Source organism: Candidatus Nitrosopumilus koreensis AR1, assembly GCF_000299365.1.
GTDB lineage: Archaea > Thermoproteota > Nitrososphaeria > Nitrososphaerales > Nitrosopumilaceae > Nitrosopumilus > Nitrosopumilus koreensis.
The window spans coordinates 454,258-566,057 of sequence record NC_018655.1; the positions used below are offsets into that span (position 1 = coordinate 454,258).

The 111,800-nt window shown below is 34.1% G+C and carries 141 protein-coding genes, 3 tRNA genes, 1 other RNA gene and 2 pseudogenes (1 of these 147 running past the window's edge); 63 read left to right on the plus strand and 84 right to left on the minus strand.

The features are described 5' to 3' along the window. The first annotated feature begins 99 nt into the window (after positions 1-99). Together NKOR_RS02595 and NKOR_RS02600 are read left to right on the plus strand one after the other, a co-directional pair. Positions 100-720: a hypothetical protein gene (locus tag NKOR_RS02595; protein WP_014962807.1), complete on the plus strand. Its 621-nt coding sequence runs from the start codon at positions 100-102 to the stop codon at positions 718-720. Beyond that, the gene (locus NKOR_RS02600; RefSeq protein WP_014962808.1) at positions 721-1,341 is read left to right on the plus strand and encodes an HD domain-containing protein; all 621 of its coding nucleotides are present in this window, start codon (positions 721-723) and stop codon (positions 1,339-1,341) included. Here the strand turns inward: NKOR_RS02600 and NKOR_RS02605 are convergent. Genes NKOR_RS02605 through NKOR_RS02620 form a run of 4 tightly spaced genes read right to left on the minus strand, consistent with a single transcriptional unit; the run spans position 1,338 to position 4,573 of the window. Further along, positions 1,338-1,649 (minus strand): hypothetical protein, encoded by a 312-nt coding sequence (locus NKOR_RS02605; protein ID WP_014962809.1) that lies wholly within the window; start codon positions 1,647-1,649, stop codon positions 1,338-1,340. The genes NKOR_RS02600 and NKOR_RS02605 overlap by 4 nt on opposite strands. Continuing rightward, a complete protein-coding gene (hemB, locus tag NKOR_RS02610; RefSeq protein ID WP_014962810.1) occupies positions 1,646-2,626 on the minus strand; it encodes a porphobilinogen synthase in 981 nt (326 codons plus the stop codon). Before hemB ends, NKOR_RS02605 begins: the two co-directional genes overlap by 4 nt. A gap of 31 nt (positions 2,627-2,657) precedes the next feature. Then, a complete protein-coding gene (gene hemA / locus NKOR_RS02615) occupies positions 2,658-3,923 on the minus strand; it encodes a glutamyl-tRNA reductase (RefSeq protein ID WP_014962811.1) in 1,266 nt (421 codons plus the stop codon). Beyond that, complete coding sequence (locus NKOR_RS02620; RefSeq protein ID WP_014962812.1) at positions 3,920-4,573, minus strand: precorrin-2 dehydrogenase/sirohydrochlorin ferrochelatase family protein; 654 nt, start codon at positions 4,571-4,573, stop codon at positions 3,920-3,922. The genes hemA and NKOR_RS02620 overlap by 4 nt, the downstream gene beginning before the upstream one ends. Before the next feature lie 101 nt (positions 4,574-4,674). Here NKOR_RS02620 and ahbA point away from each other — a divergent pair, with 101 nt between their 5' ends. After that, complete coding sequence (gene ahbA, locus NKOR_RS02625) at positions 4,675-5,691, plus strand: siroheme decarboxylase subunit alpha (protein WP_014962813.1); 1,017 nt, start codon at positions 4,675-4,677, stop codon at positions 5,689-5,691. Positions 5,692-6,032: 341 nt separating this feature from the next. Here ahbA and NKOR_RS02630 read toward each other — a convergent pair. The 11 genes and pseudogenes from NKOR_RS02630 to NKOR_RS02675 form a co-directional block, all read right to left on the minus strand. Then, positions 6,033-7,030: pseudogene (locus NKOR_RS02630) on the minus strand (aldo/keto reductase). 75 nt (positions 7,031-7,105) lie between these two features. Continuing rightward, positions 7,106-7,609, minus strand: coding sequence for a chlorite dismutase family protein (locus NKOR_RS02635; RefSeq protein WP_238535974.1), 504 nt, complete (start codon positions 7,607-7,609; stop codon positions 7,106-7,108). Next, on the minus strand, positions 7,573-7,797 hold the full coding sequence (locus tag NKOR_RS10295) for a chlorite dismutase family protein (RefSeq protein ID WP_238535975.1): 225 nt from the start codon (positions 7,795-7,797) through the stop codon (positions 7,573-7,575). The genes NKOR_RS02635 and NKOR_RS10295 overlap by 37 nt, the downstream gene beginning before the upstream one ends. Positions 7,798-7,842: 45 nt before the next feature. Continuing rightward, entirely contained in the window at positions 7,843-8,055 is a 213-nt protein-coding gene (locus tag NKOR_RS02640; protein ID WP_016939680.1) for a DUF167 domain-containing protein, read from the minus strand. A 23-nt stretch (positions 8,056-8,078) separates the two neighbouring features. Beyond that, entirely contained in the window at positions 8,079-8,849 is a 771-nt protein-coding gene (gene sufC, locus NKOR_RS02645) for a Fe-S cluster assembly ATPase SufC (protein WP_014962816.1), read from the minus strand. A gap of 95 nt (positions 8,850-8,944) precedes the next feature. Continuing rightward, on the minus strand, positions 8,945-9,901 hold the full coding sequence (locus NKOR_RS02650) for a transcription initiation factor IIB (RefSeq protein ID WP_014962817.1): 957 nt from the start codon (positions 9,899-9,901) through the stop codon (positions 8,945-8,947). Beyond that, entirely contained in the window at positions 9,898-10,167 is a 270-nt protein-coding gene (locus NKOR_RS02655) for an H/ACA ribonucleoprotein complex subunit GAR1 (protein ID WP_016939681.1), read from the minus strand. The genes NKOR_RS02650 and NKOR_RS02655 overlap by 4 nt, the downstream gene beginning before the upstream one ends. A 74-nt stretch (positions 10,168-10,241) precedes the next feature. Continuing rightward, the gene (locus NKOR_RS02660) at positions 10,242-10,541 is read right to left on the minus strand and encodes a signal recognition particle subunit SRP19/SEC65 family protein (protein WP_014962819.1); all 300 of its coding nucleotides are present in this window, start codon (positions 10,539-10,541) and stop codon (positions 10,242-10,244) included. A 1-nt stretch (position 10,542) separates the two neighbouring features. Further along, entirely contained in the window at positions 10,543-10,926 is a 384-nt protein-coding gene (locus NKOR_RS02665; protein ID WP_014962820.1) for a 30S ribosomal protein S8e, read from the minus strand. A gap of 68 nt (positions 10,927-10,994) precedes the next feature. Then, positions 10,995-11,573 carry an SMC-Scp complex subunit ScpB gene (scpB, locus tag NKOR_RS02670; protein ID WP_014962821.1) on the minus strand — a complete coding sequence of 193 codons (579 nt, stop codon included), beginning with the start codon at positions 11,571-11,573 and terminating at the stop codon, positions 10,995-10,997. Between the two features lie 54 nt (positions 11,574-11,627). After that, a complete protein-coding gene (locus NKOR_RS02675; protein ID WP_014962822.1) occupies positions 11,628-12,305 on the minus strand; it encodes a chromosome segregation protein ScpA in 678 nt (225 codons plus the stop codon). Positions 12,306-12,399: 94 nt separating this feature from the next. Here NKOR_RS02675 and NKOR_RS02680 point away from each other — a divergent pair, with 94 nt between their 5' ends. Together NKOR_RS02680 and NKOR_RS02685 are read left to right on the plus strand one after the other, a co-directional pair. Beyond that, on the plus strand, positions 12,400-13,452 hold the full coding sequence (locus tag NKOR_RS02680) for an alcohol dehydrogenase (protein ID WP_014962823.1): 1,053 nt from the start codon (positions 12,400-12,402) through the stop codon (positions 13,450-13,452). A 47-nt stretch (positions 13,453-13,499) separates the two neighbouring features. Continuing rightward, the gene (locus NKOR_RS02685) at positions 13,500-14,249 is read left to right on the plus strand and encodes a response regulator (protein ID WP_014962824.1); all 750 of its coding nucleotides are present in this window, start codon (positions 13,500-13,502) and stop codon (positions 14,247-14,249) included. Here the strand turns inward: NKOR_RS02685 and NKOR_RS02690 are convergent. Further along, a complete protein-coding gene (locus tag NKOR_RS02690; RefSeq protein WP_014962825.1) occupies positions 14,241-14,741 on the minus strand; it encodes an Lrp/AsnC family transcriptional regulator in 501 nt (166 codons plus the stop codon). The genes NKOR_RS02685 and NKOR_RS02690 overlap by 9 nt on opposite strands. 66 nt (positions 14,742-14,807) lie before the next feature. Next, positions 14,808-15,371, minus strand: coding sequence for a YkgJ family cysteine cluster protein (locus NKOR_RS02695; RefSeq protein WP_014962826.1), 564 nt, complete (start codon positions 15,369-15,371; stop codon positions 14,808-14,810). Positions 15,372-15,466: 95 nt separating this feature from the next. Between NKOR_RS02695 and NKOR_RS02700 the strand changes: the two genes are divergently transcribed. Next, complete coding sequence (locus tag NKOR_RS02700) at positions 15,467-15,778, plus strand: translation initiation factor eIF-1A (protein WP_014962827.1); 312 nt, start codon at positions 15,467-15,469, stop codon at positions 15,776-15,778. Between the two features lie 45 nt (positions 15,779-15,823). Beyond that, a complete protein-coding gene (locus tag NKOR_RS02705) occupies positions 15,824-16,015 on the plus strand; it encodes a cold-shock protein (protein ID WP_014962828.1) in 192 nt (63 codons plus the stop codon). A 93-nt stretch (positions 16,016-16,108) separates the two neighbouring features. Here NKOR_RS02705 and NKOR_RS02710 read toward each other — a convergent pair. Next, positions 16,109-16,235 (minus strand) — tRNA-Tyr (locus NKOR_RS02710). Positions 16,236-16,335: 100 nt separating this feature from the next. On the opposite strand from NKOR_RS02710, the gene NKOR_RS02715 reads away from it, so the two are divergent. The 6 genes from NKOR_RS02715 (at position 16,336) to NKOR_RS02740 (ending at position 21,556) form a co-directional block, all read left to right on the plus strand. Next, positions 16,336-16,944 carry a hypothetical protein gene (locus NKOR_RS02715; RefSeq protein WP_014962829.1) on the plus strand — a complete coding sequence of 203 codons (609 nt, stop codon included), beginning with the start codon at positions 16,336-16,338 and terminating at the stop codon, positions 16,942-16,944. A gap of 34 nt (positions 16,945-16,978) precedes the next feature. Then, positions 16,979-17,389: a translation initiation factor IF-5A gene (locus tag NKOR_RS02720; protein ID WP_014962830.1), complete on the plus strand. Its 411-nt coding sequence runs from the start codon at positions 16,979-16,981 to the stop codon at positions 17,387-17,389. A 111-nt stretch (positions 17,390-17,500) separates the two neighbouring features. Continuing rightward, positions 17,501-18,190: a diphthine--ammonia ligase gene (locus NKOR_RS02725; RefSeq protein WP_014962831.1), complete on the plus strand. Its 690-nt coding sequence runs from the start codon at positions 17,501-17,503 to the stop codon at positions 18,188-18,190. Then, entirely contained in the window at positions 18,183-19,508 is a 1,326-nt protein-coding gene (locus NKOR_RS02730) for a signal recognition particle receptor subunit alpha (protein ID WP_014962832.1), read from the plus strand. The genes NKOR_RS02725 and NKOR_RS02730 overlap by 8 nt, the downstream gene beginning before the upstream one ends. 18 nt (positions 19,509-19,526) lie before the next feature. Next, positions 19,527-20,672 (plus strand): tRNA pseudouridine(54/55) synthase Pus10, encoded by a 1,146-nt coding sequence (locus NKOR_RS02735; RefSeq protein WP_014962833.1) that lies wholly within the window; start codon positions 19,527-19,529, stop codon positions 20,670-20,672. 173 nt (positions 20,673-20,845) lie between these two features. After that, a complete protein-coding gene (locus NKOR_RS02740; protein ID WP_014962834.1) occupies positions 20,846-21,556 on the plus strand; it encodes a hypothetical protein in 711 nt (236 codons plus the stop codon). 11 nt (positions 21,557-21,567) lie between these two features. On the opposite strand, the gene NKOR_RS02745 is transcribed toward NKOR_RS02740, so the two are convergent. Together NKOR_RS02745 and NKOR_RS02750 are read right to left on the minus strand one after the other, a co-directional pair. After that, positions 21,568-21,741 (minus strand): 30S ribosomal protein S27ae, encoded by a 174-nt coding sequence (locus NKOR_RS02745; RefSeq protein WP_014962835.1) that lies wholly within the window; start codon positions 21,739-21,741, stop codon positions 21,568-21,570. Then, the gene (locus NKOR_RS02750; protein ID WP_026089950.1) at positions 21,741-22,142 is read right to left on the minus strand and encodes an eS24 family ribosomal protein; all 402 of its coding nucleotides are present in this window, start codon (positions 22,140-22,142) and stop codon (positions 21,741-21,743) included. Before NKOR_RS02750 ends, NKOR_RS02745 begins: the two co-directional genes overlap by 1 nt. 82 nt (positions 22,143-22,224) lie before the next feature. On the opposite strand from NKOR_RS02750, the gene NKOR_RS02755 reads away from it, so the two are divergent. Beyond that, positions 22,225-22,785: a DUF309 domain-containing protein gene (locus NKOR_RS02755; RefSeq protein WP_026089951.1), complete on the plus strand. Its 561-nt coding sequence runs from the start codon at positions 22,225-22,227 to the stop codon at positions 22,783-22,785. On the opposite strand, the gene NKOR_RS02760 is transcribed toward NKOR_RS02755, so the two are convergent. After that, positions 22,769-24,055, minus strand: a complete 1,287-nt coding sequence (locus NKOR_RS02760) for a BPG-independent phosphoglycerate mutase family protein (protein ID WP_026089952.1) — start codon at positions 24,053-24,055, stop codon at positions 22,769-22,771. The genes NKOR_RS02755 and NKOR_RS02760 overlap by 17 nt on opposite strands. 235 nt (positions 24,056-24,290) lie before the next feature. On the opposite strand from NKOR_RS02760, the gene NKOR_RS02765 reads away from it, so the two are divergent. Then, positions 24,291-25,307 carry a galactose-1-phosphate uridylyltransferase gene (locus tag NKOR_RS02765; RefSeq protein WP_014962839.1) on the plus strand — a complete coding sequence of 339 codons (1,017 nt, stop codon included), beginning with the start codon at positions 24,291-24,293 and terminating at the stop codon, positions 25,305-25,307. 42 nt (positions 25,308-25,349) lie between these two features. After that, on the plus strand, positions 25,350-25,796 hold the full coding sequence (locus NKOR_RS02770) for a hypothetical protein (RefSeq protein WP_014962840.1): 447 nt from the start codon (positions 25,350-25,352) through the stop codon (positions 25,794-25,796). Here NKOR_RS02770 and NKOR_RS02775 read toward each other — a convergent pair. Genes NKOR_RS02775 through thiD form a run of 3 tightly spaced genes read right to left on the minus strand, consistent with a single transcriptional unit; the run spans position 25,793 to position 28,294 of the window. Further along, positions 25,793-26,230: a GNAT family N-acetyltransferase gene (locus NKOR_RS02775; RefSeq protein ID WP_014962841.1), complete on the minus strand. Its 438-nt coding sequence runs from the start codon at positions 26,228-26,230 to the stop codon at positions 25,793-25,795. The two genes, NKOR_RS02770 and NKOR_RS02775, sit on opposite strands and share 4 nt — an antisense overlap. A 2-nt stretch (positions 26,231-26,232) precedes the next feature. Then, positions 26,233-26,937, minus strand: a complete 705-nt coding sequence (locus NKOR_RS02780; protein ID WP_014962842.1) for a nucleotidyltransferase family protein — start codon at positions 26,935-26,937, stop codon at positions 26,233-26,235. Positions 26,938-26,992: 55 nt separating this feature from the next. After that, positions 26,993-28,294 carry a bifunctional hydroxymethylpyrimidine kinase/phosphomethylpyrimidine kinase gene (thiD, locus tag NKOR_RS02785; RefSeq protein WP_014962843.1) on the minus strand — a complete coding sequence of 434 codons (1,302 nt, stop codon included), beginning with the start codon at positions 28,292-28,294 and terminating at the stop codon, positions 26,993-26,995. A 103-nt stretch (positions 28,295-28,397) separates the two neighbouring features. Between thiD and NKOR_RS02790 the strand changes: the two genes are divergently transcribed. The 3 genes from NKOR_RS02790 (at position 28,398) to thiC (ending at position 30,366) form a co-directional block, all read left to right on the plus strand. Then, positions 28,398-28,589 (plus strand): hypothetical protein, encoded by a 192-nt coding sequence (locus tag NKOR_RS02790; protein WP_014962844.1) that lies wholly within the window; start codon positions 28,398-28,400, stop codon positions 28,587-28,589. Positions 28,590-28,591: 2 nt separating this feature from the next. Beyond that, a complete protein-coding gene (locus NKOR_RS02795; RefSeq protein ID WP_014962845.1) occupies positions 28,592-28,816 on the plus strand; it encodes a hypothetical protein in 225 nt (74 codons plus the stop codon). A 221-nt stretch (positions 28,817-29,037) separates the two neighbouring features. After that, complete coding sequence (gene thiC / locus NKOR_RS02800) at positions 29,038-30,366, plus strand: phosphomethylpyrimidine synthase ThiC (protein WP_026089953.1); 1,329 nt, start codon at positions 29,038-29,040, stop codon at positions 30,364-30,366. On the opposite strand, the gene NKOR_RS02805 is transcribed toward thiC, so the two are convergent. The 10 genes from NKOR_RS02805 to NKOR_RS02850 all read right to left on the minus strand — a co-directional run bounded on the left by NKOR_RS02805 (position 30,349) and on the right by NKOR_RS02850 (position 39,899). Beyond that, the gene (locus NKOR_RS02805) at positions 30,349-30,753 is read right to left on the minus strand and encodes an NUDIX domain-containing protein (protein WP_014962847.1); all 405 of its coding nucleotides are present in this window, start codon (positions 30,751-30,753) and stop codon (positions 30,349-30,351) included. The two genes, thiC and NKOR_RS02805, sit on opposite strands and share 18 nt — an antisense overlap. A 5-nt stretch (positions 30,754-30,758) precedes the next feature. Then, positions 30,759-31,610: a prephenate dehydrogenase/arogenate dehydrogenase family protein gene (locus tag NKOR_RS02810; protein WP_014962848.1), complete on the minus strand. Its 852-nt coding sequence runs from the start codon at positions 31,608-31,610 to the stop codon at positions 30,759-30,761. Next, positions 31,607-32,977 (minus strand): aminotransferase class I/II-fold pyridoxal phosphate-dependent enzyme, encoded by a 1,371-nt coding sequence (locus tag NKOR_RS02815; RefSeq protein ID WP_014962849.1) that lies wholly within the window; start codon positions 32,975-32,977, stop codon positions 31,607-31,609. The genes NKOR_RS02810 and NKOR_RS02815 overlap by 4 nt, the downstream gene beginning before the upstream one ends. Before the next feature lie 4 nt (positions 32,978-32,981). Continuing rightward, entirely contained in the window at positions 32,982-34,079 is a 1,098-nt protein-coding gene (gene aroC / locus NKOR_RS02820; protein ID WP_014962850.1) for a chorismate synthase, read from the minus strand. Between the two features lie 327 nt (positions 34,080-34,406). Next, positions 34,407-35,675 (minus strand): 3-phosphoshikimate 1-carboxyvinyltransferase, encoded by a 1,269-nt coding sequence (aroA, locus tag NKOR_RS02825; RefSeq protein WP_014962851.1) that lies wholly within the window; start codon positions 35,673-35,675, stop codon positions 34,407-34,409. Beyond that, complete coding sequence (locus tag NKOR_RS02830) at positions 35,665-36,519, minus strand: shikimate kinase (RefSeq protein WP_014962852.1); 855 nt, start codon at positions 36,517-36,519, stop codon at positions 35,665-35,667. Before NKOR_RS02830 ends, aroA begins: the two co-directional genes overlap by 11 nt. Next, positions 36,519-37,340 (minus strand): shikimate dehydrogenase, encoded by an 822-nt coding sequence (gene aroE, locus NKOR_RS02835; RefSeq protein ID WP_014962853.1) that lies wholly within the window; start codon positions 37,338-37,340, stop codon positions 36,519-36,521. Before aroE ends, NKOR_RS02830 begins: the two co-directional genes overlap by 1 nt. Positions 37,341-37,389: 49 nt before the next feature. After that, on the minus strand, positions 37,390-38,061 hold the full coding sequence (aroD, locus tag NKOR_RS02840) for a type I 3-dehydroquinate dehydratase (RefSeq protein WP_014962854.1): 672 nt from the start codon (positions 38,059-38,061) through the stop codon (positions 37,390-37,392). A 1-nt stretch (position 38,062) separates the two neighbouring features. Continuing rightward, positions 38,063-39,124 (minus strand): 3-dehydroquinate synthase II domain-containing protein, encoded by a 1,062-nt coding sequence (locus NKOR_RS02845; RefSeq protein ID WP_014962855.1) that lies wholly within the window; start codon positions 39,122-39,124, stop codon positions 38,063-38,065. Beyond that, on the minus strand, positions 39,117-39,899 hold the full coding sequence (locus NKOR_RS02850; RefSeq protein ID WP_014962856.1) for a 2-amino-3,7-dideoxy-D-threo-hept-6-ulosonate synthase: 783 nt from the start codon (positions 39,897-39,899) through the stop codon (positions 39,117-39,119). The genes NKOR_RS02845 and NKOR_RS02850 overlap by 8 nt, the downstream gene beginning before the upstream one ends. Before the next feature lie 135 nt (positions 39,900-40,034). Between NKOR_RS02850 and mqnC the strand changes: the two genes are divergently transcribed. Next, positions 40,035-41,153: a cyclic dehypoxanthinyl futalosine synthase gene (mqnC, locus tag NKOR_RS02855; protein WP_014962857.1), complete on the plus strand. Its 1,119-nt coding sequence runs from the start codon at positions 40,035-40,037 to the stop codon at positions 41,151-41,153. On the opposite strand, the gene NKOR_RS02860 is transcribed toward mqnC, so the two are convergent. Together NKOR_RS02860 and NKOR_RS02865 are read right to left on the minus strand one after the other, a co-directional pair. Further along, entirely contained in the window at positions 41,148-42,590 is a 1,443-nt protein-coding gene (locus tag NKOR_RS02860) for a menaquinone biosynthesis decarboxylase (RefSeq protein ID WP_014962858.1), read from the minus strand. The two genes, mqnC and NKOR_RS02860, sit on opposite strands and share 6 nt — an antisense overlap. A 73-nt stretch (positions 42,591-42,663) precedes the next feature. Then, entirely contained in the window at positions 42,664-43,038 is a 375-nt protein-coding gene (locus tag NKOR_RS02865; protein WP_014962859.1) for a hypothetical protein, read from the minus strand. A gap of 96 nt (positions 43,039-43,134) precedes the next feature. Between NKOR_RS02865 and NKOR_RS10300 the strand changes: the two genes are divergently transcribed. Continuing rightward, positions 43,135-43,344: a hypothetical protein gene (locus NKOR_RS10300; RefSeq protein WP_014962860.1), complete on the plus strand. Its 210-nt coding sequence runs from the start codon at positions 43,135-43,137 to the stop codon at positions 43,342-43,344. Positions 43,345-43,420: 76 nt separating this feature from the next. Beyond that, on the plus strand, positions 43,421-43,600 hold the full coding sequence (locus NKOR_RS10305; protein WP_014962861.1) for a hypothetical protein: 180 nt from the start codon (positions 43,421-43,423) through the stop codon (positions 43,598-43,600). Between the two features lie 22 nt (positions 43,601-43,622). Here NKOR_RS10305 and bcp read toward each other — a convergent pair whose 3' ends face one another. Then, positions 43,623-44,087 carry a thioredoxin-dependent thiol peroxidase gene (gene bcp, locus NKOR_RS02875; protein WP_014962862.1) on the minus strand — a complete coding sequence of 155 codons (465 nt, stop codon included), beginning with the start codon at positions 44,085-44,087 and terminating at the stop codon, positions 43,623-43,625. A 101-nt stretch (positions 44,088-44,188) separates the two neighbouring features. Between bcp and NKOR_RS02880 the strand changes: the two genes are divergently transcribed. The 4 genes from NKOR_RS02880 (at position 44,189) to NKOR_RS02895 (ending at position 46,282) form a co-directional block, all read left to right on the plus strand. Then, positions 44,189-44,893 (plus strand): MIP/aquaporin family protein, encoded by a 705-nt coding sequence (locus tag NKOR_RS02880; RefSeq protein WP_014962863.1) that lies wholly within the window; start codon positions 44,189-44,191, stop codon positions 44,891-44,893. A gap of 38 nt (positions 44,894-44,931) precedes the next feature. Then, positions 44,932-45,354, plus strand: coding sequence for a hypothetical protein (locus NKOR_RS02885; RefSeq protein WP_014962864.1), 423 nt, complete (start codon positions 44,932-44,934; stop codon positions 45,352-45,354). Continuing rightward, positions 45,351-46,169 (plus strand): hypothetical protein, encoded by an 819-nt coding sequence (locus NKOR_RS02890; protein WP_014962865.1) that lies wholly within the window; start codon positions 45,351-45,353, stop codon positions 46,167-46,169. Before NKOR_RS02885 ends, NKOR_RS02890 begins: the two co-directional genes overlap by 4 nt. Positions 46,170-46,207: 38 nt before the next feature. After that, a tRNA-Arg gene (locus NKOR_RS02895) sits at positions 46,208-46,282 on the plus strand. 51 nt (positions 46,283-46,333) lie between these two features. Here the strand turns inward: NKOR_RS02895 and NKOR_RS09910 are convergent. Beyond that, positions 46,334-46,483, minus strand: coding sequence for a hypothetical protein (locus tag NKOR_RS09910; RefSeq protein ID WP_016939711.1), 150 nt, complete (start codon positions 46,481-46,483; stop codon positions 46,334-46,336). A 379-nt stretch (positions 46,484-46,862) separates the two neighbouring features. Between NKOR_RS09910 and NKOR_RS02900 the strand changes: the two genes are divergently transcribed. Then, positions 46,863-47,438: an NADPH-dependent FMN reductase gene (locus tag NKOR_RS02900; protein WP_014962866.1), complete on the plus strand. Its 576-nt coding sequence runs from the start codon at positions 46,863-46,865 to the stop codon at positions 47,436-47,438. Positions 47,439-47,511: 73 nt separating this feature from the next. Here the strand turns inward: NKOR_RS02900 and NKOR_RS09915 are convergent, their stop codons facing one another. Further along, the gene (locus NKOR_RS09915; RefSeq protein ID WP_016939712.1) at positions 47,512-47,670 is read right to left on the minus strand and encodes a hypothetical protein; all 159 of its coding nucleotides are present in this window, start codon (positions 47,668-47,670) and stop codon (positions 47,512-47,514) included. 867 nt (positions 47,671-48,537) lie between these two features. Here NKOR_RS09915 and NKOR_RS02910 point away from each other — a divergent pair. The 3 genes from NKOR_RS02910 (at position 48,538) to NKOR_RS02920 (ending at position 50,427) form a co-directional block, all read left to right on the plus strand. Beyond that, the gene (locus tag NKOR_RS02910; RefSeq protein ID WP_232203052.1) at positions 48,538-48,705 is read left to right on the plus strand and encodes a hypothetical protein; all 168 of its coding nucleotides are present in this window, start codon (positions 48,538-48,540) and stop codon (positions 48,703-48,705) included. 106 nt (positions 48,706-48,811) lie between these two features. Continuing rightward, positions 48,812-49,882 carry a coiled-coil domain-containing protein gene (locus NKOR_RS02915; RefSeq protein WP_232212258.1) on the plus strand — a complete coding sequence of 357 codons (1,071 nt, stop codon included), beginning with the start codon at positions 48,812-48,814 and terminating at the stop codon, positions 49,880-49,882. A 149-nt stretch (positions 49,883-50,031) separates the two neighbouring features. Beyond that, complete coding sequence (locus tag NKOR_RS02920) at positions 50,032-50,427, plus strand: CBS domain-containing protein (protein WP_014962870.1); 396 nt, start codon at positions 50,032-50,034, stop codon at positions 50,425-50,427. Here NKOR_RS02920 and NKOR_RS02925 read toward each other — a convergent pair whose 3' ends face one another. Continuing rightward, entirely contained in the window at positions 50,428-50,853 is a 426-nt protein-coding gene (locus tag NKOR_RS02925; RefSeq protein WP_014962871.1) for a hypothetical protein, read from the minus strand. Positions 50,854-50,903: 50 nt separating this feature from the next. On the opposite strand from NKOR_RS02925, the gene NKOR_RS02930 reads away from it, so the two are divergent. Further along, positions 50,904-51,455, plus strand: a complete 552-nt coding sequence (locus tag NKOR_RS02930; RefSeq protein ID WP_014962872.1) for a DNA-3-methyladenine glycosylase I — start codon at positions 50,904-50,906, stop codon at positions 51,453-51,455. 30 nt (positions 51,456-51,485) lie between these two features. Here the strand turns inward: NKOR_RS02930 and NKOR_RS02935 are convergent, their stop codons facing one another. Then, positions 51,486-51,746: a hypothetical protein gene (locus tag NKOR_RS02935; RefSeq protein ID WP_232212259.1), complete on the minus strand. Its 261-nt coding sequence runs from the start codon at positions 51,744-51,746 to the stop codon at positions 51,486-51,488. A gap of 63 nt (positions 51,747-51,809) precedes the next feature. Between NKOR_RS02935 and NKOR_RS02940 the strand changes: the two genes are divergently transcribed. The 3 genes from NKOR_RS02940 to NKOR_RS02950 are packed head-to-tail and all read left to right on the plus strand — an operon-like array spanning position 51,810 to position 54,007. Further along, positions 51,810-53,075, plus strand: coding sequence for an NRAMP family divalent metal transporter (locus NKOR_RS02940; RefSeq protein WP_014962874.1), 1,266 nt, complete (start codon positions 51,810-51,812; stop codon positions 53,073-53,075). 39 nt (positions 53,076-53,114) lie between these two features. Continuing rightward, the gene (locus NKOR_RS02945) at positions 53,115-53,630 is read left to right on the plus strand and encodes a ferritin (RefSeq protein WP_014962875.1); all 516 of its coding nucleotides are present in this window, start codon (positions 53,115-53,117) and stop codon (positions 53,628-53,630) included. A 44-nt stretch (positions 53,631-53,674) separates the two neighbouring features. Beyond that, entirely contained in the window at positions 53,675-54,007 is a 333-nt protein-coding gene (locus NKOR_RS02950) for a hypothetical protein (protein WP_014962876.1), read from the plus strand. Between the two features lie 290 nt (positions 54,008-54,297). Here the strand turns inward: NKOR_RS02950 and NKOR_RS09920 are convergent, their stop codons facing one another. From NKOR_RS09920 to NKOR_RS09925, 3 genes are read right to left on the minus strand one after another with little or no spacing between them, the layout of a single operon-like run. Then, on the minus strand, positions 54,298-54,471 hold the full coding sequence (locus NKOR_RS09920; protein WP_014962877.1) for a hypothetical protein: 174 nt from the start codon (positions 54,469-54,471) through the stop codon (positions 54,298-54,300). 31 nt (positions 54,472-54,502) lie between these two features. Then, positions 54,503-54,805: a hypothetical protein gene (locus NKOR_RS02955; RefSeq protein ID WP_014962878.1), complete on the minus strand. Its 303-nt coding sequence runs from the start codon at positions 54,803-54,805 to the stop codon at positions 54,503-54,505. A gap of 26 nt (positions 54,806-54,831) precedes the next feature. Next, positions 54,832-54,975, minus strand: a complete 144-nt coding sequence (locus NKOR_RS09925; RefSeq protein WP_014962879.1) for a hypothetical protein — start codon at positions 54,973-54,975, stop codon at positions 54,832-54,834. Between the two features lie 223 nt (positions 54,976-55,198). On the opposite strand from NKOR_RS09925, the gene NKOR_RS02960 reads away from it, so the two are divergent. Further along, positions 55,199-55,645, plus strand: a complete 447-nt coding sequence (locus tag NKOR_RS02960) for a pyridoxamine 5'-phosphate oxidase family protein (RefSeq protein ID WP_014962880.1) — start codon at positions 55,199-55,201, stop codon at positions 55,643-55,645. Here the strand turns inward: NKOR_RS02960 and NKOR_RS02965 are convergent. From NKOR_RS02965 to NKOR_RS03015, 11 genes are all read right to left on the minus strand, one after another. Further along, positions 55,640-56,398 (minus strand): hypothetical protein, encoded by a 759-nt coding sequence (locus NKOR_RS02965; protein ID WP_014962881.1) that lies wholly within the window; start codon positions 56,396-56,398, stop codon positions 55,640-55,642. The two genes, NKOR_RS02960 and NKOR_RS02965, sit on opposite strands and share 6 nt — an antisense overlap. Before the next feature lie 39 nt (positions 56,399-56,437). Next, positions 56,438-56,638: a hypothetical protein gene (locus NKOR_RS02970; RefSeq protein ID WP_014962882.1), complete on the minus strand. Its 201-nt coding sequence runs from the start codon at positions 56,636-56,638 to the stop codon at positions 56,438-56,440. 3 nt (positions 56,639-56,641) lie between these two features. Then, a complete protein-coding gene (gene lysS / locus NKOR_RS02975; protein WP_014962883.1) occupies positions 56,642-58,231 on the minus strand; it encodes a lysine--tRNA ligase in 1,590 nt (529 codons plus the stop codon). A 9-nt stretch (positions 58,232-58,240) separates the two neighbouring features. After that, complete coding sequence (locus tag NKOR_RS02980; RefSeq protein WP_014962884.1) at positions 58,241-59,824, minus strand: elongator complex protein 3; 1,584 nt, start codon at positions 59,822-59,824, stop codon at positions 58,241-58,243. 31 nt (positions 59,825-59,855) lie between these two features. Beyond that, positions 59,856-60,044: a hypothetical protein gene (locus tag NKOR_RS02985; RefSeq protein ID WP_014962885.1), complete on the minus strand. Its 189-nt coding sequence runs from the start codon at positions 60,042-60,044 to the stop codon at positions 59,856-59,858. A gap of 45 nt (positions 60,045-60,089) precedes the next feature. Beyond that, positions 60,090-61,340, minus strand: a complete 1,251-nt coding sequence (locus tag NKOR_RS02990; protein WP_014962886.1) for a cation:proton antiporter — start codon at positions 61,338-61,340, stop codon at positions 60,090-60,092. Between the two features lie 102 nt (positions 61,341-61,442). Then, on the minus strand, positions 61,443-61,799 hold the full coding sequence (locus NKOR_RS02995; protein WP_014962887.1) for a response regulator transcription factor: 357 nt from the start codon (positions 61,797-61,799) through the stop codon (positions 61,443-61,445). Further along, positions 61,796-62,701 carry a sensor histidine kinase gene (locus NKOR_RS03000; protein WP_014962888.1) on the minus strand — a complete coding sequence of 302 codons (906 nt, stop codon included), beginning with the start codon at positions 62,699-62,701 and terminating at the stop codon, positions 61,796-61,798. Before NKOR_RS03000 ends, NKOR_RS02995 begins: the two co-directional genes overlap by 4 nt. Next, the gene (locus NKOR_RS03005; protein ID WP_014962889.1) at positions 62,698-63,516 is read right to left on the minus strand and encodes a CHASE domain-containing protein; all 819 of its coding nucleotides are present in this window, start codon (positions 63,514-63,516) and stop codon (positions 62,698-62,700) included. Before NKOR_RS03005 ends, NKOR_RS03000 begins: the two co-directional genes overlap by 4 nt. A gap of 88 nt (positions 63,517-63,604) precedes the next feature. Continuing rightward, positions 63,605-64,627: a phosphoribosylformylglycinamidine cyclo-ligase gene (gene purM, locus NKOR_RS03010; protein WP_014962890.1), complete on the minus strand. Its 1,023-nt coding sequence runs from the start codon at positions 64,625-64,627 to the stop codon at positions 63,605-63,607. Between the two features lie 48 nt (positions 64,628-64,675). Further along, on the minus strand, positions 64,676-65,401 hold the full coding sequence (locus NKOR_RS03015) for a proteasome assembly chaperone family protein (protein ID WP_014962891.1): 726 nt from the start codon (positions 65,399-65,401) through the stop codon (positions 64,676-64,678). A 241-nt stretch (positions 65,402-65,642) separates the two neighbouring features. Between NKOR_RS03015 and NKOR_RS03020 the strand changes: the two genes are divergently transcribed. Continuing rightward, a complete protein-coding gene (locus tag NKOR_RS03020) occupies positions 65,643-66,206 on the plus strand; it encodes a hypothetical protein (RefSeq protein ID WP_014962892.1) in 564 nt (187 codons plus the stop codon). A gap of 294 nt (positions 66,207-66,500) precedes the next feature. On the opposite strand, the gene NKOR_RS03030 is transcribed toward NKOR_RS03020, so the two are convergent. Continuing rightward, positions 66,501-66,848, minus strand: coding sequence for a helix-turn-helix domain-containing protein (locus NKOR_RS03030; protein WP_016939658.1), 348 nt, complete (start codon positions 66,846-66,848; stop codon positions 66,501-66,503). A 180-nt stretch (positions 66,849-67,028) separates the two neighbouring features. Between NKOR_RS03030 and NKOR_RS03035 the strand changes: the two genes are divergently transcribed. Next, positions 67,029-67,610 carry a P-II family nitrogen regulator gene (locus NKOR_RS03035; protein ID WP_014962894.1) on the plus strand — a complete coding sequence of 194 codons (582 nt, stop codon included), beginning with the start codon at positions 67,029-67,031 and terminating at the stop codon, positions 67,608-67,610. A 93-nt stretch (positions 67,611-67,703) separates the two neighbouring features. Here NKOR_RS03035 and NKOR_RS10510 read toward each other — a convergent pair whose 3' ends face one another. Next, positions 67,704-67,832: a hypothetical protein gene (locus NKOR_RS10510; protein WP_255348575.1), complete on the minus strand. Its 129-nt coding sequence runs from the start codon at positions 67,830-67,832 to the stop codon at positions 67,704-67,706. Between the two features lie 6 nt (positions 67,833-67,838). Next, entirely contained in the window at positions 67,839-68,171 is a 333-nt protein-coding gene (locus tag NKOR_RS03040) for a P-II family nitrogen regulator (protein WP_014962895.1), read from the minus strand. 116 nt (positions 68,172-68,287) lie between these two features. On the opposite strand from NKOR_RS03040, the gene NKOR_RS03045 reads away from it, so the two are divergent. The 3 genes from NKOR_RS03045 (at position 68,288) to NKOR_RS03055 (ending at position 71,153) form a co-directional block, all read left to right on the plus strand. Then, positions 68,288-69,598 (plus strand): ammonium transporter, encoded by a 1,311-nt coding sequence (locus NKOR_RS03045; protein ID WP_014962896.1) that lies wholly within the window; start codon positions 68,288-68,290, stop codon positions 69,596-69,598. 131 nt (positions 69,599-69,729) lie between these two features. Then, on the plus strand, positions 69,730-70,104 hold the full coding sequence (locus tag NKOR_RS03050; RefSeq protein WP_014962897.1) for a DUF6659 family protein: 375 nt from the start codon (positions 69,730-69,732) through the stop codon (positions 70,102-70,104). 113 nt (positions 70,105-70,217) lie between these two features. After that, complete coding sequence (locus NKOR_RS03055; protein WP_083879819.1) at positions 70,218-71,153, plus strand: calcium/sodium antiporter; 936 nt, start codon at positions 70,218-70,220, stop codon at positions 71,151-71,153. 11 nt (positions 71,154-71,164) lie between these two features. Here NKOR_RS03055 and NKOR_RS03060 read toward each other — a convergent pair whose 3' ends face one another. From NKOR_RS03060 to NKOR_RS03085, 6 genes and pseudogenes are all read right to left on the minus strand, one after another. Beyond that, the gene (locus NKOR_RS03060; protein ID WP_014962899.1) at positions 71,165-72,523 is read right to left on the minus strand and encodes a TldD/PmbA family protein; all 1,359 of its coding nucleotides are present in this window, start codon (positions 72,521-72,523) and stop codon (positions 71,165-71,167) included. Next, complete coding sequence (gene cofH, locus NKOR_RS03065) at positions 72,524-73,783, minus strand: 5-amino-6-(D-ribitylamino)uracil--L-tyrosine 4-hydroxyphenyl transferase CofH (protein WP_014962900.1); 1,260 nt, start codon at positions 73,781-73,783, stop codon at positions 72,524-72,526. Further along, a pseudogene (gene cofG / locus NKOR_RS03070) lies at positions 73,780-74,948 on the minus strand (7,8-didemethyl-8-hydroxy-5-deazariboflavin synthase subunit CofG). Before cofG ends, cofH begins: the two are co-directional and overlap by 4 nt. 42 nt (positions 74,949-74,990) lie before the next feature. Next, entirely contained in the window at positions 74,991-76,136 is a 1,146-nt protein-coding gene (locus NKOR_RS03075) for a S1C family serine protease (protein WP_014962903.1), read from the minus strand. 38 nt (positions 76,137-76,174) lie between these two features. Continuing rightward, positions 76,175-77,383: a glycosyltransferase family 2 protein gene (locus tag NKOR_RS03080; protein WP_014962904.1), complete on the minus strand. Its 1,209-nt coding sequence runs from the start codon at positions 77,381-77,383 to the stop codon at positions 76,175-76,177. A gap of 2 nt (positions 77,384-77,385) precedes the next feature. Next, the gene (locus NKOR_RS03085) at positions 77,386-77,802 is read right to left on the minus strand and encodes a type II toxin-antitoxin system RatA family toxin (protein WP_014962905.1); all 417 of its coding nucleotides are present in this window, start codon (positions 77,800-77,802) and stop codon (positions 77,386-77,388) included. 155 nt (positions 77,803-77,957) lie between these two features. On the opposite strand from NKOR_RS03085, the gene NKOR_RS03090 reads away from it, so the two are divergent. Together NKOR_RS03090 and NKOR_RS03095 are read left to right on the plus strand one after the other, a co-directional pair. Then, entirely contained in the window at positions 77,958-78,173 is a 216-nt protein-coding gene (locus tag NKOR_RS03090) for a hypothetical protein (RefSeq protein ID WP_187146200.1), read from the plus strand. Positions 78,174-78,211: 38 nt separating this feature from the next. After that, positions 78,212-78,541: a tRNA-binding protein gene (locus NKOR_RS03095; protein WP_014962907.1), complete on the plus strand. Its 330-nt coding sequence runs from the start codon at positions 78,212-78,214 to the stop codon at positions 78,539-78,541. A 142-nt stretch (positions 78,542-78,683) separates the two neighbouring features. Here NKOR_RS03095 and NKOR_RS03100 read toward each other — a convergent pair whose 3' ends face one another. Further along, entirely contained in the window at positions 78,684-79,244 is a 561-nt protein-coding gene (locus NKOR_RS03100; RefSeq protein WP_012214981.1) for a TATA-box-binding protein, read from the minus strand. Between the two features lie 138 nt (positions 79,245-79,382). Here NKOR_RS03100 and NKOR_RS03105 point away from each other — a divergent pair, with 138 nt between their 5' ends. Further along, positions 79,383-80,504 (plus strand): DUF1512 domain-containing protein, encoded by a 1,122-nt coding sequence (locus NKOR_RS03105; RefSeq protein ID WP_014962908.1) that lies wholly within the window; start codon positions 79,383-79,385, stop codon positions 80,502-80,504. Next, the gene (locus NKOR_RS03110) at positions 80,504-80,683 is read left to right on the plus strand and encodes a hypothetical protein (protein ID WP_014962909.1); all 180 of its coding nucleotides are present in this window, start codon (positions 80,504-80,506) and stop codon (positions 80,681-80,683) included. The genes NKOR_RS03105 and NKOR_RS03110 overlap by 1 nt, the downstream gene beginning before the upstream one ends. A gap of 1 nt (position 80,684) precedes the next feature. Here NKOR_RS03110 and map read toward each other — a convergent pair whose 3' ends face one another. Next, on the minus strand, positions 80,685-81,578 hold the full coding sequence (gene map, locus NKOR_RS03115; protein WP_014962910.1) for a type II methionyl aminopeptidase: 894 nt from the start codon (positions 81,576-81,578) through the stop codon (positions 80,685-80,687). 72 nt (positions 81,579-81,650) lie between these two features. On the opposite strand from map, the gene NKOR_RS03120 reads away from it, so the two are divergent. From NKOR_RS03120 to NKOR_RS03135, 4 genes are all read left to right on the plus strand, one after another. Then, positions 81,651-81,727: transfer RNA gene (locus tag NKOR_RS03120), tRNA-Pro, on the plus strand. Between the two features lie 137 nt (positions 81,728-81,864). Next, a complete protein-coding gene (locus tag NKOR_RS09930; protein WP_014962911.1) occupies positions 81,865-82,110 on the plus strand; it encodes a hypothetical protein in 246 nt (81 codons plus the stop codon). Between the two features lie 138 nt (positions 82,111-82,248). Continuing rightward, the gene (locus NKOR_RS03130) at positions 82,249-85,539 is read left to right on the plus strand and encodes a lamin tail domain-containing protein (RefSeq protein ID WP_232203040.1); all 3,291 of its coding nucleotides are present in this window, start codon (positions 82,249-82,251) and stop codon (positions 85,537-85,539) included. A 34-nt stretch (positions 85,540-85,573) separates the two neighbouring features. Next, positions 85,574-86,065, plus strand: coding sequence for a DUF367 family protein (locus tag NKOR_RS03135; RefSeq protein ID WP_014962913.1), 492 nt, complete (start codon positions 85,574-85,576; stop codon positions 86,063-86,065). Here NKOR_RS03135 and NKOR_RS03140 read toward each other — a convergent pair. Further along, positions 86,050-88,512 (minus strand): ABC transporter substrate-binding protein, encoded by a 2,463-nt coding sequence (locus NKOR_RS03140; protein WP_014962914.1) that lies wholly within the window; start codon positions 88,510-88,512, stop codon positions 86,050-86,052. The two genes, NKOR_RS03135 and NKOR_RS03140, sit on opposite strands and share 16 nt — an antisense overlap. A gap of 80 nt (positions 88,513-88,592) precedes the next feature. Between NKOR_RS03140 and NKOR_RS03145 the strand changes: the two genes are divergently transcribed. Beyond that, positions 88,593-89,246, plus strand: coding sequence for a hypothetical protein (locus tag NKOR_RS03145; protein WP_014962915.1), 654 nt, complete (start codon positions 88,593-88,595; stop codon positions 89,244-89,246). On the opposite strand, the gene NKOR_RS03150 is transcribed toward NKOR_RS03145, so the two are convergent. From NKOR_RS03150 to NKOR_RS03160, 3 genes are read right to left on the minus strand one after another with little or no spacing between them, the layout of a single operon-like run. Then, positions 89,230-90,975: a DUF2070 family protein gene (locus tag NKOR_RS03150; RefSeq protein ID WP_014962916.1), complete on the minus strand. Its 1,746-nt coding sequence runs from the start codon at positions 90,973-90,975 to the stop codon at positions 89,230-89,232. The two genes, NKOR_RS03145 and NKOR_RS03150, sit on opposite strands and share 17 nt — an antisense overlap. A gap of 7 nt (positions 90,976-90,982) precedes the next feature. After that, positions 90,983-91,150 (minus strand): preprotein translocase subunit Sec61beta, encoded by a 168-nt coding sequence (locus tag NKOR_RS03155; protein ID WP_016939666.1) that lies wholly within the window; start codon positions 91,148-91,150, stop codon positions 90,983-90,985. Positions 91,151-91,185: 35 nt separating this feature from the next. Then, entirely contained in the window at positions 91,186-91,515 is a 330-nt protein-coding gene (locus tag NKOR_RS03160) for an Sjogren's syndrome/scleroderma autoantigen 1 family protein (protein ID WP_014962918.1), read from the minus strand. Positions 91,516-91,616: 101 nt separating this feature from the next. On the opposite strand from NKOR_RS03160, the gene yciH reads away from it, so the two are divergent. Beyond that, on the plus strand, positions 91,617-91,925 hold the full coding sequence (gene yciH / locus NKOR_RS03165; RefSeq protein ID WP_014962919.1) for a stress response translation initiation inhibitor YciH: 309 nt from the start codon (positions 91,617-91,619) through the stop codon (positions 91,923-91,925). 6 nt (positions 91,926-91,931) lie between these two features. Next, positions 91,932-92,921, plus strand: coding sequence for a CPBP family intramembrane glutamic endopeptidase (locus tag NKOR_RS03170; RefSeq protein ID WP_014962920.1), 990 nt, complete (start codon positions 91,932-91,934; stop codon positions 92,919-92,921). On the opposite strand, the gene NKOR_RS03175 is transcribed toward NKOR_RS03170, so the two are convergent. From NKOR_RS03175 to cofD, 3 genes are all read right to left on the minus strand, one after another. Next, positions 92,910-93,818, minus strand: a complete 909-nt coding sequence (locus NKOR_RS03175) for a transcription initiation factor IIB (protein WP_014962921.1) — start codon at positions 93,816-93,818, stop codon at positions 92,910-92,912. The genes NKOR_RS03170 and NKOR_RS03175 overlap by 12 nt on opposite strands. A 115-nt stretch (positions 93,819-93,933) precedes the next feature. Further along, positions 93,934-94,572 (minus strand): 2-phospho-L-lactate guanylyltransferase, encoded by a 639-nt coding sequence (gene cofC, locus NKOR_RS03180; RefSeq protein WP_014962922.1) that lies wholly within the window; start codon positions 94,570-94,572, stop codon positions 93,934-93,936. Between the two features lies 1 nt (position 94,573). Next, entirely contained in the window at positions 94,574-95,494 is a 921-nt protein-coding gene (gene cofD / locus NKOR_RS03185) for a 2-phospho-L-lactate transferase (protein WP_014962923.1), read from the minus strand. A gap of 115 nt (positions 95,495-95,609) precedes the next feature. Here cofD and NKOR_RS03190 point away from each other — a divergent pair, with 115 nt between their 5' ends. Continuing rightward, positions 95,610-96,986 (plus strand): hypothetical protein, encoded by a 1,377-nt coding sequence (locus NKOR_RS03190; protein ID WP_014962924.1) that lies wholly within the window; start codon positions 95,610-95,612, stop codon positions 96,984-96,986. Positions 96,987-97,012: 26 nt separating this feature from the next. On the opposite strand, the gene rnpB is transcribed toward NKOR_RS03190, so the two are convergent. Together rnpB and NKOR_RS03200 are read right to left on the minus strand one after the other, a co-directional pair. After that, positions 97,013-97,291, minus strand: an RNA gene (rnpB, locus tag NKOR_RS03195) — RNase P RNA component. Between the two features lie 38 nt (positions 97,292-97,329). Then, complete coding sequence (locus NKOR_RS03200) at positions 97,330-97,953, minus strand: class I SAM-dependent methyltransferase (protein ID WP_014962926.1); 624 nt, start codon at positions 97,951-97,953, stop codon at positions 97,330-97,332. A 483-nt stretch (positions 97,954-98,436) separates the two neighbouring features. On the opposite strand from NKOR_RS03200, the gene NKOR_RS03210 reads away from it, so the two are divergent. Continuing rightward, entirely contained in the window at positions 98,437-101,013 is a 2,577-nt protein-coding gene (locus NKOR_RS03210; RefSeq protein ID WP_014962927.1) for a hypothetical protein, read from the plus strand. Here NKOR_RS03210 and NKOR_RS03215 read toward each other — a convergent pair whose 3' ends face one another. Together NKOR_RS03215 and NKOR_RS03220 are read right to left on the minus strand one after the other, a co-directional pair. After that, positions 101,014-102,237, minus strand: coding sequence for an NAD(P)/FAD-dependent oxidoreductase (locus NKOR_RS03215; RefSeq protein ID WP_014962928.1), 1,224 nt, complete (start codon positions 102,235-102,237; stop codon positions 101,014-101,016). A 51-nt stretch (positions 102,238-102,288) separates the two neighbouring features. Beyond that, on the minus strand, positions 102,289-102,498 hold the full coding sequence (locus tag NKOR_RS03220) for a hypothetical protein (protein ID WP_014962929.1): 210 nt from the start codon (positions 102,496-102,498) through the stop codon (positions 102,289-102,291). A 93-nt stretch (positions 102,499-102,591) separates the two neighbouring features. Between NKOR_RS03220 and NKOR_RS10515 the strand changes: the two genes are divergently transcribed. Next, positions 102,592-102,717, plus strand: a complete 126-nt coding sequence (locus NKOR_RS10515) for a hypothetical protein (protein ID WP_255348576.1) — start codon at positions 102,592-102,594, stop codon at positions 102,715-102,717. After that, positions 102,698-103,279: an endonuclease dU gene (locus NKOR_RS03225; protein WP_026089956.1), complete on the plus strand. Its 582-nt coding sequence runs from the start codon at positions 102,698-102,700 to the stop codon at positions 103,277-103,279. The genes NKOR_RS10515 and NKOR_RS03225 overlap by 20 nt, the downstream gene beginning before the upstream one ends. Here NKOR_RS03225 and NKOR_RS03230 read toward each other — a convergent pair. The 3 genes from NKOR_RS03230 to NKOR_RS03240 are packed head-to-tail and all read right to left on the minus strand — an operon-like array spanning position 103,268 to position 105,351. Then, entirely contained in the window at positions 103,268-104,029 is a 762-nt protein-coding gene (locus NKOR_RS03230) for an SDR family NAD(P)-dependent oxidoreductase (RefSeq protein ID WP_014962931.1), read from the minus strand. The two genes, NKOR_RS03225 and NKOR_RS03230, sit on opposite strands and share 12 nt — an antisense overlap. 53 nt (positions 104,030-104,082) lie before the next feature. Continuing rightward, the gene (locus NKOR_RS03235; RefSeq protein WP_014962932.1) at positions 104,083-104,961 is read right to left on the minus strand and encodes an NAD(P)-dependent oxidoreductase; all 879 of its coding nucleotides are present in this window, start codon (positions 104,959-104,961) and stop codon (positions 104,083-104,085) included. Positions 104,962-104,964: 3 nt separating this feature from the next. Continuing rightward, positions 104,965-105,351, minus strand: coding sequence for a hypothetical protein (locus NKOR_RS03240; protein ID WP_014962933.1), 387 nt, complete (start codon positions 105,349-105,351; stop codon positions 104,965-104,967). 81 nt (positions 105,352-105,432) lie between these two features. Between NKOR_RS03240 and NKOR_RS03245 the strand changes: the two genes are divergently transcribed. Beyond that, positions 105,433-105,801 (plus strand): C2H2-type zinc finger protein, encoded by a 369-nt coding sequence (locus NKOR_RS03245; RefSeq protein WP_014962934.1) that lies wholly within the window; start codon positions 105,433-105,435, stop codon positions 105,799-105,801. Here NKOR_RS03245 and NKOR_RS03250 read toward each other — a convergent pair. After that, positions 105,792-106,094, minus strand: a complete 303-nt coding sequence (locus tag NKOR_RS03250; protein WP_014962935.1) for a hypothetical protein — start codon at positions 106,092-106,094, stop codon at positions 105,792-105,794. The two genes, NKOR_RS03245 and NKOR_RS03250, sit on opposite strands and share 10 nt — an antisense overlap. A 50-nt stretch (positions 106,095-106,144) precedes the next feature. Between NKOR_RS03250 and NKOR_RS03255 the strand changes: the two genes are divergently transcribed. The 4 genes from NKOR_RS03255 (at position 106,145) to artG (ending at position 108,706) form a co-directional block, all read left to right on the plus strand. Continuing rightward, positions 106,145-106,342, plus strand: coding sequence for a hypothetical protein (locus NKOR_RS03255; protein ID WP_014962936.1), 198 nt, complete (start codon positions 106,145-106,147; stop codon positions 106,340-106,342). Between the two features lie 32 nt (positions 106,343-106,374). Beyond that, entirely contained in the window at positions 106,375-107,037 is a 663-nt protein-coding gene (locus tag NKOR_RS03260) for a DsbA family protein (RefSeq protein WP_014962937.1), read from the plus strand. After that, on the plus strand, positions 107,038-107,517 hold the full coding sequence (locus NKOR_RS03265; protein ID WP_014962938.1) for a hypothetical protein: 480 nt from the start codon (positions 107,038-107,040) through the stop codon (positions 107,515-107,517). A gap of 244 nt (positions 107,518-107,761) precedes the next feature. Then, complete coding sequence (artG, locus tag NKOR_RS03270; RefSeq protein ID WP_014962939.1) at positions 107,762-108,706, plus strand: thaumarchaeosortase; 945 nt, start codon at positions 107,762-107,764, stop codon at positions 108,704-108,706. Here the strand turns inward: artG and dinB are convergent. Next, a complete protein-coding gene (gene dinB / locus NKOR_RS03275) occupies positions 108,693-109,787 on the minus strand; it encodes a DNA polymerase IV (RefSeq protein WP_014962940.1) in 1,095 nt (364 codons plus the stop codon). The genes artG and dinB overlap by 14 nt on opposite strands. 208 nt (positions 109,788-109,995) lie before the next feature. On the opposite strand from dinB, the gene NKOR_RS03280 reads away from it, so the two are divergent. After that, a complete protein-coding gene (locus tag NKOR_RS03280; RefSeq protein ID WP_014962941.1) occupies positions 109,996-110,238 on the plus strand; it encodes a hypothetical protein in 243 nt (80 codons plus the stop codon). A 208-nt stretch (positions 110,239-110,446) separates the two neighbouring features. Here the strand turns inward: NKOR_RS03280 and NKOR_RS10520 are convergent, their stop codons facing one another. Continuing rightward, a complete protein-coding gene (locus NKOR_RS10520) occupies positions 110,447-110,575 on the minus strand; it encodes a hypothetical protein (protein WP_016939671.1) in 129 nt (42 codons plus the stop codon). A gap of 225 nt (positions 110,576-110,800) precedes the next feature. Here NKOR_RS10520 and NKOR_RS10525 point away from each other — a divergent pair, with 225 nt between their 5' ends. Beyond that, on the plus strand, positions 110,801-110,929 hold the full coding sequence (locus NKOR_RS10525) for a hypothetical protein (RefSeq protein ID WP_016939673.1): 129 nt from the start codon (positions 110,801-110,803) through the stop codon (positions 110,927-110,929). A 162-nt stretch (positions 110,930-111,091) separates the two neighbouring features. Further along, the gene (locus tag NKOR_RS03285) at positions 111,092-111,499 is read left to right on the plus strand and encodes a hypothetical protein (RefSeq protein ID WP_232203043.1); all 408 of its coding nucleotides are present in this window, start codon (positions 111,092-111,094) and stop codon (positions 111,497-111,499) included. 146 nt (positions 111,500-111,645) lie between these two features. On the opposite strand, the gene NKOR_RS03290 is transcribed toward NKOR_RS03285, so the two are convergent. Continuing rightward, positions 111,646-111,800 carry the 3' end of a transcription initiation factor IIB gene (locus tag NKOR_RS03290; protein ID WP_014962944.1) on the minus strand. It continues 739 nt past the right edge of the window, so only the last 155 of its 894 coding nucleotides appear in the window; its start codon lies beyond the right edge, outside the window; its stop codon occupies positions 111,646-111,648.

The window sequence follows — 111,800 nt, forward strand, 5'->3', positions numbered from 1 at the left end:
TTGTAATTTTTTAATTTTTTGGATCAGAATCAAATTATTTCATGACTAAATCCAGATCCAAGGGTTTAGAAACAAAAAAACTAGCATAATCTTTGAAAGATGGCAGATATTTTTGAAATTTTTGGGGAATTATCGTATTTTGGAATATTTCTTGTACTAATTCTTGTAAATGCTTCCCCCATTTTGATGCCTCCAAGCTGGATTGTTCTTACATCGTTTTATCTTCTTGACCCAAACTTGAATGTGATTTTTCTTGCCATGATTGGCGCCACTGGTGCTACTATTGGTAGATTTTTTCTAAAAAAAATTAGTGGATTATTTAGAAAATTTGTTGGGGAAGAGCAAAAATCTAATCTTGATATAATTGGAGATTATCTAAATCACAAAAAATATGGTTATTTGATTGCATCATTTCTTTTCGGTGCTACTCCTCTCCCAAGTAATATGCTATTCATCACTTATGGGTTAATGCGTGCAAAAAGCATTGGAATCTATATTGGATTTTGGTTTGGCAGAACAATCTCGTACATTATAATGATTTATTTTGGAAATACTGTTTTGCAACCTTTTCTAGAAATTTTTGAAGACCGACTTACTGGTATATTGTTAATTGACGGTGTTGGGATAGGGATAATTGTACTTTTTGCATCTATAAACTGGACAGTATTAATTACTCAGAGAAAAATAAAATTCGTAAAACCAAAAATATGGAGATTCTAAATGAAGGTTCTTGAATTACTCAAAAGAGACATAAAAAAAATAATGGAAAATGACACTGCCCATGATTTTGAACACATTATGAGAGTATACAAAAATGCACAAAATATTTGTAAAAAAGAAAAAGCAAATGAAAAATTAGTTTTGAGTGCTGCACTATTACATGATATTGTCTCTTATCCAAAATCTCACAAGCGCTCAAAAATGTCTTCTATTGAAAGTGCAAAAAAATCAAAACAAATTCTAAAAAAATATGGTTACTCTGAAGATGAAATTACAATAATTTCTGATGCCATACGTGATCATAGTTTCTCCCAAAAGAAAATTCCTAAAACAATTGAAGGGAAAATACTCCAAGATTCTGATAGGTTGGATGCATTAGGTGCAATCGGAATTGCTAGAGTTTTTGCTACGGGCGGTTCTCTGAAAAGACCATTTTACAACCTTGATGATCCATTTTGCAAAAAACGAACTCCTGATGATAAAATATGGACCGTAGATCATTTCTTTCAAAAATTACTTAAGCTTGAATCATTAATGAATACAAAATCTGGGAAAATCGAGGCAAAAAGAAGAACTAGAATTCTAAAAGAATATCTTAAACAACTACAACAAGAAATCTAACCGTAATCAACATATCTATCGTATCTTTTCTCAATCTCTTTATTCAACCCTGAAACTATCTTCTTATACTCTTCTTTTTTTCTAAAATCGATATACTTTCGGATGGCATCAAATTCTTCATCATCAGGATATGACTCAAAGATTGGTTCTGCCATCTTTAGATATTCTAAAGTTTTTTCACGAAATTCTTCCCTTGTAGGTTTTTTGATACCCTTCATTCTGAATTCTACTGATGCCCAACTTGCACCTATGACATGTGGCAGTAAATCAAATGCCCTTTGGATCTCGTAACGCTCGTCGTTTCTCATGATTCTTGAAGAAATCTTGAAGCAGATTTTGCAAAATAAGTCACGATCATGTCTGCTCCTGCTCTCTTTATTGAATATAGTATCTCTTCTGTCATGTCCTTCTCATTTACATATCCTAGTTGTGATGCTGCCTTTACCAAAGCATATTCTCCAGAAACACTATAAGCTGAAACTGGAACGTTAAACCTTCTTCTTGTTTCTGCAATCAAATCTAAATATGATAATGCGGGTTTTATCATGACAATGTCTACTCCTTCATTGATGTCAGTTTCTACTTCCATCATTGCTTCTCTAGCATTTGTATATGGAACCTGGTATGTCTTTCTGTCTCCAAACTTTGGTGCACATTCTGCAGCATCTCTAAATGGGGCATAAAAGTTTGAGCGATGTTTAGCTGAATGTGACATTATTGAGACATCTGAAAAACCTTCATCATCAAGTGCATTTCTTATTGCTGCAACTTGCCCATCCATCATTGCAGAAGGTGAAACGGTATCGACTCCTGCTTTAGCTTGGCTTACTGCAATTTTTGAAAGTGTTTCTAAACTAGTATCGTTATCAATCTTGTTTCCCTGAATAATTCCACAATGCCCTGTGGATGTAAACTGGCATAGACATACATCTGCCATGATTACTATCTTGTCTCCAAAATTTTCTCTAATTTGTGAAATTGCTTTTTGAACAATTCCGTTATCCTCAAATGCAGAAGAGCCTACTTCATCTTTTTGAGTTGGAATGCCAAATAACATAATGGCAGGAATACCTAAATCGCTAATGGTTCCCACCTCATCATTAACATCTTCTAATGGCAATCTTTCAATTGCTGTCATTGACTCCACTTTTGTTCTTGTTTTAAGATCTTCTTGAACAAATACAGGACAAATGAAATCCTTTGGAGAAAGCGTAGTCTGTTGTATTAACTCTCTCATTTTTTCTGATGTTCTTAATCTGCGGAGACGTCTGGTTGGAAATGACATATTAAAAATTCTCTTTGGGTAAAATATAATCCTAGTCTACCTGTTCTTGTTTTTTATAGTCAAACAGTTTACTTGCAAGGTTCACTACCTCTGGATTGCCTTGTTCAGATGCTTTTCTGATATTGTTCATTGGAGTTGAAACAATGCTTTCTACTACTGCTTTGGTTAATTCATCAATTATTTTGATTCTTTTCTCGTCTTTTTCATCTAACATTTGAAGTGCCTTTTGTAACTCTTTTTCTCTAAGTGAATCAATATTCTTGAATACATCTTTTACAAGTGGTTCTGCATCTAGTCTTTTCATTGAGGCTTCCAATACTAGTACTTCTTCGTTAATTATATTTTCAACGGTTTTTACCTTGTTTAATCTTGCATTCATGTTCTTCTCTACCATCTCTGCAATTTGGTCTAGATTCATCAACTTCACTCCTCCAATGGTTGCAACTTTTTCATCTACTGTTCTTGGATTTGATAAATCTAAAATCATCATACCTCTGTTTTTGTCTTTCATTGCTTCTATAATCCGTTCATATGTAACAAGAAAATATGGTGCAGTTGTTGCTACAAATATTACATCATAGTTATCAAATCCTGAAAGAACTTGTTCAAATTTAACTGGGCTTCCTCCCATAGTTTCACAAAATGTTTCTGACCTGCTTAGCGTTCTGCTAGTTACATCAAATGCATATCCACGTCTTTGTAATGATTTTGCAACTAGTGTGGAAACCTCTCCAGTACCAATAAGCAATGTTTTCTTTGTTTTTAACTCATCAATGTTTTCTTCTGCAAGTTTTACTGCCATTGAGCCAACTGAAATTCCTCCTTTACCAATTCCGCTAGAGTTTCTGATTCTAGTTCCCATTCTGATTGCTTTATCAAATAATGTGTTGAGATGTTGACCTGATGCTTTCTTCTCCCTTGCTGAAGTAATAGAATTTTTAATTTGGCCTAGTATTTGCTCTTCCCCTAATACCATAGAGTCTAATCCTGATGTTAATTTCAATAAATGATGCAAAGCATTTTTGTTCTCTTCAATTTCCATGTTTTCATCAAAAACTTGTTCCTCTAGCCCTGCTAATGATGCCCATGTCTTCTTTATCTTATCAAACTCTTGATCTTTTGATCTTCCAAACAACTCTATTCGATTACATGTTTGAATTATAACACATTCCTCTAATCCTGAATGTTTTTTGAATTTGTCATATGCCTCTTCAATGTCTTTTATTGTAAACTGTTCTAAAATATGGATTGGTGAATTACGAAAAGTTACACGTGCGTTAATGATATTTTGATTCATTCCCAATTCCTCACTATTGTAATGGCTCTTTTCTCAGCTTTTTTCATCTGACCGTCTTTTATTAACTGATCAATCCCATTATCATTCATGATACTGCGAAGACACTCTTTTCTTTCTGTTGGAGTTGGAATGTGATCCTTTGCGACCTTTCTTGCGATCTTTTGAATTTTAATTTGACTGATATCCGCTTTTGTAATTATCTCTCTAAACACCCTTTCTGATTTTTGTTTGATCTTTTTTGACATTGCAGGACTTTGCCCTCCAGTAAAAATTGCAATCTGAATTATTTTCTCAAAATCAATTATTGCTGGATTTGAAAAATCACTTTCTTCGGGGTTATCTGAACTATACGTGATAATTCTTCTTTTTTTCCCTGCACTGATGATTTTTTGATTGAGTTTTTTATCATTGGTTGTTGTAATAATAATGTCTGGTTTGAATTCTGAAATGAACCTAGTATCTTGAATTTTTTGTTTTTTTAATTGAATTTTTTTTGATTTTGCAAGTTTGTTGATTTGTGAGTTTACCTTGTCACTGATCACTGTGATGTCACATTCTTGTTTGATTACAGAATTGATTCTTTTTTGTGCCTCATTGCCTCCTCCAATCACAACTATTGATTTTCCATGAAGGTTTAGGTCTACTATCATCGATCAAAAGGGCTGGGATTTCTATTTATGTATTAAATTTTAGCATGTCTACCTAGCTACATTTTTAATTGAATGAAAGGGTCTTTGTCTTATTGACGTCAATGGATGAACTAGACAAAGAACTTCTTAATGAAATTCAATGGACTTTTCCATTAGTTACTAGGCCATTTGATGCAATTGCAAAAAAATTTGACACTACTCCTGAGATTGTTAAAGAACGCCTAAAACAACTAAAAGAAATTGGCGTTTTAAGACAGCTTAGCGCAATTTTTGATACTAGAAAACTAGGTTACACAAGTTCCTTGGTAGCAATGGAAATAGAATCTGACAAACTAGAATCTGTTGCAAGCCAGATTAATCGTCATCCTGGTGTCAGTCATAATTATGAACGTGACCATCAGTTTAATCTCTGGTTCACTTTGGCCGTTCCTCCTGGTTCTGATCTAAAAACAGAACTTGAAAAATTCAATGTTCTAAAAGGAATTAAAAAAGTCAGAATGCTCCCTACATTACAATTATTCAAAATAGGTGTAAAACTTGACATGGTTGATGAAAAGAAGCATGATGTTGCACCAACTGAGGAGAAAAAAGAAATTAAAAATGTAAAATTTGAACCAACTGAACAAGACAAAGATTTCATCCGTGAATTACAAAAAGACATGGACATAATTGATGAACCATTTGTAAAAGCTGCTAACAATCTTGGAATATCTGAAAATGAATTATTTGAAAAGATGAAATATTATGAAGAAATTGGAGTAATGAGACGTTTTGCAGCAATTTTAAGACATAGACAAGTAGGATTTACTGCAAACGGAATGATTGTTTGGAAAGTTCCTGAAGACAAAATTTCTGCTGTTGGTGCTCAATTGGGTGCATTCCCTCAAGTAAGTCATTGTTATGAGAGACCTACATATCCTGATTGGCCTTACAATGTTTTTTCCATGATTCATTGTAAAACTCATGACGAGGCAAACAAAATGGCAAAAACAATTCAAGATCAAATTCATGTTGATGATTACAAAATTCTCTTTAGTTCACGTGAATTCAAAAAGACACGTGTTGAATATTTTGTAGAAAACTCGTTTTCTCTAGAAGAAACGGTTCCTGCATCTTAAATTTCATTTTCATCATGTCCTACGACATGAATTATACAAAAATACTGGTCATTCATGTTGCAATAAAATGATGAATCTTTCCCACATTCTTTGCATGGTGGTTTTTCATCCTGTTCTGATAACTTTGTGTGGTAAACCTTGCTTCTACTTGTAATTCTGGAATCTTTGTAAATTCTTGTTAGGTTGGTATAGTATTCTAATTCTCCATGGTTTAACGGAACATCGTTTTTAATTTTTTAATAATTGATTCCCATTTTTTATATTCGCCAATTTTTGCAAGTTTCATTCTCTCAATGACTTCTATGGTTTTTTGAGAATCTATTGGAAAATTCATGCACAAATTAATTTGCTTGAGGCGTTGCTTTTAATTCGTACTCAGGCCATGTGTTGTACAAATCATCAATTTCTTTCATGTCTGATGAACTCAAATATTTTCCATCTGAAATTGCTGCAAACATCTCAATTTCCTCTTCACTTACAACTGTAGGTAAAACTGATGCAATCTTGTTTTTTGATAAGATAAATTTGATTGCAAATTCTGTAATGTTTAGTCCGTTTCGTTCAGCAATTGGTCTGAATTGTTCTACTTTTTCTAATGCAGACTTTCTCCATTCTGCTTTTCTATCTTTTCTATGATCATTACTTGGAATCACAGTGTCTGCTTTTACTTTACCTGTTAAAATTCCTGATGCATCTGGAACTCTAACAAGAATTCCCACATCTTTTTTTCTGCTTTTTGAATCAATTCATTTCCTGGAGTTTGCTCTAAGATATTGTAAACCGTTTGTATGGATGATACACTTTTTCTATCCATTGCTTCAAGTCCTTCTTGAGTCCACCCAATTGCTGGACCGAGTGCAACTTGGGCTGCTTTAATTTTTCCTTCTTCCATCAGTGTATCAATGGTGTTAAATGTCTCATCATTTCTGATATGATGTAATTTTGGATTGTGTAATCCTAATGAATCAATGTAGTCTGTTTGAAGTCTTTCTAAACATGCTTCAAGTGCTTTTCTTGTATATTCTGGGCTATAATTTTGTGGAAGTTCTGTATGACCAATCTGTTCAACATTTGAAAAATCATAACCATATTTTGTTGATATAACAATTTCATCTCTCATTCCTTTGAATACTTCACCTATGAGTTTCTCACTTTTTCCTTTTCCATACATATCTGCAGTTTCAAAATAATTAATTCCTAAATCGTATGCTTTTTTGAGCATTCTTTTTGCCTCATCTTCTTCTATCTTCTTTCCCCACCAGTCTAAGGCAATACTCCATGCCCCAAATCCTATTTCTGAAACTTCAATTCCGCTCTTACCTAGTTTTTTGTATTTCATCTTTTACACCTTATTTTTAAGAGATATTTGAAATTTCTTCATTTATGTTTATCCAAGATTTGTACATTTGAAATTCTATCCTAAACTGGAAATTAGTGGCACGATATCCTTTTTGATACACACAATCATGGGGATGTCATTTTTTACATATGATGACACTTGGGTTTCCCTCAAATCCATTATCAGGTCTTGAAAATCTCTAACATTATCTACTTCAAATGCTAACATGAAATCTTCATCATGTATTCCAAAGGAGTATGTCGTGTTTAGCACTACTTGTGGATATTTTTTACTCACTTCAATATGTTCATCCATTATTTCTTGTCTTTTTTCTTGAGGTAAGAGATACCATTCACGAGTTTTTGTAAATGGATAAACTATGACGTGTTTTTTTGGTTCCATACCTGTAATGAATCCATGTTCTTTTCCCTCTCCTTTTACATAGATTGATGGTCTTGAACACGATAGATATGTTCTAGATGGAATAATGTATTTTCCAAAAACAGTCTTGTATATCTTTTCTATTGCTTTTTGAATTTCTTCTAATGAATTTCCAACAATGAATTTCCAACAAACCATAAAAGAAAATCTGCATCATCTCTTAATCCTAAATTAGAATATGATCTATATTTTATTCCTGAATTTTTTAAAATATTTTCTACCTCTTTTGCAGATTCTTCTTTTGCTAAATCTGCCATCCATCTCCATTTTGGATCAACTTTGAAAAATGAGAAATTGAAATAATATTGTTCATTGTTATCTGACATGTTCTGTACAATTTGAAAACCCTATTTAAACAAAAACTAGATTTTCTAATGTGAAATTTCTATTATCTTTTCTTGATGTTTGTGACCCGATTTTATTTTGATTTGTGTGGTGGACACTCCAAAATGTTTTGCTAGTTTTTTGATAATTTCCATATTTGCTTGTCCTTTGATTGGTTTTGATTTTAACCCTATGTTGATTTGATCTTCGTTAACTTCTAAAAATTCATTTGAAAATTCTACATGAACTTTGAAAATCAATATGATTGCAGAAATTATTTTAATTATGCGGTTTGCTCTAAAACCCAATCGTAACCTTCTGATTCGAGTTTATCTGCAAGTGATGCATCACCTGTTTTGAGAACTTGCCCTCTTGCAAATACGTGTACAAAATCTAGTTTGTCTAAGAATTTTAAAATTCTTGCATAGTGAGTAATCACAATTATTGTTGAATCTTTTCCAGCAACTTTACTGATTGCTTTTGCAACTGCTTGAACTGCATCAATATCTAAACCAGAATCTGGCTCGTCTAAAATTGAAATCTTTGGCTTTAGTACTGCCATTTGTAAAACTTCTGCTCTTTTTTTCTCTCCTCCGGAGAATCCTTCGTTAAGATATCTTGAAAGAAATTCTTCTTTTAATCCAACTTTTTCTAAATTTTCTTTGAGATATTTTTGAAATTCTCTTACTGTGATGAAAACTTCTCTATCATCTCCTTCTAGTGCTTTACTTAAAGAGTTGTAAGCTGTTCTGAGAAAATGAGAGAATCCTACACCTGAAACTTCTGTTGGATATTGAAATCCTAGGAACAACCCTTTCTTTGCTCTTTCATCTGCAGTTAATTCTAAAATGCTTTCACCGTCTAGCAAAATGTCTCCTTGTGTTACTTCGTATTTTGGATGTGCAAGTAATGTGTAAGCTAGTGTACTTTTTCCTGAACCATTAGGTCCCATAATGGCATGAACTTCTCCAGGACCTGTTTTCAGGTTAACTCCTTTGAGAATTTCCTTCCCTTCTCTTGTTACGTGAAGGTCTTTAATTTCAAGAACTGCCATGTTGCGCAATGTTTTGTTTCTATATATAATACCGACGAAATTTAGCTGATCCTAACGGGCATTTTTGATAATAAAATGAAAAGAGGGGGGGGGTGTTAATATTTGGCCAGAGATGGTCTCAATGTTATTTTGAGTTTGTAGCTTGTTAGAATCTCTTTACATCTATTTCTGATAGTAACTTCAGTTACTCCTGCAATACCTGAAACGTCTCTTTGGAGTACGTTTTGCCCTAGCAGTACTGATGACACATACAGATATGCTGCAGCAATTCCATTTGGAGCTTTTCCATCTGCAATACTGCTATCTTTAGTTTTTTCTGCAATTTCTAAGGCTAATCTTTCGACTCTGACCTCAGTTTGTGTCATGTTTGCTATCTTTGAGATGTATTTGTCCATGGTTACTACTGGGGCAGCTATTTGTCCCATTTCCATTACCATGGTTCTATAGTATCTTGCTGCAAGTTTTGTTTTTGATTTTACATCTTTTGCTGGACATATTCCTCGAATAATTTCTTCTAGCGATCTTACTACATCACATTGTTTGCATGCCATGTAAATTGTAGCAGCTGTAATGCTTACTACTGATTTTCCCTTCACATCAACATGTCCATCCAAGTTTCTGTATATCATAGAAGCAGTCTCCAACACATTTTTTGAAAGACCTAACCCGTCACATGTTTCACCCATTTTTGTTAAAACATTTGCAAGTCGTCTCTCTTTTGGTGAGGATACTCTTACTCTTTGTTGCCACTTTCTGAGATTGTGCATTTGGTTTGCAACTTCGTGATTGATTGTTTTTCCACTAAAGTCCTTTGTGCTAATTGCTATCTCAGTTGTGATTCCCAAATCGTGTTGGGAATAAGTTGTTTGTCCGGTTGCTCTTGCTAACTTCATTTTGTCTTCGAGATTCGAACTTATTGTTTCTGGACCATAATCTGCCACTTGATCTGCAACTACTACGCCACAGCCCGAGCAAATTATTTCTCCGTTCTGCATGTCATTAACTACTGTTGCTTGACATTCAGGACAGTTTTGTTTTTCTAGTATGTTCATTTTCTTCTTCTCCTAAATTTTTTCTTTGAATTGTCAGGAGAATACTCAGTTGCGAAAACACTTTTGCCAATGTATTTCTTGATGTTGTTTGTTAATGGAGTTGCGGATGCAAATGGTCTCCTTACTGGACCAATTAATTCCATTACTTTTGCAACTCTAGTTCCCTTCTCGTCACAGAGTATTTGTCCTTCAACTAATTTGTTAGATAGTTGAATGATTACCCTGCCACTACCGGCTAGGTGCATTATTTCGCCTACCTCCTGCAATTAAAAACACTAATCATGGTATTCTTATCATAGACTTCTGTCAACTTTACTTTAGCTAAGAGCTAGATTTGATTTTATTTTGATTGTTTGGACCTTTTTGCAACAAGTTTTTCGGAAATTTTGTTAAGAATTTTTGTCTTAGAGGATCCTTTTGGTAAAACAACATAACCTGATCTTACAAATGGTCTTTTTGGAAATCGTACTTTGTCATCCGATTCTGTAATTTCAAATCCTGCAGATTTTGTTGCATCCATTAGTTCTTTCAATGAAGGATCAAAAACACATTTTTCTAATCCTAGTCTTCGACCTTTTGATTTTTTTAAATTCTTGTTGAAATAATCCAACCAGATTACGACATGTTCGTAATCTTTCATTTTATTCCTTTACTAAAATTGCGTTTACTATTCCGTTTTGTCCTGGTTTAGAAACAACTCTGCATTTTCCTTCTTGTGTTTCTAATATTGCGCCCTTTGTAATAATTCCTCGTCTTTGGTAATCATTGTTTGTTGTGTTTTCTAAAACTTTGAGAATTTTTGTTTTCTTTACTTTAGCATCTCCTGTTGCTAAGTTAACAAAATCAATTGCCTTTAGTGCAGTCTTTCTATTTTTTCCTCTAACATGTCTTGTTACTGTTACTTGAGCTCCTGTTACAGCTTCATTTGGATATCTATCTGTTTCATATTTTCTTCTAATTCTAAGTGGATGTCTTCTTCCTCCAGTTGTTTTACTGGTTGCCAAATTCTCTACTGATTTTCTCACGAAAACTTGTCTGAATTACTCTAATTTATACAAAACGCAATAAATTAGCCTTAAAGCAAAAATCTTGCTTAGTTTACTTCTGTTACTATTTGTGGTGTAGGATTTGTATGTCTTGCACTTGCTGTTTTTCTTACTTTTGAGAATAATCTCTGTTTGAGATCCTCGACATCTCCTTGAATTCCAAAATATTTTTGGAATTTTTCTGTGGTGGTGTAAATTTTAATTCTTCCAACATTTTGATGACTAATGTAATCTAACTGTCTTAATTCTTTCAAATGTGCATAAACTCCTGACCCTCTAACTTCTACTAGCTGTTTTGATGATATTGGTTGTTGATATGCGATATATGATAATGTTTTGAGGGTGGCGTTTGGCAAAACTGGTTTTGAAGCATATTTTTTAACTGTGGCACTGTACTCTGGTTTTAACTGCATGACATATGATCCATCTGGAAGTATGACTACTTCAAGTGCTTTGAAAGCAGACTTTGTCTTTTTCATTATATTTTGAAGAATATCAAGTGTTTTTGTCCTTGATTCTGTGCCTGAGGCTTTAATGATGTCTTCTACTCGTAACGGTCTGCCTGCTGAGTAAAGCGCTGCCTCGACTCTTGCTGTTGCTTCATCAATACTTTCAATTTTGGCCAATTATTCGTTCATTCCTATAAAATATAGTTAAAGAAACCCTTTCTTCATTTTTGATCAGTTTGTTAATTCTTCTTTTATTACTGTGATTTTGATATCATCTTCAACCTGTTCCAAGTCTACTTTTTGGTCTCTTGCCAAAAATAATACTGCAAAGAAACATCTGATTGAATCAACTGGGTCTAATTCTGAAATTATGTTCTGTAGTAATCCGTATCCTGCGCCTGCAATTTTTTTCATAACTAAGTCTTCATACTTTCCAATTATGCTTTCAAGTGAAATGAAATATTCTTGAAAGTCAGGTGCTTCAATTGGTTCTATCTCCACTTGTCTGTTTCTTCTTGACTGAGGATTTGCAATCGTGCCAATTAGATTCTGTAACAACCCTAACAAATCATCTAATGACACTGGGTATGTGGATTCATGTCTATATGGCATATCAATTAAATCAATATCAACATCTGTTCTTTGATGCATTGGTTTTTTCTCCATTGCTGCTCTTTGTAGTGCAAAAATACTCTCAACTTTCATCCTGTAAATTAACGACGATGAAAGTGCTGCCATTCCTGCTACTTTGAGATCTTTCTTACCTGATTTTTCAAGAATTTTTATCAACAAGTTCAGAATTTGAATTAAATCAATCTCCCATACGTCTTTTTTTGCAACAGATTGAGGGCTAAATAGAATATTTACTGGTTCCTGAGAAATACTGCTGGGAGTAGATGGTTCACTCACACAAGCACTCACTTTTTACTCCATAATATCTAAGGGCTCTATTTTTTTCTCATATCCAGTCAACTCTTATATTGTTAGTATCAAAAATCATTTTATGAAATCTGCTAGGATAACTGGCCCAAATGAGCCACTTGCAGTAACTGAATCTGAAACCCCCAAACCTCAAGGTAGTCAAGTTTTAGTCAAAGTAAAATCTGTAGGTGTTTGTCATAGTGATTTGCATTTGTGGGAAGGTGGCTATGATCTTGGTGATGGTCAATTCATGAAAGTAACTGATAGAGGGGTAAAATACCCTGTAACTCCTGGCCATGAAATTGCTGGAACTGTTGAAGAAATTGGTGATTCTGTTTCTGGAATTTCTATAGGTGATGAAGTGTTAGTTTTCCCCTGGATAGGATGTGGTGAATGTCCTGCATGTAAAGTAGGAAATGAAAATCTTTGCGATACACCAAAATCACTGGGTGTTTTTCAAGATGGTGGTTATTCTGATTATTCTTTAATCCCTGATTCAAAATATTTGGCAAAACTTGATGGTGTTGATTCTGATTCTGCAACGTCGCTTGCATGTTCTGGACTTACTGCATATACTGCTATCAAAAAAGCAAATCAAAACTCTCCTGAATTTCTTGTAATTGTTGGTGCTGGTGGATTGGGACTGATGGGCGTACAAATTGCAAAGGCAATAACTAATGCAAAGATTGTCTGTGTAGATTTAGATGATCAGAAATTAGAAACTGCAAAAGAGATGGGTGCTGATTTTACAGTAAACTCAAAAGATCCTGAGACTGTTCAAAAAATTATGTCTATATGCAATGATAAAGGCGCTGATAGCGTAGTTGATTTTGTTAATGCCCCTCCTACAGTAAAAACTGGCTTGGCTGTTTTACGTAAGAGAGGTAATCTAGTATTGGTAGGATTATTTGGCGGTTCTTTGGAACTATCTCTTGTAACCATTCCTCTAAAATCTATTCTTATTCAAGGAGCATATACTGGAAACTATAATGATATGGTTGAACTTCTTGCACTTGCAAGAAAGGGAACAATCAATCCTGTGATTTCAAAAAGGTATTCTCTTAATGATGCAAATAATGCATTAGAGGATCTTAAGGCACGTAAGATTCTTGGACGCGCGGTAATCAATCCTTGAACAACTCCTCGTAAAATCTTATTAAATAAAAAAACCGAGTAACGACATTGGATATTAAAACAAACAGCGAAGTTGCATTAGCTCATCTAAAAAACAAACAGTACATCACAGCTCATAATTTATTCTCAAATCAGGCAGAATCTATAAAAAAATCTGAACCTGTCAAGTCTGCCTTATTGTATATGTTAGCAGCTGAATGTAAAAAACAACATGGAAAAGAATATGAAAATGAGATTGGTGAAGCTGGAAATTTATTTCTGAAATACTCTACTCTAAAAAATTCTGATAATGTAAAAGGCGCACTTCTATGTGCTTCAAAATGTTTTTTAAAATTAGGTGATTTTGATAAAGCAAGAGATACATATCAACAAGCAAAGACAATGTTTTCAACAATAGCTCAAGTTACAAGACCTATTGTGATTGTTGATGACAGTAAAGCCATAGCATTAAAACTACAAACTTATGTTAAGAAATTGGGATATTCTGATATTCATGTCTTTGAAAATGGGAAAAATTGTGTTAAAGGATGTAAGTCATTGTTTTCTGAAGGAAAACAACCTATACTTCTTTTGGATATGGGGTTGCCTGATCTTGAAGGTGATGGTGTTGCAGAAAAATTACTTAAAGAAAAATTAGATTTACAAATTATAGTTATTACTGCTGATGAAAAAACAACTCAACGTGTACACAAAACACTTAGTTCCGGAGTATCTGCCTTTATTCAAAAGCCTTTCACATTAGATGAAGTCAAAAAGGCCATAGACGTTGCAGAATCGGAATATTCTTTGTTACAATAACAATAATGACATGTTGAGAATATTTACATCTCTGATGTCGATTTCATTAATTCTGTAATCTGTTATCTCTTCAGAGAATTTCTCTACAATTTTTTCCGACGTGTTATCTTTTTCAGATTCTATCTGTACGATTATTTGCATCTTCCATTCTCCTTCCATGTTTGCAACCAGAACATAGTTGTTTAATTTCTTAACAAAGTCTATAATAGAATCTCTAACTGACTCCAGTGATTTTGATGGTTTTAATTTTATCATTACTGATTGATACTTGTTAATTCCTGATACATCTGTTAGAACTGCCTTGTATCCTTTAATGATTCCACTTTTTTCTAAACGCTCAATTCTCTTTCTGATCGTTCTGTCTGAAACATCATGTCCTAATTTTTCTAATTCTGTGGCAATTTCTTTTGATGGTGTTCTGGCATTGTTGTTAAGAATCTCAATAATTTTCTGATCTACTTTGTCTAAGTTAGACCATGCATCCTCACTCATACAAATCCAGAATCTTCATGCTTTTTGTATTTTTGGTTGATTTTACACTTGTGCCATAAAAATTGATTATTCTTCTAAGAACCAACCTGATTCAAATAGGTCACTATCCTGTTCTTCTCCGATTTCTGTTGCAAATCTCCAAATAAATGGAGAATCTGTGTACATTTGCTCTTTAATTTTTAACAATGATTCTATTTCAGAATTCAGGTTTTCATCTGCTGTTTTATGTTCTTTACAAAATTTACATTTTTCATCAAGTGTAATTGGATCTGATTCAATTAATGGATATGTTCTACATGCCATTGGTCTGTCGTTGTATATCTTACATGGAAATCCATTATGTGGTGATTTATTCCCGCTTTCTGTATCTAAAAAAGGACAAGTATTGCCGTTTTTTTCAATTCCCATCATTTGATACGCTAAAATTTTTTCAGGTGATGATTCTTTTTTATTTGAAATTCCTATTCTTGGTAAAATTTTAATGTCCAAATTTTTTTCTTGTGCTAACTTCTCAATTTTCTTTTTTTCATCAGGCAGAATCAAAACACCAATTTTTCCAAATTTTTTACTTGGAAAGTACTCTCTTTCAATACAACACTGTGAACATTCTTCAATACACCTAAACTCCATATTTTCTTTCTAATTCTAACGCATAAAACTCATTACAATAATCTATTTTTTTAAAAAAACCTATCAGTTATATGCTCATAATGTGGTCTACTATTATGGGTAAGCGCCAAGTAAAAAGTGAAAGTGCATTAAAAGAAATACGTCTTCCAGAAGAGGGGGAATTATTTGGCAGGGTTCTTAAGATGCTTGGTGGCGAAAACGTCTTGATCAAATGTACTGATAATATCACAAGACGAGGTAGAATCCGAGGAAAATTAAAGAGACGAGTTTGGATCAGAGATAATGATATTGTAATTATTGCACCTTGGGATTTTAACGAAGCTGAAAAAGGTGATATTGTTTGGAGATTCACTCTTCCTCAAGTTGAATGGCTAAAGGAAAACGGACACATTCCAAAAGATTTCTAATTTAACACCTTAGTTAATATAGTGAATAAACTACTCGAAAACTAAATGGAACAAGGTACCGTAAAATGGTTTAACCGTACTAAGGGCTTTGGTTTTATTGAAAGAGAAGGTGGAGACGATCTATTTGTTCACAAAACAGATGTTGACGGATTCATCAACGAAGGCGATAAAGTCGAGTTTGAAATCGGTGAAGGCAAAAAAGGCCCAGCAGCACAAAAAGTCAAAAAAACAGAATAGACAATGAATTTTTAATTTAAGATTTCATCTTATGTTTTCTTAACCTAGTCTATCTTTTTATTATTTTTACAATTATTTTAAATCAAAAGTTTGTGGTCCCAAGCGAAGGAATTGAACCTTCGACAACCCGGTTTCTGTATGCCTGATATGCTGTTATTCGGTCAGCCATCTAAAGCCAACAACTACAGCCGGAAGCTCTACCAGGCTGAGCTAGCTTGGGACAAGAAGAACGAAGTTTACTGCTATTAAAAAACTATCGTAGTGATTTGATCGACTAATCAATATAAGCATAAATAGTCTTCACCGTTGTTCATTGTTTAATGTCCAAACTCCAATTGTCGTATTCTGGTTATGTTTGTGCACCGTATTTGCACACTCATGAATCGGTTACACTAAAAGAATCTTGGATAGCATCAAAAAATATTGAAAGGTTGTACTTTGTGACTGGTACATTTTCATCTGAAAGTAAACCTTATTTTTCAGATTCAACAAATCATTATCTTTTAGCTAAATTCAAGGACAGTTCAAAGATCACAAATGATCTTGTTGCTCACAACCAAGAAAAAACATCTTTCGTCTTTAATGTCAAAGATGATCTATTCCAACATGAGGTTCAAGGGGATGTAAATTTTGTGTCTGTCTATTATATGGAATATGGCGAAGATGAGGATCTCTCTGAAATTGCCCATTTGTTGGTAAAAAAAGACCAGATTGAGACAGCAGGAATCGGAAACATGGAAACTTTTTGCTCACATCCCTCCAAATTTACATTTCCATACTCTGAAAACATTATTGTCATAGAAGTAGCAAGTGAAAAGAGTCATCAAAGTGTAAAAAAATATTGTGAGCAAACTAGACGAGATGCTAATCGAAAAGGACTGACAATGACTAATTTGATGAGTCTTTCAATTTTAGAGCAACTAAAGTAGAAAAGTTAAATATTCGACCAAAAACTGTTTTTGCATGAGTAAACCATCTGACCTTGGTTCGTTAAAAATTGGTTCTTACATTCTATTGCCCCATTCAGATCAACCAAGTGGTGAACCATGCAGAATTGTTGAATATGATACATCAAAACCCGGAAAACATGGTGCAGCAAAAGCAAGAATCGTAGCTGAGGGAATTTTTGATGGTCAAAAAAGACCTCATGTAGGACCTGTCAGTATGCAAATTCATGTACCTATGATTAACAAAAAAGTGGGCCAAATCATTTCTATGACTGGTGATACTGTTCAGTTGATGGATTCTGAGACTTTTGAAACAATTGACGTTACACTAATTGACGATGAAGTTAAAGGAAAATTGGAAAACGGACAAAATGTAGAGTATTGGGTTGTAATGGATAAAACTAAAATCATGCGCATTAAGACATAATGCGGATGCTGATGATTATTGGAAAAGCCGTCTGATTTTGTGATGACGATTATGAGTATTGAAGCGTCCTTTGAGTAAACTTAAACAATTGTTGAACTGATTTTTTGTAAAATGAAACTTGCTTCTCTTTTTTCAGGTGGAAAAGATAGCACTTTTGCCATCTATGCAGCACAAAAACAAGGTCATAAGGTATCCTGTCTTCTAAGCATATTTGCAAAATCTGATGAAAGTCATTTGCTACATCATCCAAACATGCAATGGACAAAACTCCAATCTGAATCAATGCAAATTCCACAAATCACAATAAATTCTGATTCTGACAAAACCGAAGATGAACTTGTTGCATTAGAATATTTGCTGAAAATTGCCAAGGATAAATATGGAATAGAAGGATTGGTTTATGGTGGAATTAAAAGTAATTTTCAAAAAGAAAAATTTGAAAAAATTTGTTCTAAATATGATTTGACTGTAATTGCACCTTTGTGGCATCTGGACCCAGAACAATACATGAATAATTTACTTGATGCAAAATTTTCTTTTATTATGGTTACAGTATCTTCTGATGGCTTAGATGATTCATGGTTGGGAAAACGTATTGGATTTTCTGAAATAAATATTCTGAAAAGTTTATCTGAAAAGTTTGGATTTAATTTAAATTTTGAAGGTGGTGAAGCAGAAACATTTGTAATTGACTGTCCTTTATTTTCAAATTCGATCAAAATTAATCAAGCAGAAAAAAAATGGGATGGTTATAGAGGAAGGTTTGAAATAGTGGATGCAGAATTGAATTACAATGCTTGACGGACTTAAGAGTAGTTTAGGCGATGCAATCAAAAAGATTGTCAAATCATCGGGAATTGATGAAGAACTTATCAAGGAACTATCTAAGGATGTTCAAAGGGCATTATTGCAATCTGATGTTAATGTGAGGTTAGTTCTTGAAATTACAAAGCATTTGGAGGAGCGTGCCCTAAATGAAACCCCTCCTCCAGGCCTTTCTAGGAAGGACCATATTGTAAAAATCCTATATGATGAACTCTCAAGCTTACTTGGAAATGAATCTGAATTTGATTTCAAGCCTGGAAAACAAAATAAAATCATTTTGTTGGGAATTCAAGGAAGTGGAAAAACCACTGTTGCCTCCAAACTTGCAAAATTCTTGACTAGACAGGGATACAAAGTTGGGGTTATTGGAGCTGATACCTATAGACCGGGAGCTTTAGTGCAACTCAAAACAATGTGTGAAAAATCAAATGTTGAGGTATATGGAGAAGAAAATAACAAAGACTCTCCTAGCATTGTGAAAAATGGTTTGAAACACTATGAAGGACAACCATTAGATGTCATCCTAATTGATACTGCAGGACGCCATAAAGAAGAACAAGATCTACTTGAAGAAATGGATAGAATTAACAAAATTGCTGACCCTGATTTGGCGCTACTTGTAATTGATGGAACAATTGGACAACAATGTTTCAATCAAGCTGAGGCATTTCACAAAACAATACCTGTTGGTGGTGTTATAATCACAAAATTAGATAGTTCCGCAAAGGGAGGAGGTGCATTAGCTGCATCTGCTGCAACTGGTGCGCAAATAATGTACATTGGTACTGGTGAACGAATTGATGATTTAGAAAAATTCTCACCAACAAGATTTGTTGGACGTCTATTGGGAATGGGTGATGTTCAAGCTGTTTTAGATTTGGCAAAACGTTTGGAAAATGAAGGTGATGATGTTCGAATGAAGAGAATCTCTAGTGGAAAAATGAATATGGATGATTTCTTTTATCAATTAGAGGAAGTAACTAAAGTTGGTTCACTTCAAGGATTACTTGAAAGTATGCCTGGTCTTTCTGGAATGGTAAAAGGTGATCAAGTAAATCAAATGGAAGACAGAGTTTCAAAATGGCGCTACATCATTCAAAGTATGACCAAAGAAGAGAAGGCAGATCCTGATTTACTAAACTCTTCTAGAATCAAAAGAATTGCACGAGGTTCAGGTTGGCCAGAAGGTGAAGTCAAAGAACTAATTAAAAATTATAAAAATTCTAAGAATATGATGAAGGCTTCAAAAGGAAGACAAATGCAAGGCACTCTTAGAAGAATGGGATTAGGTTAATAACGCATTTTTTCTAAAATGACTAACTATCAAAAAATCATTCCTATTGCAAATCAAATATTAAAAAAACATGATTTGTGTGAACATTGTCTTGGAAGATTATTTTCAAAACAACTTAATCTTTCATCAAATAAACTTCTTGGTAAAAAACTAAAGAAAAATTCTAAACCAAATCAAAGATGCTATATTTGTAAAAATCTGTTTGATAATCTGAATTATTTTTTAAATATGATGTTGGACTCTGCATCATCGTATTCTTATTCGTCATTTAGTGTTGGGGTTATAATAAAACCATCAATAATAGACCGAGATGACATTATTCGTTCAAAATACAAACTAAAGGGAATAGATGGAATCAAAACTGATATTGTAAAAGAATTGGTAAAATTATTTTCTAAAAAAACAAAAAAGACTTTTGACTATTTAGATCCTGAAATTGTATTTACTGTAAACCTTAAGGATGAAGATTGTACTCTCCGCTCAAAATCATTGACTCTTTCTGGAAGATATGTTAAATCTATACGAGGTTTTTCCCAAAAACAGAAATCTTGTTCAAATTGTTCTGGAAAGGGATGTAGGGTTTGTGATTTTCATGGAATTTTGGAATTTGATAGTGTTGAAGGGGAAATATCTCAATTTCTTTTTAAAAAATTGGGCGGTACTACTGCTAAATTCACTTGGATTGGAGGTGAAGATAAATCTAGTTTGGTTCTGGGCTCTGGCAGGCCTTTTTTTGTAAAAATCCAAAATCCTTACAAAAGAAATCTGCAAATCTCTTATGCCAATTTAAAACATGTTCAAGTCAGCAATTTCAAAATTGTTCGAGAGTCTCCAAAGACCCCTCTGAAATTCAATTCTTTAGTTGAAGCAAAAATATCTACATCATCAAGCATTGACTCAAAACTTTTACAAAAAATAAAAACACTTGCTAAAAATACTGTTGTCGTGTATGAAAAATCTGGAAAACGTTCTGAGAAGAAAATATTTTCAATAAAATATAAAAAACATGATGAAACTTCGTTTACATTATTTTTCAAATTTGAAGGAGGATTGCCTGTAAAACGTTTTGTTACTGGGGATGATGTTTCTCCTGGAATAACTCAAACGCTTGGTGTTCCTTGCAAATGCCTTGAATTTGATTTTCATGATATTGAGGTAAAATGATAACAATTAACTAGCTCTGATTCTTCCAAAGTACTATGCCAATAAGAAAAAAAGGTAAACATCAAAGACATGCTGATCAAAGGGCAGATAGACGAAGAAAAAAACAAGCAAAATCTGGAAAACCTAAATCATAACCAAATCAACCTTTTTACATTCAAAATTGTCGAGGAATGATGTTGGATCCGCTAATACGTTTCAAAGATGCACATTCTAAAGGAATAATCCCTGATGATGTATATGACCTTACAATCAAACGTTTCCCTTTTACTGTTGCAGGAATTAATAGAATTGAAAAAGCATCTGGAATTCGTTATCCTGTTGCATATGTGGAGCCATCATTAGTAATATCTGCACCAAACCCTAATTCTTATGAATATGGTATCTTGTTTGCACGAACAATTCCTGTGGTATTTGAGGATAAATTCCAGGTTGTAATTCAAATTTCTGCTCCTTTGGTAGCTTATGGTCTGAAAGGTACGATTCATGCGATTTTGGCACATGAATTTTTACATTTTCTAGAATTAATACGAAAAATTTCAAAGATGGAATTACTCTCAGATGAAATCTCTGGAAATTTATTTGAAAATGTTTACAGTGATGAAACTAGATTGTTTGAACCCAAAGCTGTATTCAAAGATCGTACACTGCTAAACCATATCACAAAAAAATTCCCGGCTGGCTTTCGTGACTATAAACTTGAAGATAAAGTTACCAAATTTTGGATTGATAGGAATCTTCCAAAAATTAACATTTCTTTGGATTCTAATAATGTAAAATTGCCTGCAGATGCTCTCTCTAAAATTAAACTTGACCCTTCATTTGTTTCAAAACTTGAACAACTGGAAGAAAAGAGCTCTAAGATTCGTAAAAAGAAATTATACTAAGTTAAATTTTTTTATTGATTAAATTCTGTTAATCCACATTTTCCACATGTGTGTCTATCTTTGTGTTCTGACATAAAAACACCTTTACCACATCTTGAACAAATTTTCTTGATTCGTGATACTTTGTCTCCGTCTACTTTGTAGTATGCATAGACATTTGGGCTTGAACCTTTCTTTCCTGCCATTATTCAGATTTCTCCTCTTCTTTTGGTTCTTCAGCAGGTGCTTCTGCTGCTTTTTCTTCTGCTGGAGTATCCTCCGCAGGCGCTTCTTGAGCTGCAGCTTCTGCTTCAGCAAGCTTTGCTTTTGATTTTTCTAATCTTGAGAAAATTGTTGGATTGACATGTTTCTTTGCCAATCCTTCATCTTCATACACAAAGAAAGTTCCTGTTACAATTGGTTTTCCAACATGAGTCTGTAACCTCATTGGGATTACCACTTTACCATCAAGTTTGAATTCTTTAGTAATCATATCGACTGCCTCGAGTTTTTTGAGTTTTCCTGCTAATCCTGCAAAATTGCATGTAAGCTCCCTTCTGGATAGGAATGTGTTATCTACGTCTGTGATGGTCTCAATGATTGACATGTATCCAAAATCCTTTAGATATTTCATATAAACCTTGATTGAAATAGGCAAGAAATTTAAGAAAATCTTGGTAAACTTTACTATGGAACGATATATGCTACATTTGAAAAACACTCGTTACACACCTGAGAATTCACGTGAGGTTGTCTACAAGGCAAGAGATCTTGCATCTGATATGAATGCCTCAATCCGAGTTGCTAGAATTGCCAAGAAGTTTGTTGAATTAGATGTTTCAGTTGAAAAAGAAGACCTTGACAAACTGGTTGACAAATTATCCCCTATTGGACCAATTGATAACATTCGTCATGTCCTTGAAGAAGAAATTGAAAAAGAGAAGGGAATCGCTGATGGAATATTTTATTTTAACAATGAACGATTTTGGGAAAGTCATGAAGCATTTGAAGGTGTTTGGAAAAAATGCTTTGGACGGGAAAAAGAAATTGTTCAAGGAATTATCTTAATGGCAGTTGCTTTTGCACATGCTCAAAAAAATGAATTAAGCATTGGGATTGGAATGCTTCGAAGAGTTTTAGAAAAATTAGGAACTTCTCCTTCTAAATATCACTCAATTGATGTTGATAGAATTAGAACTAAAGCAATTGAAATGCAACAAGAAAATAAACTGACTACGTTTGAGATTTGATTAATTCTAAAGATTTTGTAACTACCTCTGCACCCTGAAGAAGACCTATGCTTCCTTTCTTTGCTTGGGCTTCAGTCATTCTGGTTGTGCCATCTTTTTTAATAAAATCTCCAGAAACTAAAACTGGAACTGGGTCATCACTATGTCCTTTATTGATGCAAGGAGTCGAATGATCAGCTGAAATTACTATTGCAACTTTGTTTGTATCTATGTTCTCAACAAGTGTTTTGAAGAATCGTTGATCAATTTCTTCTATGTTTTTCATTTTCCCTATGGCATCTCCATCGTGCCCAAATTCGTCAGGTCCTTTAAGATGTACATAAATTGAGTTTTGAGTTTCCATTGCTTTTGCAGCTACTCTTGCTTTTTCTTCATAATCTGTTAACCCTCCAGCTTCAAATGCTTTCATTTTTAGTACTTCTGAAATTCCTAATTCTACTGGCATATCTACAATACATGAAAAATTCATTCCATATTTTTCATTGATTGGAATTACGTCTGGATATTTGTTTCCTGCATCTCTGAGTAAAATACAACTAAGTTTCTTTTTACCCTGGTCTTCTCGTTTTTTGTTTATTTGACTTTCTTTACAAATATTGATTGTTTGTTCAGAGAATTCATTTACTATGTTTGCAGTAGATTTTGCATCCTCAATATCTTCTAAAGGTAAACATTTTTCAATTTTTAAAAAATCTCCAACAGCTTTTGCTACCCCCATACCTCCAATATTGCTGTATGCTGGATCTGTGTTAGTAATTTTTGATGATAGTTTTTTTCCATCATTTCTAATTCTAACCGTTACTCTGTGACCAATTGTTGGAGACACGACAACAGATGTATCTGGATTTGAGAACTTTATTTTTTCTTCAATCTCTTTTGCTATCCCATCTGCATCTTCTTTTTCAATATGTCTGCCTGCCCTTCTGTCAATGATGACTCCTTGATCATCTAATGTTGAATAATTTCCTCGTAATGCTAAATCTCCATCTTTAAAATCAATTCCAATTCCTATTGCCTCAATTACCCCTCTTCCTGCATAATCTTCATGTTTGAATTTGTATCCTAGCATGTTGAAAACAGCAATATCTGATTCCGGAGCAATTCCTTTCCCAACAGAAATTACTTCTCCAATTGCACCATTACTTGCAATTTTATCTAAAATTGGAGTATTTGCAGCCTCCAGTGGTGTTTTTCCATCTAAATCTGGATGTGGAAGATCTCCGACACCATCTAAAAGAACGTAAATCATATGAACGTCTGAATTATCCATGATTTTTCCCTGATTAATCCAGACCTGATGCTCTCCTTTAAAGTTTGCAACAAATTTTGCGATCAAAATAACAATGAAATTTTCAATTCTCTGTTTTTTGATTTCAAAAAAGAACTATTTTTGATGAAATTCGTATTTTCTTATTTTTAAAAATTTTTTTAAAAATAATTTTAATTTTTCCATATCATTGGATCTTAGTAAACGTTTTAACAGACATTTACTGCAAATTACAATTATGGGAGATATGCGCAAAGATTATGTTTCTGAGCGTTTCATGATTGTCTCCAAAAAAACAGATAAAGTTAAAGACCCAAAAAAATCCCCATTTGCTCCTGGAAACGAATCCATGACAAATCCTTCTGTTTTGTCTCTTGTTGCAAAAGATGGAATGTTGCAAAGATTACAAGACAGTGATGATGAATTTGTTGAAGGGTGGTCTATCCGAGTTTTTGAAAGTAAAAATCCAATTGTGTCCGTTGACACTGAAAACACTTACAGTGATAGACCCTTTTACAGTGAGCCTGCATATGGATACCATTACATTGTTGTTGCTTCTCCAAATCAAAAAGATACTTTTGCAACAATTGATACTGAACAATGGTCTAACATTTTAGTAGTTGTTCAAGACCGTCTAAGATGGCTTTACACTCAAAAAGGTGTCACATACGTTTCAATTTATGCTGACCAAGGAGAATTGTCTGGCAGTACAACTCTTCATCCTCATCTCAACATACTAACATTTTCTACAATCCCTCCAATTATTGAAGAAGAAGCTGAAGCATCGCACAAAATTCTAAACGAAAAAGGTGTTTGCCCAATGTGTCAAACTGTTAATGAGGAAATCAGTGGTCCTAGACAGGTTCTTCAGACTGAAGGCTTTATCGCATTTTGTCCTTGGTCTCCCTCATATCCATATGAGTTTTGGATTGCTCCTAAGAAACATACTACTAGTTTCTCTAAAATCACTCAAAAAGAAATCAATGACCTGTCTCTAATTCTAAGAGCAACTCTTGGAGGATTGTCTCAAACCATCAAAAATGTTTCATACAATCTGGTTTTTCACCTTTCTCCTGAGAAAAAAAATAGCAGACAGATTCATTGGCATATTGAAATTTATCCAATCACAAAACCTTGGTCTGGATTGGAACGTGGATATGGTATTTTCTTAAATGATGTTTCTCCTGAAGAGGCTGCAGAAAAACTTGGTGCTGCTTGTAGAAAAGAACTAGCAAACCTAGTTGGAATTGTTTGATTTTTGAATAGTTTATTATTCAACCAATGTTTGTCATAAATTATGCAACTTGAAAATTGGTTAGGGCTTGGTAGTATTGCCTTTTTTGTATTATTTGTTCTTGTAACTAGTTCTCTTTACTTCTTCATGTTTGATGATCCTAACACTTCTGATCTTCCTATTAATCCTGACAACTTTGCAAATCCAAAAATTCTTCAATTCATTTCAATTACTATTGCACCTGGAGGGATTTTAGCTGCGGTTGCATTCATTTTATCAAAATATTATGGCTCTAAAAGAATAGGTATGATGATTTTGATAGATGGTATTGTTTTACTTGCAGGAATGGCATTTTGTCAAACCCTTGTAGATAAAATTCATGATTCATACATAACAGATACTGTTTTGATTGTACCTCCATTGTTTATGGTATTATCTGCTCCTGTAATGTATTTTGGAATACGTTTGATGAAAGTTAGAAAGACTCGTCCAAAAAAAGAATATTTCTAAATGTGGTCGAACCTTAGTTCGTTTGCTACTTGTTTGAAACCTAATTTTTCATAAAATGGCTTTACATCATCCGTACAATCTAGAATTGTCTTGTAGCAGCCTTGATTTTTGGCAATTTCAAGAAGATATTTCATAATTTTTTCGCCAATTTTTTGCCCTTGGAAATTTTTATCCACTACCACATCTTCGATATGGCCAACTAAGCCCCCTTTGTGGATGAATTTTTGTTCAATCAATAATGTAGTTGATCCAACTACTCTCCCATCTATTTCTGCTATTGCTATCAAATAATCTGGATTTGAATCTATTTTTTCAAAAATTTCTTCTGCTTTACTTTTATCAATGTCACTTGCTTTTCTTAATGAATCAAGTGTAGTAAGGAACCCCTTATCCAAATCACCTTTTCTTAATTTTCTGATTACTGGATCTCCCATTTTTATCCTCTATTTCCAAATTTCTTGGCATATTCTTGATTTGCTTGTTTGTATGATTCTTTATTTCCAATATCGATAAATCCTTTTTTTGTAATGAAACTGTTAACCAGTTTTTTCTTGCTCATTGCTTTTTTAATGACATCATCCATTCCGTACGATTTGTTCCTTGGAATGTATTTCAAAATACCTGGTTCCATAACATAGCATCCCATATTGATATTTGCTTTAATCTCTGGTTTTTCCACCCAACTTGTTACTTTACCTGTTTTTGAAGTATTAATCACTCCGTATTCCAAATTGGTTTTGTATTCGTATAAACTCATGGTGGCAAACGCTTTCTTTGTTTTGTGTTGTTTGATCATATTTCTAAGACTAAAATCAAAAATGGAATCTCCATACACACAAACAAAAGTATCGTCAATAAACTCTTCAGCTGTTTTGAGTTGACCTGCAGTGGCTAACGGTTTTTTTGAAATTGCATATTCTATGTTAACCCCAAATTTTTCTCCATCTTTAAAATAATCTTCAATTGATTTTCGAAGATAACTCACACACAACACTATTGATTTTACTCCATTTTTTTTATTCCAATCTATGAGATGTTCTAAAATTGGTTTTTTGCCTAATGGTAACATTGGTTTTGGAGTCTTGAGTGTTAGTGGACGTAATCTGGTACCTAGTCCTCCCGCTAGAATTACTGCCTTCACAAATATTCTTTCATGTGTGAGTATTTATGTTCAAGGATGATTTGATACTGTGATTTTATCCTGTAATTTTTAATATTTTTTTTAAAACATTTTCTGGTGTTTTGCCAAAAACAATAATCATTGGTTCTTTTCCAAAGTCCCCTTTATGATAAATTACATCTGGAATATTTTTTGAATTTTTAATTGCAAAATTTATTCCCCATTTAATTGTCGAACCTTTGATTTTAACATCTTTGGGTTCTAAACTACGATCATAACTACCTACTATCAATTTAGATTTTTTAATTTTTGATATAGTTGTTTTTTGATATTTTAAATTAATTGCCGAACAAATTTGTGGATATTTCTTATTCATAGATAACAATGCAGTTGCAACGTGTTTTGAGCCACCGTATTTCAGTTCTCCAGCAACAATGACTCTTTTTTCTGCCTTGACAATTCTTCCTGAAATTCCCAAAACATCTTTTGTAGATTTTGGTTTTTGTTTTGAGAATACAAAATTTGTTTGGCATTCTGGAATATTTTTGTAAATTCCTTTTATTTCGGTAAATCTGTTTATTGCATTAGACAAGTCTTCTTTGATCTTGTCTTCACTCTGTATGTCTGTAATTAAAACACCTTTTCCAATCTTTTTTGCATTTTTTATCGAGTCGTATGTGAATTTTCTTGCAAAATACAATGATTCTTTGATGCTTTTCTTTTTTGCAAGAGAATAGACTATTGCAGCAGAGTGATTGCAACCACTACCGTGATTAATTTTTGAAATCTTTTCTCCTGATATGACATATTTTGTGTTTTTTTCTAGTACAAAATCTGATATTTTGTTGTTTCTTCCTTCAATTCCTGTGATTACGACATTTTTTGCTCCCATATCTTGAATCTTTTTTGCAATTATTTTAGGCGTATTTTTTCTTGAAATTTTAGTTTTTGATAGAAATTCTGCCTCATCTTTGTTTGGTGTAATTACTGTGGCAAGTGGAATGATATATTTTTTAAAATCTTTTACTGCATTGATTTCTAATAATTTTCCTCCTGTGGTTGATTTGATTACTGGATCAACTACAATTGGAATTTTTAATTTGTTTAATTGTTGATAAATTACTTTGATAATTTTTGAATTATACACCATTCCAATTTTAATTCCGTCAATTTTAAAATCTAAAAACAATGATTCTAGTTGTTTTTTTAACATCTTCGATGATACTGGTTCAACAATTCCAAAGTTTGAAGTGTTTTGACTTGTGATTGCTGTAATAACAGTTAATGTGTATGTGTTTAATGCTGAAAACATTCTGATATCGCTTTGAATCCCTGCCCCTGATGAAGGATCAGAACCTCCAATTGATAATATGTTCACGCTATTTTCTTATTGTGTAGACTAATCTATTTTTCCTTTTAATTTATTGAATTTCCCAATTTTTATGATATTTGTTTTATAGTTTGAATTTTATTTCATACTTATGACTAAAGTTCCATTGATTGATGATTTTTCTCCTAAAGAATTACGTTGTACAACATGTTTGTTGCCTATGCAATATCAAACAAAAAAAGATGGGAAATTCCTGTGGCAATGTTTCAAATGTGGAAAACAATATCTTGTGTCTGGTAATGCTGATGATTCTCTCGAAGAGAGCTGGAGTCCTCCGAGGTAATCATGTCTGATATATCTTCTGTAAAATTAGAAAATCAAAAACTTCGAGAATATATTTCATTGATTACTGCTGAATTAGAATTGTCTCAAAGGGTTGCTGAAATAAAGCAAAACTTTGCAAATTCTCCTGATTCTGAGCGTATAATTCGGCCTATCTTGGATAGAATCTCTAAACTTCAGTCTGAAAAACTGTCTCTTGAAAAAGAATTGAATCTAATCTTATCCTGATGATTGAGTAACACAATCAAAAGAACAGAACTCGTCTTTCATACTGTAAAACTCTCGTCCACAATGTCTACATTCCCTAATTGCTCTCACGAGATCTATGCTGCATTATTCCATTTAAAGCCGATCTATTTTCTTAATATATTATCAAGAAAATCTCAAGCGATCAACAAATTTTCGTAACCGTATGATTGTTTAAATCAGGCGAAAGCCTAGAATATTTTATGGCCACTCAAATGACTGCAGCACGACGTGGTGTTGCAACTGATGAGATGAAACAAGTTGCAAAAGATGAAGATGTTTCACTTGATTGGCTAATCCCAAAAATTGCAAAAGGCTCTATAATCATTCCAAGTAATAACTGCAGGCCTCAAAAAATTCACAATGTTGGAATTGGCAAGGGTTTGAAAACAAAAGTAAATGTCAACATTGGCACATCCACATTAAATGTAAACCTTGAAGAAGAAATTGAAAAGGCAAAAGTTGCTGTAAAATACCATGCAGATACTATGATGGATCTTAGTGATGGTGGTGATGTAAAGCAAATCAGAAAAACTTTGTTAGAAACTGCACCAATCACTTTTGGCACTGTTCCAATTTATGAGGCATACAATTATGGTGTTGAAGTTCACAAAAACCCTCTAAATCTTACTGAAGATGATTATCTAAATGCATTTGAAAATAATGCAAAAGATGGTGTTGATTATACTACTATTCATTGTGGAATCACAAAAGATATTGCAAAAAGAATACTAAAAGTTCAAAGATATGGTGGTGTTGTTAGCAAAGGTGGTACCATAACTGCTGCTTGGATGTTAAAACACGACAAAGAAAATCCATACTTGACCCATTATGATTACCTTGTAGAGATGGCAAAAAAATACGATGTCACTTTTAGCCTTGGCGATGCTCTTAGACCAGGCTCAATTTTGGATTCACATGATGAATTACAAGTCCAAGAAATGATTAACATCTCTCAACTAACAAAACGAGCACATGAACAAGATGTCCAAGTAATGGTTGAAGGGCCTGGACATGTTCCTCTAAATGAAGTTGCAGCAAATGTTAGATTGGCAAAATCTCTGATTGGTGATGTTCCATATTATGTTCTAGGTCCCTTGGTAACTGATGTTGCGTCTGGACATGATCATATTGCAAGTGCTATTGGCGCAGCTGTATCTGCCAGCGAAGGCGTTGATCTTTTGTGTTATCTTACTCCTTCAGAACATCTTGCATTGCCAAATGCTGATGAAGTAAAGGCCGGATTAATTGCATATAGAATTGCTGCGCATGCAGGTGATCTTGTAAAAATTCGTGATAAGGCGATTAAATGGGATATGGAAATGACTGAAGCTCGGCGTACTTTAGATTGGGAGAAACAACTTGCTTTGTCTATTGATCCTGAAGAAGCTGCAAAAATACATAGTAGAACAGGACAACATCCTGGTAATAATGTCCCCTGTACTATGTGTGGGGGTGCATGTGTTTACATGATGTTGCCTCAACAAAAAAAATATGATAAAGAAAACGAAAATTTACAACAAATTGAATAATACTTTTTGAAGGCTAGGTACTGTTTCATAATTTTTTAATTCGTCCACTTTGATCCATTTGAAATCAGAATTTTCCCAATTGAGTTTGATTGTTGGATTTTTTGCTTCAAATAAAAATGGAAAAATCTTCCATTCGTGATTTTGATATTGTGGTGAGTTGACACTCATTTCTTCTGCAGATTTTATCAAAGTAATTTTGTCTTCAGTAATTCCAACTTCTTCAAAAATTTCAATTTTTGCTCTTTTTAGTGGCTCTTCATTTTTTTCTATGATTCCACTGACGCCTGCCCATAAACCTTTCATGGTTTTAACCTCCTCGCTTCGTTTTAAGATTAGTAATTTCTCATTATTTTTGATAAAAGATGTCACTATCTTTGTTGAGCGCATATCCGTTATTTTTCAACGACTTTGACCATCTTTGTCAGTTTCTTATATGACTCATTGATGTCTGTATGTTTGGCTAGTCTTTCTTGACAATCTTTGATGTAATTTACCACTTCTTCTGTTTTTGATTCTTGAACAGCAGTAAGTAATCTGCCAATATCTTTCCAAAGTTCCTCTGCCACTCTACGGATTTCTGGATTTGCAATGATAGTTTCAATTAATTCTGGAGATTCTGTCATAATACTTTCTGCCAATGTCTTTTGAACTCTGAATGTTGTACCTGACATTTTTTCTGTAAGTAACATCTTTTCATCTTTTGAAATAATGTTTGCAAAAACTAAATTCATTAAATGAGTTAATCCTAAAATAACTGCAATCTTTTTGTCATGCTCTACTGCATCAATTGTAACAAAATTTGCCCCTTCAAATAGAGATTTTGTTACAGTTAACTCTTTTTTTGCATCTTTAATTGGAACTGAAATTATATTTTGACCTTTTATTGTTTTTACACCCGGACCAAACATAGGATGAATACAAATTGGATTGATCTTTGCAGGCATTTTTGATAGTGATGAAACGACTTTTGATTTTTCTGATGAAATCTCAATAAGATATGTGCCTCTTTTCATCTCTTTTGCAATTAGCCTGATGATCTCTGGGGTTCTTCTTGTAGGTGTACATAACACCACATAATCTGCCTTTAGAATTGCACCTACTAGGGAATCTGATTGTATTATTCCCTTGCCTGGAATTTTGTTTTCTGAATCAAAACCTGTTACTTCAAATCCTTTATCTGCAAAATATTTTGCAAACCATTGGCCCATTTGGCCTCCTGCTCCAATTACTGTAACTTTCTTCATTGATACTCACTCATGATATCCTTTAGTATATTCATTCCCTCAATTAGTGTCTTCTCGTCTTGACATGCAGAAATTCTTATGAAATTTTTATAATCTCCAAATCCTTCTCCTGGTGCTATTGCTAAACCTTTTTCAAGTGTGTTGTTTGCGAATTGTACTCCGTCAAACCCTTCTTTGTTGACTTTGGCAAAAATGTACATTGCACCATCTGGAACAACAATCTCCAAATTCATCTCCTTTGCCTTTTGAATCAACACATCTAGTCTATTCTGGACTGTTTTATTGTTGTTGGATATGTCTGCATCTAATGCCCTCATGGCAATATACTGGATTGGTTCTGATACATTTGTTAGACACAGTGCCTCTAATTTTGCCATCTTTTCAATAATTTTGACATCTGCAATTGCATATCCTATTCTAAATCCTGTCATAGCATGGGATTTTGAAAATGATTGTGTTACAATACTTTTGTCATAATCATAAGTCAAAACACTTTTCCAACTAGTTTTTACATATTCCGAATAAATCTCGTCACTTAGCACATACAGGTTATTTTTTTTAGCAATTCCAATAATCTCGTCTTGCAATTTTTCTGGAAGGACTTTACCTGTTGGGTTATTGGGGTAATTCAAAACAATCATTTTTGTATTTGAATTAATTATATTTTGAATTTGTTCAATTGAAGGCTCCCATTTGTTTTCTAATGTTGTGTTTATTGTCCTGACTTTAATTCCTGAATTTAATGCACAATCTTTGTAGGCAGGCCATGCAGGCTCAATTACAATCATTTCATCACCTGGATTAAGAAGAGTAGAAATTGCTGTAAATATTGAGAACCTTGCACCAGGACTTATTATGATATTTTTTTCAGAGATGTTTACACTAAATTTTTTATTTACATGTTTTGCAAGTGCTTCTCTAAAAATTGGCATTCCTTTTGCTTGTCCATACTTTAGAAATCCTTTATCATACACTTCTTCTAATGCATCTTTTACAATTGTTGGAGGCAAAAAGTCTGGTTCACCCACTTCCATGTGAATGATATTTTTCCCTTGTTGTTCCAATTCTTTTGCTTTGAGAAATATTGAAAGGTGTGTCTGTTTGTTTGATGATTGAACTTTGATTGATTCATTTAATAGAAAATTCAAAAATTTTGTAGCAATGTTTTCATCTAATCCAATTTCTTGACATAGTGAAATTACTTTTCCTCGAAGATTTTCTTCACGTGGTTCATCTGTTACTACCTTGCCAATGTTTTTCTTTACTTCCCCAATCTCTTTTGCAATGTCTGTTCTAGTTTTTAGTAACTTTATCATTTGAAGGGTTACTTCATCCATCTTATTTCGTAAGTCGTTGATATCTGACATTTTCCTACAAAACGGGCTTGATTTGGCCTGAAATTAGAGCATGGTCTGCAATTGTTAGTGCTACAAGAGAGTCAACTACTGGTGGTGCTCTTGGAACAACACATGGATCGTGCCTCCCCTTCACTTGAAGTGTAGTCTCTTTTTTGGTTTTGATGTCTACTGTGCTTTGCTTTTGTGAGATTGATGATGCTGGTTTGAATGCAATTCTCATTGTAATGGGCATACCATTTGAAATTCCTCCTAAAATTCCTCCTGAATTATTTGTCTTTGTTACAATTTTACCTCTTTTTACAGTATACAAGTCATTGTTCTCAGAACCAAAAAGCTCTGAACCTCTAAATCCAGAACCAAACTCCACACCCTTTACGGATGGAATAGAAAACATTGCTTTACTCAAATCTGATTCTAATGAACTAAAAATCGGTTCACCTAATCCAACTGGAACATTTGTTGTCACTGATTCAATTATGCCTCCTAGCGAATCACCTTTTTTTCTTGCATCTAAAATTCTTGCTCTCATCATTTTTGCTGTTTTAGTTTCAGGACATCTTACCTCGTTTTTGTAAATTGAGTTAATCATTTTTTCATTAAATTCTCTTTCCATCTTTATTTTTCCAATCTGCGATGTAAACGAATTTGTTTCAATTCCTAAAGTTACTTTGAGAAGTTTTCTTGCAATTGCACCTCCCATTACATGTGTTGCAGTTAATCTTCCAGAAAATCTTCCTCCTCCTCTATGATCATTATATTGATTGTATTTTATCATGGCTGGATAATCAGAATGTCCTGGCCTAAGTTTTGTTTTCAAATTTTCATAATCTTTGGATTTCTGATCACTGTTCCAAATTACCATTGTTATTGGTGCACCTGTTGTATGCCCCCTAAAAACTCCTGAGATAATTTCTACTATGTCTCCTTCTTTTCTTTGTGTTGAAATTAGATTCTGACCTGGCTTTCTTTGGTCTAACATTTTTTGAATGTCTTTTTCATCAATTTCTAATCCTGCAGGACATCCATCCAAAACTGCTCCGATAGATTTTCCATGACTTTCACCAAAACTTGTCAACACAAGACGCTGACCAATAGAACTTCCCGGCAACATACTATCAAAGTTAAATGATGCTTATAATTCCTCATTCCAAATTTTTTAAAATTTTTACTGTATGTTGGATTATTTCTTTGTCATGACTTAGGTGTGGTTAAAAATTATAAAATATAATTATATTTTATGAAATAATTCTAATATATTCTTAAATATGATAATAACGTACACAATATATGGAAAAACGTGCAAATTTTACTCCATAATTTGCGCGGCCTTGCGAAAAAGACATGTTATCTACGCGAAAGCGTTGAGGGTGTGGAGAATGCTTTTCACCCTATACAAGGTCGCGCCTTTTACCCCTTTTAGTTCATTTTTTTAAAAAAATTATTCAAGTTGAATTTTTGCCCCAACTCTGTTCATCTCTTCTATGAAATTAGGATAAGAGACCTGAACTGATTCTGGATCTGTTACAGTACAATTTCCAATGTACATTCCAGCAATACAAAACGCCATGAACAATCTATGATCGTTTTCTGAATTCAGTTCTGCTCCATTAAGAACTTCTGCTGATTCTAAAACTAGTCCATCTTCATTTTCTTGAATTTTAATTCCTAGTTTTGTTAACTCTCTTGATGTTATTGCAATTCTATCTGTTTCTTTTAATCTTGCATGTTTTACATTGACAATTTCAATTGGTTTTTCTGAATTTAATGCAAGTATTGCTAATGGCGGTAAGAGATCTGGTGAATTGCTCAAATCAAATCTTCCTCCTCTTAGTTTTTGAGGGGACTTTATTTTGATTTCATCATCATCAATACTTACTGTTACTCCTAACTGTTCTAGTATGTCGATGAATACTTCATCACCTTGGGGCAAATTCCCAATATTTCCTTTAATTATCGTTCTATCTCCATTTAATACTGCTGCAGATAAAAGTAATGCAAGACTTGAAAAATCAATTGGAACTGTAAATGTTGTTGAATTGTAAACTTGTGGTGAAATATTGTATCTTTTGTATGGAATTAATGTTTGTACACTAACTCCAAATTTTCTCATTGTTGCAATTGTTGCATCAAGGTATGGTTTTGATACCAGATTGTCTTTTATTGAAAGGTTGATTCCTTTCTCAGTTAATGGTGCACTGATTAATAATGCAGAAATAAATTGACTCGAAAAATTTCCTGGAATTGTTACATCTCCTCCCATAATCTTTCCTTTAATTTTGATTGGTGGTTTTCCATCAGTTGATTGACATTGTGCGCCTATGCTTGATAATGCATCTAAGAGAGGTTGCATGGGTCTTTTCTTGAGGCTTTCATCTCCAGTTAGAGTAATCTCTTCTGAAAACAAACTTGCAATCCCTGAGGCTATTCTGATTGTTGTTCCGGAGTTCTCAGTATTAATCTCAGGCACAATTTTATCAAATTTTATGGGATTTTTGACAATTATTGATGAATTTTCTGTTTCAATCTCTGCACCAAATCTCTTACATGCTTCAATTGTTGCTCTAGTGTCTGCTGATAACAGTACATTTTCCACCTTACTGTTGTTTCCTGCAAGTGATGCCAGAAATATTGCTCTGTGTGTATAGCTCTTATTTGGAGGACAAATTATTTGTCCTGATATTTTTGATTTCTCTATTTTACACTTCATGAACTTCAGCCTTTTTGTTACTGATTTTTGAAATAATGATATTTCCTTCTAATGCTGAAAATGCTTTTTTGATATTAGATTCATTTTCTTTTTTTGTTATTGCTGCAATTGCTGGACCGTTGCCTGAAACTGATGCACCTAAAGATCCTCTTTCAATCAACTCTGTTATAATTTCTGGACTTGAACTTAGAATTGATGCTGTTGCCAATCCATTAATTATCATTGCCTCCCAATAGTTTGTCTTTCTTGCTAAATTCCATGCATGATCAAAAACTGATGATAATACTTTGAGTTTTTTCAAATTTCCACGTTTTCTATTTTTTGGAATAAAGATTACTGCAATCAAGTTTGATGGGCCTTTCTCATGACTTATTCTTTTTTTCTTTGCATTGTCTGTAACGTTAAATCCTCCATAATAACAGGAACATGCATCATCATATGCTCCTGTAATACTTACTTTTGATTCAATTGATGCGTCAACTCCTGCAAGTAGAATTTGTTTATCTGTAAATTTTGGCTTGAATATTTTTGCACAGCCTAATGCAACTGCTGATGATATTGCACTTGAACTTTTTAATCCATAACCTGTGGGGATTTCTGATTCTAATGTGATTGTAATTTTATTTTGTTCAAGGTCTTTTTTTGAAACGATTTTTTCAACTGTTTTGTTGATCAAACGAGAACTGAGAGTTTTATTTTCTGATTGAATGACTATTCCTTTTCCGGGAGATGTCTCTATTGTGGCTTCTACTTTAAGATCTATTCCTAACGTGGCTCCTTTTTGATTTGCAATTGCATTTACCAGTGAAACTGCTCCGTGAACGGTTGCCTTTACCTTTGCCATCAGACTCCTCCTAACAGTGCTTTTTTCATGGCATTATAAGGTGCTTCCATACCGTGCCAAATCTCAAATGCTCTTGCTGCCTGACCTAGCAACATCTCATATCCAAAAATAACAATAGCGTTTTTTTCTTTTGCTTTTTTTAGAAAGTCTGTATGCATTGGCATGTATACGATATCATAAACAACTGTCTCTTTATCAATACCTTCAAGCGAAATTGGACTAGATTCATTTTTGAGTCCTATTGATGTTGCATTGACAATAATGTTATAATTTTTTGCAGATTCTCCAACTTTATCAACAGTTATGGCATTTGCACTAAGACTAATCTTTTGTGCAAATTCTACCAAACTGTTTGCTTTTTCTATTGTTCTGTTTGCTATTGTAATGCTTTTTGCTTTTTCTTTTGCAAAGCCTGCCACTATTGCTCTAGCGGCTCCACCTGCTCCCAGCAAAAGCACATTTGAATTTGCAATGTCTACATTTCTTTTCTTTAATGGTTCTAGAAAACCATCCATGTCTGTATTGTATCCTTTCAGTATGCCATCGTTGTTTACAACTGTGTTTACTGCACCAATCAAACTGCAAGACTCATCAATTTTATCCAAATATTTCATCATCTCAACTTTGTGTGGGATGGTAACGTTGAATCCGTTGATTTTAATTTTTTTTAACCCCTCGATTCCTTCTCCTAACTCTTCTTTTGGAATTCTATATGCAATGTATGAACAATCAAGGTTTAGTTCTCTGAATGCAGCACTGTGAATGTTCGGAGATAAGGAATGATCAATTGGATCCCCTATAACTGCAAATGTTTTCCCCATATTATCTTCGAGTAGTATGATTGATTTAAACTCTCAATTAGTCAAAAGGTTATTTTTTCAAGTTTGTTATTTTATTTACTTCATCAACACTGAATTGACCTGGAGCAACTGCTTTTCCTAAGGAGACGTACGTGTATGGACTGCCCAAATATAGGCATAAAATTCTTGAAATCCTACCGTAATCGCCCATGGCAAATGAGATTAGATTATTTTTGCCTTTCTTACTGTATAACTCCAGTATCCTTGTAGAGTCATCAGTTGATTTTGCAGTACTGACAATCTTTACAAAATTTGAGAATTTGCTCATTTGATTTAACTTCTTTTTTAATTCTGCAGAGTTGGGAGTTTTCTTAAAGTCGTGCCAAGAAACAAGTAATTTTGTTTTAGTTGATTTTAGATATTTGACTAGTGATGTATTTCTTTTCAGAGTGTTGAACTCTACATCTAGTAAAAATGGGTTGTACTCTGCAATTAATTTTATTATTGAAATTCTCTCTTTTTCATTTCCTGAAAACTGTCCTCCTTCTGTTTTTGGTCTTAGTGTACATACTGATTTTTTCAAATCTTTTTTAATTAGTTCTAGTGTTTGTGGAATTTGTTCCATTTTTAGAAAATCAAATCTTATCTCAACAAAGTCTGATTTCTTTAAAGCTGTCTTTAGTGTCTGTTTGACTTTGTTAGGTGTCTTTTCTGCAATGGATACACAAGTCTTGTATTTCATTTTATTTTTCTAAAATGTATTCGTCTGAAACTTCCATGCCAAAATGTCTACCTGTAGCAGGTTTTGAATGAACCATAACAGTATCTCCTTTCTTAAGATGTGTAACTGATACTAGTTGTCCATTTGGTTTTACAAAACGAATTGTCTCTGCATCTTGTGCAATAATTCCGCCTATCTCATTTCCTGCTTTTGCTTTTATCATTAACATTGGTCTTCTTTCAATCTTTGATCTTCCTACAGTTGCTCGTCTTGCCTTTCCTTTGGAATTTAGAATTAATACTTCTGAGCCTGTTTCTACTTCTGAGAGATAGTTGGTTGTACCGTCTGGAGATAATGTGTAACAATGTACTGCCCCTGCATTGACTCTAAATGGTCTTGGTGATGTAAATGACGAACCCACTGATTCATTATGTACCAAAAACAAAAAGTTTGATCTGCTTCCAATCAACATCCCTTCTCCTTTGTGAAGTATTGATGCAGTATCTACGCAAACTCTCTCGCCGTCTCCCACTTCTTTGATGTCAATAATCTTTGCAGGTTTCATGTCAAAACTTCTGGTTCCCAGGTAGACCATTGCTTCTCTAACTTCATTAATTGATGATGTACTGAAAATCACTCCATCTACTCCTACTTCTAGAATTGAGAACATCTTTCTTACTTCTTCAGGTGTTCTTGCAATCGCAAAAATTTTGGTGTGAATCTTGTGAAGTTTTGCAATAATATTCTCTAATGGAATAATTTTCCAGTCTTTAACTTCTACGACTACAAAATCTAATCCTTTTTTTGCAATAGATAAGATATTTTCAATGTCTGTATTTGATAACACTTGGAATTTTCTTCCAACTTTCTTTCCCTTTGGTTTTGATGCATTCTCTTTTTCAAGAACAACATAATTGGCATTGCTTGATGGATAGACAGTTTGTAATTTTGATTTTTTCTTACCAAGTTTTTTTGGGTCAAGGTAAACCATTTTGATTCCTTCATCTTCTAACTGAGGCAAAAGTTTGGATAATTGTGCCTGTGAGCCTTTAGGGGAGATAATTAATTCTCTACTTTTACTCAATTTTCTTCATTGCTTCCTTTGCTGTACCTTTTCTGAAAATTATTTCAGCTAATGCTTCTACCATTTTTTCAGGTGCTTTATGTGCAAAGATATTTCTTCCATATGTGACACCTTTTGCTCCTGCAGTCATGGCGTCTTCAGTCATCTGTAAAATATCTAAATCTGTTTTTGCTTTTGGCCCTCCTGCAATTACAATTGGAACTGGTGTACTCTTTACAACTTTTGCAAATGAATCAATGTCTCCTGTGTATAATGTCTTGACAATATCTGCACCACATTCTGCACCAATCCTTGCAACATGTGCAACAATTTCAGGATCATGCGGATCTTTGATGTTCTCTCCTCTTGGATACATCATTGCTAAAAGTGGCATGCCCCATCTGTGACATTGATCAGCAGTTAACCCTAACTGCTCTAACATTTCTGGTTCTTCTTTTCCTCCAATGTTGATATGCAATGAAACTCCGTCTGCTCCTAATGCAACAGCTTCTTTTACAGTACCTATGAGCATTTTTCGATTAGGTGATAATGATAATGCTGTACTGCTTGAAAAATGAACTAAAATTCCAACTTTGGTTGGTTTTGGTAATGATTTGATAATTCCTTTGTTAATTATTACACTTGTAAGGCCATGACCTTCACATTTGTAAATTGTTGATGCTGGGTCTTCAAGACCCTCAATAGGTCCGTTTGAAATCCCGTGATCCATTGGAATGCATAACATCTTTCCTTTTCTAAGAATTCGATTAAGTCTAATCTGATTACCAGATACCATGAGTTGATCTCCTTTTCGTGCCCTACTTAAAAATAACGTGAATACTCAATCTCAAATTCATTAAGATTTGAGCACAAACCCTCAATTGTTTTTTCTATCAAGGATTAAATAGAAATTCCAAAGGATCAAAGACAATTGAGTCAGACAACTGAGCAACTACAAAAAAGCGACATTAAAGACATTTTGGAAAATTCTCTAAATGGAAAAAGACCTAATCCTGAAGATTGTATGAGATTATTGGAATCTGATGATGTTCATCTGATGGGGCTTGTGTCTGGTCATTTAACAAGAAAACAATTTGGAAAAAAAGCATCTTTTGTAAATAACATAATTTTGAATTATACTAACGTCTGTATTACTGATTGTAAGTTTTGTGCATTCTACAGATCACCTGGGGCTGATGATTCTTACACACTAACATTGGATCAAATTGAATCTCGAGTTAAAACTGCATGGGACATGTTTAAGATTCGTCAAGTGTTAATTCAAGGAGGACATAACCCAAATCTGAAAATTGAATATTATGAAGATGCATTTAGAATGATCAGAGAAAAATTTCCCAAAGTTGGGGTTCATGGACTATCCACATCTGAAATCGACATGATTGCAAGAGTTGAAAAATCATCAACTAAGGAAGTTTTATCCAGACTCAAAGACGCAGGTCTACAATCTATGCCGGGGGCAGGAGCTGAGATCTTAACTGACTCTGTCAAAGAAATCATCAGTCCAAAGAAAATTTCTAGTGATGATTGGATTAGAATCATGGATGAAGCTCATTCTCTTGGAATTCCTTCTTCTGCAACAATGATGTATGGACATGTGGAAAACAAAAATGATGTTGTTGAACACTTTTTCAAACTTGTAAAACTACAAGAAAAAACCAAAGGATTCATGGCATTTATTCCATGGAACTTTGAACCAAATAATACTCTGATGCATAAAGAAGGACTTGTAGAATATGGGACAGGCGGAATTCAACTCTTAAAGATGATTGCTATATCTAGATTGATTTTTGATGGTCTTATTCCACATATTCAATCCTCATGGCTGACAAATGGTATTGGCATGGCACAACTTGCTTTGCAGTATGGCGCAGATGACTTTGGCGGAACCTTGATTGGAGAAGAAGTAGTTTCTTGTACTGGAGCGCGCTCAACCGAACTTACAGATAAAATAATTATTGACGCAATTCATCAAATTGGTTACTCTGTAGAAGAGAGAGATAATTTCTATAACCCTGTCTCAGTATTATAACCCATAATCAGACCATTTAGAATCTACTAGATTTTTTGTTTCATCATCAACTTTTACTTGTTGCTGGATTTCTCTATTGTATCCTTCTTCCTTTGTTTTTTGTGTGGCATCAATTCCCATCTTTGAACCCAAGTTGACAAGTGGTGAAGCTGGATCTAATGTATCTGTTGGAGCATTGTTGATTATTGTGGTGTCTCTTGCTGCATCTGCTCTAGTTGTAATTGCCCAAATCACATCGTTGATATCGTGAACGTTGATGTCTTCATCTACCACAACAAACATCTTTGTTAATGATAGCTGTCCCATTCCCCATAAACCCATCATCACTTTTTTTGCTTGACCTGGATACCTCTTTTTGATTGAAATTATTGCAAATCCTTGGAACCATCCAGCTGCTGGCATGCTAAAGTCAACTACCTCTGGATGAAACATCTGAATTAGCGGCAAAAATGAACGCTCAATAACTTTTCCAATATATGCATCTTCCAAGATTGGTTTTCCGACCACCGTTGTAACGTATACTGGATCTTTTCTTCTCATTATTCCTGTCAGTGTAAATGTTGGATATGGTTCTACTGGAGTATAGTATCCTGTATGATCTCCAAATGGACCTTCATCTCTAATGTCTGATGGATCAACATATCCTTCTAAAACAATTTCAGCATTTGCTGGAACATCCAAATCAATTGTTTTACATTTCACAGTTTTGATTCCTTCTTTTCTTGTAATTCCTGCAAACAAGTATTTGTCTAGTCCTTCTGGAACTGGTGCAATTGATGAAAATACTGTTGCAGGCTCGCCTCCAATAATTATTGCAGTTGGGATTTTCTCTCCTCTGTCTTTTGAGATGTCTCCATGATGTGCACCTCTCTTGTGTTTTTGCCAATGCATTAATGCATGTGTTTTATCAACTATTTGCATTCTGTAAACTCCTAAATTTCTAACTCCTGTTTCTGGATGTTTTGTAGCTACCATCCCTAACGTGATAAATTGCCCTGCATCATTTGGCCAAGATTTTAGAATCGGTAAATCGTCAAACGATGCATCAGTTGATGTGATCTCTGTTACTGGCCCACTAACTTCTGATTTTGGAAATGATGCAGTCATCTTTGAGAGTTCTGGAAGTTTTTTTATTTTGTTTAACAATCCTGATGGAACATCCATCTTTGTCATGTCGGCAATACGTTTACCAATTTCAGTAAAATCTGTCATTTCAAGTCCAATCTCTAATCTTTTCATAGAACCAAACGCATTTCCCAAAACGGGCATATCGTAATCTTTTACGTTTTCAAAAAGAATCGCAGGTCCATCTGAATACATCTCTCTTCTCATAATTTCTGCAATCTCTAAATTCGAATCAACTTCTGTTTGTACTCTCTTCAATTCTCCATTTTTTTCAAGCTCTGAAATGAACTCGTGGATGTCTTCTATTGGCACATTAATTCTGAATACGGTTCAAGTATAAGCTTAACTAGATTTGTATTTGAATTCGTACTTGAAAACACTTTCTCTACATTGGTGGAAGTTCTGTTTTTTTATCGTGTCCACCAGAGCCAAATTTACAGTAAAAGCACAATTCTGATTCCATGTATTTTAGCTGCTCTACTTGTATTGCTCCAAGTTTTAATGCAATCTTTGTTAGAATTTTGTATTTTAATGGCATTGCAGGGATCACCTCATCCATGTATACTCTGTAGTGATCTGGGCAAAACTTGAGAGTGACTTTGGCTGGTTCTTTGCCCTTTTCGTTCACTTGCTTTGTAAAATTGATCTGTTCTCTGATGTATTCGTGTTTTGGGCATGGACAGTCTTTGCCTCCTGGATGTTTGTATGCAGGAGTATTTTTCCAGTCAAATTCTGGAAATTCTTTCTCAAAGTCATCCATGAGATCAGTTAGTAATTTGTGCTTATAAAACTTGATCAAATTTGTGTATGGTAATAACCCAAATGCTCATAAACCCCGGATTATTCATCCTGATTAATGGCAGCTGCTAAAAAGCAAACTAAAAAAGATCTTGAAGACAAGATTGCCGAATTAGAAGCAAAACTAAATTCACTTTCGTCTCAACTATCAAAACCAGCTGAGACAAAACCTGCTGAAACTAAACCAGCTGAGACAAAACCTGCTGAAACTTCCTCCACCTCCAGAACCTCCAAAGCCTTCTGGTACACTTCCAAAAGGAACGGCTGATGCACCTCAAACTACTACAAGTAGTGGGGATGGAAAATCAAGACAAGAACAGCTAGAAGAGTACGAAAAAGATTACTTGCAACGAATTGAACAAGAAAAAGCAGAACGTGAACAAGCTTATCAAGAAGCACTTCAAGCAGAAGTGGAATCAAGAGCTAAACAAACACGTGGCAGCTTACCAAAAGGTTTTGAACCAAAACCTGAACCAAAACCTGAACCTGCAAAATCAAAAGGTACACTTCCAAAAGGTTTCTGACCTTTCACCTTTTTACTTTATTTTATTCTAAATTTTTAAAATCATCAAACACTTGTTTTGAATGACCTGCTGGTTTTACTTTTGGATATATTTTGAAAATTTTTCCTTTTTCATCAACGAGAAAGGTACTTCTCATGACTCCCATGTATTCTCTGCCCATGAATTTCTTCTTGCCCCATACCCCAAACATCTTTGACACTTTTTTATCTACGTCTGCTAAGAGTGGGTACTTGATTTTCATCTTTTCGCAGAATTTTTTATGAGAATCAACATCATCTGGACTAATACCAATAATCTCGATTTCTTCTTTTTGGAATTTTTTATAGTCTTTTGAGAATTCGTCTGCTTCTGTAGTGCATCCTGGGGTGAAGTCTTTTGGATAAAAGTAGATGGCATGTTTTTTGCCTTTAAAATCTGAAGATTTTACCTTATTTCCATTGGCATCATTTATCTCAAACTTTGGAACAGAATCCCCCTCTGAAATCATATGTTTTCAAACAAATGAACCTGTAATTAATTACTTTTTGATCTTAACTGATCACTTTTAGTCCGAATCTTTTATATGGAAATTGGCGGGGCTTTTGCTTAATGGTTAATCCAAGAGCGTACCTTGCTGAAGCAATCTCTACATATGGATTGGTATTTTTCGGTCCTCTTTCAGTAATTTTGGCAATTGCATCATTTGGCGAGGAATTGACAACGATGTCTGTACTATTCATTTCTCTTGGACACGGTGGTGCAATCGCTTTGATGATCTATGCATTTGGTCATGTGTCTGGTGCTCACATTAACCCAGCAGTTACGATTCCTATGATGATTACAAGAAAGATTGGAATTGCAGATGGAATTGGTTATATTATTTCACAATTAATTGGTGCTGTAGCAGCTGCTGCAACACTCAAAGCAATCTTGCCAGAACTTGGAGCTAAAGTAAACTTTGCAACTCAAGGTGGACCAAGCGATTTAATCAATAACAGTATTGGTTCAGGTTTTGCAATTGAGGCCATCTTGACATTCTTCTTAGTTACTGTTATCTTCATGAGTGCTGTTCACAAGAAAGCATCTCCTGGATGGCATGGATTTACCATTGGTGGTATGGTCTTTTTGATTCACCTGATTGCCGTTCCATTGACTGGTGCATCAGTAAACCCTGCAAGAACATTTGGTCCTGCACTAATTTCTGGATTCTGGGAATTCCATTGGTTGTATTGGGCAGCTCCAATTCTAGGTGGTATTATTGCTGGTTTGATAATGAATTATGTCTTTGTCAAACAAGCAGAACAAGAAGCATAATCCCAACATTTTTAAAAATTTGAAATTATTTTCCCTGTATGAGTTCTGATGAAATTTCGTCAATGCTTAATACTGAATCTCAAAAACTTGAGCATCTAATTTCAAATGTATCTGATGATGCAGAAATTAATGAAATTGTGGAGACTTATTATCAAGTCATGAATGTTTCTTCAATGATTTCTATGCTAAAACAACAACTAGATTCTGAAAACCACAAAGTTTTGTTAGACCAAGTTGATAAGACTGAACAGCTCATTTCGGAGAAATTTAATACTGGAATTCATCCAAAAATCCTAGACAAACTTTCAAACTCTATTCAAGAAACTACAAAGACACTACAATCAAGTTCTGGAGAAAAAACTAAGGATCAAATTGAAACTGAATCTAAATTATTTGAAGAATTACGAAAAAAGATGAGTACAAAAGAATTCGTTGAACAATATGATAAAGGATTGTCATGATTGAACAATTAGCAAAAAATCTTGTTTCTCTAAAAAAAGAATTTGCAAAAACATATGATGGAAAAAGTCAGATGCAAGAAGTAATTCCAATTTCAACTTCTGATTTGTTTCAGATATCTCAACAAGATTTAGAACTACTGCATCAGTTTGCAAAAAAGAATCCTATCTATTACAATTCATATGAACAAACAATTGGTAATACAAAATGTGTTGTTTATGAAGGTGACATCAACAAATATTGGCTGAACAGTATTCAACATGGTTCTAGCAATGCGCCTTTCTCACCTACTTGGATATTGTCAGCCTATGTTGCAACCTTGATGGCAAAAAAACTTGGATATTCTGAAGTGATTGATATTGGATCTGGTGATGGAAGAATTGCTTTTTGCTCCAAAGTTTTGGATATGGAAGCATATAGCATAGAACTTGATGATCAGTTAATAGAACTTCAAAAGACACTTGTTACAACTCTTGACTTTCATCCATTTTGTTCTAATGCAATAACTTTTGATTACCAATCTTTGAATTTGACTGCTCCTGTATTTTTCATTGGAGGCCTTGCCCAAATGGGAGGAAATGCTTTAGCAACAGGTGTGATTGACCATATTGCTTCTCATGACTTGATGAAAAAATCTGCTTGGGTTTTTGCAGGTACACATTCTCAAAAATATGCTCCTGATCCTAAAAATGAGGCTGGTTGGGGAACCCTTATTGAAAAAAACAAATTCCGAAAACTAGAAACAATTTCTTTACCTACTGTTTGGACATTTCATGAAACCGATGAAACTCCGTATATTTTTGCAGAATCTCAGTAATAGCAATCCAAATTAAGTGTAAATTTACCAAAGTTTTCGGACTCGTTGCATAGCTTGGATAGTGCGAACGCTTGCGGAGCGTTAGGTCGCCGGTTCGAATCCGGTCGGGTCCGGTTATTTTCATTAGTGAATTCCCTAATAATATTAAAAAAGGAATTTTGCTGCTAGCCTAGCAAACCACTAGCAACAAGATATGCTCCAGCACCCATTCCAATTACTACACCTATACCCATGCAGATGAGGTCATATTTTACGACCTTTTTGAAGGGTGCTTGAACCATTCTATCCCAGTTTGAGATTTGTGGTGTTTTCATAATTCTATTTAGAACTAGTTACAGATAGAATGCGGTAAGCTACTTAGCTTACTCTAGCTTATCATCGTGAATGTTGTATGTATTTCATGCAAGAACGACATTTCCCTAGACAAGAAACCATCTGTGAATTTTTTTCACAGCGTTCTTGCACTTTTATAAAGAGGGTGATACTTTGAATTTCCCATTAAAAGAAAAATCAAGTGTAACTATGCCCCGTCATAAAAAGACGTTTTATGGATTCTATGTCTCTACTGCTATCTTAATTGTAATACTTTCCTTGGGATTGTAGTGTTGTTTATAGGGTTTCAAAAAAATTCTGAATGTAATTTACTATGTATCTAAAGAAAAAAGATAAGAGTAATCTCTGGAAATAAAGAACATGAAGCCAAAAATACTTGCATTTGCAGGTAGTACACGTACCGGTTCTTTTAACAAAAAATTGGTCAAAATATCTGCTCAAGGAGCAATTGAATCTGGTGCAGATGTAACTATAATTGATCTCCGAGACTATTTGATGCCTCTTTTTGATGCAGATTTGGAGGAAAATGAAGGGATTCCATCTAATGCATGTAAATTAAAAGAATTATTGTCATCTCATCACGGATTTTTAATTGCATCTCCTGAGTACAATAGTTCTATTTCGGGAGTTTTAAAAAACATGATAGATTGGACATCGAGACAGGGTGAAGATGAGGAACCTTTGATAGGTTACAAAGACAAAGTCGCAGGATTGATGAGCGCCTCTCCTGGAAAACTAGGTGGGTTAAGGGGATTGGTTCATGTTCGCGCTATTCTTGAAAACATGGGAGTATTGGTAATGCCAAACCAAACAACAATATCTCAAGCTCATGAAGCCTTTGACTCCAACAATATGTTGAAAGACCAGAAACAAGAACAGAAAGTAAAACGAATTGGATCTGATTTAACTCAAATTTTACTGAAATTAAATTCTTAACCCTTTCTGATATTTTTTTGGCCTATTTTGTCCAAATCCTCACAAAAGTATACCTGAATACATAATTTTATGTCTAATGATAAATCAGGTATGGAATTTTATCTTTTATGTCGGGTGTGGGGTTTGAACACTGACCACATCTTGGAAGAATGATTTCTGCATCATAATCGACTTCTCCAATAACTTTGCCACAATCTCTACATGTTATTGATTTTGTATCATAAATGTTCAATATGTATATTGTAAGAGATTATTGCCAATAAAGTAACATGTCTCAAAAATGAACATTTGTAAGAAAATTCCAATTAAATTAAAAAGATTTTAGGTTTTTAAAAATTAGATTTATTTTTCAGAAAATAGTATATTCAACATGATGAGTTACCTAGTACATAACAGTTCATTACGAAATGTCCTGATCTTCATTGGAATTATGGCTGCGGTATCTGCATTAGTTTTGTTTTTAAAATAAATAAAAATTCACTTTATTTGTCTTTTTTAAGTGAATTCTAATGAAGGCAGACCTGCATCGCATGAGAGTATAAGGCAGCTGTCTTATCACGAATTCACTTGATGCATTATACTGTTTTCATGCTATTAAGGTAGTAATCAGTTGATAGTATTCTGAATAAAATCAACTAGTTTGCTTGTTTTAGATTTTTATCAAAAAATATCTTGATTATATTCTAGTCTCAATCTGTTCTTTCATGAATCAAAGTTTACTACATCTCAAAACAAATCAAGAGAATTGCAATCATTCTATATCTGCAAGAATGCCTGAATTAATGAATAAACGTGAATGCTTACTCTGTCACAAAATTTTTGAGGACGGATGAAATGGTCGGTTATTTGGGAGATATTAATCTGAAAATAGTTCATCATCTTGCATAGTAAAAAAAAAGAATGTAGTATTTACAATATTGAAAATAAGAACAGACAATATTTTACACCTGATACTCTGGAGAATGCAACTACTTTGGGATTTGACATTTGCAAATGGTGTAATTAAAAAACAAAGTATCTGATGATTTTTTCCACATTTGGGATTTTCTCCCAAGTTTTTTATCATATGTGTGAATTTTCCCAAAAATGTGGGGGAAACATGTTGCCAGTTTGTATGATTTGTGGTAAAAATTTTGATGGGAATAAAGAACGATTTTGCTCCCAATCATGTGCTGAAACACATATCAAAGATCTTGAAAAAAGATTACATGATGCAATAAAAAATGATCCAAGTCACACCAAAAAAATGTCCGATTCTTCAGAATAATTCTGATGCTTGAATTTTCTATATTTCATGAATCTGGAATAAATACTTTGAAATCCTTCGTAATTGCTATATATTATAACTGTAAAATCTTGTCATGAGATTTTCTTTGAATATTTTTGTTATTTCGATACTTGTTTTGGGATTGGTTTCCAGCCCCCTTTCATTTGCTCAGACCAATAGTACTGATGGCGAAAATATTACTATTGAGTTAGAAGAATCAATCTCAATAACTACTGAAGAATCTGAAACAGATACTGATGTAACCAGTACAAACTCTACAACTGATGTTGTAACATCTAACTTGGGTCAAGCAGTTTCAAAATTTGTTCATGAGTCAAGAGAATTATTCAAGCAACAAAAAGAAGAGACCAAAGAAGTAATTGCACAATGCAGAGAAGATATGAGAAATGCTGAACCCTCTGAAAGAAAATCAGTTAGAGATGAATGCAGATCTAATTTGGAAGAAATTAGAGCCACTTACAAAGAACTTCGAGAAACATACCAAGAAGCTTTCAAAGAATTTAGAGAAAGTATGAAGGTATTCATAAAAGAATCAAAGGGATTATTAGTTAATTCTGCACAACGAAATGCTGCCATATCTGATATTGAATCATTACCTGACACTGCTGAAGAAAGGGAACAACTAAGAGAATTAAAACAGAAGATGTCTGAACAACTACGAGAAGAGAAAAAACAACTTCATGAACAAGAAAAAAGAGAACGTGACGAATTAAGAGAAAAAGACAAAGAAGAAAGAGAATTGCTCAAAGAACAACGAGAACAAGAACGTGATGAATTAAGAACCTCTTTAGCAGGTTCGGATGACGCAGAAGATGCTGCAAAAGAAATTCGAGAGGCATCTCAAGCCATCATGAGAGCAGAGAATAAGATTAACGAAGCTCAGGCAGACGGAAAGGATGTTTCTGTTTCACTAGAAAAACTATCTGATGCAAAAGAACTTTTGGCATTGGCACAAGATCATTTTGCTTCTGATGATTTTGCTGAAGCTGAAGAATTAGCTGAAGATGCCAAAGATTTGGCTTCAGAATCCAGAATGAAATTCCTTGGAAAATCTGCCGAAGATCTAGATGATGAAGACGATGACGAAGATGATGAAGACGATGACGAAGATGATGAAGACGATGACGAAGACGATGACGAAGATGATGAATCATGATGATTGATTTTTGTCTTCTGTAAACTTATTCTAAGTTCAAAATTTTTACCCTCTCTTGTATTTTTTATATGCAGTACTGTAATTGAAATTTTTTAAAAAACAATTTTCCGGTATGAATATCTTAAATATTATGATATTCTACGACAACAATGAATCAAGAAAATTTCAATAATTCAATCAAGGTACAAGATATCATGACTCGTACTTTGATTACTGTTAATCCTGACACTACTGCAATACAAGTAGCAAAAATGATGGAACAAGGAAGAATTGGTGCTGTTATTGTAAAAGATGGTGATGATCTTGTGGGTATTGTTACTGATAGAGATTATGCCACAAAGGTTGCTGCAAATAACCTCTCATTAGACACTGCTGTAGGGAAAATAATGTCTTCCCCACTGATTACAATAAATCATGATGAGCCAATCACTGCAGCTGCCGAAATGATGGCCAGCAAAAAAATAAGAAAACTCGCCGTATCTAATAATGGCAAAATTACTGGAATTATTACCTCCACTGATTTGGTAAAACAACTGGCAAAGTAACTAGTATGTTTTTGTCTTTCTAAGAAACAAAGTAACTGATGCCATGTAACAGCAAGTGGCAATTATTTCTGAAATCAGTGATGCTGCAAAAGGCTCTATTCCAATTTCTAGAAAATAATAGAAAGTTGGCCATCTTATTACAAGATAGACTATCTCTCCAACCCCAAAAGAAGAAATCAGAGTAAATAATTCTCTCCTGATCATCTCTTTTCTCATTGATTTAAAACGGTCTTTATTGTCCAAATAAAACAGTCCTGAAAAGATTACAAAATAAACAACATACCCAAAAATGATTGTGAATGTTGTATTGAGATAATTATCATAATCTGATAACATTTGCGCAAATGCTGCAGAAAATAATGCTGAAACTACAAAACAAATCAGAAAATTCCTGTTAATTCTTAGTAGTTGTTGATTTGACTTCATATTTTTTTTAAAATCTGATAACTAATATTTTGTTGGAGTCTAGAGTACTTATGAAGAGGTGTGGGTGGGCAACTAAAGAGCCAAACATCACTTATCATGATAAAGAATGGGGTAGGCCTCAACACAATGATCGAAAACTATTTGAGTTTCTGATATTGGAAGGTGCACAAGCTGGACTCTCATGGGAAACTATCCTCAAACGTAGAGATGGCTACAAAAAGGCATTTTCTAATTTTGATGTTCTTAAAGTTTCAAAATATTCTCAAAAAAATGTATCAAAATTACTTAAAGATGAATCCATAATTCGAAACAAACTCAAAATTAACTCTGCAATAAACAATGCAAAACAGTTTCTCAAGATTCAAGAAGAGTTTGGCTCTTTTGACCGATATCTTTGGGATTTTGTAGATTACAAGCCTATCAAAAATAAATTCAAAAACTTGTCTGAACTTCCTGCATCTACTGAAATCTCTGAAAAACTAAGCAAAGATCTCAAAAAACATGGATTTAGTTTTGTAGGTCCTACAATATGCTATGCTTTGATGCAGGCAATAGGCATGGTAAATGATCATACGCAAGACTGTTTTTTGTATCAAAAATAATGATTTTTGGTATGTCTAAAATTGGCTAATTTACATTGATTTCATTTTTTTAATTGCGTCTGAATAATAATTCAAAGGAACTATCTTGATTGTACTTACTGATGAGATTCCTACTTCTATACAGAGTCTTTCAATATCGTGTGAGTTATCTGCATCTACTACAATTATCCATTCATGTTCTAACACGGACATGTAAAATCCAATCAGTTTGGATATTTTGAATTCCTCCATTTTTGCTTCAATTTTTTCTTGAATTTGAACAAACATCTCTTTGCTGGTTTGATTGTTCAATGGACATGATTCCGGACTATGAACGGCAAAGACTCCAAATAACATTGTCTTTTTTAGTATTGTGTGTCACTGAATTTAAATCATTTCACAAAAACCGCTGGGCCTGGAATTTTATTTGCTTGTACTGCAATTGGTGTGTCTCACCTTGTCCAATCAACTAGGGCTGGTGCAGATTACGGTTTGATGATTTTGGGTTTTGTTATTGTAGTTACTTTGCTGAAATACCCTTTCTTTGAATATGGTTCTCGATATGCAAATTCAACTCAAACTAGTATTGTTGATGGATACAAGAAACTTGGAACTCCTGCACTGTGGTTGTATTTTCTAATTACGGTTGCTTCTATGTTTTTTGTTACCGGTGCAGTAGGGTTTGTCACTGCCGGTTTTTTTGAGAATTTATTTGGACTTGACTTTCTAGGGGAATGGACAATAATTATTTTGTTTGTTGTATGTGTTGTAATACTTGCAATTGGGAAATACCGTATTCTTGATAGCTTGATTAAGATTATTGCAATAGTTTTACTCGTATCTACTGTCTCGGCATTTTTACTCACCTTGTATAATGGTCCTGTAGATCCTATAGCAGGATTTGAGCCAAAAGATCTTTGGGATGTGTCTGGAATTTTTTTCTTGCTGGCCCTGATGGGATGGATGCCGACTGCAGTTGATCTTTCTAGCTGGAATAGTTTGTGGACCTTGGAGAGAATAAAACAGACAAATTATAAACCAAAACTAAATGAAACACTCTTTGAATTCAGATTGGCATATCTGATTACGGGCATTCTTGCAATAATGTTTGTCGTACTAGGTGCATTCATTTTTTATGGTTCAGATGATGAATTGCCAAACAATAACGCTCTATTTGCAAATGAAATTGTCTCGTTGTATACTCAAACAATAGGGGATTGGAGTTATGTCATTATTGCGGCATCTGCATTTACTGTAATGTTTGGAACAATAATTGCTGTATTTGATGGCTACTCTCGCTCTTTACAACGAACCATAGAATTAATTTTTACAAAAAAAGAAGAAAAAATACGTTCAAAATTTCGAACTTTGTACGTTGTATTCTTACTTGTAATTTCTACCGGTTCTCTTATTGTAATATTTCAATTTGAAAATAATCTCAAAGAACTAGTTGATTTTGCCACTGTACTCTCATTTGTGATTGCGCCTATAATTGCAGTATTTAATTTCCGGCTAGTTACTGGTAAATTTCTGGACAAATCTTCTCAGCCATCTGCATTGCTGAAGATTCTCAGCTTTGCAGGAATAATTTTCCTAAGTGGCTTTGCAATAGTGTTCTTGATAATGAATTTTTACTCATGATCCTTTAAATTTAGTAAGAAACAATGGTTACTGAAAACAATGAAAATTTCTCCTAAAATGAAGAAAGCACTAAATGATCAGATTGCTCTGGAATCTGTAGCATCTAATAGCTATCTGGCAATGGCTTCTTGGTGTGAGGTTACTGGGTATCAAGGTGGTGCAACATTCTTCTATGCTCAATCAGATGAAGAAAAAACTCACATGCTAAAAATAATCCATTACTTAAATGACATTGGAGCAATCGCAACCATTCCTGCAGTTAAGGAACCAAAAAGTTCATACAAATCACTTGAAGAAGTAGTCAAAACTGCACTGAAAAATGAACAAGCTGTTACAAAAGCAATTCACAATATAGTTGAACTTGCACATAAAGAAAAAGATCACTGTACCTATGCCTTTTTGGAATGGTTTGTAAACGAACAAGTTCAAGAAGAGACAAAATTTGAAACAATCTTGCAAAAGTTTGATCTTCTTGGTAGAGATAAACTAGGAATTAATGAAGTTGACAAATTTTTAGCTTCTGAATCTGGTGATTCGTCTTCACCTGCAGCCTAAATTTTTTCTAAAATAATTAATACTGCATTATTTGCTATTCCTTCATGACAGTAACTGTTACTAGAAAACCTGGAGGAATAACACAATTATTCAATACTGATACAGGTCGCGTAACTTACAAGTGCAAAGCAGATTCTGCATACATGTTAATTGAGGCATTTGGTGGAATTGTAAAGTTTAATCAAAAAAATGCAATGGCTACAGTTACTGGACATGTAACATCTTTGGAATCTTGTGATGTTCTAAAGAATGGACATCCAGAATACAAGGATGCATTAACTGCAATAATTACAGCACACAAAGAATTTGCAAAAAGTGTTTCAGATTCTTATCAAAAAGAAATTACAGAACTTGAAAACAAATTATCTGGTATCTAGAATTTGCATTTTTCACATTTACAACCTTTAACCAAACACTTTCCATTTCCATCCATGTGGATTGAATTATCATGGTAGCATCCAATCTTATCATTACCACATTTCATTTTAGTTCTCCATTCTAGAATTACTTTTTTGGTTCATCATGCTCTTTGCCAATATGGGTGGCAAGATTAATTACACTGTTGCCGAAATCTTTCCCACAAAATTTGCATTGGAAATTATATTCATTTGGCAAGACTAATCCTTGAAAATAATATTATTAAAAAATTTCCTGATTTTTGGTTGATTTATCCATAAATCATACAATGTTCGCATTCACAAACATCTTGTTTCTTTGCTTTTTTCAAACAATTTCTATGTTGTCCTGCTTGACATTGTACACAAATCTCATCAATATTATCAACATTGGTATACTTCTTTGATTGATCAAATCCAAAACCTCCGTCTCGTGGACCTACCATGATTTTGAATATGTGATGTAGTATTTCTAGTTCACTGTTTTATGGCAGATTTTATTGTATTGTACATTTCATTTTTGTGTTCTTCAATAATTCCTCTTATCTCAAATGAATCGACATATCCTCCCGCTGATGCTCTGGTTGCTTTAAGTAAATAATGTAATGCACCTTCTTCAATTTTTCCAACATAATATCCATACAGAAAGTCTATTTCATTTTCACACTTCCAAATTTTTTTAATATTTGGAAATGTTTGTTTTATTTCTGTATCTATTTCTAAAATTCTATTTTTTATGTATTGGTCAAGTGATTTTCTTATTGTAGAATTTTGAAGCAATTGTACATTGTTTAGAATACTTGTTTTTAGTCCTTTTTCTTATCTTTTGCATCATCTGGGTTGTCCCACATGTGCATGGTTCCTCTGATCATAAATGAGCCTACAATAATAGCTACCAATCCTCCAACAATGAATACAAAAAATCTCCCCACATCTTTTATGCTTGCCAATGATGGTTAATTGCTTTCATTCTAATTATAATTGTCTGAGCGATTTGATTAGATTCAATAATGAGATTGAATAATTTGTTTCATATGTCTAGGATTAAACAAATTGCCATTTGGATTGGAATTATCGGTGGGGGAATAGGATTCTTCTTCTTTTCTATAGAAGCTGCTGAATTTATGCGATAATTATCAAAAATTAATTACGTTGTAATAATTTCTAGAATTATTGCCTGGAATTACTGAGGAAATTAAGAATTTTTTAGATTTACAAAAGTTAGGTTATGTTGCAACAGTTTCTTCTGATGGCACACCAAATCTTTCGCCCAAAGGCACCATAATCGGATGGTCCAAACATCAATTGGCATTTGCAGATATTAGGTCCCCTGATACTGTGAAAAATTTGAAAACCAATCCGAATGTGGAAATAAATGTAATTGATCCGTTATTACGAAAAGGGTTTTTGTTTAAGGGTGTGGCCAAAATTATAAAAGATGTTCCTCCTTACGATGATATTTTAAAATATTATCGCAATAATGGTATCAAGAGTCCAATTGACTCAATCATACTCGTTGATGTTGTTAATGTCTCAGAGGTCACATCTCCTTTATATGATCTAGGAATAGGTGAAGAAGAAATTAAATCAAAATGGAAAAAACATTTTGATAATTTATGATTCTTGTTTTTCTGATTTGAGCTTCTCTAACTCTTTTTTTGTTTCTTCGTGTTCTTCTCTTTCTTTTTCTAAAAGTGACTGAATTGCCTCTAATTCCTTTTGTGTCATGCTAAGTTTTGATTTTAATGAGCCTACAACAGCACTTGCTGCTTCGATTATTCCTGCTGAACTTTTGTTATTACCTTGAATGAATTCTTTTTCTTTTGGCGTAAGGATACTGGTATCTTGAAATTGATCTTTTTTATCAAGTTCTTCTTTTGCATTGTACAACCGTGAATTTGCTTCGTCTAGTTCTTTTTCTGCATCGATTTGCTGTTTTCTAATTTGCAATAATGTTGATTGTTCTGTTGCAATTTTCACTTTAGTTTCTTCATATTCTTTTGTAATTTTTTCTAACTCTTGTTTTATCTTTGATAGATTCTCTTGTGTTTTTCCAAACTCTTTAAATGATTTTGAATCTTTAATTTCCTCTGATTTTTTTATCTTTTCCTTAATTTCTTTGTGTTCACGAATAACTATGTCTAATTCCATTTTTTTCTGATTGAGTTCTTTTTTTACTAACATCAAACTACTTACTGATGTTTCGTATTCCTCTTTGACTGATTCTACTTTTTTTTGAATATTGTCTAATTCTTCTTGTTTTGTTCTAAATTCTTTTTGTAGATTTTCTACCTCTGCCTCTAATTCTTCTTTTAGAACATACTCGTCACTGTTTTCTGATACCGTATCCTCTTTTTTACTAAAAAATTTCATTTCATATCTCCACGTTTTCTCTAAAAGATGAATCTTTCTTTATTGTTGTTTTGTTCTATGTCTCAAAAATTTGAGGTAAAATCCCAGTCCGCCAATTGCTAGACCTGCTATCCATGTTACTATGCTCAAACTTTTTGGAACTATTGCTTCTTGTGGGCCTATAATTAACAATAATGCACCTAAAATGATCAAAGCAAATCCTCCACTGTTTTTTGATTTGTTGTGCTCAGAATGAACCATTTTCTATGTGTACTCTGATAGTTTCTTTGCTACTTGCTTTCTTCCTATATCTGAAATGAAAGGTCCAATTTTGGGTCCTCTGGATGTTCCTAGGATAATCTGATACAATATTTTAAAGAAATCTTTTGGTTGGACATCATTTGCTTTTGCAATTTGATAAATTGTATTTTGAATATCTTCAGGTTCTTCATCTGCTCCAAGTGTATCTGCTAGAATTTTTAATGCTTTTTTTGCAGTTTCATCTAAATCAATTTGAGTTTTTTCTTGCTCATCAAATTCATCTGAATAGTTTCCTGCAAGTTCAATGAGTTTCTCGATTTCTGGTTCAGGATTTTTTATTACTCCATAATCAAGTAATTTTTTCATCACTCTTTCATTTCTGTTTTCTTTGAATATTTTTGCTAATTCAATTAACAGTCTGTAATTTACATGTGTACTTGCTTGTTTTGGTGGATTTAGAAGATTAACATATTCGTAAAGTCCTTTTGATTTTACAAGTTTTGCTTTGTTGTCTATTTTGACTCTTCCAAAGTTTATGTCTTCTAGTTCATTGTATTCATTCATTAATGATGGTATGTCTTCTAATCCTAATTCTCGAGCTCCTGTAATTCTCTTGTAAAGTAATAACAAAATTGATTTTGGGCTTCCAAATTCTAACCATCTTTGTGCAGTCAATACGTTTCCTAATGATTTTGAAATCTTTTTTCCTCCTTTGTCTAGGAACATTTCATATTTCACGTGATGAGGATGTGGGAAATCTAAAATTTCATCAGCTACCCAATCATTTACTTTAACCGAATCCATGATGTCTTTTCCATATGCTTCAAATCTAATATCAAATGCTGCCCATCTTGCAGCAAATTCCACTTTCCATGCTAATTTCCCAAGGTCTTTTGCAATGTCTGCTTCTCCTTCGTGGCCACAGCCTTTGATCATTTTTGAGCCTATTTCTGCGTCATGACATCTGTACTTGACTTTTTTTTCATCTATGATGTATTCTGTTGCTTCTGCAGTATAGAGGCGATTACAGTTTGCACATACTGGAAAATATGGCAAGTATTTTTGATATTTTTCTTGTCCTACTAGTTCTGAAATTTTTTCACCAATTTTTGTGCTGTTTTGTAAAATGGTGTGGATGTTGTCTTTTAGTACTCCTTGTTTGTATGTGTCAATTGCTCTTCTAAATTCATATTTTATCCCGACTTTCTCTAGTCCGTCTAAAAGGATACTGCTCATATGCATGCCGTACGAATCATGACATCCGTATGGATCTGGAATAAGTGATACTGGTTTTGCTAAATGTTCTTCTAAACCGAATTCCTGCATTCCTTCTGGAATTTTTCGTAACCCGTCAAGATCATCTGAATAAGCAATCAACTCTGATTTATAACCTAAATTCTCTAATGCTAATTTGACTCCATATGCTCTAACTGCATCTCCTAAACTTCCAATGTGTGGAATTCCTGATGCCCCTAATCCACTTTCTACTTTGAGAAGATCCAAATTCCTTCCAAGTGATTTTTCACGTTCAAGTAATTCTGAAGCTAGTTTGTCAATCCAAGTTCCCTTTCCAATAATTTCTTGCTCTGACATATCTTCTCACTAGTTCAATGTTTTGGACATGTATGGCCCATATAACGAATACCCTAATTTTTGATAATACTCTCTTGTGCCAACTGCGCTAATTACAAGTAATTTCTTTACATCAAATTCTTCTTTTGAAATTTTTTCTGCTTCTTTCATTAGGTTTTTTCCTAGACCTGAGTGCTGTATCTCACTTTTTTCTTTTTCACCAATCTTTAGTGATTTGCCATATACATGAAGTTCTCTGACAATACAAGAGTCTGTCCCAACTTCGTCTCTGTGTGCTTCTTTACTTGGTTTTCTTAATCTCAAAAATCCATAAATTGATTCATTTTTGTCTTCATAAGATAAGAATACTTCTTTGCCACCTGAAGAGTCATAATCAATTCTGTTTAATTTGATGTCTTTTGGTTCTGATTTTTTGTTTAATCCTGCCTCTCTACACCTGATACATTTGCATTTTATTCCCTGTTTTGCTAAATTTTGATGTACAATCTGTCTTAGATTACCTGATTTTGGTCCTGCAATAATCTCATTGGGAGAAATTTCTCTTTGAACCCTCATGATTCTGATCCATTTTGGAACATTTTTCTTAACTTCTGTTAGAACGTTGATCATATCTTCGTCTGAATATGGCACATATTTTCCATCTTTGTATTCTTTGTACATCGGAGTGTTTTCAATGACTAGTGATGGGTAAATTTTTAGCATGTCTGGACGTAACTGCGGGTCTGAAAACAATTTCTTAAAATCTTCAATATCTTCTTTTGGGGTAACTGTTGGTAATCCTGGCATCATATGTGCAACAATTTTGTACCCTGCATCTTTTGAAATTTGAAATGATTCTGTTACGTCGTTATAATTATGTCCTCTGTTAACTATGTCGTAAACTCTTTCTTGTAGGGATTGAACTCCGATCTCTATTCTTGTTATCCCATAATTTAACATCCAGTCAACATGTTCTTTCTTACAAAAATCTGGTTTTGTTTCAATTGTAAATCCCACATTTCTTATTGATGCGTGTTCGTTGTTTGATTTTGCTTCTTGCAAATTTTTTGAATCTATTCCATTTAATGCATCATAACATGATTTGATAAAATTTTCTTGATAGTCTTTTGGCATGAAAAGAAATGTTCCTCCAACAATTACGATTTCCATTTTTGATGGGTCATGACCAAACGCAATTAATTTATCAATTTTTGTTGTGATTTGTAATTTCGGGTCATATTCGTTTTCTATTGCGTTTAGTGTAGATGGTTCATTTCCTGTATAGCTGTTTGGAGAATTAAATTCCATTCCTCCAGGACAATATGTGCATCTTCCATGTGGACATGCATATGGTTTTGGCATTAATGCTACTACTGCAACACCCGATGCAGTTTTTGCAGGTTTTTTAAGTAAAATTTTTCTGAGTTTGTTAAATTCTGATTCTTTTGCCATTGAAAGTATCTCGTGATTTCGTGGGATTCTTTCTAGTGAATATTTGGCACATATTTTCTTGATTTCTTCTTTGACTTGTTTTTTATTGGGATCGTCAATTATTAGCAAATTTTGAGTGATTTCGCTGCATGCCTTAGAAAATATTGAATCTAACTTACTCATGGATACTCACATTAAATTGGACATAAATTCGTTAAATAATTTGGCAAATTTTGAGGCTATCGTCGTCTAGTGTTTCTTTTTGTTTTTGATATTTTCTCTTCATGGATTTTTTTGTGATTCTTTTTTTGATGTTTTTTAATTCATTTAGTTCTTCTTGAATTCTTTTGATCTCTGCAATCATATCTTCTTTGAATGATTGACTGTTTGCATCTACTGACATGTGTTGACTACCAAAAATTTTTGTAGGATTTAAGACTTGCTAGAATTATTCAGGTTTTTGTTCTATTCCTTGTTCTGATTCACTGTTTCCACTTTTTTGCTCTTTCCTGTATTCCATCTTCAACCATATTGGTGTAATTATTGTAGTTACTGCAACCATAATTACAATTGTAGAGTATACCTCTGATGTCAAAACTCCTGCAGTTACCCCTACTCCTGCAACAATCAATCCTACCTCTCCTCTTGAAATCATTCCAATTCCTACTCGCATTCCTTGAGCTTTACTTTTCAAGAATAACATTGCTGGTAATCCACATCCGAACAACTTTGTTACTATTGCAACTGCTATGATCACACCACTCAACATCAAAATATTCAAATCCACTGCACGAAGATCTACTTGGGCTCCTATTATTGCAAAGAATAATGGTGCAAAAATCAATCCTATCTTTCCAATATAATTTTCTACTTTTTCAAACACCTTTGTTGTAGATAATGCCATGCCTACTGCAAATGCTCCTACAATTGGTGATAACCCAATAGAGCCTGCAAGTGCTGCTGCTCCAAAGAATGATGCTGTTGCAATTCCTTCCACACTTCCCTTCGCTTTCCATAATCTTGGGGTGATGATTTTTGGTATTATAACAACTGCTACTATGAGCATAATTGCAAAGAACCCTAACACTTGCAAAATTGTTATTGTTACTTCTGTAATGTCTATGCTCTCAATTCCAGCATCTGAGCCTGTAATTGATATTACAACTGATAATACTGCAATTGCTAAAATATCATCTACTACTGCCGCTCCGATGATCAACCTAGCTTCTGGAGCTTTTAGTTTTCCGAATTCACTAAGCACTTGAATGGAAATTGCAATACTTGTAGCTGTAAGTGCCGTCGCAATTAACATTGATTCTAATGCCTCAAACCCAAACATTTGAAAAATTACAAGTCCTGCAAAAAATGGAACTACCACACCTAACGTTCCTACTGTAAATGATGCTTTACCTCCTTTGAGAAACTCTTTAGGTGTCATTTCCAATCCTGCCATAAATAAAATTACAATTGCTCCCATTTCGCCTAGAATTTTTATCTCATCGTTGATGTGTAACAATTGTCTTCCGTCTAGGATAAAAAATTGGCCTAAAGCAAATGGGCCTACGATCATACCTGCTAATAATTCGCCTAACACAATTGGAAGTTTTAGTCTCAAAAAAAGTTCTGCCATTAATTTGGCTGCAAAAAGCAGTATTCCAACTCCTATGATTGTTTCAATAAAATGTGCTTCAGCTGCCATCTTCCCTAATATTTCTGAAGAAATGTGTAATATAAGGCGATACCGGGTCGAAAATTATTTTGCTATTGTAAAATTAAGCAATTTCAAAAAACATCATAATTTCTATATGTTTTTCAGTCTGTCTAATAAAATATCAAAATTAATTGGTTTTCTCATCCATGCTTTTACTCCGCGTTGCATTAAATTAGTTAATTTTGTACTTGACATTTCAGATGCTGTTATGATCAAAACCTTTGTCGTGTTGATCAGACCTTCTTTTTCCAAAGCATCTATTACGTTTAATCCACTAAATTCTGGCATTGCAATATCTAAAAGCACTACATCAAATGTGCCTGTCTTTATCATTTCTATCCCTTTATGGCCATTATTTGCTGTGATGACTTCATGACCTGCAGCTGTTAGATGTACTGAGATCAAATCCAATATGTCTTCAGTGTCGTCAATTACTAGAATTTTCAAGATGTCTTATCTCCTGCATCTTTTGGAACTGTGAAGTAAAAAATTGTTCCTTTTCCTAGTTCGCTTTCACACCAAATTTGACCGCCCATCTTTTTTATTATTCCTTCACAAATGGATAATCCTAATCCTGTACCTCCATGTTTTCTAATGTTTGAGGAATCTATTTGATAGAATTTCTTGAATAGGTTTTTTTGGTTTTCTTTTGATATTCCCACTCCGTTATCTTTTACTGAAAACATAACAAATTCTCCTGTTTGCTCTGCATCTAGTTCTACAATGCCTGTATCATTTGGAATAAAGTCTAATGCATTGTTGATCATATTGTTGAACACTTGTTCTAATCTGTGTGCATCCCCATTAATCACAATACGTTGATTACAATTGTTTTGTAATTTCACATTTTTTTTATTAAATTCGTGTTCAAAATTTTGACATATTGTTTCAATTAATTCTTTAACATCAAATGGAGTGTTGTTCATTTCCATTCTGTCTATCTCTAATTTTTGAACATCTAACAAGTCTCCAATCAATTTGTTTAATTTTACTGCATTTGAATAAATCGCATTTACTGCTTTTTTCTGTTTTTCTGTAATTTCTCCTACAATCTTTGGATTTGTCAATGCTTCAGCCCATCCTGTAATTGGTGTTAATGGGGTCTTGAGTTCGTGAGCTATTGTGGATAAAAATTCTGTTTTCTGTTTTTCTATTTCTTTTAGTTTGTCAATCTGCTCTTGTTTTGCTGTGAAATTTGCAAATAATCTGATTACATAAAACAACAGAAAACTCATAGCGACTCCTATGATGGGTATGAGAAATAACGCCAATTGTTCTATTCCTTCATGTGGAGGCTGCATGCCTTCATATACAAAAATCCAATCTCTGTTGTTTTCTGCAAGTGTCACTTTTTTAAAAAAACATCATCATGTACATCATGTGGGACCACATCATAGGAATCAAAAAACAAACTATCTTCTGATATTATATTGTCATAAATTTCCATGTGTATGTATTCAAATGATTCTAAACCAAAAATACCTTCAACAAAATCATTCATTCTAAATACTGCATATACCATCCCTTCCAAATTATCTGATGTTTGTGGTTGACCATTAGTATAAACTGGAACTAACATTAAAAATCCATTTTGAATATCGTCATCGATTTCTTGTACTAGAATAATTTTTCCAGTTACTGTTGTCTCTCCTGTTTCCTTGACTGTATTTACTGCCTCTGCTCTTGTTTCTTGAAAATAGATATCATATCCCATTGCTTCTTTGTTTCTGATGTCTTGTGGTTCTAGGAATATTATGGGATAATATTCGTCTCTGATTCCGTCAGGATGTACTGTAAAATCTGTTACTCCATAATTCTTCATTTCATTAATCAATTCATCACGTTCATCATTAGTGATGTGGTGTATGTATCCGATACCCTGAATTCCTGGATATCTTTCATTGATATTTTGTATTTGGACATAATCTGACCATTCGTCATATTCAACTTTTTCTGATGCAGCAAAAAGTCCTTTGGCACCAACCAATACTTGCTCATATTGTGATAATCTGTCTGAAACAGAATCTGTCATAAATTGAACCTCTGAATCAAATTTTATGTTCTGTATGTTTGATTCTGAATACAAAAATCCTATCCATATGATTCCTGTCAAAACTAGAGATGTGCCAAGTATTGCCCATGGCAATTTATTCAAATGTTGCATTGTGTTGAGATTTTTTTTGTAGTATTTGTGTTTATTATATGAAAATCACTTTTGTATCTAGGTGTGCTGTTTTAGAATTAATTTGTGCTCATGCAATTTTTGTAGAGTTTACAAACACACCTTTTTTAGAAATTATTCTTCCAATCTCTTGGCTTGTTATCTTGTATTTTTTGAATATTGATTTGATTCTTGTGGCTTGCTCTTTTGGTGCGATTACACAAAATCCTACTCCCATGTTAAACGTCTTGTACATCTCTTCTGATTTTACCCCTTGTTCTTCTATGAGTCTCATGATTGGTGGGATTTTTGGTAAACTGTCTATTTCATAGCCTATTTTTTTAAGGCGTAATAATTTGGTAAATGAACCCCCTGTGATGTGTGCCAAACCATTGATTTTACATTTTTGTACCATTTCTAAAACTGGTTTTGTATAGATCTCTGTTGGTTTTAGCAATACATCTCCTATGGTTCCAACTCCTTTTATTTTATCTTTGACTGAATATTTTTTTAACAATGCTTTTCTTGCAAGTGAATATCCGTTTGAATGAATCCCTGTACTGTTTGCACCAATTATAACGTCTCCTGATTTTATTTTGTTTCCAAGAACCATCTCTTTTTTCTCTACTAATCCCACGACCATTCCAGCCAAATCAAATGCAAATCCTTTCCCTTCAATAACATCTGGCATAATTGCTGTCTCTCCTCCTACAATTGGCATTGCAGATTTCTTTGCACCTTTCACTAATCCCTCTACAATTTTTTTGAAAATCATTACATCATTTTTGTTTGCAGCAATATAATCCACAAATGATATTGGTGTTGCACCGATACATATTATGTCATTCACATTCATCGCAATACAATCAATTCCTATTGTGTTGTATTTTTTCATCATGTTTGCAATTACCACTTTGGTTCCGACACCGTCTGTGTGTGTGGCTAAAAGTTTTCCACCTGGGATTTCCACAATTCCCGCATAATGCCCAAAACCATGTGCTATCTTTGCTTTTTTCTGCAGCTTGTGAGTAGATGAAATTAGTTTTCCAATTGCCAATTGACTTTGTTTAATTTTAGAAATGTCTACACCTGCTTTTTTATAGGTTAGAACCATGATTTGTTGCCCTTTGGATATGAATAAAAGAATTTGCCTATCATTCGATCACATGTACATGCCAGATGTCTCTTCTCTATGTTCTACGTATTTTTGTGATAACTCACTAAATTCTGAATGTATTCTATCTTTTTCTTCTTGTAGGTCTTTTGTATCAATATTCATATCGTAAAATCTGTTTAATGCTTCAATTAATGTAGATGCTGCCGCCGAATCAGGCGCAATTTTATTTGCTTTTGCCAAAAGTGTTATCCCTTGAATTTCTCTTACTAGACATTCGTTTAGAATCCCACCTGGGATTCCTGTGATGAATCCTTGCGGAATCATACTGATATCTTTGTCTGCCATGGTTCTGACCAAATCTTCTTCTGCCGCACAATATGCTTTATTATCATGTTCGACTCCTGCAACTCCATCTAAAATTACAATCTCTTTTGATCCTTTTTCTGCTGCCCAATCTAAAATCGACGATACCAACGAATACAGTCCTTCCATTCTTAATGTGATTTCACAAATTATTGCACAAATTGTTCCTTTTTTGTTTGCATAGAATCTAAATGGATGACGTAATCTTCCTCTCATAAACACAGTTGATGGTGGAAGGTATTTTGATCTCATTACTCCAATTTCTTCCATTTCTAATTTTTGAATAATATGATTGATTGCAACAGGGCCAACAAGACCTGCTCCAACAAACCCTGCAAATATCACAGGACTTTTCAATTCAACCTTTTTTGTCTCAAAGACCTCGGCTTCAGGAAATTCTTTTGGCACTGTTTACGTCGATTTGTTCTGTCTAATTACTTTTGTCAAATTATGTTTGAACTTTCATGGCGTCTCAGACACAAAGTTTGGTAATGCCTGATTTAGATTTACCTTGAACATTTATCTTGAATACATAAAAATTGGTTCACAATATATGATCCTCATTGATTATTGGTTTATTCCATTTTGGAATACCTAATACTCAATATTTTCCGTAGATTCTATATGAAAAAATTGCTTAATACCATTGATGGTATCTCCTCTATTGGTCTTGTTGATGATTGTTGCTTCTGCAATTATAGTTGTGAGTCATTCTACAGAATATGTTATTGCAAGTTCAATTGTTTGTAGTGGGGATAATACTATTCAATGGAATGAAAATTTACAAACAAAAGTTTGTGTTGTGGGTGATGATCCAACAACATTCACTTTAGATTGTTTCTCCATTTGTGAAAATGATGCTAGGAAAAATCCTTTCTGGAACAACTGGGTTCCTGCAGAACACTATGAGGTTAAACTAATGCCTGCAATTGATCAGAGGATGGAAAATGACAAAATAACATTTCATGGATACACACGTACTCATTATCTATTTGATGATATTATGAAACATGAAGAAAATAGAGCGGATTTGATATATTCAAATTTTAATAATCCTGACTTTTCCAAACAAGATAATTATGTATCTATGGAACCTAATTCATATGTATCCAGATCCCAAGATCCATTATTGCAGAAGGAATTAAAGATACAAGACGACAAAGCAAAAATTTTACTGGAACATTTACTGTCTCTTAGAAATACAAGATATTGAATTTTTCAAACTCTGTATTCCATAATTAACTGTAGGGTTTGAAATAATTATGAAAATCATACTAACAAAAACTACTTATGTTATGAACCTCCTACTTTCAATTATGGGAACGCGAATTAGCTTAGTTATAGATGACATTGTTTATGATAGACTACGGAAAATACAAGCAAGAATGATTCAAAATTCCAATGAATCTATATCCTTTTCTAGAGTTGTAAATGAATGTCTGGCCAAATCTGTTAAGACCAAATAATCATAATGTGTCTAATCAAAAATAATGCGGAATTCATCTGTCTAATTATTTTTCTGCATAAAGAGGCCTAGCATTGTATGTCCTTTGTCTGTAATTGTGTAGATCATATTTGATCCAACTGCTTCTTTTTTGATAAAGTTGTAGTCTACACACAGGTGAAGATAGTTCAGAAATGACTTCTTCATTCTGATCTTTGATTTTGAATACAATTCTGAAAATGTCATTGGATTTCCTCTTAATTGATACAACAATTTCAATAAAGATAATGTACTGTAATCCTTGGTTCTTGCTTTTACTGCTCCAAGAATTTCTTCATCTCTTTTGATTATGAAATCTTCGAATTGTTCTGCCACTTCTAGTGGTACATATGTTAGTCTTGCTCGCATCATACTGTACAGTACGGTACATTACCTTATTAGTCTTTAACTTGAGCTTTATTGATCTTTCTAGCTGATTTTTTTACACTTTTGCTTTGTGCCTACCCTCTTCCTAGATTATCACATTCCGATCAAATCTTATCTATGATTTTTGCCTAATCTCATAAATATCCCCTTTTTTGAAAATTATTTGTGAAAAAAATAGAGGCTGTAATAAAAAGGAAAAATTTCCCTACAATTAAAACTCATTTGAATACTGTTGGCACTTACATTATTGACAAACGAAATTTAGAAGACAGCAATATCTATGATGAATCAAGAGGTTCACGTGTTGGTTCCACTGGCTTAAAATCTATTCCTCTGGCAAAAATTGAAACTGTTGTTCCAGATAAAGATGCAAGAAAAGTTGTTGAAATGATTTCAAAAAATTCTGGTTTGTCTGCAACTCATGGCGGAAAAATCTTTGTCTCTGAAATGGAAGAAGTGGTTGATATGGAAACTAATGATGGTCAAAAAGATCTTGAGATTCCTTTTGAGGAAAATGTGGAAAGAAAATCATTGCCAAAACGAAGTAGATTTGTTCCTTTGCAAAAATTTACTTTACATAAACTCCAAGTAATATATGAAGAAAACAAAGATACGCTTCGAACTGATTATCGAATCAAATCATTTAGTGATTTTGTAAACCATTGCATCATGAAATATCTCCCAACATTGGAAAAACAATTGAAAAATCCTACAGTTATTTATGAAAATAATTTTGGGGATTTTTAATTTAGAAAATGTAATCTGAAAATAACCATAAACCTACTAGTGTTAGGCCCACTGCTGCCATTATCAATTTTGCAATCGTGATTTTAGATGTTTTCATATGAATAGTAATAATATTGGTGGTATAACAATTATGCCTACGATTGCAGCTACTTTTGGATAGTCTTTGGGTTTTATGGGCTGCATCTTTTCTCTATGAAATAATTTACTTTTACGAATATTCATGTACACTCACATTATTGTTGATTCGCCTTCTTCGCCAGTTGCAATATCTACTGCACGTAATACCTGTGAAACGAAAATTTTACCGACTCTGCCATTTTCTTTAATGATGTTTATCACTTCATCTTCTTTAGATTCTGGTATAATAGCTTCAATCCAATATTTGTCATTGAACTGAGGGACAAAAATCTCGCTTCCTTTTGATGCGTGAATTTCTGGTCCTGGCTTTTTTCCTCTACCTCTAACTTTGCCTACTGTGAGTCCGCCTATGCCTATTTCTTTTAGTGCCTCACTAATTGCCATGACATCATTTTCGCCAAGAATGACTTCTATTTTGAGCATTTGATAATTGTAATTTCTACTTGATAAATATAATTTCTGATTTTGTAGACCAAATGATTATCATTTGACAATCAAATTAGGATATTGTTATTAATTAAAAACAATTTTTTTTCTCAATGGTACTTGATTCTGGTGATACAGCATGGATGCTAGTAGCTGGAAGTCTTGTATTGCTTATGATCCCTGCATTGGGTCTTTTTGAATCTGGTTTACTAAGAAAGAAAAATGCGGCTTCAATTTTTATGCAGATATTTTTTGGTTTGGCACTTTTGAGTGTAATGTGGTTTGTATTTGGATTTAGTTTGTCTTTTGGTCCTTCTGATGAACTTGGTCTTATTGGTGATATGAATTGGGTTTTTCTCAAAGGCGTTCCATCTGATGCTCCTCTAGACTATGCACCAACAATTCCAGGCGTTCTGTTTGTAAAATTCCAATTGATGTTTGCTTGTATTACTCCATTGTTACTTACAGGAACAATTGCTGAAAGAATGAAGTTCAGCTCTTTTATCATATTTATTGCAGCATGGTCTACACTGATCTACTATCCTCTTGTACACTGGGTATGGGGTGGCGGTTGGTTAGCACAACTAGGAGTTGTAGACTTTGCAGGAGGCATTGTAATTCACACTAGTGTTGGTATGGCAGCTCTGGCTGCTGCGTTGGTACTTGGAAAGAGGAGGAATTATGGTCCTGCTATTATGATTCCTCATAGTATTCCACTTGCAGTTTTAGGTTCATCTTTGTTATGGCTTGGATGGTTTGGCTTTAATGCAGGCAGTGCACTTGCAGCATCTGGTGGTGTTGCAGGAAACACTGTTATCGTAACTCATATGGCTTCATCTGTTTCAGCCTTGATTTGGGGTGGGCTTTCATGGGTAAGAACTGGAAAGCCTTCTGTTGTTGCTACAATTAATGGTGCAATTGCCGGACTTGCTGGAATTACACCTGCATCCGGATTTGTTAGTGCTGAACATGCATTTGTAATTGGTATTGCAATTGGTGTAATATCATACTCTGGCGTGGTGTTATTCAAAGAAAAACTACACATTGATGATGCACTTGATGTTAGTTCAGTTCACGGTGTTGCTGGTATTGTAGGTTCTCTTGCAATTGGTATCTTTGCAAGTACCATGATCAATCCTGGTGGAGTAGATGGATTGCTATTTGGTAACCCTGATCAACTATGGATTCAAGCCGTAGGTGTTGGTGTTGCAGGTGCAATTGGATTTGGTGGAACATGGATACTGATGCAAATAATCAAACATTTGATTGGCATTAGAGTCACACCTGAAGTTGAAGACGTTGGTCTTGATATTAGTGAGCATGCAGAATCTGCATATTCAGATGAAGAAGAATTCATGTTAGATATGGATACATACACAGATGAATTACAGAAAAAAGATGAAATCTTTAGAAAAAAGAAATAAATCTCTCACATTTTTCACTTTAAATTTTTTTAACTTAGAAATATCTATGTGGTTCCAAAAAAACAATTTGTAGTTTAAAATGAAAACGCTGAAATATTCCCACAAATTTTAGTCATACAGAGATAAACAATTTGACTAACAAATATGATGGATTATGTGATGAAATTCTTGCTTTAGATGATAAAGTTCGATTTGCCGGTATTGCAAACAGCAAAGGTGAATTAATTGCAGGTGGTCAAAAAGATAATGTTGACAAGTTACTTGTAGGCGACGAAGTTAAAATGTCCATTCATTATGCATTACAAAAAAGAGATTTGTATACTAATTTGGCCTATAAAATAGGAGATGAGCATTCATCAATTACTGAGTATGAGAAAGTAACAATGATTAGCATTCCTGTAAATTCTAGTGAGTTGTTTTTGATCAGTACCGAACCTCGAGCAGATTATTTGAAAATTATAGATACTGCTCACGCTAAACTTGATTCTCTAAAAGAATCTCAATAACTGTCTCTCTTGTTTTGTGCCTAGATGATAAAGTTAGAATTAGCTTGAATTGTTTGAATTGTAAAAATATAGTAAATGATTTACTTTAAACACCTATCTTCTAAACATTTCTTGTGGATATAGTACTCAGCACAGCTCTTACTATTGTAGGGTTGGTGATGCTTTGCTTTGGTGGAAATTGGTTAGTTAGTGGCGGTGTCACCATTGCCAGAAAATTTCGTATCAGTAATCTTGTAATTGGAATGACTATTGTAGCATATGGTACATCTACTCCGGAACTTGCTGCAAGTGTAGCAGCTGCAGGTGAACATAGTGCAATTATTCTGGGAAATGTTGTTGGAAGTAATATTGCAAATGTTGGCATGGTGATTGGTATTGCCTCAATTATTGTTCCACTTGCAATTCAAAAATCTGTACTACGAAAAGAAATACCAATTATGTTGGGTGTTTCTGTTTTACTTATTTTAATTTCAATTGACGGTGAATTGTCAATATATGATGGAGTATTGTTACTTGTTGGATTAGGTGTATTTGGATATTATACTTTCAAAGATGCAATGAAACAACGAGAGGAAACTAAAGACCAAATCCCACAAGGTGGAAACAATATCTATCTAAAATCTATAGGTTTGATTGGACTTGGTATTGGCCTTTTGTATGTTGGTGCTATTTTGACTGTAGATAATGCGGTAATACTTGCTAAAGAATTTGGTTTATCTGAAAAAATAATTGGCTTGACTGTGATTGCAATTGGAACTTCTCTACCAGAATTAATTACTTCTATCATTGCAATTAGAAAAGGACATGGAGATATTGGTGTTGGTAATATCATAGGAAGCAACATCTACAATATCTTGATGATTATGGGTGTTGGTGCTGCCCTTGGCGGCGTAATAATTTCTGCGGATGTTTTTGTTGATTATGCAATCATGATCTTGTTTAGTATTGCATTGTTAATTGGCCTGAAAACAGGCATAATTAATAGAACCATGGGTGTGTGTCTGGCAGTAGGGTATGTACTTTATCTTGTCCTGACTTTTTTTAAATAATATTCCGTCATCTAAATTGAATTAACTTTGATATTTTTTACTTTAATTGATGGTGTTACTGAGGGGAGTGATGCCCATTGGATGACGTTTTGTTGATTATTCCCAATTTCTAAAATATTTTTTAACATTATTGGAAGATTGTGAATTATTCTTACAGATTTTCCAGGGTTTTTAATTTCTCCATTTTCTATAATTCTAACTCCGCTTCGTGCAGTACATGAAAAATCCCCTTTGATGGGATTCACTGCATATGTGTACCACAATCTCCCAATTAGTAACCCGTGTTTTGTATCTTTAATCATATCTTCTTGCGAGGATTCTCCTGAATTGATTTTCAAATTATGTGGTGCTGATATTGGAATTGGTTCCGAACTTCGACCCATTGGAGAACCTATTCTTGCAGCATTTCCAGTTGATTTTTTATCTTCTTTGTAACTATCAAAAAGATTTGAAAAAGTATTTTTAAAAACTCCATTTTGAATTAAATTATTTTTTTGTGTCTTTAATCCTTCATCGTCAACTGATTTTGTTCCAATTCCTTCTGCAATATGGGGATCGTCTGTTAAATTAAAATCTGAAACTGCCACTTCTTCTTCTAAGTTATTTGAAAAACAGCTTTTCTTTTCTGAAAATGTTTTAAAATTAAAATTTAACGCTACTACAAATGCCAATAATTCTCCAACAGAATATGGTTCAAAAATTATGGAATAGACATCTGTATCAATTTTTTTAGGATTTATTGACTCGATACACATTTTCTTTGCATCATTGCCAATCTGTTCTGCTGAAAACTTTGATAACGTTCTACCGCTGACATGACCAATTCCTGATACTGGTAATGTTCCGTGTTCTGACTCTGCATTTATGATTCCTGAGATGTATGTTGATTTATCTTTGAGATGTAGTCCGTTGGAGTTTTCTAGCTCAAAAAGTTCTGAAACTATGTTTAGTGAGCCTGTAATCGTATCAATTTTATCTGAATTTGTTGAATTTATCATAGTTTGTGCGATATCCATTGCATCTGCACCTGTAATTTTTTCTAATTTTTCATCAAAAGTTCCTTTGAGATTTGTGATTGATACAGTTTCAGGTAGTCCCATCCAAAATTCTTTTGGTTTTAGATTTGATGTGGTTGAAAGTGCTAAATCTATTGCTTTTCCTAACTCTTCTTCCTTGTTGGTCTGAATGGATGCAATTTTGTTTCCATGAATTAATCTCACTCCAAAACTCTTATCGAAACTTTGTTTAATTTCTGCAATCTCTGAATCTGTAATTCTTACTGTGATAATCTTTTTTTTCACAAAACTTATTTCACATTCATCAATTTGCCTTTTTTTTGAATGTTGTAATGCCTTTTCTAAGGCAGACAATTACTTTCTCCTTGGATTTTGATAATTGAATTTGTTTATTTTAATCAATTCTACATATGATCCAAACTGTGTTGTGTTTGTAATTTTGTCAAGTTTGTCTTCTGATTCGTCACTGTCTTCAAACTTTTTTATTATTTTGTATTTTGTATTTCTTTCTGCAGGGACTCTGTTGATTTCTCTTACCATCCTTCTAATTTCTTTTGGTCTCAATAATTGTCCGTGTTCTGAACCTGCAGAAGTTGAAATACTTTCGTTAATTAAAGTTCCACCAAAATCATTAGCTCCCCACATTAATAATAATTGAGACATTTTTTGTCCTTCTTTAACCCATGACATCTGTATGTTATCGATGTAATTGTTCAACATTATTCTTGCAATTGCATGGGTGAGTAAAACATCGTTTCCACTTCCTCCCTGTCTAATTCCTTCATGTAATTGATGTTTGTACATTGGTGCTTCTGTATGAATAAAATTAAGCGGAACAAATTCTGTAAAACCCTTGGTTTCTTTTTGAATTTCCCTTAATTTTTCAATATGTTTTACTCTATCTTCATGAGATTCCAAGTGCCCAAACATCATAGTTGATGTTGTGTTTATTCCAATTTTGTGGGCGTTTTTGATGACTCTTTCCCAATCTTTCACACTAATTCTGCCTGGTGAAATTTTGTCTCTTAATCTTTGATCAAGGATTTCAGCTGAAGTGCCTGGAAGTGTATCTACTCCTGCTTCTTTCATTCTTTTGAGAAATTCTTCTATGCTTACACCTGAACGTGTGGCTCCATACAGAATTTCTTCAGGTGAGAATCCATGGATATGAATGTCTGGAATTTCCTTTTTGATTTCCCTACAAATATTTTCATACACATCTCCTTCCATGTCTGGTGGAAGCCCTGCTTGAATACAAACTTCAGTTGCCCCTAACTGATGTGCCTCTTTTGCTCGACGTACGATCTCTTCTGTTGGTAGAAAATATCCTTCCTCTTCTCTAAAATCTCTGCTAAAAGCACAAAATCCACATTGTTTGATACATACATTTGTAAAATTGATATTTCTATTTACTACATAAGATACGACATTTCCTACTCTTCTCTTTCTTAATTCATCTGCTACCATTCCCACTAGATGAAACTCAATTCCAGATGTATTGTACAATTCCAAACCTTCTTTTGCAGAAACTTCTTTTTCTGAAAGAGCTTTGTTTAGAATTTCTGAAACAATCGGATCTGTATCTCTGAAAATAGCATCTATGTTTCTTATCATCTCCAATACTCCTTCTTTACCAGACCTTCCTCATCTTGAACTTTTTCCATTTTTTCTTGTAGTTCTTTACTAATAAAAGAAAAGAATTCTGGATATATTGGAAACCTACATTTCAAATCAAATCCTGCCTGTTTAGAATTTTCTTCCACTCTGTTTATCTCCGGCCAGGAAAATTCTGGATTTACAAAATCGGGAGTTAATGGTGAAATTCCTCCCCAATCATTTATTCCCACTGACAAAAAACTTTGATACGACCTGGGTGAAAGGTTTGGTGGAATCTGTATGTTCATTTTAGGCATGATTATTCTGGATAATGCCACAATGATCTTGAAATATTTTTCATCAGCTGATGGCTCACCTCTCATTCTGGTATCTTGTTTTGGTTGGAAATTTTGTAAGATCACTTCTTGAATGTTTCCGTATTTTTGATGTAATTGTTTGATTGCTAATAACGAATCAACAATCTCTTCTATGTTTTCCCCAATTCCTACAAGAATTCCTGTTGTCATTGGAATGCCTAACTTTCCAGAGTTTTCTAAAATCTCTAACCTTGCCTTTGGCCTTTTACTTGCTGCCAAGAAATGAGGCATTCCTTTCTCGGTTAACCTATCACTGATATTTTCAAGCATCAACCCCATTGAAACATTTGTTTTCTTTAACTCCTTCATCTCTTCAAAATTCAAGTTTCCTGCATTGGTATGTGGAAATAACCCTTTTTCCAATGCTGTTTCGGATGCATGAATTAGGTATTCTGAAGTGGTTCTAAATCCATTTTCTCTTAACCAATCCCTTGCCTCTTGGTATCTTTGTTCAGGTTGCTCTCCTGTTACAAATAATGCTTCAACACATCTGTATTTTTTTGCAAGATCAAGTAATTCTGTAATTTGTTGCTTTGACATTAATGATAGTTTTTCTTCTCCTGGCTCTGCCTTGTATGTACAATATGAACAACTATCTTTGCAGAGATTAATGATGTTGAAAAATGCTTTTTTTGAAAATGTTACTGTGTTTCCCTTGTGTTTTTTCTTAAGACTTGTGCTGTTGAAAAAAGTTCGTTTGGATCTTTTACTGCATGTTGATACACCTCTAAAATACTCTGACGTGAAATTTCCTTGTTGTCTAAAACATTGTTTAAACTCTCAGAATTTAAGACAAGTTTGTTCAACAGAATGAGTTCTTGATTAAGGGTATTTATGCTTGTATAGAATTAATTTCCGTTTGGTCTTTCTTGAAGAATAATTGAGACATTTGTAGTTCTGCCATCTCTTAAAACCTCTAAAATCATCTCGTCTCCAACTGCTTTTGCTCTTTGAAGGTGAATCAAAATATCATCAATTTTTCTTACTTCGATTCCATCCACTGATAAGATGATGTCTCCTCCCATTGGATAGTTTACACCATCAACATCAATTGTTTTGTCTGATCCAATAAGACCTGCTTTAGATGCTGGACTGTCTTCTACTACTGTTACTATTAAAAAGCCAACTGCATCTTGAAGCTCTAATGCTTTAGCCAAATCAGGATCAATATCTCTGCCTGAAATTCCTATCCATGGATGCTTGTATTCTCCATTTTCAATTAGTGTCGGAATTATTTTTGCAACTGTCTGTGATGGTATCGCAAATCCTACACCTGTAAATTCACCTGTTGCTGATTGAATTGCCGTGTTGATTCCAACCACTTCCCCTCTCATGTTTAATAATGGTCCTCCAGAGTTTCCTGGATTAATTGCTGCATCTGTTTGAATGACATCTGGGATGGAGTATCCTGAAGAAGCTAGTGGGAGCAATCTTCCTAATTGGCTAACAATTCCTGATGTCATGGAACCTGATAATCCAAAGGGATTGCCTATGGCTGCTATGGGTTCTCCAACTTTGAGGTTAGAAGAATCTCCTATTAGTAATGGACGTAACAATGCTAAATCTGCATTAACTTTGATTATTGCAAGATCTGTAAATTCATCTACTCCTATAATCTCTGCATTATATGATCTTCCGTCAAGAAATGTCACAATAATTTTTTGTGCATTATTAATTACGTGTGCATTTGTAATTACATGTCCATTTTTGTCAAAAACAAAACCTGAACCCACTCCTCCAACAGAATCTGCATTTTCTCCTCTCTGAACATTGACTCGTACTACTCCTGGTTCTGATTTTTCAAATATTTCAATTAATGATAATTTTTTTGTATGCGTAGGGGTGATTTCTCCCACAGTGCTTGGATCATGTCCGTTGCTGACTATGATGTTTGGTTTCTCTACTTCTGGCGGTGAAACAAATAGTACTGCAAAAATTACTATTACGATCGTAGCTCCTATGGCCCCACCTACAAATACGCCTGATTTGTCCATGAGGTTTTTTGTTTCTTATTTTATATCTAAAAGGCTTGCTATACACTAATTGAACTCTGAGAATGATCTTTCATGGAATAACTTCTTCCTCTCCAAGTAACTGATGATTCTTTGTTGGCTTGAAGTAATCCACTCAAAAATCCTAAAACCACAACTAGGCTGCCTAATGGAGCAAATAATGCATGAACTAATCTTAACTCTAATCCTTTTTTTGCTTCAACTATTGCCCCGATGTAAATTAATAATAATGCCATAAACGATGTGACACAAAGAGTGTTTGCAGATATAGTTTCATTAGGTAATGCTATGGATGCTGCAAAAATTGGAAATGGTACAAATAGTAAAAACAACACTGCAAAGAAAATTCCCACAGCTATTTTTCCACTTTGTAGATACAAGGGAATCATTAATCTTTTTAATGCATTCCAAAGTGTGCTCTTGTCTCTTGCCCATACTGCATCAATGAGGTGTTCTCCTCTTACCATTTTCATTTTATGACCCGATTCTTTTACTTTCTTTCCTAGTGCGCCATCTTCAATTATTTCGTGTTTGACTCCTTCATGCATGCCAACTTGTTCGTATGTTTTTTTCTTCAAAATGAAGAAACTACCAAAAAAATACCCTGTCTTCTTTGAAGGATTGTTGACATTTAATGCAGAAAATCTTGTGTGCAAGAACGTGGAGATCATTGGGAGTGTAATTTTTGTCCAAAAATCAAATGTTAACATTTTTGGAATAACTGATAATGCATCTAAATCAAATGAAATAAGATGCGCCACTGCAAGAGACACTACATTTTTTTGATGTGTTGTATCTGCGTCGGTAAATAATAACAAGTCTCCTGTTGCCTTTCGATATCCCTCCATGCATGCCCAGTTTTTCCCCATCCATCCATCTGGTTTTGTTTTTGCAGATACGTGAATGACTTTGGAATATTTATTAGCATACTCTGAAATTATTTCTCCAGTAGAATCTTCTGATGAATCATCAATTACGATGATCTCATAGTTTTGATAATCTTGGTTAATCAAAGAGTCTAAACATTTTCCAAGAAATTCTTCTTCATTTCTTGCTGGAAGTATTATTGATACTTTGGGAGATGTTTTTGCAGTATTTTTGAATCTGTCAAGATATGGTGTTAATCTAAACGAATCTGACATTGATTTTATTAAAAATATCCACGCCCCGCATATTCCAATTAGAATTGCAGACAACGAATAATTGAAAACATCAAATGCTATGTCCATCACTATCTCTCGATTTCTTCTTTGATACTTTGCATAGCCTGCTCAGTGCCACTTTTGATGTGATTTTTTATCATGCCTGTAAACATGCTCATCATACCTGTTAGTTTGATGTTCCAATCTGTTTGTAGTATGGTATGGTTTCCCTCTGGGATTAATGATACAATTTTTTCACCGTTGATTATGCCTTTGGTAAATTTTGCATGAATTCTGTCTTTTGGCTCTATGGTGACTTCTTGCATGCATTTTTGATCTCGAAATGCTATTGTGATCTCTCTGTTTATTGTATTTTCATTCTTTGAGATGTTTCTTACTTCTTTTGTTCCTTTCCAAAACTTTGGTTCATTATCGATATCTGAGACCACATCCCATACTTTTTCAACTGGAGCATTGATTTTGAGTTTGACTTGTATTGTAGCCATGAAGTGCAATTGTTCATTCCGCATTAAATATATTAGATTCCCATTCTATTGCAAATAGACTGTGATGGGCAACATGCCTAAAATCCAGAACAGTAACTCCAGTTCTAATGGCGTTTGCCATTCTTCCGTCACAGTCACCCAATCTTTGAAAGAAAATGAAACCTTCGAAATATATGCCAAAAATAGGAACCTTTGATGGTGTCGGCTTTTGGAAAAATGCATACGCACATCAACGTGGAAAATTATTAAAAAAAGTCAATGTACCTGATGATCAAATTGTTGAACTTGTTAACAAAAAATACATGGAGCTTCCAGCAGCATTAAGATATGAAATTGAAACTAGCGGCATTGATAAAAAAGATCTGCAGTAATTCGAAATTCATTTAATGGGCCATATTGTTGTTTTTTCATGTCAAATGTATCTTATGACGATTTTGCAAAATTAGACATTAGGGTAGCAAAAATCATTGCAACAGAACCTATTGAAGGTAAATCAAGAATTATCAAAGGACGAATTGATTTGGGAAATGATGATCACCGTGATGTAATTATTGGTGGTGCTCAATACTTTCAACCTGAGGACATTGTTGGAAAAACCGTAATCGTCCTTGCAAATCTAGAGCCAAAGAAAATGGCGGGAGTTGAATCTAATGCAATGCTTTTAGCTGCAGATGTTGATGATAAACCATTTTGGTTAACTGTAGAAGAAGATGTTCCTTTGGGAAGTCCTGTCAAATAATCTATTAAAGATAAAAACTCGAGCCAATTTCATTTTTTTCTATTAATCCTATTTTCTAAATCTTGTATTGTATCTGCAAAATTTAATTGTCTATGTATACTTGAATTATTAAATAATTAATGAAAATATGTTTGATTTATGACTAGTCATAAATCATTAGATCTTTTTCTTCTAGTAATGCATGTAAATTATTTACAGATCTGTAAACATCTGGTTCTTTCTTTGCTCCTGTACAGACAAGTTTTCCTGAGGAAAACAACAAAATGACTGTTTTAGGATCTAGCATTCTATGAATAAGTCCTGGAAATTGCTCTGGTTCGTACATACTTCTTGGTAGTGTTCTTGCAGCTTGTTCTAAGTGAATTTTTCCACCTAGATTAATTGATGCAACAATATTTTGAATTTCTACTACTGCATCTTTCTTTACTTTGATTCCTCCTTTTCGAAGTTTTTGTACAACTGTCTTTACTGCTTTTCTTGCCATCTCTTCTGACTTGGAACCCGTACATACCATTTTACCTGAAGTGAAAATCAATGTTGCAGTTTTTGGACTCTTTAATCTAAAAACTAGCCCTGGAAATTGATCAGGATGATATTCTACATCTGGAAATGTTCTGGTAATCTCATTCAAGTCCATCTTTTGATCTACAGATGCCGAAGCTACTACATTTTCCACACTTACGATAGGTTTGGTTTGTGGCATATTCGATTTTTTTGTATTTTAACTATAATAAAAGCACTCGCCATATTTTTTACCATCTGTAGGCATTTTCCTCATTTTTTTGACTTAATTGTGTATTGGACGAATGGTTTAATTGAGATCTGACGATCGTGAAATTTAGTGAATTTTACTAATTTTGATTTTGAACAATTATTTGGAATGAAAGATGATACTAACCCTTTGATGATGTTGGTTTGGATTTTGCCCATTATCATCTTCATTTTTTACGGCCAACGAATTCAGTTGTATGTCACTTCAGGTGAAATCAAAAAAGGAATAAAAAAACTAGGTGAATTTAGAGATGAATCAAGAAATGAGTTGCTTGACTACATCAATAAACAACTGAATCCGAAAAGTAACCCCGAAAAAAAAATTGATCAATTTTTAGATTATTTTACTATCATGCCTGTTGATATGGATCCAAATGGCATTGTTGAGAAAGTTCAGCATACAGTAAGATCAAGAGAAGACTATACACGTGAACATGTAAAATCACTTTTTTCTGAAATACCTGATGTTGAATTATCCAAAGTCCAAACTTTACTTGAAATTGCATCTTCATTGCAGATGATTCATAAAATTATCAATCACATGTTTTTAACTGCAAAAAAACAAAATAACTATCCTTTAATTTTGCCCCTTCAAATGATTCTGCCTTTTATAATGGAGCAGGCAGAAGCCATGAAAGAAGCAGTACCTGTATTTAAAACAGGACAACCTGTAGGTGATGGAATTGGACCTATGGTTGTTGGAAAAATGATGTTAAATAGTCCAAAAGAAGCAATTGCATTTCAAACTGCACTTGTAAAAACTGAATTTGAAAACAGAAAATTATTTTTATTAAAAGCAGAAGGTCCTGGGTCTACTGTAGGACGCCCTGCGGATGCGTTAGAATCGATAATTTCAGAAAATAAAATTGACGCAATAATCATGATTGATGCTGCATTAAAAATGGAAGGTGAGGACTCTGCATCTGTTGCACGTGGTTTTGGTGCAGCTATTGGGGGAATCGGAACTGAAAAATTCCACATAGAGGCAATTGCAGTTGAAAAACAAATTCCAATTTTTTCCATTGTCGTAAAACAATCTGTTAAAGAAGCAATTACTCTAATGACAAAAGAAATTGCAAACCAAGCAGATGATGTACGTTCACAAGTCTATGAAATGATTAAAGAAAATACTCAGGAAGGACAATCTGTGGTAATAATAGGTGTTGGAAATACTGTGGGAGTTCCTCAATAATGTTTTCAAAAGAAAAAATCACAATTGCATACACCGTTGAGAAGTGTGGAAAATGTGGGATGCAAAAGAAAAGAAAATTCTCTGCTGGTGACATGTTGTTCTCTGAAGTATCAAAATGTGATTCATGTGATGGTATCGTGACAATTGAGAAAATATTCGGTGAAACTGTAGAGCAATAATTTATGCTTGAGTAGTAACAGTAACTCCGTTTTCTGTTGGAATGAATGTGTGTTCTGCTTGAGCTACTCTTTGCTCATTTACTTCAATTAACACAGGATATGCTTGCACTGCCTTTTTCTTTATTAGAATATTTAACAAATTCCTTGCTTCTTTTTCATCTCTTTCTTTTGTAATCCATCTCAATGCAAATGGCAACATGTTGAAACTCTCCCAGATAAAATCAAGCAACTTATCAGCTTCTGGATCCTTTGTTTTCTTTCTAGAGTTTATTGCAAAAATATTTTTTATCTGTCCATTCCTGACAAATCCTCCCCCGTCACTTGTTGTCACAAATGGCTCACATGCATATGCAGAATTTTCTGAGAGTGAAAAACCCCCAATTGACCAAATATTTGGAATGGATTTTCCTGCATGTATTGTATACTGTTCTAGTGAATGCCCGCTAAGATTTGCAATTGGTTTGTATCCCATTTGTTTTATTGTGGTTTCTATGGTTCTTCCAATATCACTTGCTTTTACTCCTGCTTTTATCATTGACATTGCATTTGCTAATCCTTCTTCTGCTGCTTGAACTAATCCGTCATATTGTGGATCATAACATACCGTTACTGCTGTGTCTGCAATGTAACCATTAATCTGTGCACCAAGATCAATTTTTACCAAGTCTGTATCTTTGATGATGATTGGATCATTTGGTTCTGCAGTATAGTGAGCAGCAACTTCATTGATGCTTGTATTAACTGGAAATGCACACTTTGCCCCACGCTTTCTGATTTCATCTTCTACCAATTCGCAAATTTCGTAGACTGTTTTTCCAATCCAGTCTTTTACTCTGACCATCTCTCTAACTTCAGATGCAATTTTTCCTGCTTTGATGTAATCTTCTATTTGCACATTTTTGCTCCCCTATGTGCCTTTAAAATGATTATCTGTGAAGCTTAAATTGGGCGACTTTTAGGACTTACTGGGATCGTGGTCTAGCTTGGTATGATTCTGCGTTTGGGACGCAGAGGTCGCGCGTTCAAATCTCGCCGATCCCACCATTATCTTATTATCAAATTAGTTGGTAGTAACATTGCCTGAGCAATGAGGAAGAGTTAGAGTAATGACTTTGATATGAAGTAAACTAATGGCTCTGAGCTCCGGCATGTTTTTATCAATTCCTTGAGGTTTTGTTTTATTGAAATTTGAGAGACGAGATATTATTTTGATTGCAGGACTTTTGCTTTTCATGATTGGACTGATACCTTTCATGAGTCCTGCATATGCTGCAATTATAGTGATTGTCATGTATTTTGGAATCAAAATCTATGTTGCAAAGAGACGTCAAATAATTCAAAGAGATGTGGGAGATGGCATATGCCTGGAATGTGGGGCTAAAATAAATGATAAAAAATGCCCAAATTGTGACTATTCTCAGGAATGATTGATACGTAGACCTTAAAACTGAAAAATTACTAACATTGATGATGGTTTTAAGATATATGACTTTAACAACTAGCTCAACTTTTCCTCAATTTCATTCTAAAATGACTCTTCTCGTCAAAAAAGACAGGAAACAACAATGAATCTGAATATACCTATAGTCTTTTCCATGTTCTTACTTGTGGGACTAATTGTTCCTGCATATGCTCAAACTGCAGACACTGTTGTAATCAATGAAGTTGACATTAATCCTCCAGGAGATGATTCTAAATCTATTTCTGAATGGGTGGAACTTTACAATCCAACTGATTCTGAAATTGATTTGAGTGGATGGAAGATTGCATCCACCACTGTTCTAAAGAAAACCATGACCATTGGGTCTGGAACAACAATTAAACCTGGACAGTTTTTAACATTCTCTTACCAAAGTGTTTGGTTTACTGACATCAATGAATCCGTTGAACTACGAGATGAAAATGGAGTTGTAATAGACAAGACTCCTATTTTGTCTGATATAAAAAATGATTTTACATCTTGGCAACGAATCTATGATGGTTATGACCTTGATGCTTCTGATGATTGGAAATTTGTAACATCTACCTCTGGTTCTACTAACGGTAAATTAATTGAGACGCAAAGCGCTGAAGAAATCACAGTAACTGTTTCGTCTACAAAGTCTTCCTATTTGTTTGGAGAAACTGCAGTAATTCAAGGAAAGGTCTCAAAAGAAATATTTGTTGAGAAACCATTCTTTCAACCTGCAGCAATTGTTGTAACCATATCTGGCCCAAATTTTGATAGAACTTTGACTTTATATCCTGATTTGAATTTAAATTACAAAACAACTCTTAGTCTTCATCAAGTTTTAGGAATTAACGAAGGGAATTATGATGTAAATGTTAGTTATGCTGGTGCTGTTGCAAATACCTCATTTTCTGTTGGATTTGAAATAATCGAACAACAAGAACAACAAGACGGTTCTCTGAGTTTGACTACTGATAAATCTCAATACATTCCAGGTCAAACGGTTTCAATTACCGGTACTGTTACTGATATTATCCAATTTCAAGGAATGAAATTCACTGTCACTGATTCTTCTGGTAATGTTGTGTATAATGGAAACTTGTTTCCAGTAAATGGTAAATTTGCTACTAAGGTTTTCATATCTACTGTAAATCCTGTTTATGGAACTTATGAAATAATTGGAGAGTATTTTGACAAATCTGCAATCACAACATTTGAAGTGGTAAAAGATGTCAAAGAATCAGTTCCTATATCTTTGTGGACTGACAAAGATGTCTATGGGTTAGGTGAAGTAGTCACAATTACTGGACGATTAAATGATGTTTGGATTGCATCCCTTGATTTGGAAATAACTCAAACAAAGAGCCTGTCATTAGGTACTGGTAGTCAACTTGGTGGTGGCTCTGTTTTGAAAATTTTGGATGTTGTTAGGACTGATGGTGATGGAAAATTCCAATACTCGTTTACTATTCCTAATTCCGATACTCGATTAGGTGACTACAAAATCAAAGTTTCAAAGGATATAGGTTCTGTAACAAAAATAGTAAAAGCAGTAGAGGATCCTGAAAACTTTGTCACAATAACTGATCCATTGATTGTTACAACTAACAAACAAGTCTATGATTTTACTACTGATAAAGAACTTGTAATTCGTGGACAAATCAAAAAAGTTGTTGAACGAACAAGTCTTGAAACACCCGTTGTGTCAATTTCATTTAAAACTGAAGATGGAAAACCCCTTTCAATAATAGGTGTTCCTTCTAACATTAATCAAGGTGCATCTGGTGGAACTGGTTCTGTAACTGCCAGTTATGAATTTACAGCAATTCCTGAACCTGGTGGTGTATTCTCGGTCACTGCTGATCTTAGTAGAGGAATATTCTCTGAAGGCACATATGTGATAACTGCAAAATATTTGGATCTTTTGGCAACAACCTCTTTTGATATTGCCGATGACTTGGCAAGTGGTACAAAACTTTCTCTTGATAAGGAGGTTTATGGTTTAGGTGAAAAAGTCAATGTAGGTGGAATATTTACAACTGGTGACAGATCTGTTACAATTTCAGTTACTCGGCCTGATGGAACAACGACTACCTCTGGTGCATCCATTGACAATCAAAGACTCTCCTGGTCTTGGACTACTCCTATTTCTGAACGATATCAAACAATAAAGTCTGATGGACTACGAGATACCGCAAATTCTAATTTTGGAATATACAAAATCAAAGTATCTGGAGCTACTTTTAGTACTGACTTATTCTTCAAAGTATCTGCAGATCCTGAAAATGACTCTTTGTCAAAAACACCTCTATTTGTAACAACTGACAAATCCCTCTATCAGGCAGGAGATAAACTCAAAGTTGTTGGAAATGTAATTGTTCGTGAACAGGGTGATGAAGGATTGGTTGTTCCAGAACGTGTGACAATCAAAGTTTTAGATGGAACTTTCCCATACAAACAAATCCATGAGTCATCTGTATATCCAAAACAAGGTGGTGAATTCTCAAGTTTGTTTGAATTGCCTCCCACTATCTTTAGTGAGGGACTTTATTCAGTAAAAGCCATTTATTCTAACATTCAAACAACTACTTCATTTAGTGTTGCTAATGATTATGCTTTTGGTATTGATGCACCTGTATCTTTGTTAGTGTCTACTGATAAAACTGAATATTACCCTGGTGAAACTGTAATTATCTCTGGAAAACCAAACAAATTGATTTATCTTGAAGCATATGATGTAAGCATTATCAAAAAATCTGATACAGAAATTACCTGTGGCTCTTTTATTTGTGGAACACATACAGGTGCAGTTAAATCAATTCGTCCAAGTCCCTCTGGCTCATTTGTTCATGAATTTAAAATTCCTAATAACATTTCTTCTATTGGAAAATATGAAGTGACAATTGATGCTGACTTTGAAACAAAACACATTCTATTTAATGTGGTTGAAGAGCCTCCTGCACCAAAATTAGATACAGTAATTGAAAAAGAAAATAGAATTCCTGATAAAACAATTTCTGTGTCTACACAAGAGAAAACTATTGATGATGTAACCCTTTTACCACGTGTTGTTTCTGGCTCTTTGCTCACTCCTTTAAGAGATGATGTATCTGATGTTAATCTCAAAGTTTCTTCTGAAAGTGGTGTATGCATAATTGGACCTGACGTTGATTGTCTTGTTAGTGAATCTACTAGAAAACCTGGACAAATCTATGATGTAGTTGAGGTTGATGGAATGAGTCTAAATGTTAGATACAGTGGTCCTGATGTGCGCTTGGAAAAATTCAGCATTTTGCCTGAATCTTCTGAATCATTCTTACCTGATTCTGATTGGAATGTAGAGGTCATCAAGGATGAACAGGTCTCTAGATTCTATTACAAGGTAACCTACAAGACATTAGAGTAAGTTCAAAATACTCTCTGCTCTAAAACCCTCTGAAATGAAACTCCAAGTTTTGATGTTTTATCAAGATGATCCAAAAAAATGCACTGCTGCAAAAATGGTAAAATTTGGTTTGGCTCAAAACATCAAAAAAATTGGTTCCAAGGGGTTGGTCTTGGATCCATTTTCAAAAAACACTTTGATGCCAAAAGACAAATCATTAATCAACACAATTGTTGGTGTTGATTGCTCTTGGAATTTGGCAGATCAGGCGTTCTCAAAAAAATTTAATGGTATTAAACGAAAACTTCCTCCATTACTTGCAGGTAACCCTGTAAATTATGCTAAATTAAATAAACTAACAACAGCTGAAGCTTTGGCTGCATCTTTGTTTATTTTGGGCCAAAAAGATCAAGGGTTGGATTTACTTGATAAATTCAAGTGGGGCCATACTTTCTATGAATTGAATCAAAATCTATTAGATGAGTATTCTAAAATAGAAAACGAGGAACAAGTTGAAGTAATTCTAAAAGATTATGGATTACTGTGACGTTTTTTTATCAAAACAGCAATCCCTGCAACTATGATTATTGGGATTATCCAAATCTCGTATATTGTTTCATTTTCTAAAAATTCTATGTTCTCTGAAGAAATACTTGGCAATTCTGTTTTGTCTTCAGTTACAACAAAACTTGATTCGTAGAAATCCGGTTTGAGAACTGAATTTGAAATTGCAAATATTTTGATGTTACCTGTACCTGTAATTAGTTTCTCTGAGTCTTTTGCATCAATTTTGATGTTTGTTTTGTTCGTATCCATTTCTATAGATTTTGATGATATCATATTTCCTTGACTGTTTGTCAGAAAGTATAAGATGGAATCTGTATTTTCAGCCTCTACTTCTATTGAAAATTCTTTTCCTCTTTGAATCGCATCTTTTAATTTAATTTCTTTAATGTTTGGAAAATCTGAATTTTCAAATTCAGACCAACTTCCAATTTTAAAAGGATATGAATCATCATCAAAAGCACTTACTGAAATCGTTCTTGATTCTGGAGAATATGATTCTAAATAAAATGGACCGTTACTAATTACGGCATGGTTATTTTCCTCAATCCATTTTATGGACGATTCAAATCTTTCTTGGAAATATTTTGATTCTAAATTATTTTCCTCTAATGACACAGGTTTGTAGTTAGAATTTTTGAATTCCTGTAAATAGTTTTTAATCAAATTTGCATTATTTGGAATTATCAATGATAGCCAGCTGATGTTTTTACTGGTTGCACCTGATCTGGAAAATGATACTTTGCCATCCAATACTGCTTTTTCCATTGCTGCAGAGATTTCCCATGGTACTGAACTCCAAATAACTGCCCAGTCTGCTATCTCCCCCTCATCAAAATGCCAATAATTTACGTAAACTTCAATGGTATCTTCATCAATTTGATTTACTCCTATAATTGTCTGAATACTCTGTGCTGTCCGAGGGGTAAATTCTGTATCGTATGTCTTATCATTTTCGTCTGTTTGTGTTCCCCACTCTATTGTAAAATACAAAGAATGCAAAATATCATTCATGTCTATTTTTTGACCATTATGCCAGTTTCCAAAACTAAAATCAAAAACAACTTTACTTGTTGCCATTGTATTTGGCTTGACGTTTTCCCATTTTTGAGATACTGGATTCCACATTGTTGCTTTTGTGGGCACCACAAGACTGCCTTCAGGTCCTGCTGTTTCAACTTGCCAGTTTGTTCTAATTGGAAATGTCTCTCCAGTAAATGGGTGTTTGAATGTTCCAGGATCCGATATTGTGCCCCAAATATGTCTACTGTAACTATCAGTTAATCCCATAACTGGATTCCATGCGCCTTGATAGATCTGTTTGACTCCTATGACAAGCTCACCATTGTCGCTTTTTGCATTAATTGGAGTGAATCTGCTAGGTATTCCTGCTCCAAAATCATTTACAACACCACTGATTTTTTCATTTACTACATATTGATCAATTTTACTTGCCAAAAAAATTCTCACAGACTCGTTAATTCCTTCTACAACTGCTTCTTGAATTAAATTTGATCTTTCTTCAGATGTGTCAAAATCTCCTGTGTAAATTTTCTGTGTAATCTCATCTAATTTGTCATTTTTGTAATTCCAATATGACGGATCATTAAATCCTGGCATATTTGAAAACCATGGAGAATACATCTGTCCTAATCCTACGGAATCATATCTTACAAATGCTGAACGTCCCCATCCTTCAGTATACAAACTCCATTGTAAATCAGATGGATTTGACCCGTATACTACAACAAATGCCTTATTCAAATCCCCAAAATCTTTTTTGACTGAAAAACCTATCCTGTCTAATTCCACTGCAAGAATCTCTCCAATGGATTTTCTAACTGGGTCATCACTTCTGATAAAAATTTTAATTTCTATGGGTTTTGAGTCTGCCATCCATCTGCCTTCTGTTTTTATTGCCCCTTTTTCTTTGAGAGCATCTGTGATGATTTTTTCTGCCAGATCTGGATTATATTGAAAGTTAAATTTCTCCAATTCTTCTAAAATTGTTAGGTATTCTGGGTCAGAAGGGCCATAGTATGAAATCATGGGTGAACCATATCCTCCCATCAACTCATTTACAATTAATTTTCTGTCTACTAGATAATTTAATGCAAATCTTATCTCTTTTATTGAAAATGGATTAAACTCCTTAGACTCTGCTGGATTTACAAGAATGCTATATGAGCCTCCTGTTGAATCAAAAACTTGTAGCCCTTCTCTTGCTTGATGATTTTCTAATCTATCTGATGAAATCCTGTAATAATACATATCCAAATTTCCATTTCGGACTTCTTCTAGTGCTGTATTCTCATCTAGATACTGAATAAATTTTACAGAATCTACAAAAACATTTTTTTCTGCAAATGCTTGATTGTTTGCAACAACTACAATTGAAAGAGCTAGTATGAAAACTAGCAATTTTTTCATATCGTTAATTTAATCGGCTTATAATAAAACCTATATCACAATACCCTGTTGTTCTTATTTCCTAAAACCTAAATTCTTTCGTGATTCATGAAATCCAATTGAAAATTAATCCAAAAATGATTGTTGGTCTACAAGGAATTATTCCTGGTGGTGTTTCAGTAAAAGATTTTTCAGTTGTATCAAAAATTAATGAATCTGAATCTAAAACAATTCTAGATGAGTTTATTAAAAATCAAATTGGAACAAAACAAGATAATTTTTATTATTTTGAAGACGGTGACAAACTAAAGATAGCCATTTCCTTACTTGAGAAAGGATTTCCTATAGATGACATCTCGATTGCACTTGATTGGAAAGATTTTGAGGGGTTGACTGCTGAAATTTTATCTTCAAAAAATTTTGCCGTGATGAAAAACATGATTATGACAAAACCTAGAATGGAAATTGATGTAGTTGGAATAAGATTGGGTGTTGCAATCCTGATTGATTGTAAGCATTGGAAACGCTATAGCATGTCGTCACTTAAGTCTGCTGTAAAAAAACAAATTGAACGGACCAAAAAATATGTTGCAAAAACAGAAGGTGCAATTGCTGTGCCTGTTATAGTCACATTATATCAAGATAAAGTAGATTTTATTGAAAATGTTCCCATAGTTCCTATTTTTCAATTCTCGTCATTTGTTGATGAGTTTTACGGAAATATTGATCAAATGAGAACTATAGAAAAAGACTAGTAATGAAGAATCCGACTCCTCCAATCAGGAACACTTTGGTGATTTTTAACGAGTTGTCTAACGCCTTTGAATAATCCTCGTAAATTCCCTGCCCCATGACTTTTACTTTTGTTTCGTTTTCTAAAATCTCAAATTTTGCAGTTGTCGTATTTGATTCTGCATTATTTGCAATATCTAAGAACCATGACGCAAGTTTTTCTGCACTTGTGATTAGTCCTAGTTGATAATACCCATTTCTGTTTCTTGCTTTAACAGGTGCATAATGAGTATCTGAAGTACAAATTTCAAGTAACTGCATATCTTTTCTTGCAAACAAATCTATTATTTTCTCTCTTACTCCATTTTCCATGTTGTTTGCATCTGCCCAACCTAGGAAGTATTTCTTTTCGTTTATTTTGAGACAAACTATCCCTAGACCTCCCATTCCTAAATCCTCAGTCCATACATCCATGTTGTCTGAATTTGCGTAACCAAACTCGATTGGAAAACTGTCTTTTGTAATTAGCGTGTCTAGGCATGATTTTGCAGCCTTTAGCATATCTTCTCCGTCTTCGTTTGAAATTTCTTCTCCCATCGCATTATGACAATCAACAATTAATGGTTTTGAATAATTTCTATTTTTAGCATATTGTTCAATTTCATTTTTCATATAATTTGGAATATCTTCCATTCCATGTGGTGATAATGATAAAAACAACAATGGGTTTTTTCCAAAAAGCAACCCAATCACTCTTGCTTTGTTGATTTGTACCGTTACTGGTTCAGTACATTGCAATCCCTCTTCTTTGATTTTACTATTTTCCAAATTTTTGAGATAATTTTCAACTTCATTTTTTGATGGGAGATTTAACGCATGATCTGATATGCTGTGCATGACCATGGCTGATGATGATAAATTTTTATAAATTAGATATGGTATGTTGCTTCCTCCCACAGGATGATATGGCCCTGGGTGAATTTCTGGTAATACCATTCTGAATTCCTTTTCTCCATTTTGTGCTGATAATCTAATTTGTGATGTTGCAACCTTTGTTTCACTTGAGCGTTGTTCCATAATCTCTTCAGCTTCTGTATGATCATTTTTTTGAGATGCCAGATATGCTTGGATTGTTTTATGAGTGCTCTCCATCCCTGGCCTTCCAGCTCTATCTGTTAGAATTGACCACACACTTGCTATAATCATAAATGAAACTCCATAACCTAATGCAAGAGGGTCACTTAACATTGGAATCCATTGGTCTTGTGGTGTTAGAACCAAAAACATTGCCAATGGTTGAACAAAACAAATGGCCCATGCTTTTTTTATGCTCACTCCTAATGTTGTAGTGTAAATTCCAATTCTGAAACTTGCAAATAGAAACATTCCAAAAGTTACCAGAAATAATGATGGCTCTTTAGATAACACTACACTGGCAAGCAATCCTAACAACACTGTTGCTGCCCATAACATGTTTGCAAATAATGATGAATGCAGTGATTTTGAATATTCTTTTTTCTTTGTGAATCTTGTATCAAGTAATTGTGTTAAGAAAAGTACTGTCATGACTGCAATCACTATGTGCCATGTCTCTTCCAGACTAGTTCCAAAATAGCCCAAAAGTGTTGCTAGTGAAATTATTGCAGAAACTCCTAGTGAGACAACTAATGAAAAATAATGTGAAGATGGATTAACTAGAGTAAGAGAAAACCTGTTGTGAATATTCGAAACATCGTCTGCTGCTTTTTCCATTGTTTTTTCACGGAGCTAGAAAGATATCGATTGCCCATGATATTGCAATTAAGCTAATGGGAATTGATACTACAATTTTTGGATCTAATTTGAACCCTTTTGTCTCATCTTCAAAGAACCTCATGAGCCCTCCACTTGATGCTGGAAGTGGTGCTGATTTCTTATTGCTACTCATTACACTTCGAAAACATGGATTTTGACATAAAAACTTTATTGTTTGGTTTTTACCTTTTCAATCGTTTCTAATAATGAATTAATTGATTTTAGTATGTCTTGTTGTTTGGTATGATCTTTTTCATCCTCTAATTCTTTTGATAATACTTGCATCTTTTTTTCCAAGGTTTCAATAATTGGAGATTGACTTTCTTTAGATTTGGTTTGCGGGATTTCCTTTTTTTCAGGTTCGCGACCACAACTTATGCATAATGCATGACCTTCTTTCATCACTCTTACGCCCTTACAGTATGGACAAGGCTCACTGAGTAATGTTGCTCCTTGTAGTAACATCTCTGCTGCTTTTTTTGTGAGATCTTTTGACATGGTTATTCTTGAATTTTCTATCTAAAAAATCTCATTATTTTTTAAAATTCTGTATTCAAACAAGGCTTAATAGTGCGTATGATTGAATTTATTTCGAACGAATGGCAGTAATTTGTAATACTTGTGGTCTTCCAGAAGACTTGTGCGCATGCGGTGAACTTGCCAAAGATAGCACCAAAATTATAATTCGATTAGAAACAAGACGATTCAAGAAAAAGGGTACTATGATTGAAGGTTTAGATCCTAAACTGAATAATTTGGAGACTGTTGCAAAAGAACTCAAAAGCAAGTATGCATGTGGCGGAACTGCCAAAGAAGGTTATATTTTCTTACAGGGTGATCATAGAGACACCATCAAAGATACTCTAACACACCTTGGTTTTGCCGAAGAAAGTATAGAACTACATTAAAGCAAATTGCAAAACCAAAACAAATTACTTCAAGCTGTTGGGATTCCTTTTACTGCATTACTGTCTGTTATTTTTGGATTATTCCTTGTATCATTTCCTATAGGTGTGTTTGTTGTGTTTGAAAGTGATATTGGCAATGACATCAACTATGCTTTCCCTGTGACTCATTTGGAATTATTTGAAGGAACTTCTGTGTATCAGACTTTCTCTGACGTTAGTATTGGTGATGTTTTTGTAGTTTTATGGATTTTTTATGCTGTTTTGTTTGTAATTGCGCTATTGGGTCCTAAAACTGGATTTTTAAAATCATTTACGTCTCTCATCTCTTTTGGAAAATATGATGCTACTTCAAACTATATGATTGGCATCACAAAATGGTTCTCAATCTTAGTATTGGTTTCTGCCTTGATCAATTTTACCCAAGAACAGTTTGGAATAGTTACTGTCCCTCCCCTTGATGACAATGACTTGATTCAATTCTTTTATGTCTCACTTGCCCCTTTGATAGAAGAATTTGGATTTCGTTTTATTTTGGTTGGAATTCCCTTATTTGCACTTTATTCTCGTAGATCTTCTGCAAAATATTTTTTGAAATGTCTGTGGAATCCTAGAAATCTTGACATTCATGATTCTAAGAAAGCCATACTTCTGATTGTTTTTGTTGGGGTTTTGTTTGGATTTGCACATATTGCTTTTGGTGAATCTTGGAGTGAGGGCAAATTTGCACAAGCAACTGCTGGCGGAATCATTCTGGGGTGGGTCTATCTTAGGTTTGGATTCGTTGCATCATTGCTGATTCATTGGGCGACAAATTATTTCATTTTCTCTTATGCAACATTTCTATCCCAAATCAATGATATCTCTATTGAAAATGCATTTTCGCATTCGTTAATGTCTACCTTGGAATTATTATTTTTAATTTCTGGTGTATTGTCTGTTGCAATGTTGATTATACACAGGTTTTATCTGAAAAAAGAATCTGCATTAGAGATTTAAGGCTACTTTCAGGCCTTTGTATCTATTTCTGATTGTAACTTCTGTAACCCCTGCAGCTTCGGCTACGTCTCTTTGTGTCTTGTTTTCTCCATTTGTTACACATGCAACATAAAGTGCAGCAGCAGCTAATCCCATTGGGTCTTTTCCTGCTGATATTTTATTCTCTTCAGCTGTTTGCAAAATCTTTGTTGCTTTTCGTTTTGTTTTTTCTGATAGCCCTGCTTTGCTTGCAATTCTTGAAATGCATTTGATTGGATCAACTACTGGCATTTTCAAATTTAATTCTCTTAATAATAATCTGTAACATCTTGCAATGTCTTTTCTTTTGATGTTACTTGCTTGCCCAATATCTTTTAGTGTTCTTGGGGTTTCAGTATCACGACATGCAGCATAAAGTGCAGATGCAATCAAAGCTGAAATAGAACGTCCTCTGACCAGACCTTTTTCAAGTGCTTTTCTGTAAATGTAAGCTGCTTTTTCAATAACTGCATCGCCAACTGCAAGTTTGTCTTTCAGTCTGTCTAATTCACTAAATGCCTGTCTGAAGTTTCTATCCACTGGCTCATGAACCTGACTTCTACTGTCCCATGTTCTTAATCTTTCAATTGTACTTTTCATGGATGCAGTTAATGGCTTTCCTGTTGCATCTCTGTTTTGAGGATTGATTACAGTTGCCAATCCCATATCGTGCATGGCAAGTGATGTTGGAACTCCTGCTCTGCTTTTGTTTTCGCCTTCGTTTGAAAATGATCTCCATTCGGGACCTGACTCTTCAACTTTGTCAGTAATTACAAATCCACACTTGCCACAAAAATTTTCACCTGTATTGGCATCTGTTACTAGTGTGCCTTTGCCGCATCTTGGACATCTGTCCTTTGGATTTACTGTTTTAACCATTATATCTCCCAAAACCTTTTATGATAATATTTAACATTTTCTAAACCATTCCTTATAAGTCTGTTGATGATCGTACCTAAAAAATAGTAATTTTCAGGTTCTTTTTTTGATTTTGTTATGCTGTTTCTAAAACTTTCTTAATTTTTTCTGCAATGTGTGGTTTTTCTTTCTGTTCTAAAAGAAACTTCAAATCCTCTGCATTGTCTACGTCCCACATTATTCTTTTTACAAACACCATTGCAACATTTAGTGTGTGCTCTTTTGCAGTATTCATGTGGATCTTGTAACTATCTTCGTCATAATGAGTCTCCATCAAATCAACTGGCATTCTTACAAGCGCATTTGTTCCATCAAATCTTCTTGATGGAACAATTATGGCAAAGTTGGGTGGTGCTTTGTAGTTTAACATAAAATCAATGTCTTGGGTTTTGATGTATGGTATGTCTTGGGGGAAAACAATGGATGCATCAAAATTATTTTCTAACAGATATTTGTCTGCAAGTGAAACTGCTCCATTAACACTTTCTTCTTTTTCATCAATTATTGTATGTGTGTTGAACCTTTCTCCAATTTCTATTGCTTTTTTTTCTTTTGTTACCATGATAACTTTGTCAATTTGAGGTGAAATTGAAACTGTCTGCAAAATTTCCTCTAACATTATTTTACATAAACTCTCTATTTTCTGTGGAGATAAATCTAGACGTGTTTTTGCATTAGAGAAAGTCTTTACAGGAATTATTGCAGCTATTTTCAAATTATACGTGTACTTGTTTTAGAATGAAATTTGCTAATGCATCTTCGGCTAATTTATTTTTCATAGTAATTTTAGTTTCAAAAACTTTCATGTCCAGACTCTGAATCTTCTTTGACAGCAATCTGTCTTTAGTATCGATGATCATGTTGGAACATACATCTGAATACATTTTTGCTAAACCATACGCATTTGATTCTATTCCTGCAGCTTGCATGTATTTTGCAGCAGGACCGCTAATTGCATTGTCCCCAATAAGTGGACTAATTGCCACAACTTTTTTCTTTATTTTTGATAACTCTTTTCTGATTCCTTTTATCTGAAGCATTGGTCCAATTGATGTTAATGGATTTCCTGGAGCTAAAATTACCATGTCTGCGTCATGAATTGCATTTACTGCTTCTGGATTAGGACGGGCTTTGTCTGCTCCAATGTATTGAATTCCTTCAACTGGATCTTTTCCTCTGTGCTTTACCCAATATTCTTGTAAATGCAGCTCGCCTTTGTCTGTGATGATTCTTGTTTCAATACTGTTGTCTGTTACTGGTATGATGTTTGCACTAACTGCAAATTTTTCACACATCCATTTCGTAATGTCACTTAGATTTTTTCCGTTCTTTAACATGTTTGTTCTAATCAGATGTGTTGCAGCATCTCTGTCTCCAACTCTAAACCATGTTTCTTCTCCAAATACTTCCATCTGACGCAAAAAATTGAATGTATCTTTCTTGATCCCCCAACCTCTTTCCTGATCTAATAAATCTGCTAATCCATAGACAATTGTGTCAATGTCTGGACATACATACAGTCCATACAACCAATAATTGTCTCCAACGTTACTAACTACATTAACTTTGGATTCTTGTGATACTAAACCTCTGACTAGTTTGACCGAACCTGTTCCTCCTGCTAAAACTGTGATCATACCATTTTCTCCTAAAACTGCAGAGTCTGTAATTCTTACTCCATATTACTTTTTCAAAAAACATCGATCTTTGTGTTGGATAAGTTTATTACTGCAAATAATTGCTCCCTAGATCGTGTCTAGGGCAGTCACTTTAACAATTTTACTTGCTGGTCTCATCGTTATTGGTTCTAGTACTCCTGTATGGGCTGCCCAAATGGATGCCAGAATTAACCCAAACAGTGATAGCTCTCCATTTAAGATGAATTATCAAAAAACAGTTTTCATCGAATATCCAAATGGTGGTGAATTATTTGATGTCTTACAAGGTCATGAATGGAGCGTTATAGGAACTGCTGATTCATCGGATCCTGGTGTCAAAAATTTAATGAGACAACTTAATGATAAAATTAAAGCAGATGGTAGCCAAGCCCATATTTCTGACTTGAATGTCTCTTATGATATTCATCTTAAAGCAAGAAACATCAATACTTCTATTGATTATAGAGTAATTATTGAAGGAACTCTTACAAACTATGTAATTACTAAAGATGCTCAAAAAACATTGGTTGATTTGGGCTGGAGAGGATTAACTGCAAATGATGATGTTGTAATTGATGGACATGAACTTAATTTTCCAATAAGCATTTTACTTGAAGAAGAACCAGAAGCATCTGCATTCTTTGTAGGTACTGAAGCCGAAGATGTTTTACACAGAAATCTCATCAACGCTGACTTTATCTTACAACAACCATTAACAAACTGGCATTTCTTGTTTGATCCAACTGGAATCAACGTTGATGCCGGAACCTTTGGTCTAAGTGAAGAAATCTCTGGATTTGTCGTTTCTAGTTGGACTATGGGAGAAAGTAGTCTTAGAGAAGGAAGACAAGTAGAAAGAGTCTTTGAAGCAGAGATAATGGCAGATCAAAAATACATTGTTAGAAGTGTACAATCCTCAGATCAAGGAAACTTGGCTGCAATTGGATTTGGTGCTTTAGATGTTTTTGATGGTGTTGAAATTGCAGGTGTAACTCCAACTCCTCCACAAGATTATGCTACAACATCTACTGGTGATTTCCCTGTGATGATTATTTATGGAATGGCTGCTATGGCAGCTATTGCAGGTGGTGCATTCTTTATGTTTAGTAATCGTGCTCTAAAGAATACAAAAGAAGGACAACAAGGAATTGATCCTAGTAGATTGCAAGGTTATCAAACTAGCTCCTCATCTGGTGGCTACCAAACCAACAGAGGTGAAGCACAACTAAAAGATGATTCCAGTTATCAACAAACACGCAGTGTTTATGATACACAATCTTCACAAAGCCCCCCACAACAAACTCCTCCCCCACAACCTGCATCTACAAATGAAGAAGCAGCATGTGGCTGTGCAGCATCTGCTGACATGGGCTCTGAATGTGATTGTGCAATGCAAGGTGCATGCTTGTGTGATGCAACATGTGGTTGTAATGCCGATATTTGTAAAGAACAAGTTAACTCTATGAGTTAAACTAGTGAAATTTTAACAAAAATAATGTGTGCTGGGAGTAACCCTCCTTCTGTTTTCACGATATTTCGCTTTGCAGCCTACCTGAACTTGGTACAGGATCTTACAGTTCTGTTTGGCTTTGCTCCATGTGGGTCGGCTTTTTCATTCCTTTTATGGAAACCTCAGGTTTTGCCATCATAGTGCGCCATATTGGATTTTTTTCTGCTCCGTTGCCAATCATCTCTGATTATCCATCTCCGGATCACATTTCCTGTATGGAGGGAGGAGTTTCCTCTGCCGTAGCAGCGTGTCGTGCTCCAGCTCACATAACTGTGGTAACTGCTTGTTGGATTTGAATATTGCCTTAAATCTTTGTACCTGTTATGAATAAAGTCCCAAACTCTCTTTTCCATTTTTTTCTGCTTTTCAAATCTTTGATATGTTTAGTTTTTACTTGAAAACCTGCATTTTGAAAAAACTGTCTCCATTCTTTTTTTGAATGTAAATGCATTTGTATTTTCATAACATCTGCCCATCTTGCAGTTGCTTTGTTATCTGTGTAAAAATCTGTGCCGCAAAAAAACTGTCCTCCTGGTTTTAACAATTTGTATATTTTTTTGAGTGCCTCTTCAATAGAGTCTGAATAGTATAATGTCTCCATTGAGAAAATAAAATTAAATTTTCCTTTGTATTTCCATGATTCGATATCTGTGTGAAAAAACTCTTCCTTTTCACTGTCTATCTTCTTTTTTGCCTGAATGATCATTTTTTTACTTTTGTCAATTCCAACTGCTTTTTTACAATTGTTCTCTTTAGCAATTTTTCTTACAACCCATCCATTCCCACATCCTACATCTAAGAAACTAAAAGGCTTGTCAAATGTTATTGTATCTAAGAATTTTGAAACATTTTTTCCATGCTCTACTTCCATCAATTCTGCTCTACCGTTTTGAGCCCATTCATCAAAAGTTTTTCTAACACCGTCCATGAATTTTATTTTTTTAATTTACATTATAATCTTCTTGTTGCTGATGATTTGTATGAATAATTTCTACGTGCGCCTTATATTCAATTTTCACAAATATTTTTTGAATAGAAATGCCTGACGAATCATGTAGAAGTTGCGGTGGAAAACTAATCGAGCACACAAAATGCGCTCATTGTATGAAACCTAACAGCATGATTTGTGTAGATTGTGCCCTTTGCACAATTGAGCAATTTCATTCAATTTGTACGTCTGTGGAGACAAATCAAATCAATACTGTGCCATTTTTCAAGCCTGGCATCTGCTCTCGGGTAGCTGCCATGGCTTGATTCTTCGAACTTTTAACACAGATTGAAAATCACTTGCTGTTATTTTTAGATCTTAAAACAAAATTCATGATTATCTTTTCTAACTAAAACTCAAATACTGATATTCACTAGTTTTGATGTGAGCAAATTTTTCATCGTTTTTCTTTTAAGCAGTATTTTGTTAGCCAGTTCATTTAGTAACGGATTGGCATATGCCCATTGGGATGCTCCTCCTCAGGGAAGTGCATATCATACTACTGTTACATTGGAGCAAATTCAATTCAATGAAGGTTCAACTACTTGGAATGATATTCTAACTGCCGACCTAGTAATTGGTTGGAATGTTGAACTTACTGGACATTCTGATTCTGTCTCTGGAGATGTGATGGCATTTACAGATGTTTCAATCTCTGAGAACACATACTTGGAAATTGGTGAAGAGGTGATTAGTCATGATGAATGCTCTCCTTTAGGAGATATCAAGATAAAATTATGGGCTGCAGAATCTGATCAAGATAATCTATCTGACACTGCAAAACACATCAATCAAAGAGTTCAATCCGATGATTCGTCATCTTATGCCGACATTACATTACAAGACACATTGTCAGAACAAGGTGATGAGTGGATTGGAACCTCTTCTAGAACTGTTCCTGGTTCTCATGCAGAAGGATTTGCGATTTACGAAAATGAACTTCATGCCAAAATTGGTTCTGATGAAAGTATCTCCGGGGTCTTTGTGATAAAAAGAGTACAGACCTATCAAAGTAATGATAATTGTCTAGTTCAAGAAGATGACGCTGTTTCTTTGATTCCTGCTTGGTTCAAAAACAATGCAAGATGGTGGCAAGAAGAAATAATTTCAGATACTGAAATTGTTAATGCTCTAGAAAGTCTCTTGATTCAAGACGTCATTCCGCTTGACAAATTCCTTGAATCCCATACTGGTTTGGAACATGAAGCAGGTGTTGAAAAAGGCGGAACCTTTGTTACAATTCCTGAATACCAAAAAACTGTATTTGGTTATTGGAGTGAAGGATTAGTTTCTGATGGGGAGATTGTTAATTCAATTGGACATTTAATGAGTACCGGAATCATTAGCTCTGAAAAAATTAAAGAAAAAGTTCAGGAAAAAATTGAAGAAAAAACCCGTGATGAATTTGGAAGGCCTGAAAGCAGTCCTGCGCGTGACAGTAATGCAGGTACCTATCACATATCTACTCCTGGAATCTTATTCAGTATTTATGAAACTCAAAAACTCAATGAACTGTCTTTTAATTTACTACTAGATGTAAAAAATGCAGAATCTGCTCTTCTCAAAAAGGCATCTGTAGTTGCTTGGGATGATTATGCAAAAGAACCTACTCAAGAAAAGGCAATCAGAGCTCAAACTATTGAAAAACTTTCTGACAAGACTACTGATGATGCATTATTTGTTGCAAAACAATTATCCAAACTAAAAGATGGTATGGAGCAAACAAAAATTTATGCAAAAACTTTGAATTTTAATCTTGAATCATTTGATCAAATTGATTCTGAAATTGATACTAGAATGGATAATCTGCCAAAATTATCTTCTCTGGAATCTATTGAATCTGGCGCAAAAGAATTGCAGAAAATTCAAAAAGAAACTAATTCCAGCATGCGTGAATCGTTATCATTGTTATTTACTGATTCCCTTTCAAAATATTTAAAAAATTCTGAAGATAATTACAAACTAAAAAATTCATTAGATGAACAATTATCTGATGTCACATTTTCAAATATTGATAATGTAGATGTATTAAGTGATGTAATTAGACCTCCTACTGGTGAATTAATTTTTGAAAATGATTCTACAGACACTTATTTCAAAATTCACCCTCCTACCGTAGATGAACATGGTAATAGTATTCCGTCTGAACTTGAACTCTGTTTTACCTTTACTTCCGATGCATTAGACACTCAATGGGGTCCTGATGCTTTTGACATTGATGATTTTAGTACAACTGGGAATTTTATTGCTAGCATTTTTAATCCTGAAATCTCTGATTCTACAGACACTTATTTCAAAATTCACCCTCCTACCGTAGATGAACATGGTGATAGTATTCCGTCTGAACTTGAACTCTGTTTTACCTTTACTTCCGATGCATTAGACACTCAATGGGGTCCTGATGCTTTTGACATTGATTGGAATGATTATTCTGATGAAGGAACGCCATTTACCTATCATGATGATTGGAATTTTGTCCCAAATTCTGATGTTCATGAACAAATTGATGAAATTGTGGATGAAGTTGATATCGTTGCAGAACAAATCCAACCTATCATTGTTCTAATCGGTGATGGATTTGCCGAAAAATTTGATTCTGATAATTACACTTCCACAGAAGAACCTGATGCCTCAGAAGAACCTGATTCTGTAAATGATTCACAAACCCCTGACAGTAATGATGGTGATATCTTAATCAAAATTTTGAACATACAAGGAGTCCATGCTCCAATAGTGCAATTCTCAATACAATCTGCAGGATATTGTCCTGAATCATATTCTCCGTACTTTGGAGCAATTTTAGATGTAAATGGTGATTTTGTAGACCTTGACGCTAGTCAACATGCAGGTGCCACACCAACTTGCCAAATAATTTCTACATCCTATCATTCAGTGAGTGACATCTATGTAACACAAGAACAAATTGACAATTTTATTTCTGAAACCAACTATTACGGAACTCCTATGGATCCTCGTTATGGTCAGTTCTATGGTCAATGATTATTCTTTCTTACCTGCTTTTTTTACCATGGAAAATAACTGTCTGACTGCTAGTTTTGGATGACTGGTTGCAAGCTTTAACATATTTGATAATCCAAAATCTGCTTTGATAAAATCCAAAAATTCTTCAGGTTTTAATTCACTGATAATGTCCAATTCTTTGTCCCAGTCCTCATCGGTTAATCCAATCCATCTGTCCTGTACTTTTCCTGCAGATTTTATTTTAGACTCTATTGCTTTTTTCCAATTCTCTTCATATTCTGATAGTTTCTTTTCTGATGTGTCATTGGATTTTATTGCTTTTGCAGCTACTTCTCCTGCTATTCTTCCAAATTTTATTGCGTAACGTATTCCTTCAAGAACCAATGGGTTTGCTTGGCCTGCTGAATCTCCTACTAGAATCAAGTTATCATAAACTGTTTTTCTTGAAAGACCATCATTTGGAATTAATCCATAATGAAATTCAATTGGTTCAATTTTACCTAAATCTGCAATTGGGCCTTCTTTATTTTTGATTAATTCTTTTAGTCGTGCTATTGGGTCTACACTGGAATCTGGTTTTCCAATACCCACTCCGATTCTTGCAATGTTGTTTCCTAATGGAAAAATCCATGCATATCCAGCTGGGGAATACCTCTGTCCCACCATTAACCACCATGTATCTGATTGAACGTGTTCGACTTTTGCCTCGTATTCTGCACCTGCCCCAAATCTCTCCCATTGTTTTACTAGCCCCATTGATTTTGCAACAGTTGATTGAAAACCGCTAGCATCAATGATCACCTTGCCATAAAACTCAATATTTTTTTCATATCTAGTTGCCTTTACTCCGATTATTTTTCCTGACTCGTCTTTGATTACGTCTTTTACGAAAGTGTCGACAAAGGTTTCAGTACCTTCCTCTTCTGCTTGTGTTGCAAGCCATCGATATGTTTTTCTTACATCTAGCACTGCTGAGCGAGCAACTGTATCCCCGATGCTAACTTTGTTGTTTGGTGAATAAAATACAAAATTCTTTACTGGATTGTAACAATCGTCTGGAATTCCAAACTCTTTGATGTTTTGAATCCAAGTAACACCGCTGGTCCTAACTGATTCTGCAATTGATTCTTCTTTTTCAATCATTGCAACCTTCAATCCGTTCTTTGAAGCAGCATATGCAGCTGATGAGCCTGCAGGACCTCCGCCTACAACTACTAAATCATAATCATGTGTATCTGACAATTGGTTTGAATCAACACCATCTAGGATATAATTTTGAGGAAATATGAAAAATTATTTTTTCAATACAGGCACGCCGTTTGAATCATTCTCTCTTTCTGGATCAAATGTGCTCATATGTGCTAGATCTCGGTGCATGTAACTGTGAGTTTCACCTTCTTTTTTTCTACAGAACTTTGAATGAATTGTCTCTTCTATTTTCAATGTGGTCTCATTTTCATGAAACAGTCGTTTTCCACATTCAGGACATGTGAATTCAGGCATATTTTTAGACCATATCAAATCTATTTAGATGTTTCATGTTGTTGACCTCGCCCTGATCCGAAACTTTAGATGTTTAAAAATACATTATTTTTCATGGATGAATCTCAAATCTCATCTTTTGTAATGTGGTCTGCTGTTACTGGAATCATAATGCTTGTCACTGGATTAAGTTATCGGGCATATGTGGGGAAAAAGAACCGTGAGATCTCTTCATCTTGAAAAAAAAGGTCTGCGTGGATTAGCTATTGCTGAAAGCTTTAAACAAAATTCTACAAAATCCATCTTCTCAGGTGTTGTAATGCGCAGAGACTTTGTTATTGATGGATTTGTTTTTGGCAGTGCTACCTTGGAAGGAAATGATGCCACTGATGCAATATTGAAGATGTATGACGATCTAGAAAGACCTGATGTTAGCTATATTCTGATTTCTGGATTAATTGTTTCAATGTATAACATCATTGACATCAAAAAATTATTTGAAGTATTGAAAATCCCAATAATTGGCGTTTCATACCGTGACTCTTCTGGAATTGAAGACTCACTAAAACATCACTTCCCAAATTCTTTTGAATCCAAGATAAATGAATATGAAAAATTAGGTAAACGAGAAAAAATCACACTAAGTACATCTCATGATGTTTATGTTCGAAAAGAAGGGTGCACATTAAATGATGTGCGCCATCTTCTCAATGATTTAACATTACATGGTTCTATTCCTGAACCAATTAGAGTTTCTCAACTTTTGGCAAAAACATTACTTGAGAAAGGCTTATCCTTCTGAAGCTGTTTTTCCACCATCAACATTTAGAATTGCCCCAGTAACCCAACTTGCTTCATCTGAAGCCAAGTATAACACTGCATTTGCAACGTCTTCTGGTTCCCCAACTCTTGCCAGTGGCAATCTCTCTTCAAGTACTTTTCTTGCTTGAGGATCATCAAGATATGGCTTGATTGAGCCTGAATTAATTATTCCAGGGTTGACACAGTTACATCTAATGTTTCTTCTTGCGTATTCTACTGCAATTGATTTTGTAAACATGGGGATTGCCGCTTTAGTTGCAGAATAAACTGCTAAATGCACTCTTGGAATTGCTCTCTCACTTGAAATAGAGCCTATATTTACAATCGCACCATTTTTGACATCAGACATCTTTGTTAGAACAGCTTTTGTCATATGAAAAACTCCTAACAAGTTTACGTCAATGAGTTTCCTAATTTCTGAATCCTGCATTTCATGAAAATGGATTGGATCATTAATTGCGCCTGCATTGTTTACCAAAATGTCTATTCTCCCGTATGTGTCCATGATTTGATTTACAACTTGCAGTGCTTGAGATTCATCTGTCAAATCACATGTCATTGACACTGTAGAGTCTTCACTTCCTATCTCTTTTCTTGCTTTTTCTAACCCTTCTAGATTTCTAGCGACAAGAACAACCTTTGCCCCTTCCTCAACAAATTTCTTAGCAATGCCCTTGCCAATGTCGCTTGATGCACCTGTAACTATTGCAACTTTATCGTTTAATCTCATAATATGGTGTATTTGTAATAACTTATAGAATTTTTGTTATATCTCATTCGTGATTATTTGGATTCGTTAATTCTTTTAATATATTCTATAATTCCTGTGTAGTCTATTCCGCCTAACCCTTCCTTTACTGCATTTTCATAAACTTCTTCAGCTTTTTTTATCATGGGTAACTCAATCCCTAATGATTTTGCTGCATTAGTTATTGTGGAGATATCTTTTTTGAGATTTGCAAGTGTAAATGTTGGCTCGTATTTTCCATCTATCATTTTGAATGCTTTATTTTCACTCATCCCTGTTTTGAAATACGTAGAGTTTAAAATTTCAAGAAAAATTTTAGGATCAACTCCAGCTTTTTTCACTAATGTGATTCCTTCAGATAATCCAAGTGCAAGCATGGTGATTTGTAGATTCATGGCTAGTTTGATAGAATGAGCAACGCCATTTTCGCCTAAAAAAAACACCTTGTTTGCAATCGTCTCAAATACCTCTTTACAGTTCTCAAAACTTTCTTTGTCCCCTGATGCCATCATAACTAAATCCCCTGTAATTGCTACATTGGGACCTCCCATTACTGGTATGTCTAATTTGTTTATGCCGTGTTCTTGAAATTTTTCTGAAATGTTTTTTGATTCTGAAGGGTCGATGGTACTCATGTCTGCAACAATCAATCCTTCCTTTCTTCCCTTCACAATTCCGTTTTCTCCAAACGACACCTGCTTTACTGCATCTGCATCTTTTACAACTATAACTACTAATTCTGATTTTTCTGCAACGTCTTTAGGCGCATCTACAATGGTCGCCCCTTTTTCTTTTGCTTGTATTGTTTTGTCTTTGTTTCTATTGAATACTGTAACCTCAAATCCAGAATCTAACAAATGTAATGCAACTGCATTTCCAAGCATTCCTAACCCTATGATTCCTATCTTTTTCATGTTCTAATGTCGCTCCTCATCTTCAATTTCCCATTGACTATTTCCAAATCTTGGGGCTGAAAATTTTAGTTGTCCAACTGTTTTGTCTCCCTTTTTGACCTTGGCAAAATCAAATTTTTTCACACTAAGGATCTTTTCTTTTGGTTTGTATCCTCCTTCGATAACTTTTACTTTGAATCTTTTACTTGCCTTGATTATCATTTTTCTTGCAGTTTGAACATCCCCCATCCATGAAAACATCTCAAATTCACCAAAATTTTTTGTAGATACATTATATCCATATAGCCTTGCTTCAAGTTTTATTTTTTGGGACTTTGCATGTTCGTTTAGCCAAGCAACAACTTCTTCGCCATGGCCTTTCTCCACACCAAAAGTTTCTGAATCCCTCATCTACACAAACCACAATATTGAACAATAATAATCATTTTCAATAATTGTTAAACTAAAATAATGATTTGAATCAAATTATTCATGCTTACGATTGACTGCAGGGATGTCTTATCTATCAAACATGAATTGGTAGTTTATGTCTCAGATCAGGTTGCAGCCATACCAACTCTGAAAAACAACCAATTCACTCTGTCTACATTAGATGATGATGAGATTATTGACACCAATACTGTAATTACTGCAATCAAAGAATTTTTGGATTCTATCGGTGAAGGCAGAAATTTTGCTGTTATAGGAAATAACGAGATGATTAGCATTACTTCTGTATCTGGAAAAACAATTGAAAGGGAGCAAACTCAACAACAAGAAATGTTTTCGTGTACTCACTGTGGATTTGTAACACGCTATCAAGTTGAACTAGAAACTCATATGAGAATCCATTATCTCTGAATCTTTTTAAAAATTCTTGGAATCGTATTCTTTCTAATTTCTGAGGCCTCTATTGCCATTGCAAAATTATAATGCGGAAATCTTTCTTTGTATTCGGTAATGTAACTCTGTGCTACATTCTGTGTTTGAAAATTCACTCTGACACCATCTAATTTGATTTCTTTGCCAAAAACATCGTAAATCACTATTGAATGTCTATTTGGATTTACATAGAATTTTGTACTGCAATACCATGCAACTCCTAATACCACAACAAAAAAACCTGTCACAAATTTGTCTAGAATTTTTCTCATATCTTGATTTTCAACAGGATCTTTATAAGCACTAATCTCGGTAATTTGTTATGGATAAACCATCTCGAAACAATGTCGCAAAAGTTTATTGCGAAAAATGTGATCTTGTATTTGAGTCTCGTGAGAGATTTGAAAAACATCTTGATAGCCATTCTTCTGGTGTTCAATGTGAGGTTTGTCCAATTGACACTGCCATTGCAAAATTCACCAATCTGTTTAAACGAAAATCATCTCATAATTTGGAATAAGTTTTTTTAACTCATCTCTGATATTTTCGAACATGAACAAAAAAGGCGTAATTATAGGTGTCGTTGTTATTGCAATTATTGTTGGAGTTGCAGCATCTTTGTCTTCAACCCCTACCGAAACTGTGAATATTGACATGACTAGAACTCATGGAACCATTTCTACTTCTATGGGGTCTCCTATCTTGGGTGATCCCTCTGCTCCTGTAACCATTGTTGAATTTGGTGATTACCAATGTCACCAATGCTATAACTGGTTTCATAATACAAAACCTGCCATAACTCGTGATTACATTGACACTGGGAAAGCCAACTTGATTTTTGTTGATATGGCATTCTTGGGAAGAGATTCAGGTCCTGCAGCTCAAGCAACTTACTGTGCTGAAGACCAAGGAATGTACTGGGAGTATCATGACACACTTTACAATTCACAAGAAGATAAAATTGATAATGGTTGGGCTAACACTGAAAGACTAAAGGCTTTTGCATTTTCTATGGGGTTAGATATGGACTTGTTTGAAAGTTGTCTTGATTCTGGAAAATATTCTAAACGTGTTCAGTATAACACTCAGCAAGCAAGAGATCATGGTGTAAGAGGAACACCTGGATTCTTTATTGTAGGGCCTGATGGTCAACAACAGATTGCTGGCGCACAACCATTTTCAGTGTTTAAACAAATTTTGGATCCATTGGTATAGATGACAAACACAATCAAAATTGTCTTTTCAAATTCAAAATACCTTGTGCTTTCTTTTGTAATTTTCTCAATCATGCTAATAGGATTGTTGATATCATCTGAATACATTTTCTTAGAGCCATACGTTGTAAGTCATCTTCCATCTGGCACTGAATTGGGATTTGTTCTTATTGTAACTCTTTCTGCATTATCTGCACTAGTTCTTCCGATGAATGTTTTTAGGATTAATGTTTTAAAAAGTTCAAAACAAAAAATGGGTGGCAGTGTTGTTGGTTCTTTTGTTGGGGCAGCAGCTGGTGCATGTAGTTGTGGCCCAATCGGATTTGCCGTAATCTCCACATTTGGATCAGTTGGCGCTACTGCGACTGCCTTTTTGACAAATTATGAAATTCCACTTAGAATAATTGCAATTGGTATTTTGGCAATTACCTATTTTACAACTGTAAAATCTCTCAAAACTGAGTGTAAAATCAACTCTTGATTTTGATTCATTAGAAATTACCATTTAGGCAAACGTTTTCAACCTTTGAATGTATCTTAAAGTCTGATGCAATATTGGTGTGACATTCATTTATGTTCCAATTAGGCCAAGCAGGAGAGATCCTGATGCTGACGAAATAGAAGATGCTGAAGACTAGCATCTTTTCCTATTTGTATTGTTCAGTAATGAATTTGTGAATTTTACAAAGTCGAGCTATTTATTTGCCTTTTTCAAGTTTAACGTAATGCAGAATTGGAATCTGATTGCTGGAATTTTGATAATTGCTAGTCCTATCCTATTTTCAATGATCGCATATCCTGATTCTGTAGCTTGGAGTTGGAATGAAGGTAGGGGCGGATATCTTTTTGCACTTGTTTTTGTTGTAGCTGAACTCATTGGTCTGAAAATTGTCATTTCAAAAAAACGATTACTTACAGTAGTACCCATTGCATTACTGACTATCTCTTATCTTGTTTCATTAGAATATGGCTTGAGAGATTACATTATTTCATCTGCCGAACAATTTGATGTTCAGTTAATCTATTCGTGGACTTGGATGTGGGACTTTATTGTAATGGCAATCTTCATTGTTGTAGCATTGTCTATTTTCTTTGGAAAGAGATGGATTAGAATTGCTCCTGCAGGACCTATCTTTCTAACTGGCACTGCAATCATCTTGTCTCTTGATGCATTTTTCCCATATGATACACTTGGACCATTACAATACATTGTTCCATATTTTGTTCAAGCAAATGTGTGGGTGATCACACTGCTTGATCTTGGAACTGCTGTTGCAAGAGATAATGTGATGTTCTTGCGTGGAGATCACGGCTCAATGGCTCTTCAGGTATTTTGGCCATCTGCTGGGGTTCATAGCATTATCATTTTCTCATTAGTAATTGGGGCATTCATGTTAAAGATGAATATTCCTAGAGCACGAAAATCAATGTATTTTGTTTTGGGTATTATTGGAACAATCACTGTAAACCTAATTCGTATATTTTCTCTGTCTTGGTATGCGCTCAAAGTAACAACTGATCCTGTGGCTTGGGAGGAATATCACAAAATCGCAGGTGAAATAATGTTCTTACCGTGGCTATTTGCATTCATTTTGGTAGTTATTTTGATAGAATCTAGGCGTCTGAAAAAACGAGAGGAACAAGAAAAATCATCATCTAAAAATAACTAGTAATGTCTCTTTGCCCTTGGTTCTCTGAAAGTTCTGACACTTTGACTCCCAATCGCCTAACTGTGATTGTCTGATTTTCTAATGCTTCTTTGAGTAATTGTTGTGCTGTTTTATTCAATTCTTCTAAACTTGTAGTTGAATTTCTAAGCATTTTTGATTTTGATTTATTTGATAAATCTGATTGAACAAAGCTTATTCCAACTGATTTGAACATCTGATTCTTTTTTTGAATTATTTCATGAACTTCTTTACATAATTCTAATAAATTCTCTAAAAGAAATGTGTAGTCTTTTGAATCTTTTTTTAAAGTTACAATTTTTCCATGTTGAATGCTAGGTTCTCTTTTTTTTACTGGCTCATTGTCAATCCCTCTTACTGCATTATAGATGAAAGTACCACTTTTTCTACCAAACTCTTTATTCAAAGTAAACACATCAAGTTTTTTTAAATCTCCAATAGTCTCAAAATTCATTTCAGCAAATCTTTGTTCTGTCTTTTTTCCAATTCCTGGAATGTCTCTGATTTTTAATGATTCCAAAAACTGTTCAATTTTTTCTGATGATACAACTGTTAATCCATCTGGTTTTTGAAAATCAGATGCAATTTTTGAAATTAATTTATTTGGAGAAATTCCAATTGAACAACTTAGTTTTGTTTTTTCTCTAATGGAATTTTTAATTTGTTGAGCCAAATGACTGGCTTTCTGAAAATTACCTTCCACTCTTTTTGTTACATCAAGATATGCCTCATCTCTTCCTACATATTCAAAAATATCTGAAAACTCTTCCATGATTTTCATTGCCTTTTCAGACATTTCAGAATAATAATCAAAATCAACTGGTAAAAAAACCGCATCTTCCCTATCTTCTAACCTCTTTTTGGCAAAGACTATCGGTATTCCTGATTTGACTCCATATTTTCTTGCAGTATAGTTTGCTGTTGCAATAGCTCCGCTATCTCCCCCTCTATCTGAAAAAACACATACGCAAACTGGTTTTGATTTTAATTCTGGTGATCTTATCTCTTCACATTGCGCATAGAAGTAATCAAAGTCTATGTGGAAAACTACCCTTGTTTCCAATATTGTACGATGAACTTTAGATTATTACTATATTATGTATTCATCTAAACATCTTCGATCATCCCTTGTATTCAAATGCTTTAGTTCAAAACTAAACTAAACCAAAATTTGCAAAACGTTGATTGGTATGTGACCCCAAGGGGAAGTATAGTTGTGTCTATTCTATGGCAAATCAACTAACTATTGTCTTAATAAGCAGGAACTGTATATGATAGTGGATAAAAAATACTACATGACACTTGAGAACAATGAATTAACTGGAATTTTAAATGAAATTAGAAATGAACTTGTCAGTCAGATATCGCTGGCCAACAATCAAAACGAAAAAATTAGCATAAAAAAACTCTCTCAAAATGCCCATGAATTAGATCGAATAATTACTGTATCTGGGATTTCTGATGAAGATAAATTAATGTTGCAAAAAATTTTCTGCAACTCTAGTACAAAATAATACAACTGCCAAAAGTCTGAGATATGAAAAACAAGACCTTGAAAGAATACTTTCCAATCTGGAGGACTAGATATTATGAATAAAATACAATTGTACGGCCAAAAAATATGTTCAGATTGTAAGAGAATGCATTGTCAAAATTGATGTAATTGTATCATTATTGGGATAATTATTGCTGTTACAATTTCTAATAAGTCCTACTTGAATTCTAATTTTTTTCTTCACGAATATCTTTTTTTAATTTATCAAGAGTTTCCAAATATTCTTTTTTAGCTAAATTTTCAGGTTTTGTTTTGTTATTTTTGTTAACTTGTGGCTGTTTTGTTTGTTTTTTCATAATGATGTTCATTATGGTTAGTCACTCTAATAGTTAAGTGGAAGCATAGTTGCGTCTATTCTATAGCAAATCAACTACATCATGTCTTAATAAGCAAGTTCGACATATGTAATTATGTTCAAAAATATTCTTGCAAGACTGAAAGGAAAACAAGAAAAGATGTTAAAGGATGTAAACCCATTCAAAGAACCTGGAAAAACGAAACCAGAGGATCTAGAAAAATAAATGACATATCATTGCAAACACTGCAAATTTACTTGGGATTCCTCTGAAGGGGATATTCAAAAACTACTTCTTCATGAAAAGACTCATTTGAAAGAAAAGGCAACATACATTGCAGGAAAAACGGCATAAGACCATGATTGCAATTGATGATTTGAGATCATGTGAGAATTGTGGTAATGTGTTCTTAAAAAAAATAGCAAACAAGCTAACAAACAGATGTCCTGCGTGTAATGTGTGGAAGAAGGAAATTTCTATCCAATGACATCAAATGTGTTTGCTTGCAAAACCAAATTGAGTGAAGAGCGAGTAATACATACTACAGAATACATGCACAAAGACATACCCGATGGAACTGAAGTTTGCATACTAAAACGTCCGTTAACACTTGAGGAATGGAGTCAGATTCTACAAAATCAGGAAATAGTTACAAAAATGACTGAACAGCAGGATAATTCAACACAAAATCCTAATGAGTATGTGCAGAAGATTAATTCTACAATAGAATATGGGGAAAATAAGATCAGGCAGATCCAAAAAAGGATCTCAAAAAACGAGGTAAACCAGGAATCAATGGAATCCCATTCAGATTATGACTACAAAGACTTACTCAAGGAATTAAACGAGTCAGAAAAGGAACATAAAAAAGATTTGAGATTGTTTCTTGACTTGCTTTGCAAATATAAAATCATAATCAAATGAATTCTGAAATATGTGCTGTCTTTGGCCTAATGGAATTCAGTAGGTTTTACTGCTCATTCCACCAATGATGTTTCTTTTCGACATTGTGGTGCAGGAATTTGTACAGTATTTTCTTGAGATAAGAAATATCTAACACAATATCCAAATCATAATTCCAATAATTTTTGTATTGTATTTTTTCTATTACGTAATGTTACAGTTGATATTCCAGAAATTTTTGAGAATGTACTCTGTGATATATTTTCTCCCATCAGCATGGATGCCAGATATAGTGATGCGGCAGCCTGTCCAATAGGATTCT

Coding starts and splice junctions, on each gene's coding strand:
- NKOR_RS02735 (WP_014962833.1), top strand. CDS start 19,527: ATGACTAACTATCAAAAAATCATTCCTATTGCAAATCAAATATTAAAA.
- NKOR_RS02760 (WP_026089952.1), bottom strand. CDS start 24,055: ATGGATAATTCAGACGTTCATATGATTTACGTTCTTTTAGATGGTGTC.
- NKOR_RS03040 (WP_014962895.1), bottom strand. CDS start 68,171: ATGCTCAAAATAGAAGTCATTCTTGGCGAAAATGATGTCATGGCAATT.
- NKOR_RS03030 (WP_016939658.1), bottom strand. CDS start 66,848: ATGATGCGAGCAAGACTAACATATGTACCACTAGAAGTGGCAGAACAA.
- NKOR_RS02775 (WP_014962841.1), bottom strand. CDS start 26,230: ATGGGAGATCCAGTAATCAGAAAATTAAGAAAAGGTGATTTGGATAAG.
- NKOR_RS02880 (WP_014962863.1), top strand. CDS start 44,189: ATGGTTAATCCAAGAGCGTACCTTGCTGAAGCAATCTCTACATATGGA.
- NKOR_RS03140 (WP_014962914.1), bottom strand. CDS start 88,512: ATGAAAAAATTGCTAGTTTTCATACTAGCTCTTTCAATTGTAGTTGTT.
- sufC (WP_014962816.1), bottom strand. CDS start 8,849: ATGGCAGTTCTTGAAATTAAAGACCTTCACGTAACAAGAGAAGGGAAG.
- NKOR_RS02620 (WP_014962812.1), bottom strand. CDS start 4,573: ATGATAGTAGACCTAAACCTTCATGGAAAATCAATAGTTGTGATTGGA.
- NKOR_RS02910 (WP_232203052.1), top strand. CDS start 48,538: ATGTTGCCAGTTTGTATGATTTGTGGTAAAAATTTTGATGGGAATAAA.
- NKOR_RS03085 (WP_014962905.1), bottom strand. CDS start 77,802: ATGGCTACAATACAAGTCAAACTCAAAATCAATGCTCCAGTTGAAAAA.
- hemA (WP_014962811.1), bottom strand. CDS start 3,923: ATGAATCAAAATATCATTAACGCACGTGTAACTTTTCGTAATTCACCA.
- NKOR_RS03265 (WP_014962938.1), top strand. CDS start 107,038: ATGACAAACACAATCAAAATTGTCTTTTCAAATTCAAAATACCTTGTG.
- NKOR_RS02705 (WP_014962828.1), top strand. CDS start 15,824: ATGGAACAAGGTACCGTAAAATGGTTTAACCGTACTAAGGGCTTTGGT.
- NKOR_RS02850 (WP_014962856.1), bottom strand. CDS start 39,899: ATGGTATCTGGTAATCAGATTAGACTTAATCGAATTCTTAGAAAAGGA.
- NKOR_RS03245 (WP_014962934.1), top strand. CDS start 105,433: ATGCTTACGATTGACTGCAGGGATGTCTTATCTATCAAACATGAATTG.
- NKOR_RS09910 (WP_016939711.1), bottom strand. CDS start 46,483: ATGAAAACACCACAAATCTCAAACTGGGATAGAATGGTTCAAGCACCC.
- NKOR_RS02795 (WP_014962845.1), top strand. CDS start 28,592: ATGTCTGATATATCTTCTGTAAAATTAGAAAATCAAAAACTTCGAGAA.
- NKOR_RS02700 (WP_014962827.1), top strand. CDS start 15,467: ATGGGTAAGCGCCAAGTAAAAAGTGAAAGTGCATTAAAAGAAATACGT.
- NKOR_RS03255 (WP_014962936.1), top strand. CDS start 106,145: ATGGATAAACCATCTCGAAACAATGTCGCAAAAGTTTATTGCGAAAAA.
- artG (WP_014962939.1), top strand. CDS start 107,762: ATGCAGAATTGGAATCTGATTGCTGGAATTTTGATAATTGCTAGTCCT.
- cofH (WP_014962900.1), bottom strand. CDS start 73,783: ATGATAAGAAACATAGATGCTATTTTCAGAGATACAGATCCGATTGTT.
- NKOR_RS03095 (WP_014962907.1), top strand. CDS start 78,212: ATGTCAAATGTATCTTATGACGATTTTGCAAAATTAGACATTAGGGTA.
- NKOR_RS02660 (WP_014962819.1), bottom strand. CDS start 10,541: ATGAAAGATTACGAACATGTCGTAATCTGGTTGGATTATTTCAACAAG.
- NKOR_RS02920 (WP_014962870.1), top strand. CDS start 50,032: ATGAATCAAGAAAATTTCAATAATTCAATCAAGGTACAAGATATCATG.
- NKOR_RS02720 (WP_014962830.1), top strand. CDS start 16,979: ATGAGTAAACCATCTGACCTTGGTTCGTTAAAAATTGGTTCTTACATT.
- NKOR_RS03135 (WP_014962913.1), top strand. CDS start 85,574: ATGAAACTCCAAGTTTTGATGTTTTATCAAGATGATCCAAAAAAATGC.
- NKOR_RS02965 (WP_014962881.1), bottom strand. CDS start 56,398: ATGAAATTTTTTAGTAAAAAAGAGGATACGGTATCAGAAAACAGTGAC.
- aroC (WP_014962850.1), bottom strand. CDS start 34,079: ATGTTGCCGGGAAGTTCTATTGGTCAGCGTCTTGTGTTGACAAGTTTT.
- NKOR_RS03175 (WP_014962921.1), bottom strand. CDS start 93,818: ATGGTTAAAACAGTAAATCCAAAGGACAGATGTCCAAGATGCGGCAAA.
- NKOR_RS02635 (WP_238535974.1), bottom strand. CDS start 7,609: ATGGTTTGTTGGAAATTCATTGTTGGAAATTCATTAGAAGAAATTCAA.
- aroA (WP_014962851.1), bottom strand. CDS start 35,675: ATGAAGTGTAAAATAGAGAAATCAAAAATATCAGGACAAATAATTTGT.
- hemB (WP_014962810.1), bottom strand. CDS start 2,626: ATGTCATTTCCAACCAGACGTCTCCGCAGATTAAGAACATCAGAAAAA.
- NKOR_RS02680 (WP_014962823.1), top strand. CDS start 12,400: ATGAAATCTGCTAGGATAACTGGCCCAAATGAGCCACTTGCAGTAACT.
- NKOR_RS02900 (WP_014962866.1), top strand. CDS start 46,863: ATGAAGCCAAAAATACTTGCATTTGCAGGTAGTACACGTACCGGTTCT.
- NKOR_RS03020 (WP_014962892.1), top strand. CDS start 65,643: ATGGTATCTCCTCTATTGGTCTTGTTGATGATTGTTGCTTCTGCAATT.
- NKOR_RS02740 (WP_014962834.1), top strand. CDS start 20,846: ATGTTGGATCCGCTAATACGTTTCAAAGATGCACATTCTAAAGGAATA.
- NKOR_RS03005 (WP_014962889.1), bottom strand. CDS start 63,516: ATGCAACATTTGAATAAATTGCCATGGGCAATACTTGGCACATCTCTA.
- NKOR_RS03100 (WP_012214981.1), bottom strand. CDS start 79,244: ATGCCACAAACCAAACCTATCGTAAGTGTGGAAAATGTAGTAGCTTCG.
- NKOR_RS02950 (WP_014962876.1), top strand. CDS start 53,675: ATGACAGTAACTGTTACTAGAAAACCTGGAGGAATAACACAATTATTC.
- NKOR_RS02730 (WP_014962832.1), top strand. CDS start 18,183: ATGCTTGACGGACTTAAGAGTAGTTTAGGCGATGCAATCAAAAAGATT.
- NKOR_RS02810 (WP_014962848.1), bottom strand. CDS start 31,610: ATGAAGAAAGTTACAGTAATTGGAGCAGGAGGCCAAATGGGCCAATGG.
- NKOR_RS10510 (WP_255348575.1), bottom strand. CDS start 67,832: ATGAATATTCGTAAAAGTAAATTATTTCATAGAGAAAAGATGCAGCCC.
- NKOR_RS03080 (WP_014962904.1), bottom strand. CDS start 77,383: ATGGACATAGCATTTGATGTTTTCAATTATTCGTTGTCTGCAATTCTA.
- NKOR_RS02830 (WP_014962852.1), bottom strand. CDS start 36,519: ATGGCAAAGGTAAAGGCAACCGTTCACGGAGCAGTTTCACTGGTAAAT.
- aroE (WP_014962853.1), bottom strand. CDS start 37,340: ATGGGGAAAACATTTGCAGTTATAGGGGATCCAATTGATCATTCCTTA.
- NKOR_RS03230 (WP_014962931.1), bottom strand. CDS start 104,029: ATGAGATTAAACGATAAAGTTGCAATAGTTACAGGTGCATCAAGCGAC.
- NKOR_RS03090 (WP_187146200.1), top strand. CDS start 77,958: ATGAAACCTTCGAAATATATGCCAAAAATAGGAACCTTTGATGGTGTC.
- NKOR_RS02600 (WP_014962808.1), top strand. CDS start 721: ATGAAGGTTCTTGAATTACTCAAAAGAGACATAAAAAAAATAATGGAA.
- NKOR_RS03130 (WP_232203040.1), top strand. CDS start 82,249: ATGAATCTGAATATACCTATAGTCTTTTCCATGTTCTTACTTGTGGGA.
- NKOR_RS02790 (WP_014962844.1), top strand. CDS start 28,398: ATGACTAAAGTTCCATTGATTGATGATTTTTCTCCTAAAGAATTACGT.
- ahbA (WP_014962813.1), top strand. CDS start 4,675: ATGGATGAACTAGACAAAGAACTTCTTAATGAAATTCAATGGACTTTT.
- NKOR_RS02715 (WP_014962829.1), top strand. CDS start 16,336: ATGTCCAAACTCCAATTGTCGTATTCTGGTTATGTTTGTGCACCGTAT.
- NKOR_RS02980 (WP_014962884.1), bottom strand. CDS start 59,824: ATGAGTAAGTTAGATTCAATATTTTCTAAGGCATGCAGCGAAATCACT.
- purM (WP_014962890.1), bottom strand. CDS start 64,627: ATGGTTCTAACCTATAAAAAAGCAGGTGTAGACATTTCTAAAATTAAA.
- NKOR_RS02745 (WP_014962835.1), bottom strand. CDS start 21,741: ATGGCAGGAAAGAAAGGTTCAAGCCCAAATGTCTATGCATACTACAAA.
- NKOR_RS03220 (WP_014962929.1), bottom strand. CDS start 102,498: ATGCCTGAATTCACATGTCCTGAATGTGGAAAACGACTGTTTCATGAA.
- NKOR_RS02890 (WP_014962865.1), top strand. CDS start 45,351: ATGATTGAACAATTAGCAAAAAATCTTGTTTCTCTAAAAAAAGAATTT.
- NKOR_RS02605 (WP_014962809.1), bottom strand. CDS start 1,649: ATGAGAAACGACGAGCGTTACGAGATCCAAAGGGCATTTGATTTACTG.
- NKOR_RS02770 (WP_014962840.1), top strand. CDS start 25,350: ATGCAACTTGAAAATTGGTTAGGGCTTGGTAGTATTGCCTTTTTTGTA.
- NKOR_RS10520 (WP_016939671.1), bottom strand. CDS start 110,575: ATGAAAAAACAAACAAAACAGCCACAAGTTAACAAAAATAACAAAACA.
- NKOR_RS03280 (WP_014962941.1), top strand. CDS start 109,996: ATGATAGTGGATAAAAAATACTACATGACACTTGAGAACAATGAATTA.
- NKOR_RS02930 (WP_014962872.1), top strand. CDS start 50,904: ATGAAGAGGTGTGGGTGGGCAACTAAAGAGCCAAACATCACTTATCAT.
- NKOR_RS02755 (WP_026089951.1), top strand. CDS start 22,225: ATGGAACGATATATGCTACATTTGAAAAACACTCGTTACACACCTGAG.
- NKOR_RS03235 (WP_014962932.1), bottom strand. CDS start 104,961: ATGAAAAAGATAGGAATCATAGGGTTAGGAATGCTTGGAAATGCAGTT.
- NKOR_RS03150 (WP_014962916.1), bottom strand. CDS start 90,975: ATGGAAAAAGCAGCAGACGATGTTTCGAATATTCACAACAGGTTTTCT.
- NKOR_RS02925 (WP_014962871.1), bottom strand. CDS start 50,853: ATGAAGTCAAATCAACAACTACTAAGAATTAACAGGAATTTTCTGATT.
- NKOR_RS02765 (WP_014962839.1), top strand. CDS start 24,291: ATGGGAGATATGCGCAAAGATTATGTTTCTGAGCGTTTCATGATTGTC.
- NKOR_RS03075 (WP_014962903.1), bottom strand. CDS start 76,136: ATGGACAAATCAGGCGTATTTGTAGGTGGGGCCATAGGAGCTACGATC.
- bcp (WP_014962862.1), bottom strand. CDS start 44,087: ATGATTTCAGAGGGGGATTCTGTTCCAAAGTTTGAGATAAATGATGCC.
- NKOR_RS10515 (WP_255348576.1), top strand. CDS start 102,592: ATGGATGAATCTCAAATCTCATCTTTTGTAATGTGGTCTGCTGTTACT.
- NKOR_RS02725 (WP_014962831.1), top strand. CDS start 17,501: ATGAAACTTGCTTCTCTTTTTTCAGGTGGAAAAGATAGCACTTTTGCC.
- NKOR_RS03155 (WP_016939666.1), bottom strand. CDS start 91,150: ATGAGTAGCAATAAGAAATCAGCACCACTTCCAGCATCAAGTGGAGGG.
- NKOR_RS02865 (WP_014962859.1), bottom strand. CDS start 43,038: ATGGATGACTTTGAGAAAGAATTTCCAGAATTTGACTGGAAAAATACT.
- NKOR_RS02990 (WP_014962886.1), bottom strand. CDS start 61,340: ATGGCAGCTGAAGCACATTTTATTGAAACAATCATAGGAGTTGGAATA.
- NKOR_RS02690 (WP_014962825.1), bottom strand. CDS start 14,741: ATGAGTGAGGATGCATGGTCTAACTTAGACAAAGTAGATCAGAAAATT.
- NKOR_RS02750 (WP_026089950.1), bottom strand. CDS start 22,142: ATGTCAATCATTGAGACCATCACAGACGTAGATAACACATTCCTATCC.
- aroD (WP_014962854.1), bottom strand. CDS start 38,061: ATGAAATACAAGACTTGTGTATCCATTGCAGAAAAGACACCTAACAAA.
- NKOR_RS02695 (WP_014962826.1), bottom strand. CDS start 15,371: ATGGAGTTTAGGTGTATTGAAGAATGTTCACAGTGTTGTATTGAAAGA.
- NKOR_RS02805 (WP_014962847.1), bottom strand. CDS start 30,753: ATGCGCTCAACAAAGATAGTGACATCTTTTATCAAAAATAATGAGAAA.
- thiC (WP_026089953.1), top strand. CDS start 29,038: ATGGCCACTCAAATGACTGCAGCACGACGTGGTGTTGCAACTGATGAG.
- NKOR_RS03160 (WP_014962918.1), bottom strand. CDS start 91,515: ATGTCAAAAGATCTCACAAAAAAAGCAGCAGAGATGTTACTACAAGGA.
- yciH (WP_014962919.1), top strand. CDS start 91,617: ATGGCAGTAATTTGTAATACTTGTGGTCTTCCAGAAGACTTGTGCGCA.
- NKOR_RS02595 (WP_014962807.1), top strand. CDS start 100: ATGGCAGATATTTTTGAAATTTTTGGGGAATTATCGTATTTTGGAATA.
- lysS (WP_014962883.1), bottom strand. CDS start 58,231: ATGTCAGAGCAAGAAATTATTGGAAAGGGAACTTGGATTGACAAACTA.
- cofD (WP_014962923.1), bottom strand. CDS start 95,494: ATGATCACAGTTTTAGCAGGAGGAACAGGTTCGGTCAAACTAGTCAGA.
- NKOR_RS02970 (WP_014962882.1), bottom strand. CDS start 56,638: ATGGTTCATTCTGAGCACAACAAATCAAAAAACAGTGGAGGATTTGCT.
- NKOR_RS03240 (WP_014962933.1), bottom strand. CDS start 105,351: ATGAGGGATTCAGAAACTTTTGGTGTGGAGAAAGGCCATGGCGAAGAA.
- NKOR_RS02945 (WP_014962875.1), top strand. CDS start 53,115: ATGAAAATTTCTCCTAAAATGAAGAAAGCACTAAATGATCAGATTGCT.
- NKOR_RS03260 (WP_014962937.1), top strand. CDS start 106,375: ATGAACAAAAAAGGCGTAATTATAGGTGTCGTTGTTATTGCAATTATT.
- NKOR_RS02650 (WP_014962817.1), bottom strand. CDS start 9,901: ATGAACATACTAGAAAAACAAAACTGTCCTGAATGTCAAGCAACAGTA.
- NKOR_RS03200 (WP_014962926.1), bottom strand. CDS start 97,953: ATGGACGGTGTTAGAAAAACTTTTGATGAATGGGCTCAAAACGGTAGA.
- NKOR_RS10525 (WP_016939673.1), top strand. CDS start 110,801: ATGACATATCATTGCAAACACTGCAAATTTACTTGGGATTCCTCTGAA.
- NKOR_RS10300 (WP_014962860.1), top strand. CDS start 43,135: ATGGCAGCTGCTAAAAAGCAAACTAAAAAAGATCTTGAAGACAAGATT.
- NKOR_RS02985 (WP_014962885.1), bottom strand. CDS start 60,044: ATGTCAGTAGATGCAAACAGTCAATCATTCAAAGAAGATATGATTGCA.
- NKOR_RS09920 (WP_014962877.1), bottom strand. CDS start 54,471: ATGGTAGGTCCACGAGACGGAGGTTTTGGATTTGATCAATCAAAGAAG.
- NKOR_RS10295 (WP_238535975.1), bottom strand. CDS start 7,797: ATGTCAGATAACAATGAACAATATTATTTCAATTTCTCATTTTTCAAA.
- NKOR_RS03045 (WP_014962896.1), top strand. CDS start 68,288: ATGGTACTTGATTCTGGTGATACAGCATGGATGCTAGTAGCTGGAAGT.
- NKOR_RS02815 (WP_014962849.1), bottom strand. CDS start 32,977: ATGTCAGATATCAACGACTTACGAAATAAGATGGATGAAGTAACCCTT.
- NKOR_RS02885 (WP_014962864.1), top strand. CDS start 44,932: ATGAGTTCTGATGAAATTTCGTCAATGCTTAATACTGAATCTCAAAAA.
- NKOR_RS03250 (WP_014962935.1), bottom strand. CDS start 106,094: ATGAGAAAAATTCTAGACAAATTTGTGACAGGTTTTTTTGTTGTGGTA.
- NKOR_RS03110 (WP_014962909.1), top strand. CDS start 80,504: ATGTTTTCAAAAGAAAAAATCACAATTGCATACACCGTTGAGAAGTGT.